At 73.0% G+C, this 90,017-nt stretch carries 84 protein-coding genes, 1 tRNA gene and 1 riboswitch; of the genes, 50 read left to right on the forward strand and 35 right to left on the reverse strand.

Annotation, left to right across the window (positions count from 1 at the left end; genetic code table 11):
• The first annotated feature begins 378 nt into the window (after positions 1-378).
• From ABD671_RS09810 to ABD671_RS09820, 3 genes are all read left to right on the forward strand, one after another.
• Positions 379-3,234 carry an MBG domain-containing protein gene (locus ABD671_RS09810; RefSeq protein WP_344733157.1) on the forward strand — a complete coding sequence of 952 codons (2,856 nt, stop codon included), beginning with the start codon at positions 379-381 and terminating at the stop codon, positions 3,232-3,234.
• A gap of 133 nt (positions 3,235-3,367) precedes the next feature.
• Positions 3,368-4,855, forward strand: a complete 1,488-nt coding sequence (gene miaB, locus ABD671_RS09815) for a tRNA (N6-isopentenyl adenosine(37)-C2)-methylthiotransferase MiaB (protein WP_344733158.1) — start codon at positions 3,368-3,370, stop codon at positions 4,853-4,855.
• A gap of 143 nt (positions 4,856-4,998) precedes the next feature.
• Complete coding sequence (locus ABD671_RS09820; RefSeq protein ID WP_344733159.1) at positions 4,999-5,724, forward strand: Type 1 glutamine amidotransferase-like domain-containing protein; 726 nt, start codon at positions 4,999-5,001, stop codon at positions 5,722-5,724.
• A 24-nt stretch (positions 5,725-5,748) separates the two neighbouring features.
• Here ABD671_RS09820 and ABD671_RS09825 read toward each other — a convergent pair whose 3' ends face one another.
• Together ABD671_RS09825 and ABD671_RS09830 are read right to left on the reverse strand one after the other, a co-directional pair.
• Complete coding sequence (locus ABD671_RS09825) at positions 5,749-6,234, reverse strand: NUDIX domain-containing protein (RefSeq protein ID WP_344733160.1); 486 nt, start codon at positions 6,232-6,234, stop codon at positions 5,749-5,751.
• Entirely contained in the window at positions 6,231-6,521 is a 291-nt protein-coding gene (locus ABD671_RS09830; RefSeq protein ID WP_344733161.1) for an antitoxin, read from the reverse strand. The genes ABD671_RS09825 and ABD671_RS09830 overlap by 4 nt, the downstream gene beginning before the upstream one ends.
• A gap of 50 nt (positions 6,522-6,571) precedes the next feature.
• Here ABD671_RS09830 and miaA point away from each other — a divergent pair, with 50 nt between their 5' ends.
• From miaA to ABD671_RS09855, 5 genes are all read left to right on the forward strand, one after another.
• Positions 6,572-7,504 carry a tRNA (adenosine(37)-N6)-dimethylallyltransferase MiaA gene (gene miaA / locus ABD671_RS09835; protein WP_344733162.1) on the forward strand — a complete coding sequence of 311 codons (933 nt, stop codon included), beginning with the start codon at positions 6,572-6,574 and terminating at the stop codon, positions 7,502-7,504.
• Positions 7,505-7,549: 45 nt separating this feature from the next.
• On the forward strand, positions 7,550-8,101 hold the full coding sequence (locus ABD671_RS09840; protein ID WP_344733163.1) for a dihydrofolate reductase family protein: 552 nt from the start codon (positions 7,550-7,552) through the stop codon (positions 8,099-8,101).
• Between the two features lie 4 nt (positions 8,102-8,105).
• A complete protein-coding gene (locus ABD671_RS09845; RefSeq protein ID WP_344733164.1) occupies positions 8,106-8,768 on the forward strand; it encodes an MSMEG_1061 family FMN-dependent PPOX-type flavoprotein in 663 nt (220 codons plus the stop codon).
• On the forward strand, positions 8,765-9,604 hold the full coding sequence (gene dapF / locus ABD671_RS09850; RefSeq protein WP_344733165.1) for a diaminopimelate epimerase: 840 nt from the start codon (positions 8,765-8,767) through the stop codon (positions 9,602-9,604). The genes ABD671_RS09845 and dapF overlap by 4 nt, the downstream gene beginning before the upstream one ends.
• Before the next feature lie 309 nt (positions 9,605-9,913).
• The gene (locus tag ABD671_RS09855) at positions 9,914-10,690 is read left to right on the forward strand and encodes an SDR family NAD(P)-dependent oxidoreductase (protein ID WP_344733166.1); all 777 of its coding nucleotides are present in this window, start codon (positions 9,914-9,916) and stop codon (positions 10,688-10,690) included.
• Positions 10,691-10,784: 94 nt separating this feature from the next.
• Here the strand turns inward: ABD671_RS09855 and ABD671_RS09860 are convergent, their stop codons facing one another.
• Positions 10,785-11,363 carry a nucleoside/nucleotide kinase family protein gene (locus ABD671_RS09860; protein WP_344733167.1) on the reverse strand — a complete coding sequence of 193 codons (579 nt, stop codon included), beginning with the start codon at positions 11,361-11,363 and terminating at the stop codon, positions 10,785-10,787.
• Between the two features lie 55 nt (positions 11,364-11,418).
• Between ABD671_RS09860 and hflX the strand changes: the two genes are divergently transcribed.
• On the forward strand, positions 11,419-12,990 hold the full coding sequence (hflX, locus tag ABD671_RS09865; RefSeq protein ID WP_344733168.1) for a GTPase HflX: 1,572 nt from the start codon (positions 11,419-11,421) through the stop codon (positions 12,988-12,990).
• Here hflX and ABD671_RS09870 read toward each other — a convergent pair.
• Both ABD671_RS09870 and ispF read right to left on the reverse strand, forming a co-directional pair.
• On the reverse strand, positions 12,969-13,898 hold the full coding sequence (locus tag ABD671_RS09870; RefSeq protein ID WP_344733169.1) for an alpha/beta fold hydrolase: 930 nt from the start codon (positions 13,896-13,898) through the stop codon (positions 12,969-12,971). The two genes, hflX and ABD671_RS09870, sit on opposite strands and share 22 nt — an antisense overlap.
• Positions 13,899-14,089: 191 nt before the next feature.
• Positions 14,090-14,590: a 2-C-methyl-D-erythritol 2,4-cyclodiphosphate synthase gene (gene ispF / locus ABD671_RS09875; protein ID WP_344733170.1), complete on the reverse strand. Its 501-nt coding sequence runs from the start codon at positions 14,588-14,590 to the stop codon at positions 14,090-14,092.
• A gap of 31 nt (positions 14,591-14,621) precedes the next feature.
• Here ispF and ABD671_RS09880 point away from each other — a divergent pair, with 31 nt between their 5' ends.
• The 10 genes from ABD671_RS09880 (at position 14,622) to ABD671_RS09925 (ending at position 27,127) form a co-directional block, all read left to right on the forward strand.
• On the forward strand, positions 14,622-16,211 hold the full coding sequence (locus ABD671_RS09880) for a molybdopterin-dependent oxidoreductase (protein WP_344733171.1): 1,590 nt from the start codon (positions 14,622-14,624) through the stop codon (positions 16,209-16,211).
• Positions 16,212-16,246: 35 nt separating this feature from the next.
• On the forward strand, positions 16,247-17,059 hold the full coding sequence (locus tag ABD671_RS09885; RefSeq protein WP_344733172.1) for an SDR family NAD(P)-dependent oxidoreductase: 813 nt from the start codon (positions 16,247-16,249) through the stop codon (positions 17,057-17,059).
• Positions 17,060-17,084: 25 nt separating this feature from the next.
• On the forward strand, positions 17,085-18,494 hold the full coding sequence (gene cysS, locus ABD671_RS09890) for a cysteine--tRNA ligase (RefSeq protein WP_344733173.1): 1,410 nt from the start codon (positions 17,085-17,087) through the stop codon (positions 18,492-18,494).
• Complete coding sequence (rlmB, locus tag ABD671_RS09895; RefSeq protein ID WP_344733174.1) at positions 18,494-19,432, forward strand: 23S rRNA (guanosine(2251)-2'-O)-methyltransferase RlmB; 939 nt, start codon at positions 18,494-18,496, stop codon at positions 19,430-19,432. Before cysS ends, rlmB begins: the two co-directional genes overlap by 1 nt.
• A 310-nt stretch (positions 19,433-19,742) precedes the next feature.
• Positions 19,743-21,206 carry an ABC transporter substrate-binding protein gene (locus ABD671_RS09900; RefSeq protein ID WP_344733175.1) on the forward strand — a complete coding sequence of 488 codons (1,464 nt, stop codon included), beginning with the start codon at positions 19,743-19,745 and terminating at the stop codon, positions 21,204-21,206.
• A gap of 8 nt (positions 21,207-21,214) precedes the next feature.
• Positions 21,215-23,236 carry a branched-chain amino acid ABC transporter permease gene (locus ABD671_RS09905; protein ID WP_344733176.1) on the forward strand — a complete coding sequence of 674 codons (2,022 nt, stop codon included), beginning with the start codon at positions 21,215-21,217 and terminating at the stop codon, positions 23,234-23,236.
• Entirely contained in the window at positions 23,217-24,029 is an 813-nt protein-coding gene (locus ABD671_RS09910; protein WP_344733177.1) for an ABC transporter ATP-binding protein, read from the forward strand. Before ABD671_RS09905 ends, ABD671_RS09910 begins: the two co-directional genes overlap by 20 nt.
• Entirely contained in the window at positions 24,026-24,733 is a 708-nt protein-coding gene (locus ABD671_RS09915; RefSeq protein ID WP_344733178.1) for an ABC transporter ATP-binding protein, read from the forward strand. Before ABD671_RS09910 ends, ABD671_RS09915 begins: the two co-directional genes overlap by 4 nt.
• Positions 24,730-26,478 carry a choice-of-anchor P family protein gene (locus tag ABD671_RS09920; protein ID WP_344733179.1) on the forward strand — a complete coding sequence of 583 codons (1,749 nt, stop codon included), beginning with the start codon at positions 24,730-24,732 and terminating at the stop codon, positions 26,476-26,478. The genes ABD671_RS09915 and ABD671_RS09920 overlap by 4 nt, the downstream gene beginning before the upstream one ends.
• 64 nt (positions 26,479-26,542) lie before the next feature.
• A complete protein-coding gene (locus ABD671_RS09925; protein WP_344733180.1) occupies positions 26,543-27,127 on the forward strand; it encodes a hypothetical protein in 585 nt (194 codons plus the stop codon).
• A 59-nt stretch (positions 27,128-27,186) separates the two neighbouring features.
• On the opposite strand, the gene ABD671_RS09930 is transcribed toward ABD671_RS09925, so the two are convergent.
• Positions 27,187-28,482: a DUF4032 domain-containing protein gene (locus ABD671_RS09930; RefSeq protein WP_344733181.1), complete on the reverse strand. Its 1,296-nt coding sequence runs from the start codon at positions 28,480-28,482 to the stop codon at positions 27,187-27,189.
• Between the two features lie 64 nt (positions 28,483-28,546).
• Entirely contained in the window at positions 28,547-30,382 is a 1,836-nt protein-coding gene (locus ABD671_RS09935) for an alpha-amylase family glycosyl hydrolase (protein WP_344733182.1), read from the reverse strand.
• A gap of 72 nt (positions 30,383-30,454) precedes the next feature.
• On the opposite strand from ABD671_RS09935, the gene ABD671_RS09940 reads away from it, so the two are divergent.
• A complete protein-coding gene (locus ABD671_RS09940; protein WP_344733183.1) occupies positions 30,455-31,165 on the forward strand; it encodes an SDR family NAD(P)-dependent oxidoreductase in 711 nt (236 codons plus the stop codon).
• Positions 31,166-31,387: 222 nt separating this feature from the next.
• Positions 31,388-32,767, forward strand: coding sequence for a dicarboxylate/amino acid:cation symporter (locus tag ABD671_RS09945; protein WP_344733184.1), 1,380 nt, complete (start codon positions 31,388-31,390; stop codon positions 32,765-32,767).
• A gap of 32 nt (positions 32,768-32,799) precedes the next feature.
• Here the strand turns inward: ABD671_RS09945 and ABD671_RS09950 are convergent, their stop codons facing one another.
• Genes ABD671_RS09950 through ABD671_RS09960 form a run of 3 tightly spaced genes read right to left on the reverse strand, consistent with a single transcriptional unit; the run spans position 32,800 to position 35,222 of the window.
• Complete coding sequence (locus tag ABD671_RS09950; protein WP_344733185.1) at positions 32,800-33,576, reverse strand: helix-turn-helix domain-containing protein; 777 nt, start codon at positions 33,574-33,576, stop codon at positions 32,800-32,802.
• A gap of 15 nt (positions 33,577-33,591) precedes the next feature.
• Positions 33,592-34,431: an ABC transporter permease gene (locus ABD671_RS09955; RefSeq protein ID WP_344733186.1), complete on the reverse strand. Its 840-nt coding sequence runs from the start codon at positions 34,429-34,431 to the stop codon at positions 33,592-33,594.
• On the reverse strand, positions 34,428-35,222 hold the full coding sequence (locus ABD671_RS09960; protein WP_344733188.1) for an ABC transporter ATP-binding protein: 795 nt from the start codon (positions 35,220-35,222) through the stop codon (positions 34,428-34,430). The genes ABD671_RS09955 and ABD671_RS09960 overlap by 4 nt, the downstream gene beginning before the upstream one ends.
• A gap of 120 nt (positions 35,223-35,342) precedes the next feature.
• Here ABD671_RS09960 and ABD671_RS09965 point away from each other — a divergent pair.
• Positions 35,343-35,415 (forward strand) — tRNA-Thr (locus tag ABD671_RS09965).
• A gap of 7 nt (positions 35,416-35,422) precedes the next feature.
• On the opposite strand, the gene ABD671_RS09970 is transcribed toward ABD671_RS09965, so the two are convergent.
• Entirely contained in the window at positions 35,423-35,638 is a 216-nt protein-coding gene (locus ABD671_RS09970) for a hypothetical protein (RefSeq protein WP_344733189.1), read from the reverse strand.
• Positions 35,638-36,513 (reverse strand): pyridoxal kinase PdxY, encoded by an 876-nt coding sequence (gene pdxY / locus ABD671_RS09975; RefSeq protein WP_344733190.1) that lies wholly within the window; start codon positions 36,511-36,513, stop codon positions 35,638-35,640. Before pdxY ends, ABD671_RS09970 begins: the two co-directional genes overlap by 1 nt.
• A 224-nt stretch (positions 36,514-36,737) precedes the next feature.
• Here pdxY and ABD671_RS09980 point away from each other — a divergent pair, with 224 nt between their 5' ends.
• A complete protein-coding gene (locus ABD671_RS09980; RefSeq protein ID WP_344733191.1) occupies positions 36,738-38,369 on the forward strand; it encodes a GMC family oxidoreductase in 1,632 nt (543 codons plus the stop codon).
• On the forward strand, positions 38,366-39,952 hold the full coding sequence (locus ABD671_RS09985; RefSeq protein WP_344733192.1) for a succinic semialdehyde dehydrogenase: 1,587 nt from the start codon (positions 38,366-38,368) through the stop codon (positions 39,950-39,952). Before ABD671_RS09980 ends, ABD671_RS09985 begins: the two co-directional genes overlap by 4 nt.
• Positions 39,953-40,077: 125 nt before the next feature.
• Here the strand turns inward: ABD671_RS09985 and ABD671_RS09990 are convergent, their stop codons facing one another.
• The 5 genes from ABD671_RS09990 to ABD671_RS10010 form a co-directional block, all read right to left on the reverse strand.
• Positions 40,078-40,863, reverse strand: coding sequence for a dioxygenase family protein (locus ABD671_RS09990; RefSeq protein ID WP_344733193.1), 786 nt, complete (start codon positions 40,861-40,863; stop codon positions 40,078-40,080).
• Positions 40,864-40,892: 29 nt separating this feature from the next.
• Positions 40,893-41,585: a uracil-DNA glycosylase gene (locus tag ABD671_RS09995; protein WP_344733194.1), complete on the reverse strand. Its 693-nt coding sequence runs from the start codon at positions 41,583-41,585 to the stop codon at positions 40,893-40,895.
• Between the two features lie 169 nt (positions 41,586-41,754).
• Positions 41,755-43,242 (reverse strand): SDR family NAD(P)-dependent oxidoreductase, encoded by a 1,488-nt coding sequence (locus ABD671_RS10000; protein WP_344733195.1) that lies wholly within the window; start codon positions 43,240-43,242, stop codon positions 41,755-41,757.
• A 22-nt stretch (positions 43,243-43,264) separates the two neighbouring features.
• Positions 43,265-44,353, reverse strand: a complete 1,089-nt coding sequence (locus ABD671_RS10005; protein WP_344733196.1) for an SMP-30/gluconolactonase/LRE family protein — start codon at positions 44,351-44,353, stop codon at positions 43,265-43,267.
• Positions 44,350-45,906 (reverse strand): flavin monoamine oxidase family protein, encoded by a 1,557-nt coding sequence (locus ABD671_RS10010; protein ID WP_344733197.1) that lies wholly within the window; start codon positions 45,904-45,906, stop codon positions 44,350-44,352. Before ABD671_RS10010 ends, ABD671_RS10005 begins: the two co-directional genes overlap by 4 nt.
• 161 nt (positions 45,907-46,067) lie before the next feature.
• On the opposite strand from ABD671_RS10010, the gene ABD671_RS10015 reads away from it, so the two are divergent.
• From ABD671_RS10015 to ABD671_RS10030, 4 genes are all read left to right on the forward strand, one after another.
• Entirely contained in the window at positions 46,068-46,718 is a 651-nt protein-coding gene (locus ABD671_RS10015) for a TetR/AcrR family transcriptional regulator (protein WP_344733198.1), read from the forward strand.
• Positions 46,715-47,410, forward strand: coding sequence for a class II aldolase/adducin family protein (locus ABD671_RS10020; RefSeq protein ID WP_344733199.1), 696 nt, complete (start codon positions 46,715-46,717; stop codon positions 47,408-47,410). Before ABD671_RS10015 ends, ABD671_RS10020 begins: the two co-directional genes overlap by 4 nt.
• The gene (locus ABD671_RS10025; protein ID WP_344733201.1) at positions 47,407-48,357 is read left to right on the forward strand and encodes a carbohydrate kinase family protein; all 951 of its coding nucleotides are present in this window, start codon (positions 47,407-47,409) and stop codon (positions 48,355-48,357) included. The genes ABD671_RS10020 and ABD671_RS10025 overlap by 4 nt, the downstream gene beginning before the upstream one ends.
• A 144-nt stretch (positions 48,358-48,501) precedes the next feature.
• Positions 48,502-49,671, forward strand: coding sequence for a zinc-binding dehydrogenase (locus ABD671_RS10030; protein WP_344733202.1), 1,170 nt, complete (start codon positions 48,502-48,504; stop codon positions 49,669-49,671).
• Positions 49,672-49,683: 12 nt separating this feature from the next.
• On the opposite strand, the gene ABD671_RS10035 is transcribed toward ABD671_RS10030, so the two are convergent.
• From ABD671_RS10035 to ABD671_RS10050, 4 genes are all read right to left on the reverse strand, one after another.
• The gene (locus ABD671_RS10035; RefSeq protein WP_344733203.1) at positions 49,684-50,865 is read right to left on the reverse strand and encodes an alpha/beta fold hydrolase; all 1,182 of its coding nucleotides are present in this window, start codon (positions 50,863-50,865) and stop codon (positions 49,684-49,686) included.
• Between the two features lie 87 nt (positions 50,866-50,952).
• Positions 50,953-52,386, reverse strand: a complete 1,434-nt coding sequence (locus ABD671_RS10040; RefSeq protein WP_425574907.1) for an alpha,alpha-trehalose-phosphate synthase (UDP-forming) — start codon at positions 52,384-52,386, stop codon at positions 50,953-50,955.
• A 53-nt stretch (positions 52,387-52,439) separates the two neighbouring features.
• Positions 52,440-52,889 (reverse strand): nuclear transport factor 2 family protein, encoded by a 450-nt coding sequence (locus ABD671_RS10045; RefSeq protein ID WP_344733205.1) that lies wholly within the window; start codon positions 52,887-52,889, stop codon positions 52,440-52,442.
• Positions 52,886-53,929, reverse strand: a complete 1,044-nt coding sequence (locus tag ABD671_RS10050) for a Gfo/Idh/MocA family protein (RefSeq protein ID WP_344733206.1) — start codon at positions 53,927-53,929, stop codon at positions 52,886-52,888. Before ABD671_RS10050 ends, ABD671_RS10045 begins: the two co-directional genes overlap by 4 nt.
• A 112-nt stretch (positions 53,930-54,041) precedes the next feature.
• Here ABD671_RS10050 and ABD671_RS10055 point away from each other — a divergent pair, with 112 nt between their 5' ends.
• The 16 genes from ABD671_RS10055 (at position 54,042) to ABD671_RS10130 (ending at position 68,077) form a co-directional block, all read left to right on the forward strand.
• Positions 54,042-54,332, forward strand: a complete 291-nt coding sequence (locus ABD671_RS10055; RefSeq protein WP_344733208.1) for a DUF3263 domain-containing protein — start codon at positions 54,042-54,044, stop codon at positions 54,330-54,332.
• Positions 54,333-54,336: 4 nt separating this feature from the next.
• Entirely contained in the window at positions 54,337-54,858 is a 522-nt protein-coding gene (locus ABD671_RS10060; RefSeq protein ID WP_344733209.1) for a LytR C-terminal domain-containing protein, read from the forward strand.
• A gap of 97 nt (positions 54,859-54,955) precedes the next feature.
• Positions 54,956-55,795: a trehalose-phosphatase gene (gene otsB / locus ABD671_RS10065; RefSeq protein ID WP_344733210.1), complete on the forward strand. Its 840-nt coding sequence runs from the start codon at positions 54,956-54,958 to the stop codon at positions 55,793-55,795.
• Between the two features lie 70 nt (positions 55,796-55,865).
• Positions 55,866-56,010, forward strand: a riboswitch (SAM riboswitch).
• Between the two features lie 9 nt (positions 56,011-56,019).
• Complete coding sequence (gene thrC, locus ABD671_RS10070) at positions 56,020-57,333, forward strand: threonine synthase (protein WP_344733211.1); 1,314 nt, start codon at positions 56,020-56,022, stop codon at positions 57,331-57,333.
• A gap of 26 nt (positions 57,334-57,359) precedes the next feature.
• The gene (locus tag ABD671_RS10075) at positions 57,360-57,860 is read left to right on the forward strand and encodes an SRPBCC family protein (protein WP_344733212.1); all 501 of its coding nucleotides are present in this window, start codon (positions 57,360-57,362) and stop codon (positions 57,858-57,860) included.
• Between the two features lie 81 nt (positions 57,861-57,941).
• Entirely contained in the window at positions 57,942-58,784 is an 843-nt protein-coding gene (locus ABD671_RS10080; RefSeq protein WP_344733214.1) for an SGNH/GDSL hydrolase family protein, read from the forward strand.
• Positions 58,785-58,808: 24 nt separating this feature from the next.
• Positions 58,809-60,359, forward strand: coding sequence for an APC family permease (locus tag ABD671_RS10085; RefSeq protein ID WP_344733215.1), 1,551 nt, complete (start codon positions 58,809-58,811; stop codon positions 60,357-60,359).
• Positions 60,352-61,218: an ATP-grasp domain-containing protein gene (locus ABD671_RS10090; protein WP_344733217.1), complete on the forward strand. Its 867-nt coding sequence runs from the start codon at positions 60,352-60,354 to the stop codon at positions 61,216-61,218. Before ABD671_RS10085 ends, ABD671_RS10090 begins: the two co-directional genes overlap by 8 nt.
• A 215-nt stretch (positions 61,219-61,433) precedes the next feature.
• Positions 61,434-63,059: a chaperonin GroEL gene (gene groL, locus ABD671_RS10095; protein ID WP_344733219.1), complete on the forward strand. Its 1,626-nt coding sequence runs from the start codon at positions 61,434-61,436 to the stop codon at positions 63,057-63,059.
• Between the two features lie 146 nt (positions 63,060-63,205).
• Positions 63,206-63,733, forward strand: coding sequence for an RNA polymerase sigma factor (locus tag ABD671_RS10100; RefSeq protein WP_344733221.1), 528 nt, complete (start codon positions 63,206-63,208; stop codon positions 63,731-63,733).
• On the forward strand, positions 63,730-64,437 hold the full coding sequence (locus tag ABD671_RS10105) for a hypothetical protein (protein ID WP_344733222.1): 708 nt from the start codon (positions 63,730-63,732) through the stop codon (positions 64,435-64,437). Before ABD671_RS10100 ends, ABD671_RS10105 begins: the two co-directional genes overlap by 4 nt.
• Entirely contained in the window at positions 64,434-65,015 is a 582-nt protein-coding gene (locus ABD671_RS10110; protein WP_344733223.1) for a nucleotidyltransferase family protein, read from the forward strand. Before ABD671_RS10105 ends, ABD671_RS10110 begins: the two co-directional genes overlap by 4 nt.
• Before the next feature lie 41 nt (positions 65,016-65,056).
• The gene (locus ABD671_RS10115; protein ID WP_344733224.1) at positions 65,057-65,455 is read left to right on the forward strand and encodes a lycopene cyclase domain-containing protein; all 399 of its coding nucleotides are present in this window, start codon (positions 65,057-65,059) and stop codon (positions 65,453-65,455) included.
• Entirely contained in the window at positions 65,455-65,766 is a 312-nt protein-coding gene (locus ABD671_RS10120; protein WP_344733225.1) for a lycopene cyclase domain-containing protein, read from the forward strand. Before ABD671_RS10115 ends, ABD671_RS10120 begins: the two co-directional genes overlap by 1 nt.
• Positions 65,763-66,533, forward strand: a complete 771-nt coding sequence (locus tag ABD671_RS10125) for a class I SAM-dependent methyltransferase (protein ID WP_344733226.1) — start codon at positions 65,763-65,765, stop codon at positions 66,531-66,533. Before ABD671_RS10120 ends, ABD671_RS10125 begins: the two co-directional genes overlap by 4 nt.
• Positions 66,533-68,077: an FAD-dependent oxidoreductase gene (locus ABD671_RS10130; protein ID WP_344733227.1), complete on the forward strand. Its 1,545-nt coding sequence runs from the start codon at positions 66,533-66,535 to the stop codon at positions 68,075-68,077. Before ABD671_RS10125 ends, ABD671_RS10130 begins: the two co-directional genes overlap by 1 nt.
• 29 nt (positions 68,078-68,106) lie before the next feature.
• Here the strand turns inward: ABD671_RS10130 and ABD671_RS10135 are convergent, their stop codons facing one another.
• The 5 genes from ABD671_RS10135 to ABD671_RS10155 all read right to left on the reverse strand — a co-directional run bounded on the left by ABD671_RS10135 (position 68,107) and on the right by ABD671_RS10155 (position 74,697).
• Positions 68,107-70,089, reverse strand: a complete 1,983-nt coding sequence (locus ABD671_RS10135) for a DUF5914 domain-containing protein (protein WP_344733228.1) — start codon at positions 70,087-70,089, stop codon at positions 68,107-68,109.
• Position 70,090: 1 nt separating this feature from the next.
• Positions 70,091-71,617: a phytoene desaturase family protein gene (locus ABD671_RS10140; protein WP_344733229.1), complete on the reverse strand. Its 1,527-nt coding sequence runs from the start codon at positions 71,615-71,617 to the stop codon at positions 70,091-70,093.
• Positions 71,614-72,741: a polyprenyl synthetase family protein gene (locus ABD671_RS10145; protein ID WP_344733230.1), complete on the reverse strand. Its 1,128-nt coding sequence runs from the start codon at positions 72,739-72,741 to the stop codon at positions 71,614-71,616. The genes ABD671_RS10140 and ABD671_RS10145 overlap by 4 nt, the downstream gene beginning before the upstream one ends.
• On the reverse strand, positions 72,738-73,349 hold the full coding sequence (gene idi, locus ABD671_RS10150) for an isopentenyl-diphosphate Delta-isomerase (RefSeq protein ID WP_344733231.1): 612 nt from the start codon (positions 73,347-73,349) through the stop codon (positions 72,738-72,740). The genes ABD671_RS10145 and idi overlap by 4 nt, the downstream gene beginning before the upstream one ends.
• A 61-nt stretch (positions 73,350-73,410) precedes the next feature.
• The gene (locus ABD671_RS10155; RefSeq protein ID WP_344733232.1) at positions 73,411-74,697 is read right to left on the reverse strand and encodes an MFS transporter; all 1,287 of its coding nucleotides are present in this window, start codon (positions 74,695-74,697) and stop codon (positions 73,411-73,413) included.
• 76 nt (positions 74,698-74,773) lie between these two features.
• Between ABD671_RS10155 and ABD671_RS10160 the strand changes: the two genes are divergently transcribed.
• Positions 74,774-76,507 carry a DUF2207 domain-containing protein gene (locus ABD671_RS10160; protein ID WP_344733233.1) on the forward strand — a complete coding sequence of 578 codons (1,734 nt, stop codon included), beginning with the start codon at positions 74,774-74,776 and terminating at the stop codon, positions 76,505-76,507.
• Between the two features lie 42 nt (positions 76,508-76,549).
• Positions 76,550-77,110, forward strand: coding sequence for a LemA family protein (locus ABD671_RS10165; RefSeq protein WP_344733234.1), 561 nt, complete (start codon positions 76,550-76,552; stop codon positions 77,108-77,110).
• 19 nt (positions 77,111-77,129) lie between these two features.
• Here the strand turns inward: ABD671_RS10165 and ABD671_RS10170 are convergent, their stop codons facing one another.
• Positions 77,130-77,759, reverse strand: a complete 630-nt coding sequence (locus ABD671_RS10170; RefSeq protein ID WP_344733235.1) for an alpha-ketoglutarate-dependent dioxygenase AlkB — start codon at positions 77,757-77,759, stop codon at positions 77,130-77,132.
• A gap of 53 nt (positions 77,760-77,812) precedes the next feature.
• Positions 77,813-78,244 carry an SRPBCC family protein gene (locus ABD671_RS10175; protein ID WP_344733236.1) on the reverse strand — a complete coding sequence of 144 codons (432 nt, stop codon included), beginning with the start codon at positions 78,242-78,244 and terminating at the stop codon, positions 77,813-77,815.
• 151 nt (positions 78,245-78,395) lie between these two features.
• Between ABD671_RS10175 and ABD671_RS10180 the strand changes: the two genes are divergently transcribed.
• The gene (locus ABD671_RS10180; RefSeq protein ID WP_344733237.1) at positions 78,396-79,112 is read left to right on the forward strand and encodes a GntR family transcriptional regulator; all 717 of its coding nucleotides are present in this window, start codon (positions 78,396-78,398) and stop codon (positions 79,110-79,112) included.
• 21 nt (positions 79,113-79,133) lie between these two features.
• Here the strand turns inward: ABD671_RS10180 and ABD671_RS10185 are convergent, their stop codons facing one another.
• The gene (locus tag ABD671_RS10185; protein ID WP_344733238.1) at positions 79,134-79,487 is read right to left on the reverse strand and encodes a hypothetical protein; all 354 of its coding nucleotides are present in this window, start codon (positions 79,485-79,487) and stop codon (positions 79,134-79,136) included.
• 85 nt (positions 79,488-79,572) lie between these two features.
• Between ABD671_RS10185 and ABD671_RS10190 the strand changes: the two genes are divergently transcribed.
• Complete coding sequence (locus ABD671_RS10190; protein WP_344733239.1) at positions 79,573-79,845, forward strand: DUF4031 domain-containing protein; 273 nt, start codon at positions 79,573-79,575, stop codon at positions 79,843-79,845.
• Here the strand turns inward: ABD671_RS10190 and ABD671_RS10195 are convergent.
• Positions 79,766-80,443, reverse strand: a complete 678-nt coding sequence (locus ABD671_RS10195) for an HD domain-containing protein (protein WP_344733240.1) — start codon at positions 80,441-80,443, stop codon at positions 79,766-79,768. The two genes, ABD671_RS10190 and ABD671_RS10195, sit on opposite strands and share 80 nt — an antisense overlap.
• Before the next feature lie 100 nt (positions 80,444-80,543).
• Between ABD671_RS10195 and ABD671_RS10200 the strand changes: the two genes are divergently transcribed.
• Positions 80,544-80,918, forward strand: coding sequence for a nuclear transport factor 2 family protein (locus ABD671_RS10200; RefSeq protein ID WP_344733241.1), 375 nt, complete (start codon positions 80,544-80,546; stop codon positions 80,916-80,918).
• 37 nt (positions 80,919-80,955) lie between these two features.
• On the opposite strand, the gene ABD671_RS10205 is transcribed toward ABD671_RS10200, so the two are convergent.
• The 4 genes from ABD671_RS10205 to serA form a co-directional block, all read right to left on the reverse strand.
• The gene (locus ABD671_RS10205) at positions 80,956-81,867 is read right to left on the reverse strand and encodes a carboxypeptidase-like regulatory domain-containing protein (RefSeq protein ID WP_344733242.1); all 912 of its coding nucleotides are present in this window, start codon (positions 81,865-81,867) and stop codon (positions 80,956-80,958) included.
• 163 nt (positions 81,868-82,030) lie between these two features.
• Positions 82,031-83,350 (reverse strand): MSCRAMM family protein, encoded by a 1,320-nt coding sequence (locus ABD671_RS10210; RefSeq protein ID WP_344733244.1) that lies wholly within the window; start codon positions 83,348-83,350, stop codon positions 82,031-82,033.
• A gap of 95 nt (positions 83,351-83,445) precedes the next feature.
• Positions 83,446-84,330, reverse strand: coding sequence for an oxygenase MpaB family protein (locus tag ABD671_RS10215; RefSeq protein WP_344733246.1), 885 nt, complete (start codon positions 84,328-84,330; stop codon positions 83,446-83,448).
• A gap of 7 nt (positions 84,331-84,337) precedes the next feature.
• Complete coding sequence (gene serA / locus ABD671_RS10220; RefSeq protein ID WP_344733247.1) at positions 84,338-85,543, reverse strand: phosphoglycerate dehydrogenase; 1,206 nt, start codon at positions 85,541-85,543, stop codon at positions 84,338-84,340.
• A 143-nt stretch (positions 85,544-85,686) separates the two neighbouring features.
• Between serA and ABD671_RS10225 the strand changes: the two genes are divergently transcribed.
• On the forward strand, positions 85,687-88,449 hold the full coding sequence (locus ABD671_RS10225) for an alpha/beta hydrolase family protein (protein ID WP_344733248.1): 2,763 nt from the start codon (positions 85,687-85,689) through the stop codon (positions 88,447-88,449).
• A gap of 42 nt (positions 88,450-88,491) precedes the next feature.
• Here ABD671_RS10225 and ABD671_RS10230 read toward each other — a convergent pair whose 3' ends face one another.
• Positions 88,492-89,793 (reverse strand): HNH endonuclease signature motif containing protein, encoded by a 1,302-nt coding sequence (locus tag ABD671_RS10230; RefSeq protein WP_344733249.1) that lies wholly within the window; start codon positions 89,791-89,793, stop codon positions 88,492-88,494.
• Positions 89,794-90,017 lie beyond the last annotated feature (224 nt).

Raw genomic sequence — 90,017 nt, forward strand, 5'->3', positions numbered from 1 at the left:
CGTACGAAGGTTCGCACTCCCACCGAAAGATTCAGCGGCCGACCGCCGAACCTTCAGCGGTCGACCGCCGAAACTTTCGGTCGGCGTGTGAAGCTTCGTACGCGGAGTGAAAGGTTCGGACGTCCACCCCGGCCGGACGTCGTCTGCGGCCTGGTGCTCGTCGTCGTGGTTCAGGCGGAATGCCCCAGGCGCTGCCGCGGCGGGTTATGGTGCGGGCACCGCCACCAGTCGGATGAGTGGACGGTCGTCGCCGCCCGGCACATGGATGCTGGGGGAGGCCGCCGCTGAGCGGCGCTCACGTCGTCGTCCATCATCCTCGGAACCCCCACCCCCCCTCGGTTCCCGCACCCAACCCCCCCATCACCTCACGGAGCACTCATGCCCCCCATCAGTTTCCGCGACCCCGAAAACAGCGAGAACTCAAGGCGGAGGCGCACGCGTCTCGCCGCCGGTTCGCTCGCCGCCGCGATCGTCGCGTCCCTCGTCGCCTTCGCCCCGGCCAGCCCGGCGCAGGCCGCCCCCACCTGTCCCTCGGGCTGGCTCGTCATCCAGGACAGGTGTGTCAAGGCGGTGTTCGGCGCTGGTAGCGGCACGATCACCGTCCCCAGCAACGCGACCAACGTCGAGGCGACCCTCCAGGGTGCCCAGGGCGGTGCGGGCAACAACGGTGCCGCGCCCGGCGGCAACGGCGGCTATGTCAAGGGCGCCCTCGCCGACGCCGCCGGCAAGACCTACCACTACCTCAGCGGCGCCAGGGGCCTCAACTCCCCCTCGGGCTCGCCGAGCGCCGTGGGTGGTGGCGGCGCCGCCACCAACGGGTCAGGAGGTGGCGGAGGCACCTTCCTCTTCCTGGGAACCACGCTCATCGCCGCGGCCGGTGGCGGTGGCGGTGGCGCTGCCACGGGGACGACTCCGGGAGGCAGCGGTAGCGGCAGCGGGGCCGGGGGCAACGGAGGAGGCCCTCAGAGCAACAACGTTGCGACGAGCGGCACCACGCCGAAGGGCAGCGCGGAGGGCATCTTCATCGGCGGTGACGGATCCGGTCCGGCGTCCTCGGACGGCACCACGATCACACCGGGCCAGGGCGGCTCCGGCGGCAATGCCGGCGGTGGCGCCGGCGGTGGCGGCGGGTACTACGGCGGCGGCGGCGGTGGCGGTGGCGCGTACTCCGGTGCCGGCGGCACCGGCTACAGCGCTGGCCTGAGTGCGCCGATCACCACGCTCACGGGCTCCAACACGGCCGCTGGGATCCTCTACATCAGCTACATCCCCGCGGCCGGTCCCGATGCGCCCGGCAAGCCGACGGCGACGGCCGGCTACGGCTCCGCGGCGGTCACCGTCGCGCCGACCACGACCGGGACCATCGAGCCGGTCTCCTACAAGGTCACCTCCTCCCCGGGCGCGAAGACCTGCACCGTCTCCGCGACCGCCGAATCCCGCACCTGCACCGTGACCGGCCTCCAGGGCGGCACCTCCTACACGTTCACCGCGACGGCGATCGACGACGGCGGCAACGAGTCGGCAGCATCGGCGGCCTCCGATCCGGTGACGGTCCTCATCCCGAGCACCGTCACGATCGCCGCGGACAACCAGACCAAGACCTACGGCGACCCCAACCCGACCTTCACTTACCAGGTCTCGGGACTGTCCGGCGGTGACCAGCTGACGACGACCCCGACGTGCACCACCTCGGGAGGGGGTTCGGTCGGAACCTCGGCCATCACCTGCTCGGGCGCGACGGCCAGCGAGAAGTACGCCATCGCGTACACCTCCGGGACCCTCACGGTCACCCAGCGGACCGTCGCCGTCACGCCCGACTCCAAGGCGATCGCCGTCGGCGAGCCACTGCCGAGCACCTACAGCTACCAGATCACCGGCGGATCCCTCGTCGGCAACGACGCCGTCACCGGCACCTGCGGCGTGACCGGCACGCCGTCCGCGCCCGGGACCTATCCGATCACGTGCAACCTGTCGGCAGGTCCGAACTACAGCCTCACCGTCGGCACCGCCAACCTCGTGATCGCCAAGAACACCGGCACCGTCGTGCCCGACGCGAAGACGATCAGGTTCGGCGACGCCGCCCCGGCGTTCACCTACTCGATCACCGGCGTCCCCGCCGGCTTCGTGCCCGACCAGGCCCCCGTCTGCGGTGTCCAGGGCTCCTTCAAGGACGCCGGCACGTACGTGATCCGCTGCAGCGGCGGTAGCGACGACGTCTACGACCTCGACACCACCACGACGGCGACCCTGACCGTCACCAAGGTCACGGCCGCCGTGGTGAGCGACAACGCGTCCCGGGTCTTCGGGGCTCCCAACCCGACGTTCGGCTACACCGTGTTCGGTGCGCCCGCGCTGACGCAGCCGGCCACCTGTGCCGTGCAGGGCGAGGCGCGGAACGTCGGTGTCCACGAGATCGTCTGCTCGGGGGGTTCCGCCGGCGGCAACTACTCCCTCGTCTACGCGCCGGGGAAACTCACCATCACACCGGCCCCTCTGGTGCTGCGCGCTGATGACAAGACCCGGGCATTCGGTACCGACAACCCCGTGTTGACCTACACCGCAGAGGGCCTCGTCGCCGGTGACACCGCGCCGTCCGACGCGATCACCGGCACTCCGGAGATCGGCACGCAGGCAGGCGCGGACTCCCCGGTCGGCGTCTATCCGATCGACATCAGCCGCGGCACCGTCGCGTCGCGGAACTACGAGGTCGCCTTCGCGAACGGCACCCTCACGGTCACCGAATCGGGCGATACCGACGGTGACGGCCTCAGCGACGCCGCCGAGGCAGATCTCGGTACCGATCCGCAGATCGCCGACACCGACGGCGACGGCCTCACCGATGCGGTCGAGGTCTCGGGAGTCATCCTCGGCGCGAAGGTGTTCTACGGCCGCGGCCCCGGCGGCAAGGGGCGGGCCATCGGTCTCGTCCGCACCGACCCGCTCCTCGCCGACACCGACGGTGACGGACTGGACGACGGCGCCGAGGTCGCGGGACATCGCATCAACCAGCGAGTCCTCACCAAGGTGGGCGCCTACGTCATCCGTACCCGGGTCACCGACCCGCGTCGTGCCGACACCGACCGCGACGGACTCAGCGACACCGAGGAGATCACCGGCTCGGCCAACCGTCGTTTCGGTGACAAGACCGACCCGACCCGGGCCGACACCGACAAGGGCGGGGTCCCCGACGGTAGGGAGGTCGAGCGGGGCACCAACCCGGCCGCCAACCGCTGACACGACCCGCACCGCGACAGCCCCGGGTGACCCACCGTCACCCGGGGCTGTCCGGCGTCGTCGAGTCGGACGCGGTCCGGACGTGCCTGCTGGTTCCGCCCCCACCGGCCTCCCGCCGTACCCTGGACGCGCCATGACGACCGACGCCCAGCCCCGCACCTACGAGGTCCGCACCTACGGGTGCCAGATGAACGTCCACGACTCCGAGCGCCTGGGCGGTCTCCTCGAGGACGCCGGGTACGTGCGGCCCGCGGCCGGCGAGCAGGCCGACGTCGTCGTGTTCAACACCTGCGCGGTGCGGGAGAACGCCGACAACAAGCTCTACGGCAACCTCGGCCACCTGGCGCCGGTGAAGGCCGCGCACCCGGGCATGCAGATCGCCGTCGGCGGCTGCCTGGCCCAGAAGGACCGCGCCACGATCACCGAGCGGGCGCCGTGGGTCGACGTCGTCTTCGGCACCCACAACATCGGCTCGCTGCCGGTGCTGCTGGAGCGGGCGCGGGTGGCCGAGGAGGCCCAGGTCGAGATCTTGGAGTCCCTCGAGGTGTTCCCGAGCACCCTGCCGACCCGCCGCGAGTCGGCGTACGCCGCGTGGGTAAGCGTCAGCGTCGGGTGCAACAACACCTGCACGTTCTGCATCGTCCCGGCGCTGCGCGGCAAGGAGAAGGACCGCCGCCCCGGCGAGATCCTCGCCGAGATCGAGGCGCTCGTCGCCGAGGGCGTCAGCGAGATCACCCTCCTCGGCCAGAACGTCAACGCCTACGGCGTGGAGTTCGGCGACCGGCAGGCGTTCTCCAAGCTGCTGCGCGCCTGCGGCGGCATCGAGGGGCTGGAGCGGGTGCGGTTCACGAGCCCGCACCCGGCCGAGTTCACCGACGACGTCATCGAGGCGATGGCGCAGACGCCGAACGTGATGCCGAGCCTGCACATGCCGCTGCAGTCCGGGTCCGACCGCATCCTCAAGGCGATGCGTCGCAGCTACCGCGCCGAGCGTTACCTCGGCATCATCGAGCGGGTGCGCGCGGCCATCCCGCACGCCGCGATCACCACCGACATCATCGTCGGCTTCCCGGGCGAGACCGAGGACGACTTCGCCGAGACCCTGCGCGTCGTCGAGGCCTCCCGCTTCGCCAGCGCCTTCACCTTCCAGTACTCCAAGCGCCCCGGCACTCCGGCCGCCGACCTGCCCGACCAGATCGACCCCGCCGTGGTGAAGGACCGCTACGGCCGGCTCGTCGAGCTCGTCAACGCGATCGCCTGGGAGGAGAACAAGACCCTCCTCGGCCGCACCGTCGAGGTGATGATCGCCGAGGGCGAGGGCAAGAAGGACGCCGAGACCGCGCGCCTGTCGGGCCGCGCCCCCGACAACCGGCTCGTGCACCTCGCCGTGCCGCAGGGACTCGACGCCCCCGTGCGCCCGGGCGACGTCGTCACCGCCGAGATCACCTACGCCGCCCCGCACCACCTGGTCGCCGACACCGTGCACGGCGTCCGGCGTACCCGCTCGGGCGACGCCTGGGCGGCCCGGACGGCGTCCCCGTCCGGCGGTTCGGGGGTGGGCCTCGGGATGCCGACCGTCGGCGTCCCCGCGCCGCTGCCTGCTGCACCCGCCTGCGGCTGACCGGGCTTCGGTCCGAAGCCTCCGGCGGCGTCCCACCCGACCTGCTTGTCAGGGGAAACTCCCGCTTGTCAGGGAATGCTTGCTGTGCCAAGAGGGAGTTTCCCCGGCTGACCGGGGAAACTCCCGCCCCCTAAGGTAAAGGAATGCCAGCAGAGACCCCCACGATCCTGGCGACCTCGGGCGGCTTCCGGTGGGGCGGCCGGACCATGTTCGAGGTCGGACCCCTCACCGAGCTCGCGCTCGACCTCACCGGCGTGACCGGCCGGGCGCCGAAGGTGTGCTTCGTGCCGACGGCGTGCGGCGACGACGCCCGGCTGACCCGCGACCTCTACGAGATGGCGCGGGTGCGCGGCCTCGAGGCCAGCCACCTCCAGCTGTTCACGATGCCGAACCACGACGACATCGCCGCCCACCTCCTCGACCAGGACCTCATCTGGGTGTGGGGCGGCAGCGTCGCCGGGCTTCTCGCGATGTGGCGCCTGCACGGCGTCGACGCGGCGATGCGCGCCGCGTGGGAGGCCGGGGTCGTGCTCACCGGCGTCTCGGCCGGCTCGATCTGCTGGCACGTGGGCGGACCGACCGACTCCTTCGGACCCGATCTGCGGCCCATCGACAACGGCCTCGCGCTGCTGCCCTACAGCAACGGCGTCCATTACGACGCCGAGGAGCAGCGTCGTCCGCTGCTACAGCGCTGCGTCGCCGACGGCACGTTGCCCGACGGCTTCGCCACCGACGACGGCGCCGGCGTCCTCTACCGCGGCACGGCGTTCGCAGGGGCGTACGCGGAGAAGCCGAACGCCGGTGCGTACGCCGTGCGACGCGAGGGAGACCGTGCGGTCGAGACCCCGCTGGAGATCACGCGGCTCTGAGGCGAGTCGAGCGATCCGAAACCGCTAGCCTCGGCCGGGCTCGAACCCGAACGTCACGTACGGCGCCAACGTGCGGGCGTGCAACCCGTCGAGCACGTACCGCTCGTGCGGGACGACGGGGCCGGGCAGCGCGTCGAGCTCGCCCAGCCGTGCCCACCGCAGCTCGGCCGCCTTGGCCGCCTCCTGGATGGCGGGATCACCGCTCCAGGAGCGGGCGGCGAAGAAGAAGTCGATGCGCTGCTCGATCGGCTCGGGGCCGTTGGTGCGCTGCATCGCGGTGACGAAGTGGAGGTCGGCGTCGGTCAGGCCGAGCTCCTCGCGGGCCTCGCGCAGCGCGGCGGCGGACGCCGTCTCGCCGGCCTCGACGTGACCCGCCGCGGCGCTGGCCCAGTGGCCGTCCATGAAGCCGGTGTTCTGCCGCAGCTGGAGCAGCACCTCGGTGCCGTCGTCGGCCTCGCGCAGCAGGAGCACGTAGGCCGCGGGGATGATCGAGAAGCGGCCCTCGATCACCGCGCGGTGCCGTCGGGGGAGTCGGTTCCGGTGCCGGTGCCCGGGCCGGCGTCCGGCTTGGAGTCGAGCTTGGAGAGCCCCTCCTTGGCCTTCGCCGCACCCTTCGCGATGGCGTCGTGGTGCTTGCCGCCGGTGCGCTTGTCGGCAGCCTGCGCGGCCTTGTCGATGCCGCCGGCGATCTTGTCGCCGTGCTTGTCGACGGCGTCGCCGAGCTTCTCGCGCGCCTGGCCGGCGGCCTTCTCCAGCTTCGCCTTGTCGATCTTGCCGAGCTTGTCGAGGAACCCCATCGCTGCCCCCTGGAACGGTGTGCGGGTCGGATCACCGTCACACTAGCGGCATGCCGAAGCCCGCTCCGCCGCCGATCGTGGCGGTCGTCGGCGCGACCGCAGCGGGCAAGACCGGCCTCTCCCTCGACCTCGCCGAGCGGCTCGGCGGCGAGATCGTCAACACCGACGCCATGCAGGTCTACCGCGGCATGGACGTCGGCACCGCCAAGCTCCCTCCCGCCGAGCGGCGCGGCATCGTCCATCATCTGCTCGACCGGCTCGAGGTCACCGATCCGGCCACGGTCGCGGAGTTCCAGCAGTGGGCGCGCGAGGCCGTCGTCGACCTGCGTGCGCGCGACGTCGTCCCGGTGCTGGTGGGCGGCTCGGCGCTCTACACCCGCGCGGTGCTCGACCGTTTCGAGTTCCCCGGCACCGATCCGGAGGTGCGCGCGCGCCTCGAGGCCGAGTTGGACGCCGTCGGCTCGGTCGCCCTGCACGCGCGACTCGCCGCGGTCGACCCGGAGGCGGCGGCCCGCATCCTGGTCGAGAACGGACGACGTGTCGTGCGCGCCCTGGAGGTCGTCGAGATCACCGGCCGCCCCTTCAGCGCCAGCCTCCCGCAGTTGGAGTACGCCGACCCGCGCACCGTCCAGATCGGCGTCGACATCGACCGGCCGACCCTCGACGCCCGCATCGAGGCGCGGGTGGCCGAGATGTTCGAGGCCGGGTTCGTCGCCGAGGTCGAGCGGCTGCTGGCCGCCGGGCTGGCGTCGTCCCGCACCGCTGCGATGGCCATCGGTTACCGCGAGGTCGCCGCCCACCTGGCGGGCGAGATCAGCGAGGCGGAGGCGCGCGAGCGCACCGTCGTCGCCACCCGCCGCTTCGCGCGCCGCCAGGACTCCTGGTTCCGCAAGGACCCGCGCATCGTCTGGGTGCGCTTCGACGACCCCCAGCGCGTCGAGCAGGCGCTGGACGCCGTCCGCGCGGTCGCCGACCGGAGCTGAGGTCGCCCCTCGGGTTCTGTCGGTGCGAGGGTCCAGGCTTGCTCCATGGGCCGTTCCGTCTTCTACACCGCCGCCACCCTCGACGGGTTCCTCGCCGACGAGCACGACTCCCTCGACTGGCTGATGTCGCAGGACATCGACCCCGAGGGGGCGTTCTCCTACTCCGCCTTCATCGATCGGGTGGGTGCCCTGGCCATGGGCGCCACCACCTACCAGTGGGTGCTCGACCATCTCGAGCAGACCGGCGGCTGGAGCTACACCCAGCCGTGCTGGGTCTTCACCCACCGCCGGTTCCCTGAGCCTCCCGGCGACGTGCGGTTCGTCAGCGGTGCGGTCGCCGAGGTGCTCCCGGAGCTGCGGGCCGCGGCGGGCGAGCGCGAGCTGTGGGTGGTGGGCGGTGGCGATCTGGCCGCCCAGTTCGCCGAGGCGGGGGCCTTGGACGAGATCGAGGTGAGCCTCGCCCCTGTCGTGCTCGGTGCGGGCCGACCGCTCTTCCCGCGGCGTTACGACCTCGAACTGCTCGAGCTCGACCGCAACCGCGCGTTCGCCTGCGCCCGTTATCGGGTCGTCGGCCCGCGGGCCGCGCCGGTACCGTGAGCGGGTGACGACCACGAACGGCGCCGGCGCCGAGACCCTCATCGAGAGCATCGATGCGCTGGTGGCGGTGGTCGGCGAGCCCAACGCTCGGGCCCGCGACAAGGGCCGCGACCACCTGCTGCCGGTCGACATCGACTGGCTGGGGGCCTCGCCGTTCTGCGTGCTCGCGACCGCCGACGCCGAGGGCCGGTGCGACGCCTCGCCCAAGGGCGACCCCGCCGGCTGGCTCACCCACGTCATCGACGAGCGCACGATCGCGATCGCCGAGCGTCCCGGCAACCGGCGCGTCGACGGCTACCGCAACATCCTGGACAACCCCCACGTGGGACTGCTGTTCCTGATCCCCGGCCGCGGCGACACGCTGCGCGTCAACGGCCGGGCGCGACTGGTCTCCGAGGCACCGTTCTTCGACGACATGGTCGTCCAGGGCCACCGCCCGATCCTCGCCGTCGTCGTCGACGTCGAGGAGGTCTTCTTCCACTGCAGCAAGGCGTTCCTGCGCAGCGAACTGTGGGAGCCCGAGACCTGGGAGCCCGACGCGCGGGTGCCGCGCCGCGCCGTCATCGCCAAGGAGGTCGAGGCCAACGACCTGCCGCTCGAAGCGCTCGACGAGTACTACGGCGAGGGCTACCGCGACGGCCTCTACGCCACGAGGAAGCACCCGTGACCTACCCCTTCCTCAAGGGTCACGGCACCCAGAACGACTTCGTGCTGTTGCCCGACCACGACGGCTCGGTGCACGGCGCCCTCGACCCGACCCGGGTGCGCGCCCTGTGCGACCGGCGCGCGGGCATCGGCGGCGACGGCGTCCTGCGGGTGATCCGGACGGCGTCCCTGCCCGAGCTCGCGCACCTGGCCGAGCACGCCGAGTGGTGCATGGACTACCGCAACGCCGACGGCTCGGTCTCGGAGATGTGCGGCAACGGCATCCGGGTCTTCGCCCGCCACCTGCTCGAGGAGGGGCTGGTCGATCCGGCCGCCCCGATCCCCGTGGCCACCCGTGACGGCGTCAAGACCATCGAGGTCGCCGGGTCGCAGCTGCGGGTGGCGATGGGGCGCCCCCAGGTGCTCGGCGAGACCGCGGTCTCGGTCGGCCACCTGACCTGGGCGGCACGCCATGTCGACGTCGGCAACCCGCATGCGGTCGCCTTCGTCGACTCCCTCGACCCCTCCGGCCCGGTCGGCCGGCTGCTCGAGCCGCCCGTGCACGACCCCGCCGTCTACCCGCTCGGCGTCAACGTCGAGTTCGTGCTGCGGCGCGGCGACCGCCACGTCGCCATGCGCGTGCACGAGCGCGGTTCGGGAGAGACCCGCTCGTGCGGCACCGGCGCGTGCGCGGTGGCCGTGGCCGCCGCCGTGGCCGACGGTCGCGTGGCGGGGGAGGAGGTCACCTACCGGGTCGACCTCCCCGGCGGCACCCTGACGATCACCTGGGCCGCCGACGACGAGGTCTTCATGACCGGGCCCGCCGAGATCGTGGCGCGGGGCGAGACCGCACTCTGAGGTGCGGGGCGGTCGCGGGTGCGGGCCGGACGTCTGAGTCACCGGCCGGCCGGTGACTCTGTCGCTGGTCAGCTCAAGTTTCGTACGCCCACCGCCAGACTCACCTGACCAATCTCCTGATCCGGGTCCCACCAACACCACTGGTCACATCGGACAGGCGGAACTGCCCGGAATCGGGCCGCCGGGGCCGGTTTTCGGCCAGTTTCCCCGGCCGGCCGGGGAAACTGGCGCATCGCCCCGCACCAGGCCTCGCTCACCCTGCGGTCCGACCGTGACAGTGATGGTGTCGCAATCGCTATGCTCCGCGGCATGGACATCAACGGAGCCAGTGCCATCGTCACGGGCGGAGCGTCGGGCATCGGCGCCGCGGCCGCCCGCCTCCTCGCCGCCAAGGGCGCGACGGTCGTCGTCGCCGACCTCCAGGCCGACAAGGGCGAGGCCCTCGCGGCCGAGATCGGGGGCGTCTTCGCCCAGGTCGACGTCACCAACACCGATCAGATCCTCGCCGCCGTCGAGGCCGCGGCCGAGATCGCCCCGCTGCGCGCGGTCGTGAACTCCGCCGGCATCGGCTGGGCGCAGCGCACCATCGGCCGCGACGGCCAGTACGACTCCGCCTTCGACCTCGGCGCCTTCACCAAGGTCATCGCGATCAACCTCATCGGCACCTTCGACATGGTGCGCCTCGCGGCCACCGCGATGAGCCGCAACGAGCCCGACGCCGACGGCTGCCGCGGCGCCATCTGCAACCTCGCCTCGGTCGCCGCCTTCGACGGCCAGATCGGCCAGGCGGCCTACTCGGCGTCCAAGGGCGGCGTCGTCGGCATGAACCTCCCGGTCGCGCGCGACCTCTCCGCGGCCGGCATCCGCCTCAACACCGTGGCGCCGGGCCTCATCGACACCCCCATCTACGGCGAGGGCGAGGCCGCCGACGCGTTCAAGGCCAACCTCGGCAAGAACGTGCTCTTCCCGCACCGCCTCGGCACCAGCGAGGAGCTCGCCTCGATGGTCGTCGAGACCATCACCAACTCCTACATGAACGCCGAGGTCATCCGCGTCGACGGCGGCATCCGGATGCCCCCCAAGTGACCTGCTGATCCGCTGATCCGACGGCGGCCGGGCCCACCAGGGTCCGGCCGCTGTCGCGTTCAGCGGCCTACAGCCCCTACTGCCCGGGCAGCCCCTACTGCCCCGGCAGCTCCAGGACGACGTCGGCCCGCACCGCCGCGGCCTCCACCAGCCGCGCGTTGGCCTCGTCGACCCGCGCCACCCACGCCCGCGCCTCGGCCGGGGTCTTGCCGAACCGCACATGCCGCGCGATCAGCCGCTCGCGGCGCAGGACGTCGTCCACCCGCAGGTGCCACACCACCTCGATCTCCGTCCGGACGGCGTGCCATCGCGGCTCGTCGAGCAGCAGGTAGTTGCCCTCGGTGATGATCAGCCCGGCCGCCGGCACGTGGATCGCTCCGGCCAGCGGCTGCTCCAGGTCGCGCTCGAACGCCGGCGCCACCACGTCGTCCTCGCCCGCCCGCACGCGCCGCAGCAGGGCCGCGTAGCCCGGAGCATCGAAGGTCTCAGGTGCGCCCTTGCGGTCGAGCAGGCCGCGACGCCGCAGCTCGACGTCGGCGTAGTGGAAGCCGTCCATCGGCACGACCGGTCGGCCCAGCGCGGCCGCCAGGGTCGATTTCCCGACACCCGGGGCGCCGGTGATGCCGAGCAGTCGGACGCCGTCGGGCAGCTGCGGCAGGTCCGGCGCGCTCATGGGCGCAGGTTAAGGGTTCGCACCGCGCCCGGGCGCGGCCTACGCTGGATCGCCTATGACGAACGCACCCGACTTCTCCCTCGCCGCCGCACTGGCGGCCACCGACGACTGGGACGACGCCGACGCCCTCGAGGAGAGCGCCGTCGACCTCGACGGAGACCTCGGGGACGACGGGGACGCCGACGACACCGACGACGGGAGCGACGACGGGTTCGTCTCCGGCTACGCCGACGAGCCCGACCCCGAGGAGGACCCCACCGTCGGGGCCATGGAGCTCGCCGAGCGCCACCAGCTGCGCCGCGTCGCGCAGTTGCGCACCGAGCTCGAGGACATCACCGAGGTCGAGTACCGCCAGCTGCGCCTCGAGCGCGTCGTGCTGGTGGGCGTGTGGACCGAGGGCAGCATCGCCGACGCCGAGAACTCCCTCGCCGAGCTCGCCCTGCTCGCCGAGACCGCCGGCTCGGAGGTGCTCGAGGCGATCTACCAGCGCCGCCAGTCGCCCGACCCGGCCACCTACATCGGCCGCGGCAAGGTCGAGGGCCTCGCCGAGATCGTCAAGGTCACCGGCGCCGACACCGTCATCTGCGACGGCGAGCTCGCGCCGTCCCAGCTGCGCAACCTGGAGGACCGCCTCAAGGTCAAGGTCGTCGACCGCACCGCGCTGATCCTCGACATCTTCGCCCAGCACGCGAAGAGCCGCGAGGGCCAGGCGCAGGTCGAGCTCGCGCAGCTCACTTACATGAAGCAGCGCCTGCGCGGGTGGGGTGGCAACCTCTCCCGCCAGGCCGGTGGCCGGGTGGCCGGCGGTGCCGGTATCGGTGGTCGCGGTCCCGGTGAGACCAAGATCGAGACCGACCGTCGCCGCATCAACACCAAGATCGCCAAGCTCAACCGCGACCTGAAGCAGATGAAGGTCACCCGCGACGCCAAGCGCTCCGAGCGCCGTCGCAACCAGATCCCCTCGGTCGCGATCGCCGGGTACACCAACGCCGGCAAGTCCTCGCTGCTCAACCGGCTCACGAGTGCGGGCGTGCTCGTCGAGGACGCCCTCTTCGCCACCCTCGACCCCACCACGCGCCGCACCACCACCAGCGACGGCCGGGTCTACACCGTCTCCGACACCGTCGGGTTCGTGCGGCACCTGCCGCACCAGCTCGTCGAGGCCTTCCGCTCCACGCTGGAGGAGGTCGCGGACGCCGATCTCGTGCTGCACGTCGTCGACGGCTCGCACCCCGACCCCGAGGGCCAGATCAGCGCGGTGCGCGAGGTCTTCGCCGACATCGGGGTCAAGGACATCCCCGAGCTCATCGTCATCAACAAGGCCGACCTCGCCGACCCGCTCGTCATCGCGCGGCTTCGCGCCCGCGAGCCGCACAGCGTCGTGGTCTCCGCGCGCACCGGCGAGGGCATCGCCGAGGCGCTGAAGCTCGTGGAGTCCGAGCTGCCACGGCCGACCGTGCCGTTTCACGTGCTCCTGCCCTACGAGCGCGGCGACCTCGTCAACCGCCTCCACCAGCACGGCGAGATCTCCAGCATCGAGCACACCGCCGACGGGTCGGTGGTCATCGGCCACGCCAGCGAGGCGCTGGCCGGCGAGCTGGCGGCCTACGCGGTCAGCGGAGCCTGAGGCGCCGGGGAGGTCGTCGCGGCGGCCTCCTCGACCAGCTCCATCAGCTGAGCGGAGACCAGCTCGTCGCGCTCGAGCGGCAGCATGTGGCCCGCGCCGGGCACGGTGAGGAACCGGGCGCCGTCGATGGACGCCGCGAGCCGGCGTCCGTGGTGCGGCGGGGTGAGCAGGTCGCGCGTGCCCACCAGCACCCGGGTCGGTACGCCGTCGTAGGCCTTCAGCACGCTCGCCCGCTCGTGGGTCATGAAGTCGCGGTAGAAGCCCGACATCGTGGCCGGCGGGCAGTTGATGATCTGGTCGACCACGAGCCCGGCGTCGCGCAGGCGGAGCGGGGTGCCGAAGAGGAACCGGTTCACCACCTGCCGTTCGATGGACGGCGTGCGGCGGCGGTTGGCGCGCGAGTACAGCCGCGCCCGCAGGGCCAGGACGGCCGGGATGCGGGCCCGCAGCAGCGGCCCGACCTCGGGCAGGCCGAGGGTCACCGTGTCGAGCTCGCCGGCGGAGGTGGAGACGAACAGCAGTCCGGCGACCCGGTCGACGAGCTCGGGCCGCACCTGCGGGAGGGCGGTCATGGTCATGCCGCCGATCGAGTGCCCGGCGAGTACGAGGCGGCCGTGCGGGGCGAAGGTGTCGATGATGTCGCCCATGTCGACGGCGAGGTTCTCGATCGTGCAGGCCCGCTCCGGCGCGGCCTGGGAGCGGCCGTGGCCGCGGTGGTCCCAGGTGACGATGCGCAGCCGGTCGCCGTAGGCGGCCAGCAGGTCGTGCACCTGGTAGTGCCAGTCCTCCTCGTCGGCGGTCCAGCAGTGGGCCAGGACGACGGCGACGTCGGCGTCCTCGCGACCGTAGGTGGTCACGTGCAGGTCGAGACCGTCGTGCGTGACGAGGTGGTGGGTCGAGGCGACCATGGTCGGCTCCTGTGGCGGTGACGTGGCGGTGGCGGTGGCGGTGCCGATGGCGGTGATGGAGCGGGTGAGCCCGATCACGCTAGCGCCGCGAGCGCGGTCCGGGAAGGGTTATCGCGACACCGCGTCCGGATATCCGACCGTGGTCGGAGGCCGTCCCACTCTCCGGGATGGTCCGTGGATCGACCGGAGCCTCAGCTCGCGGCGACGACGATCGCGGTGGCGATCGCGGCCACGCCCTCCCCGCGACCGGTCAGCCCGAGCCCGTCGGTGGTGGTGGCCGACAGGCTCACCCGGACGCCGTCCAACGCCGCGCTGAGCGCCGCCTCGGCCTCCGCGCGGCGCGGCCCGAGCCGGGGCCGCTCGCCGATCACCTGGATCGCCACGTTGCCGATCGTGAAGCCGGCCGCCCGTACCCGGCGTGCGGTCTCGCCGAGCAGCGCGGCCCCCGACGCACCGGCCCATTCGGGTGCGCTGGTGCCGAAGTTCGAGCCCAGGTCGCCGAGCCCGGCCGCCGAGAGCAGCGCGTCGCAGGCCGCGTGCGCTGCGACGTCGGCGTCGCTGTGCCCCTCCAGACCGTGGGTCTCCTCGGGCCAGTGCAGGCCGCCCAGATGCATGGGCACCCCGGCGACCAGACGGTGCACGTCGGTGCCGATGCCGACGATCGGCAGGAGCGGGGAGGGCGAAGGGTCCACGCGATGATGATGCCCGAGCAAGAATCGGCGTGTGACCTCCCCCGACCTCCGACCCGACACCCGCGCGGAGACGCCGCCGGTGCGCCAGGTCGCCCCCTGGTGGGTGGCCGGCGTCGTCTCGGGCTACCTCGGCCTCGCCGTCGCCTACCTCGCCGCGCGGCTGCTCGACGCCACCGACGACCCGGTCTCCGGCGTCGCCAACGCGATCATCCGCCGCACTCCGGGCGGAGCCGTGGAATGGGCGATCCAGTCCTTCGGCCACCACGACAAGCTCGTGCTGGTCATCGGCATCCTCGCGGTGCTCACCGCCGTCTTCGCCGGGCTCGGCGTGCTCGCCGAGCGCTCCTTCGGTGCCGCGATCGGCGGGTTCCTCGTGCTGGCCGCGATCGGCGGCCTCGCGCTGGCGGTCCAGCGCGACTCCCAGGCGATCGACCAGCTGCCCATCGTCGTGGGCTTCCTCGCGTGGTCGTTCGCGCTCTCCGCGGTCACCGAGCCGATGCGCCTGGCCGCCATCGCCGATTCCTACGACGCCTCGCTCGGAGCGAGCCAGGACGCCGGCACCCGCCGCTCGTTCCTGATCCGCGCCGGCATCGTGGCCTCCCTCGCCGCGTTCGGCGGGGTCGTCGGCCGGATGGCCGGCCGCGGCCGCCAGCAGGTCGAGCAGGCCCGCAAGCTCCTGCGGCTCGAGCAGGTCACCGAGCCGCAGCAACCCGCCGGCGTCCACCCCGATGTCCCGGGCCTGGCGCCCTGGCAGACGCCGAGCGACGACTTCTACGTCATCCACACCGTCTTCACCCCGCCCACCATCACGCCCGACGAGTGGTCGCTGCGCATCCACGGCATGGTGGAGCGCGAGATCACGATCTCATTCGACGACCTGCTGAAGCGGGAGTTCACCGAGGACTGGATCACGCTCAACTGCGTCTCGAACGAGGTCGGCGGCACCCTCATCGGCAACGCCTGGTGGAGCGGGGTGCGCATCGCGCCGCTCCTGGCCGAGGCCGGCGTCTCCCCGGACGCCGACTGCGTGCTCCAGACCTCGAAGGACGGCTGGAACTGCAGCACGCCGCTGGCCGCGCTCACCGACGACCGCAACGCGATGCTCGCCGTGGCGATGAACGGCCGGCCGCTGCCGGTCGACCACGGCTTCCCGGTGCGCACCATCGTGCCGGGGCTCTACGGCTACGTCTCGGGCACGAAGTGGGTGGTCGACTACGAGGTCACCCGCTTCGACCAGGTCGACGCCTACTGGACCGTGCGCGGCTGGGGCGAGCAGGGGCCGGTGAAGATCGCGTCCCGCATCGACGTGCCCCGCGACGGCGAGACCCTGCCTCCCGGGGCGGTCACGATCGCCGGCGAGGCGTGGATGCAGCACACCGGCATCAGCCGCGTCGAGATCGCCGTCGACGGCGGCGCCTGGCAGCAGGCCACCCTGGCCACGGCGGCCGGGGTCGACTCCTGGGTCCAATGGTCGACCCAGGTCGATCTCGACGAGGGCGAGCACGTCGTCAAGGTGCGCGCCGTCGACGCCGAGGGCCGGGTGCAGACCGCCGTCGTCCGCCCCGTGCTGCCCGACGGCGCCACCGGGCTGCACGAGCGCAGCTTCCGCGTCGGCACCTGAGCCTGCATCCACGCCGAGCCTGAGAGCATCGGGGCATGACCCCACCTCCCGGGCCGCGTCGCGGCTCCGACGCCGACTTCGCCGAGCGCCCGGGCGCGGCCCTCGTGATCGGCGGCAGCGGTGGCATCGGCGCCGCCGTCGCGGGGCTGCTCGCCGTCCGGGGCAGCGACGTCGCGCTGACCTACCGCGGCAACGAGCTCGGCGCGCGCGGTGCGGTCGACGCCGTCCGTGCGCAGGGACGGCGGGCCGAGGCCTACCCCCTCGACCTCGGGTCGGCGCAGGCCGCCGACCGGGCCGCGGCCGTGATCGCCGAGGCGGTCACGGTCTTCGGCGGCCTGCACACGCTGGTCTACGCGGCCGGCCCGCACGTGCCGATGGTGCACCTCTCGGCGGTCGACCCGGTGCTGATGGCCGAGCAGCTGCAGGCCGACGCCGCCGGCTTCTTCGCCTGCGCCGCCCCGGCCCTGCCGCACCTGCGCGACCTCGGCGGCAGCATCGTGGCCGTCACCACTGCCGCGACCACCCGCTTCCCCGTGCGCGACGGCCTCTCCTCGGCGCCCAAGGCCGCGATCGAGGCCCTGGTGCGCGCCCTGGCGGTCGAGGAGGGCCGTTTCGGCGTGCGGGTCAACGCGGTGGGCCCCGGCATGCTCACCGACGGCATGGCCGAGCGGCTCATCGACTCCGGTGAGCTGGGGGAGGAGGCGCTGCTCGTCACCCGCGCCAACATCCCCCTGCGCCGCTTCGGCAGTGCCCGGGACGTCGCCGAGGCGGTGTGCTTCCTGGCCTCCGACCGGGCCGGCTTCGTGTCGGGGCAGAAGCTCGACGTCGACGGCGGATACGGGGCTTGACCGCTCCGAGCCCTAGGATTCAACGGTGACACTGAGGCTCTACGACACCGCCACCCGAGAGGCCCGGGACTTCGAACCCCTGCGCCCGGGCCGAGCGAGCGTCTACGTCTGCGGCCTCACCGTCCAGTCCGAGCCCCACGTCGGCCACGTGCGGTCGGCGGTCAACTTCGACGTGCTGCGCCGCTGGCTCACCCACCGCGGCTACCGCGTCGACTTCGTCCGCAACGTCACCGACATCGACGACAAGATCCTCGCCAAGGCCGCCGCGGCCGACCGGCCATGGTACGAGCACGCCGCGATCATGAAGCGCGAGCTCGACGCCGCCTACGCCGCGCTCAACGTGGCTCCGCCCACCTACGAGCCGCTCGCCACCGGGCACGTGCCGGAGATGCTCGAGCTCATCGGCCTGCTCATCGAGCGCGGCCACGCCTACGTCGCCGGCGACGGCTCGGGCGACGTGTACTTCGACGTCCGCTCCTGGCCCGCCTACGGCGAGCTGACCCGGCAGAGCGTCGAGGACATGGAGGCCGCCGAGGACGCCGACCCGCGCGGCAAGCGCGACCCGCGCGACTTCGCGCTGTGGAAGGGCTGGAAGTCCACGATCGAGCCGCGCACGGCGTCCTGGCCCAGCCCCTGGGGGCGCGGTCGCCCCGGCTGGCACATCGAGTGCTCGGCGATGGCCGGCAAGTACCTCGGCGAGTCCTTCGACATCCACGGCGGCGGCGTCGACCTGCGCTTCCCCCACCACGAGAACGAGCAGGCCCAGTCGCGGGCCGCGGGCCACGGGTTCGCCCGTTACTGGCTGCACAACGCCTGGATCACCACCGCCGGCGAGAAGATGAGCAAGTCGCTCGGCAACAGCCTGACCATCCCCTCGGTGCTCGAACGGTTCCGCGGCATCGAGCTGCGCTACTACGTCGTGGCGGCCCACTACCGCAGCCACGTCGAGTTCTCCTTCGACTCCCTCGAGGAGGCCGCGGTCGGCTTCCGCCGCATCGAGCACTTCCTCGACCGCGCCGGCGCCGACGCCGTCGTGGGGGAGATCCCCGAGGCGTTCGCCGCGGCGATGGACGACGACCTCGGCACCCCCGCGGCGGTCGCGGTCGTCCATGAGCACGTGCGCGAGGGCAACCGGCTGCTGGCCGACGGCGACGCCGCCGGTGCCACCGCCGCGGCCGCGCAGGTGCGCGCCATGCTCGCCGTGCTCGGCGTCGACCCGCTCGACCCCGCGTGGTCGGGCGGCGCCTCGGCCGACGACGGCGAGGCGAAGCTGACGGCGGCCGTCGACGTCCTCGTCGCCGGCCTGCTCGAGCAGCGTGCGGCCGCCCGGGCGGCCAAGGACTTCGCGGCCGCGGACGACATCCGCGACCGCATCAAGGCGGCCGGCATCGAGGTCACCGACACCCCCGACGGACCGAAGTGGAGCATCGCCTGATGGCCGGCAACTCGCAGCGCAAGGGCGCGATCCGCAAGTCCAGCAAGGCTCCGACCGCCGGCTCCGGCGGCCGCGTGCGCCGCGGTCTGGAGGGCAAGGGCCCCACGCCGAAGGCGCACGAGCGGCCCAACCACAAGGCCTACAAGGCTGCGCAGGCGGCGAAGAAGCAGGCGCCGAAGCCGCGCCGCCGCTCGACCTCCGACGTCGAATGGATCGCCGGACGCAACCCCGTTGTCGAGGCGCTGCGCGAGGGTGTGCCGATCAACGCGGTCTACGTGGCCGAGGGCGCCGAGCGCGACGGCCGGCTCCGTGAGGCGTTCGCCATCGCCGCCGAGAAGGGCATCAGCCTGCTCGAGGTCGGCCGCGGCGAGCTCGACCGGCTCACCCACGGCGCGGTCCACCAGGGCCTCGCCGCTCGCATCCCGGCCTACGAGTACGCCCACCCCGACGACCTGCTCGACCGGGCCGCCGAGATGGGCGAGCCGCCGCTCATCGTCGTCCTCGACTCCGTCACCGACCCCCGCAACCTCGGCGCCGTCGTCCGCTCGGCCGCCGGATTCGGCGCCCACGGCGTCGTGATCCCCGAGCGCCGCGCGGCCAGCATGACCGCCAGCGCCTGGAAGACCAGCGCCGGCGCCGCGGCCCGCATCCCGGTCGCGCAGGCCGGCAACCTCACCCGCCAGCTCAAGGCCTACCAGGACGCCGGCTGCATGGTCGTCGGCCTGGCCGCCGACGGCGAGGTGGAGCTCCCGCAGCTCGACCTGGCCGACGGCCCCCTCGTGCTGGTGGTCGGTTCGGAGGGCAACGGTCTCTCGCGCCTGGTCGCCGAGACCTGCGACCAGCTGGTGTCCATCCCGATGGCCAACCAGGTCGAGTCCCTCAATGCCGGTGTCGCGGCCAGCGTCGCGCTCTACGCGATCGCCCAGGCGCGCGCCTGATCCGTCGGGGATGATCCCCGGCCCGCCCGATCCCGGGGCGGCCGCTCCGGCGTGCCCGCGCCGTCCCACCGCGCCCTAGACCAGCCCGGTCGGGCTATCGACGCGCGCCCCGGCGAGGACTAGACCGGCATCCGGACACCGGAGCCCCCGGGTGGGGACTCGCCGTCCACACTCTGACCACCCGGCGACGGTGTGGCCCGCGTCACCTTTCGGCGTGATAATCGTTAGAACTGATACCTGTTCTAGTTTTGGGAGGGGACCCCTCGTGCACCTGCGCCGCCACGTCTCACGACCGACCCGGGTCGGAGGGATGATCGCCGCCGCCGGGCTCACGCTCGCGCTAGCCGCGTGCGGTTCCCAGCTGACCCCTGCCGAGGTCGCCGCCGCGAACGGCGGCGGCACCGGCGCCGGCACGGGCACCGCTGTGGGCAGCGGCACCGGCACGGGCACCGACGCGGGCACCGGCACCGGAACCGATGCGGGCACCGGCACCGGCACCGACGCGGGCACCGGGGGCGGCACCGGCGGCACGACCACCGGCGGAGGCGGCACCGGCACGACCGGCGGGACGACGTCCGGCGGCGGCACCGGCGGCGGCTCGACCTCGGCCACCGGCGGCGCCAAGGCGGGCGACTGCACCGGCTTCAAGAACGGGCCGGGCATCACCGACGACACGATCACCATCGGCAACTCCTCCGACATCTCCGGCCCCGTCCCCGGCCTCTTCGAAGCCGCCCAGGACGCCGTGCGCGCCTATGTCGCCTACTTCAACGCCACGAACCCCAAGGGCATCTGCGGTCGCAAGCTCGTGCTGAAGACCTACGACTCGCGCACCGACGCCGGCGCCGACCAGACGGCCTACGCCTCGGGTTGCACCGAGGTGTTCGCGATGGTCGGCTCGATGTCGGCCTTCGACTCCGGCGGCGCGGCGACCTCCGACAAGTGCGGTCTGCCCGACCTGCGCTCGGCCGGCGTCACCGGCGCCCGCCAGAAGAGCCGCACCTTCTACGGCGCCCAGTCCACGATCGCCAACGAGTTCGAGAACGCGGTCGCCGACTACGTCATCAAGAACTTCCCCGCCGCGGCCAAGGCCGGAGCGGTGCTCTACCTCAACGCGGGCGCCTCGGCCGAGAACGGCGTCATCCAGGCCAAGGCCGAGACCATGCGCGGCCTGAAGATCATCTACAACCAGGGCATCGAGACCTCCGACTTCAACTACTCGCCCTACGTGCAGCAGATGAAGGACAAGGGCGTGAAGTACGTCCAGATGATCGGCGCCACCCCGCAGTTCGTCCGGCTGGCCCAGGCGATGCAGCAGCAGGGCTTCAAGCCCGACGTGCTGATGTTCGACCCGACCGCCTACACCCGCGACTTCATCGCCAGCGGCGGGGACGCCGTCGAGGGCGCCACAATCTTCACCAACTTCGCCCCCTTCGAGGAGGCGAACAAGAACCCCGAGCTCGCGACCTACCTCAACTGGCTCAACCAGGTGAAGCCGGGTGCCGAGCCGACCTTCTTCGGGGTCTTCTCCTGGTCGGCGGCCCGCCTGTTCGTCCAGGAGGCGATCAAGCTCGGCGGCCAGCTCAACCGCGAGACGCTGCTGACGGCGCTCTCGAAGGTCGACGACTGGACCTGCAACAACCTGCACTCGCGCCAGCACGTGGGGCCGCGGCACACCGGTGACGGATGGCGCTTCCTCCAGGTCAAGGGCGGCAAGTACGTGCCGATCGGCGGTACGAACTACAACTACAACGGCGTCACCGTCGTCCGGTAGGGGGCGCCATGTCGAGTTTCCTGGCCTTCACGATCTTCGGTCTCTTCAGCGGGGCCGCCTACGCGATCGTGGCCTCGGGTCTGACGCTGACCTACACCACCACGCGCGTCTTCAACATCGCGCACGGTGCGCTCGGCATGGTGATGTCGTTCGTGTTCTGGGACGTCAGCGTGCGGCAGGGCCTGCCGCCGTTGCCAGCCTTCCTGCTCGTCATCCTCGTCATCGCCCCGGCGATCGGCTGGTTCATCCAGCGCTTCGTGGCCCGCGGCCTCGGCGACGCCCCGGTGTCGGTCTCGCTCGTGGTCACCGTGGCCCTGCTGGTGGCCTGCATCGGCACCGCCCAGCAGATCTGGCCGCCGGCGTCGCGCACGGTGCAGCCGTTCATGCCGGGCAAGCAGATCACCATCGCCGGCACCAACGTCTCGGCCCACCAGATCATCACGATCCTGCTCTCGGTCGCCGTCGCCCTCGGGCTCTTCGCCCTGCTCACCCGCACCCGCATCGGCACCGCGATGCGGGCCTCGGTCGACAACCCCGACCTGCTGCGGCTCTTCGGCGGCAACCCCGAGACGGTCGCCGCGCTCTCCTGGGCGATCGGCACCTCGTTGGCCGCGCTGGGCGGCATCCTGCTGGTCTCCCAGGTCGGCCTGGACTACTACGCCCTGACCCTGCTGGTGATCAGCGCGTTCGCGGCGGCGGTCTTCGGACGGTTGAAGTCGCTGCCGCTGACCTTCGCCGGCGGCATGGCGCTGGGCCTCGCGGAGGCGTACGCCAAGGGCTACCTGCCCACGGACGGCCTGCTCTCGAAGGTCGGCAACGTCATCGCGCCGCTCTTCCTCTTCGTCGTCGTCGTCGGCATGCCGCAGACCCAGCTGCGCATCGGCCAGGTCAAGGGTCTGGTGTACGCACCGGTGCCCTCGCTGCCGAAGTCGGCCGGCTGGGGCTTCGGGCTGATCGTGATCGCCACCCTGTTCACCGCGGGCATGAGCGAGGCCAACCTGCTGCTCATCGGCACCGCGGCCACCTACGCCATCGTGATGCTCTCCCTGGTGCTGCTCACCGGCTACGGCGGGCACGTCTCGCTGGGCCAGTTCACCTTCGCCGGCGTCGGCGCCCTGACCTACGCCAAGCTCGACGAGCCGAACCTGCTCGGGCTGCTGATCTCCGCCCTGGTCGCCGCCGGTGTGGGGGCGCTGGTGGCGCTGCCGGTCATCCGGCTCACCGGCCTCTACCTGGCGCTGGCCACGCTGGCCTTCGCCGTCCTCATGGACAAGCTGATCTTCCAGGCCGACTTCGCCTTCGGGTTCGGCGGTGCGCTCACCGCCGAGCGGCTCTCCCTGTTCGGCACCCAGGTGGAGTCGACCCAGGCGTACGTGATGGTGATGGTCGTCTTCTTCGTGCTCACCGCGTTGGCGCTGCTCAGCCTGCGGCGCGGTTCGTTGGGCCGGCTGCTCATCGCCCTGCGCGACAGCCCGGCCGCCTGCGGCACGCTCGGCCTGGACGCCCGCTGGTTCCGGGTCGGGCTGTTCGGCCTCTCCGCGGGCATCGCGGGCCTGGCCGGCGGGCTGTTCGCCGGTCTGCGGGGCACCATCGGCGCCGCGGACTTCCAGTTCTTCTCCAGCCTGACCCTGCTGCTGTTCGCCGTCGTCTTCGGGGTCACCTCCGTCACCGGTGCCCTGCTCGGCGGCATCGGGCTGATGGAGCTGCCCGTGCAGCAGTCGGAGAACCCCGGGGTCGCCGGCCTGCTGTTCGTGATCATCTCGGTCGCGGCCATCCTGCTGGCCCGCAACCCCAACGGCGTCGCCTACTACCTGTTCCGGTTCGGCAACTGGCTCGACCGCCGCTACGGGACGACGGTGCGCGCGCGCATCCCGATCCTCCCGGTGCGCGCGCCCGACCCGGATGGCCCGAGTTCGGGGATTTCGGACCTGCTCGACGGTGACGTGCATCACCATGGGACCGATGCCGACGGTCCGGCCGTCGGCGTCGAGGGGGAGGAGGTGGGCGCGTATGTCGCTCCTCGAGGTTGACCACGTGGTCGTGCAGTTCGGCGGTGTCACCGCCGTCAACGAGGCTGCCTTCAGCGCCGACGCGGGCCGGGTCACCGGGCTCATCGGGCCGAACGGTGCCGGCAAGACCACCTGCTTCAACGTGATCTCCGGCCTGCAGAAGCCGACCCGCGGCAAGGTCTGGTACGACGGGAAGAACATCTCCCGGGTGCCGGTGCACCGCCGCTCCAAGCGCGGCATCGGCCGCACCTTCCAGCGCCTGGAGGCCTTCGGGTCCCTCACCGTGCGCGAGAACGTCCGCGTGGCCCACGACATCGCCGCGGGCAGCCGCGGGCTGCTCCACCGGGGTGCGCGCGACGTCGACATCCTGCTCGAGCGGGTCGGCATCGCCGCCTACGCCGAGGAGCGCGCCGACTCGATCCCCACCGGCACCGCACGCCTGCTCGAGCTCGCGCGCTGCCTGGCCTCCGAGCCGCGCCTGCTGCTGCTCGACGAGCCGTCCTCGGGTCTGGACGAGACCGAGACCGACGCGTTCGGCGAGCTGCTGCGCGACCTGGCCGCCGACGGCGTCGGCATCCTCATGGTCGAGCACGACATGGACCTCGTCATGGCCGTATGCGATGAGATCCACGTGCTCGACTTCGGCTCCGTGATCGCCTCGGGCACGCCCGGGCAGATCCGCACCGACCCGCTCGTGCAGAAGGCCTACCTCGGCTACAGCGACGACGCTCCCGAGCCGGCGCGCCGGGCGGCCACCGGCGACGAGATGGATCAGACGATGGTGATGGCACCGATCGGAGGGACCCCGTCGTGAGCATCCCGATGCTGGAGGTCATCGACCTGCGCGCCGCCTACGGGCGGATCGAGGTGCTGCGCGGCGTCGACCTCTCCGTGCCCAAGGGCGCGGTGATGGCGCTGCTCGGCCCCAACGGCGCCGGCAAGTCGACGCTGGTCAAGGTGATCTCGGGTCAGAAGAAGCAGACCTCGGGCGACATCCACCTCGGCGGCGTGCACGTGCGCGGCGCCGAGACCGAGGACCTCGCCCGCCTCGGGCTGTGCACCGTGCCGGAGGGCCGCTCGGTCTTCCCGAACCTCACCGTCGCCGAGAACCTCACCCTCATGTCCTACGCCGGGGTGCCGGCCGAGGCCGTGCTGGAGACGGCGTTCGCCTACTTCCCGCGCCTGCTCGAGCGCCGCAACCAGCTCGCCGGCACCATGTCCGGCGGCGAGCAGCAGATGCTGGCGATGTCGCGTGCCCTGGCCTCCGACCCCGCCCTGCTGCTCCTCGACGAGCTCTCGATGGGCCTGGCGCCCCTCATCGTCGAGGAGCTCTACGAGACCGTGGGCCGCATCGCCGAGTCCGGCGTGACCATCCTGTGCATCGAGCAGTTCGCGCGCACCGCGCTCAAGATCGCCGACTACGCCGCCGTCATGACGGGCGGGCGCGTCGTCGCCACCGGCGAGCCCGGCGAGATCCTCGAGACCATGTCCGACGTCATCCTGGGAGGCGCCGCATGAGCCGCCGTCACGACCCGCGGCGCCGTCGCCGCAGCCTCGCCGCCGCTGGCGCCGTCGCCCTGCTGGGCGGCGCGTTGCCGCTGGCGGCGACCGGCGGCCCCGCGCACGCCGAGGACACCCCGGGCGCCGGGTTCAGCGGCTTCTCCTCCAGCACGATCGCCACGCCGATCAAGCTGGAGATCTTCGAGCCCACCATCCCCGTGCCCGCGAGCCCGCAGGCCGAGCTGAACTTCGGCTACTCCAAGGTGCTGGCCGACTCCACGAGCTCCCGCGGGCGCGCGACCTACCTGTGGCCGGGAGACGCGGTGGGCGAGGGCCTCAAGACGATCATCGAGCAGCTCGGCCTCCCGCCGGAGATCTCGACCCCGTTGGCCTCCCAGGGGTACCCGCTCCAGGTGAACTCCGGCTACCCCAGCGGCGATGAGTCCCAGTCCCAGGAGCCGCTGCCCGGTGCCGTGATGCGCACCAAGGCCACCCAGTACAAGACGTTCGCCAAGAACGGCTTCTCCTCCGACTGCGACGTCCAGGACCCGCTCGACGGCAACGACTACGGCTCGGGTTCGGGCGGCTCGGGCGGCTCGGGCGGCTCGGGCAAGGACGCCGCCTCCCCGGCGGGCGGTCTCGGCGGCCTGCTCAGCGGTCTGCTCGGCGGTCTGGGCGGCCTCGGCCAGAAGTCCACGCCGCAGGGCTCCTCGGCGGCGGTCGCCGCCGACGACGGCACCGACGGTTCGGACCCCGATCCCGGCACCGACGACAACGCCGCGAACTGCCAGGTGCCCTCCCAGCTCGCCGCGCTCATCGACATGGGCGGTTACGTCTCCAACACCAGCGTCACCTCCTCGACGGGCGTCGGCGCCCAGGTGACGGCGTCCTCGCGCGCCGCGCTGGGCGATATCAGCCTGCTCGGCGGCCTCATCACGCTGTCGGGGGTCTCGGCCACCGCCGTGGCCACCGGCGACGGTGGGGAACCGCAGCCCTCCGGCGAGGCGGCCTACGGCCAGATGACCGTGGCCGGCGTCAAGTTCCGCCTCGGCCCGGACGGCGCCGAGGCGGCCGGTTCGGTGCAGTCGGTGCCCGGACTCGGCCCGGTCAACAGCATCCTCAAGACCCTCGGCATCACCATCGAGACCCCGGGCCGGGTCGACACCCGCGAGGGCGGCGAGCTGACCACCACGACCGAGGCGCTGCGCATCACGATCGACACCGTCGTGCTGCGTCCGGTGCTGCAGGCCCTGCCGCTCAAGCAGATCCTCGAGCCCCTCGCCAACGGCCTGCCCGCGCAGGCCGGCCCGCTCAAGTCGCTGCTGCTCTCGATCCCCGACCTCGCGCCGAAGATCGTGCTCCACCTCGGCTACGCCACCTCCACGGTGCAGACCGTGCAGGGCATCACCCCGCCGGTGATCGACACCGGTGGCGGCGACACCGGCGGCGGACCCACCGACACCGGCGGCGGCACGCAGAGCACCGGCGGCCCCGGCACCAGCGGCGTCCCGACCGGCGAGGTGCCGGGCGGCACGACGGCCCCGGGCGGCGACACCACCGGCGGCGACCTCACCGACGCCGGACCGGTGGCCCAGGGTCTCCCGCCGCTGTTCTCCATCCCCGGCGCGCTGCTCTTCGGCGCCGTCCTCGGGGCGGGCGTCGTCGGCAGCTACTTCCGCCGGCTCGGCCTCGCCGCGCTCGGCGGCGGCGCGCCCTGCACGCACGGCCTCGAGGCCGGACTGCCCGACCTCCGCAAGATGTGACGTCCACTCCGACACCACCCGCAGCAGCCAGATCAGCAGCCAGATCAGCAGAAGGGTCCTCCCCATGACCGCGATCCAGAATCCCGTCCCGATCTCGGGTCAGCCCGAGCGCGCCAGCGGCTCCCGCCTCGGCTCCGGGGCGCCGCTGCCCCGTGCCGGCGTGCGCGGCGGCGGGGTCGCGCCGGTGCGCAACAACAACTACCAGCTGCTCCAGATCGTGCTGTTCTGGGCCGGCGCGATCCTGCTGCCGCTGGGTCTGGTCGTCATCGTGCTCGGCTGGTACGGCGCCTCGAACACGCCCTACCAGTACGACCAGCTCTCCTACCTGGTCTCCGGCGGTCTGCTCGGCCTCGGCCTGACCTTCGCCGGCGGGTTCCTCTACTTCGGCGCCTGGCTGGCCCGCATCGCCGACGACGGCCGCGAGTCCTCCAAGCGCCTGGCCGACACCCTGCTGGTGCTCGCCGACGCCACCGCCCGCTCCGCCGCGATGACCGACCAGGGCGTCGACCTCGGCGCCACCCCGGTGGTGGCCGGCGACAACGCCACCATCCACCGTCGCGACTGCGCGCTCATCGCCCACCGCGAGGACCTCCGCGCCGTCGGCAACCACACCGAGGGTCTGGTGCCCTGCCGCGTCTGCCGGCCCTGAACCGGCCCGGAACCGGCCCTGAACCGGCCCGGAACCGGCTCGGGCCGCCGTCCGCCCGATCAGTCGTCCCCGAGGGGGTCGGTGCCCCGTGCACCGGCCCCTTCGGCGTTCTCCGGGCCCTCGGCGATGCCGGTGCGTGCCTCCAGCGGGCGTGCAGGCAGGATCCGCGCGATGTAGTCGCGGGCGGTCTCGAAGAGGTCGACCTCGCGGCCGGCCCGCTCGGAGAGGTACCACCGGTGCACCAGCACCTCGTGGAAGAACTCCGCGGGCTCGAGCCGGCCGGCGGCGTCCTCGGGGATCAGCGCCGCCAGGGGCTCGTAGATCTCGGTGCGCCAGCGGCGTCCGACGGCGGCACGATCGGCGTTGCCGAGGTCGAAGGTGGCGGTGAAGGAGGCGATGTCGTTGAGCAGCCGCCGCGCCTGGTTGTCCTCGACCTCCAGACCGGTCAGGGCGCGCAGCTCGCGGGCATGGTGGCCGAGCTCGACGACCCGCGGCCGGATGCGGACGACGTCGCCGCCGAGGTCGGTGACGATGTCGAGCTCCTCGACGTCGAAGCCCAGATCGTTGAGCCGCTCGACCCGCTGCTCGATGCGCCACAGCTCCGCGGTGGAGAACTCCTCGTCGGAGGTCAGCTCGGCCCACAGCGCGGCGTAGCGGTCGGTGAGCAGCTCGACGACGTCGGCCGGGTCGAGGTCGTCGGCCACCGCGCCGCTAGCCTGGAGGTCGAGGAGCTCTGCGAAGACGTTCTCGCAGCCGACCGTGACGTCGTACTCGCGCAGGCGGTCGGAGAGATGCTGCTTGAACTCCCCGGTCTCGGCGTCGACCAGGTAGGCGGTGTAGGCGCCGGCGTCGCGCCGGAAGAGCACGTTCGAGAGCGACACGTCGCCCCAGTAGAAGTCGGCCAGGTGCAGGCGCACCAGCAGCACCACGAGGGCGTCGACCAGCAGCGAGACCTGCTCGGCGGAGGTGGAGCCGGTGACGCCGCTGTGGCTGAACACCACGCGATAGGGCAGCGAGAAGCGCAGGTGCTCGGTGAGCAGGGCGGCCGGCAGCGGTTCGCCCGCGGCGTCGGTGCGCCCGGCGACCACGCCGTGCGGGACGACCGCCGGCAGGCCGGTGCGGCCGAGGTCGCGCAGCAGGCGGTACTCGCGCAGCGCGATGTCCTCCTGTGTCTCCTTGACCGCGAAGATGCCGCGCCCCACGCGCACGATGCGCACGACGTGCCGGGAGAGGCCGCGGGGCAGGGGGACGACGGTGCGCTCGTCCCACTCCTCCAGCGGTACCGACCAGGGCAGCGTCAGCAGCGCCGGGTCGGGCCGGTGCGCCACGATGCGCACGTCGGAGACCATCGCCATGGCCGTCAGGGTAGGGGTGGCGCGGGGGCGGTGTCAGGAGTCGACGGAGCGGCCCCGGCCGCGCTCACCGCAGGCGCCAGATCACCACTCCGGCGTCCCCCGCCGGCAGGGTCAGGACGCCGTCCGCGACCTGCAGGTCGCCGGCCTCGCCCTCGGTGGCCAGGACGCCGTCCGCGCCGTCGCTCGCGCCCAGCGGGCCGGCGGGCAGCGGGATCACCCCGCCCGGCGCCCGGCGGGCCAGCACGAGCAGCGAGCCGTCGGGGTGCTCGCGCACGAAGGCGATCGCGTCGTCCTCGGCGACCAGCCAGCGCAGCCCGCCCCACACGAGTGCGGGGTGCTCGCGGCGGGCCGCGGCGAGCGCGGCGTAGGTCGCGAGCGTGGCGTGGTCCCAGCGGTCGGGGTGGGCCCACGGCATGGGGCGGCGGGAGTCCTCGCCGAGCACGCCCTCGAGGCCGATCTCGTCGCCGGCGAAGAGCATCGGCACGCCGGGCAGGGTGAACTGCAGGCCGGCGGCGACGCGGTGCAGGGGAGCGGAACCGGTGAGGGTGCGGATGCGGGCGGAGTCGTGCGAGCCGAGGATGTTCCACGACTGGGCGGCTGCGCGGAAGCCGTACCGCGCGGCCCATTCGCGCAGGGTGCGCACCACGAGCGGGCCGGGCCGCACGGCCACCGGCAGCGGGCGGCCGAAGGCGCGGGCGGGGGAGGCGGGGTCGCGCAGCCACGACCACACCGGCCAGGAGAAGCCGGAGTAGTTCATCGTGCCGTGCCAGCCGTCGCCGTCGATGTCGCCCGACGCGTCGTGGTTGTGCTCGCCGATCACCCAGGCGTCGGCGCGTTCGGCGGTGGCGGTGCGGCGCACGGCCCGTGCGGTCTCGTGGTTGACGTCGAGGGCGCCGAGCCGACCGGTCATGTTGGCGACGTCGATGCGCCAGCCGTCGACGTCGAAGGGCGGCCGCAGCCAGCGCGCGACGACGCTCTCGTGGCCCTCCACCATCGCGGCTCGCAGCCCGGGGTCGGCGAGGTTGAGCTTGGGGAGCGTGTGGTGACCCATCCAGGTCTCGTAGCCGCCGTCCTCGCGCAGGTGGTACCAGGTGCGGGTGGGTCCGCCCTCCCGCGCCGTGCGGAACCACTCGTGGGTGTCGCCGGTGTGGTTGGTCGTCAGGTCGCCGAGCAGGCGCCACCCGCGGGCGTGGACGGCGGCCGCGAGCCGCGCGTAGGCCTCGTCGCCGCCGAGCAGCGGGTCGACGCCGTCGAAGGTCGAGGCGTTGTAGCGGTGGTTGCTCTCGCCGGGGAAGACCGGCGTCGTGTAGAGCACCGTGGCGCCGACGGCGTCGAGATGGTCGAGGTGCGCGACGACGCCGTCGAGGTCGCCGCCGAAGAACTGCAGCGGCGTGCGCGGGTCGGAGCCCTCGAAGACCACCTCGTCGTCCCAGGCGGCGGGCACCGCCCAGGACGGCGTCGGGCGGTGGTCGGCGGCCGCGGAGCGGGCGAAGCGGTCGGGGAAGATCTGGTAGACGACCGCCTCGCGGCCCCAGGCGGGTGCCGGGTCGTGGGTGCTGACCTTGAAGTCGAAGGTGTCGGGCAGGTCGTGCTCGACGACGCCGGCCGCGGTCAGCCAGCGCTGGGTGCCGTCGGGGGCGGCCAGCAGGAAGCGGTAGTGGGTGATCGGGTTGTGCACCGGCAGGTCGGCGGCCCACCACACGGTGTGCTCGTCGCTCGCGACGACGCGGGCCTGGTGGAACGTCGGCTCGGCGTCGTAGGTGGTGCGCACCCACACGGCGTCCGTCGGGTCGCCGGACCACAGCCGCACGCGCACGGTGACGACGTCGTCCAGGGACGGTGCGTCGTCGGAGAGGTAGAGCGGGGAGCCGTCGTGGTGGGGCTCGAGCGCCAGGTGCATGGCCGCAGTGTGCCGGACGGATGTTTCCGCGGTTCCGTTGTGCCGCACTAGAACGTGTTCTAGGTTGCTCGCGTGAGTGCTCGCGTCGTCGTCATCACCGGTGCCGCCTCCGGCATCGGATTCGCCACCGCCGAGGCCTTCCGCGACCTCGGCGACACCGTGTTCGGGCTCGACATCGCCCCGACGGTGCCCGAGGGCGTCACCTACGTGGAGTGCAACGTCGGGTCGCGCGCGTCGGTGGACGCCGCGATCGCGCGCTGCGCCGAGGGCGGGCGCATCGACGTGCTGGCCAACGTGGCCGGCATCGTGCAGTTCGGGCACTTCGAGCAGATCACCGACGAGGAGTGGGACCGCGTGCACGCGGTCGACCTCAAGGGCCCCTTCATGCTCATCCAGGCCGCGCTGCCGCACCTGCTCGCCGCCGGCGGCAACGTCGTCAACGTCTCCAGCGTCGCCGGCAACAAGCCCCAGCCCTACGCCGCCGCCTACTCCGCGGCCAAGGGCGGCCTGACGATGCTGACCCGCTCGCTGGCCCTCGAGCTCTCCCCGAAGGGCATCCGCGTCAACGCCGTGTGCCCCGGCACCGTCGACACCCCGATCGTCTCCCACGTGGCCACGATCTTCCCCGCCGACCTCGACCACCGCGTCGCCGACCGGCTCATGATGATGCTGCCCGGCCCAGCGATCTCCCCGGCCGAGATCGCCTCCTCGATCGTCTACCTCGCCTCGCCCGAGGCCCGGATGATCACCGGGACGGTGCTGGCGTTCGACGGGGGGATGTAGGCGCCGTCCGCATGTAACGCGGGGTTACACACCTCTAGGCACCCCTTGTAAGGGCGCACCAGTGGTGCGTAACCCCGCGTTACAAGCGCGCGGGGCGGGTGGGCCGGGTCACGGAATCGGTCCGAGGCGGGTCGTGTTGCGCTCTGATGGCACCGGTCTGGACCAGTCCGGTGCCGTGATCCGACACCCGAGGCCGACGATCCGGCCGGAAGGACTCCCGCCGTGAGCAGCACAGCCACCGACTCCGCCACCTCCACCGCCGGTCCGCGCCGGCGCCTGAGGCTCCCGCCCTTCTGGGCCCAGATCCTCGGCGCCCTCGCGCTGGGCGCCCTGCTCGGCGTCATCGCGCGCACCCAGCACGTCGACAGCCTCACCAGCACGCTCTCGACGATCGGCGACACCTTCGTCTCGCTGCTGCGCACCGTGGTGGTGCCGCTGGTGTTCTTCGCGATCGTCGTGAGCATCGCCCGGCTGCGCGAGGTCACCGACGCGATGCGCCTCGCGCTGCAGACGCTGCTGTGGTTCGCCGTCACCGCGGCGATCTCGGTGAGCATCGGCCTCGGCCTCGGTCTGCTCACCGACCCCGGCCTGCACACGAGCGTCTCCCGCGACGCCGCCGCCACGCCGTCCGCCTCCGGCTCCTGGACCGACTTCCTCACCGGCCTCGTGCCCTCGAACTTCCTCGGCCTCACCGGCAGCTCGGACGGCGCCGGCGGCGTCTCGCTCGACTTCAACGTGCTGCAGATCGTGGTCGTCGCGCTGCTCATCGGTGCTGCGGTGCTGAAGACCGGGGCCAAGGCCGAGCCGTTCCTCGCCGTCGCCGAGTCCTTCCTGGCGGTCGTGCAGACGGTGCTGTGGTGGATCATCCGGCTCTCGCCGATCGGCACGCTCGGCCTCATCGGCAACGCCGTGGCCACCTACGGCTGGGACGCCGTCAGCCCGCTCGCCGTCTTCGCCGTCGACGTCTACGTCGGCTGCGCGATCGTGCTCCTGGTGCTCTACCCGGTGCTGCTGCGGGCCCACGGTCTCAACCCCGTGCGGTTCTTCGCCGGCGCGTGGCCGGCGCTGCAGCTGGCCTTCGTCTCGCGCTCCTCGGTGGGCACGATGCCGGTCACCGAGTACGTCACTACCCGCAACCTCGGCGTCCCGCGCGAGTACGCCTCCTTCGCCGTCCCGCTCGGAGCGACGACGAAGATGGACGGCTGCGCGGCCATCTACCCGGCGCTCGCGGCGATCTTCGTGGCGCAGTTCTTCGGCGTCGACCTCGGGTTCTCCGACTACCTGCTCATCGCGTTCGTCTCGGTCGTCGGCTCGGCGGCCACCGCCGGCCTCACCGGCGCCGTCGTCATGCTCACCCTGACGCTGAGCACCCTCGGCCTGCCGCTCGAAGGTGTCGGCCTGTTGCTCGCCGTCGACCCGATCCTCGACATGATGCGCACGATGACCAACGTCGCCGGCCAGGCGCTGGTGCCGACGATCGTCGCGCGGCGCGCCGGCATCCTCGACCAGGAGGTCTACGACCGCCGCGAGGCCGGTGACCCCGTCGCCGACCCGGGTCTGCTCGAGGACGCCGAGCGGGAGCTCGCGACCGCCGGGGCCTGAGCTGGTCGCTCGAGGCCCCCTGGCCACCGAGGTCAGGGGGCCTCGGCGCGCTCGATCATCGTCCAGCCACGCCAGCCGCGCTCCTCGAGCAGCTCCAGCAGTCGCCGGGCCGAGGGCATCGACTCGAGGAACACCGCGTCCAGGAGACGTACGAGCGCCGGGTCGAGGTCGGCGAGGTCGGGATCGGCGCTGCCGGCGTCGAGATAGGCGGCCTCGATGCCGGATGAGATCCGGTCGGCGACGGCGGCCAGGCGGGGGTCGTCGGCCTCGGCGTCGATGATCTCGTCGAAGTCGCGATAGAGCCCGCGCAGCACTCCGTCGCCGAACTGCCGGCGTTTGGTGTGCATCATCGTGTCGACGAGCCGCGGCTCGATCTGGGCGGCGATCATGATCCAGGAGTCCCGCTCGACCTCGATGAGCCGCTCGCTGAAGCCCTCCTGCCTCAGCAGTTCCAGGTAGGACGTGACGCTCTCGGGCAGCGCCAGGCTCTCCCCGGCCGCGAGCCGGGCGATGCGCCGACGGTGCTCCTGCAGAGCTCGCACGTCCCGGCGCAGGCGGCGGTCGATCTCCTCGACGGCCGCTGCGAACGCCTCCGGCGAGGCCCGCAGCAGTTCCTCGACACGCGCCAGCGGGACGCCGGCCTCCGCGAGAGTGCGGATGCGGATCAGGTTGGCGACGGCCACCGCGTCGTAGCGGCGGTAGCCGGAGTGGTCGCGTGCGGGCTCGGGGAGCAGACCGACCGCGTGGTAGTGCCGGATCGTGCGGACCGTGACCCCCGCATGGTCGGCCAGCTGGCTGATGGTCAGCATCGGCTCAGGATGCCTTCACCCGAGCCTGCGCCGGTAGACCCGTAGCGCCAGGACGAGGGCCACGACCAGCAGACCCGAACACCAGGCCAGCGCGGTCCACGCCTGGTCGCCCACCGGGGTTCCGGCAAGCAACCCGCGGATCGCGTCGGCCAGCGATGTCACCGGCTGGTGTTCGGCGAAGGCCGCCACCGGGCCGGGCATGGTGTCGGTGGGCACGAACGCCGAGCTGAGGAACGGCAGGAGCAGCAGCGGATAGGCGAATCCGCTGGCGCCGTCGGGGGTCGAGGCGGTGAGGCCCGGGATCACCGCGAGCCATGTCAGAGCGAGCGTGAAGAGCGCCAGCAGGCCGACGACGGCCAGCCACTCGAGCGGGCCGGCGCCGGAGCGGAAGCCCATCAGCAGGGCGACGCCCACCACCAGCACGAGCGAGATCGCGTTGGCCACGAGGGAGGTCAGCACGTGCGCCCACAGGATCGCCGAGCGCGGCACCGGGAAGGTCCAGGTGCGCTCGACGATGCCGCGCTGGACGTCGAGGAAGAGCCGGAACGCTGTGTAGGAGATGCCCGAGACCACAGTGATCAGCAGGATCCCCGGCAGCAGGTAGTCGACGTACGCCCCGGTGTCCGCCCCGGCCTGGATCGCGCTGCCGAACACGTAGACGAACAGCAGCAGCATCGCCACCGGCATCAGGGCGGTGGTGACGATCGTGTCAGGGCTGCGGGTGACGTGTCGCAGCGAGCGGCCCAGCAGCACACGGACGCCGTGTACGGACTCCGCGAGGCCGATCGAGTCGACGCCGTCGCCTGCCGGCGGCAGGAACGCGGTGGTGGCGAGGCCGGTCGTCGGGCCGGTCATCGGGACTCCTGCGAGGTGAGTGCGGTGCGGCCGCCGACGACGGCGAGGAAGACGTCCTCCAGCGAGGGCTGGCGCTCGATGTACTCGACCTGCGCCGGGGGCAGCAGGGCTCGGAGGTCGGCGAGACTGCCTTCGACGATGATCCGGCCGCCGTGGAGGATGGAGATCCGGTCGGCCAGGCGCTCGGCCTCCTCGAGGTACTGGGTGGTGAGCAGCACCGTCGTGCCGTCCGCGGCGAGCTGCTGGACGGTGCGCCAGACCTCCTGACGTGCCTGCGGGTCCAGGCCGGTGGTGGGCTCATCGAGGAACAGCACTGCCGGATCCCCGATGAGGCTCATGGCGATGTCGAGTCGGCGCCGCATTCCGCCGGAGTAGGTCGACGCCGCCCGGTCGGCGGCGTCGACGAGGTCGAAGCGCTCCAGCATCGCGGTGGCGACTCCGCGGGCGTCGCGCTCGCGGCGCAGGCGGGCGACCAGCTCGAGGTTCTCGCGGCCGGTGAGGATCTCGTCGACGGCCGCGAACTGGCCGGTGAGGCTGATCGTGCGCCGCACCGCGACAGGGCGTTCGACGACGTCGAAGCCCTCGACGAGCGCGGTGCCGGCGTCGGGTTGCAGCAGGGTCGCGAGGATGCGCACCAGCGTCGTCTTGCCGGCGCCGTTCGAGCCGAGCAGTGCGTGGACGCTGCCGCGTCGGACGGTGAGATCGACGCCGTCGAGCACGCGGTTCTCCCCGAAGGACCGGGCGAGACCGCGTACCTCGAGGGCCGGTGTGGGGTGGTGGGTGGTGGTCATGGCACCCAGGGTCGGAGCCTGACGCTGCGTCAAGGTCAAGCGCGGATCCGACGCCGGTGCGTCAGCGTGGACACCGGTGCTTCTACGATGAGCGCGCCCGGCGCGAAGGTGCAGGGCGTCGCCGGTGTAGCTCAGTAGGTAGAGCGCCTCTCTTGTAAAGAGGATGTCGCGGGTTCGATTCCTGTCACCGGCTCGCTCGTTCAGCTGCGATAGCGCCGTCCCGTGAAGGTCCAGCCCACGTCGTAGGGCGCGTAGGCCAGCCCCGGGAAGTCGCGCGGCACGTGCTCGTCGACGAAGGCGCGCGCCTCCTCCTGAGTGGCCAGCACGGCGAGCACAGGCTCGGGGGCGTCCTTGCGCTCGTCGATGACGAGCCAGACCTCGTCGCGTCGGCGTCGGCGTCGGCCTCGCCCGACCATCACCGCACCCGGGTGGGCTCGAAGGTGCGGGGCGGTGCGGCGAAGGCGTCCTGGGCGGCGATCAGCGCGATCTCGCGGGTGCCGGCGGCGATGGTTGCCTCGAGGACGGCGTAGACCGAGCCGGTGGTGCGGGCCAGCGCCTCGGACGGCGATCCGGTGGTGCGCAGGTGGGCGAGGTAGAGCGCGGCGGTGACGTCGCCGCAGCCGTTCGGCGTGATCGGCAGCAGGGGAGTGGTGACGGCCCAGGCGCCCGCGTCGGAGACGGCGAGCACCTCCAGGTGACCCTCCGGCACCTCGTCGTGCAGCACCGAGGTGACCAGCACGTCGCGCGGGCCGCGCGCCCGCACCGCGTCGACGGCGTCCAGCACCGCCGCGCGCGTGCGGGTGCCGCCGGCGCCGTCCGGGCCGCGCTCGATGCCGGCGAGGAAGTCGAGCTCGAAGTGGTTGGGGGTGATGACGTCGGCCTGCGGCACCACGACGTCGCGCAGGAACTCCGGGATGCCCGGCCGCACGAACATGCCGCGACCGACGTCGCCCATCACGGGGTCGCAGCAGTAGACGGCGTCCGGGTTGAGCGCCTTCACCCGCGCCACCGTGTCGACCACGATGCTGCCGACGGCGGGATCGCCCTGGTACCCCGACAGGACGGCGTCCGCCCGGCCGAGCACGCCGCGGTCGGCGATGCCCTCGATGACCTCGCGGACGTCGGCGGGGTCGAGCACCGGACCGCGCCAGGCGCCGTAGCCGGTGTGGTTGGAGAAGTGCACGGTGAGCACCGGCCAGACCTCGTGGCCGAGTCGCTGCAGCGGGAAGACCGCCGCGGAGTTGCCGACGTGGCCGTAGGCCACCGAGGACTGGATCGACAGGATGCGCACGGCAGCATTCTGGCGGTCGACGCCGTGGGGGCGCGCGCGGGTTCTCCGGCCCGCGAATCGTGCACTGGGACGGCGAAGCTTCGCCGTCCCAGTGCACGTTTCTTCGGTCGACCGAAGAAACTTGCGCAGCCCACCACCGACCTTCGACCAACAACTAGAACCTGTTCCACTTCTGTTCTAGTGTGGGCCCCGACACATTCCGTCGGTATGCAACGAGGGTGGCGATGGCCAAGAAGACCTACTCCCAGGAGGCCGACTACGTCGTCGTCGGCTCGGGCAGCTCGGGCTCGACGATCGCGGGGCGGCTGGCCGAGTCCGGCGCGCGCGTGATCGTGCTGGAGGCGGGCAAGAGCGACGAGCAGTACCTCGTGAAGAAGCCCGGCATGATCGGCCCGATGCACGCGGTCCCGCAGTTGAAGAAGACCGTCGACTGGGGCTACTACTCGGTGCCGCAGAAGCACATCCTCGACCGCAAGATGCCCGTCCCGCGCGGCAAGGTGCTCGGCGGCTCGAGCTCGATCAACGGCATGGTCTACGTGCGCGGCAACCGCGCCAACTTCGACTCCTGGGCCGCCGAGGGCAACACCGGCTGGGACGCCGACTCGGTCAACGCCGCCTACAAGCGCCTCGAGGACTACGAGGGCGGCGCCGACGAGTACCGCGGCACCGGTGGCCCGATCCACATCACGATCAACAAGACCCCGCAGGAGGGGTCGCTCCAGTTCCTCCAGGCCACCGCGGAGGTCACCGGCTGCCAGATCCTCGAGGACTACAACGGCGCCACCCAGGAGGGTGTCGGCCGCATGCAGCAGAACGCCGCCAACGGCCTGCGCTACTCCTCCTCCCGCGGCTACATCCACCACCTGGCGCCGTCCACCCTCGAGGTGCAGACCCAGGTGCTGGTCACCAAGGTCGTCATCGAGAACGGACGCGCGGTCGGCGTCGAGGTGCGCGACAAGGACGGCTCCACCCGCACGATCCGGGCCGGCAAGGAGGTCATCCTGTCGGCCGGCTTCGTCGGGTCGGCGCAGATCCTCATGCTCTCGGGCATCGGCCATGCCCAGCACCTCAAGGACCACGGCATCTCCGTGGTGGCCGACCTGCCGGTGGGTGACAACCTGCACGACCACCTGTTCCACGCGGTCACGTTCCACACCACCGCCTCGAAGAACAAGGGGACGGCGTCCTACTTCGCCAAGGGCCTGGTCAAGGAGCTCGCCCGCCCGGGCAGCACCTTCCTGGCCAACTCGGTGTTCGAAGTGCTGGCGTTCCTGCAGACCTCGCAGGCGAAGAACAACGTGCCCGATCTCCAGCTGCACCTGCTGCCGTGGGCCTACCCGTCGGGCAACCAGGACGAGCCGATCCGGCACGAGGTCGACACCGTGCCCTCGTTGACCGTGCTCACCACGCTCATCTACCCCAAGAGCCGCGGCACGCTGCGCCTCGCCTCGGCCGACCCGACCCAGGCGCCGCTCATCGACCCGCAGTACCTCGCGGAGCCCGAGGACCTCCAGCTGCTCGAGGAGGGCACCGGCCTGGTGCGCGAGATCTTCGCCAGCAAGGCGTTCGGCGGTTCGATCATCAAGGAGGCCCACCCGGGCAGGCACGTGCAGGGCGAGCAGTTGCGCCACACGATCCTCAACCGGGCCACCTCGGTCTACCACGGTGTCGGCACCTGCCGGATGGGCGTCGACGACCTCGCCGTCGTCGGCCCCGACCTCAAGGTCAAGGGCGTCGAGGGCCTGCGCGTGTGCGACGCCTCGATCATGCCGTCGATCACCGGCGGCAACACCAACGCGCCGTCCTACATGATCGGCGAGATGGGCGCGGCGCTCGTGCTGGGCGGTGCGCGATGACCGTCGCCCCGCAGAAGCCGCAGGCGCCCGCGCGTCCGGCCAGCGTCACCGACGACCTGCTGCGCCGGCTCGTCGCACGCGTCTCCTCCGACGGCTCGCGGACGCCGTGGCCGCTCACCGAGGTCTACACCGGCGAGGTGCTCGTCGAGCTGCCGCAGTCGACGCCGTCCGACATCGAGCGCGCCTTCGGCGAGGCGCGTGCCGCGCAGGTGCGCTGGGCCGCGACTCCGGTCAAGCAGCGCCTCGAGGTCTTCAAGCGCGCCCATACGCTGCTCATCGACAACGCCCACCGCACCGCCGACCTCATCCAGGTCGAGAGCGGCAAGAACCGGCGGATGGCGATCGAGGAGACCTGCGACCCGCCGATGGTGATGAGCCACTACCTCAAGCGGGCCGAGAAGCTGCTCGCGCCGACCAAGCGGGGCGGACCGGTGCCGCTGGTCTCGCACTCGACCGAGATCCGTGTGCCCAAGGGCGTCGTCGGCATCATCGCGCCGTGGAACTTCCCCTTCGCCACCGGTCTCTCCGACGCCATCCCGGCGCTGATGGCCGGCAACGCGGTGGTCGTGAAGCCCGACAACAAGACCGCGCTCTCGCCGCTCTTCGGCATCTCGCTGCTCGAGGAGGCCGGCCTCCCGAAGGGGCTCTTCCAGGTCGTGTGCGGTGAGGGCCCGGACGTCGGCCCGACCCTCATCGACAACGCCGACTACATCATGTTCACCGGCTCCTCGGCCACGGGCCGCGTGATCGGCGAGCGCGCCGGGCGCAACCTCATCGGCTGCTGCCTCGAGCTCGGCGGCAAGAACCCGATGATCGTGCTCGACGACGTCGACGCCGAGGAGTGGGTGCGCGGCGCCCTGTTCGGCGTCTTCGGCAACACCGGTCAGATCTGCATGCACATCGAGCGCATCTACCTGCCCGACAGCCGCTACGACGAGCTGAAGGCCGCGTTCGTCGCGGCCACCGAGTCGCTGAACATCGGCGCCGCCTACGACTTCGGCCCCGAGCTCGGCTCGCTGGTCTCGCCCGACCACATGCGCCGCGTGCAGTCGCACGTCGACGACGCCGTCGCGAAGGGCGCCACCGTCGTCACCGGCGGCAAGCCGCGCCCCGACCTCGGGCCGGCGTTCTTCGAGCCGACCATCCTCGAGGGCGTCACCACCGACATGGAGTGCGGCGTCATCGAGACCTTCGGCCCGGTCGTCGCCCTGCACCGCTACCGCACGGTCGAGGAGGCCATCGCCCTGGCCAACGACACCGAGTACGGCCTCAACGCCTCGGTGTGGGGCAAGGACCTCGACCGCGCCGTCGCGATCGCCCAGCGCATCGAGGCCGGCAACGTCAACGTCAACGACGCCCTCGCCACCGCCTTCGCCTCCAAGGGGACGCCGTCCGGCGGGGTCAAGGCCTCCGGCGTCGGCGCCCGCCACGGCGACCAGGGCCTGCTGAAGTACACCGACGTGCAGAACCTCGCCGTGCTGAAGAAGCAGGTCATGGGTCCGCGCCCCGGCCAGGAGTACGGCGACTACGTCGGCTCGATGCTCTCGGGGCTGAAGATGATGCGGCGGTTGGGGATCCGGTAGGGGGGTTCAGGTTTCCCCGGTCAGCCGGGGAAACCTGATGTTGTCGGGCGAAACTTCGCCCCACAACATCAGGTTTCGCCCCACCAGTGACACCCGTCAGCGGTCGGACGCCGTCGCGTCGGCGCTCAGGCGACCTGGAGCGACCGCTTCGAGAGGCCCATCCAGAAGCCGTCGATGCGCTGCTCGCCCGGGGCGCCGGGGTCGGTGGCCGCGCCGAGGGTGACGAACAGCGGGCTGTAGTGCTCGACCGTCGGGTGGGCGAAGGGCATGCCGGGTGCGAGCTCCCGGTAGTTCGCGAGCGTGTCGAGGTCGCCGGCGGCCAGCGCCTCGGCGGCCCAGTGGTCGAAGTCGCTGGACCAGCCCGGCGCGGCGGCGTCGATGGAGAAGTCGCGCAGGAACGGCAGGCCGTGGGTGAGGAAGCCCGAACCGATCACGAGCACGCCCTCGTCGCGCAGCGGCCGCAGCCGCGCGCCGAGCTGGAGGAGCCGGCCCGGGTCGTGGGTCGGCAGCGACATCTGCAGCACGGGGATGTCGGCGTCGGGGTACATGATCTTCAGCGGCACCCAGGCGCCGTGGTCGAGGCCGCGCGAGGTGTGCTGGTGCACGGGCTCGCCGGCGGGCATCATCGCCGCGATCCGCTGGGCCAGCGCGGTGGCGTCCGGGGTCGCGTAGGTCATCCGGTAGTACTTCGGGTCGAAGCCGCCGAAGTCGTAGACCAGGGGCGCGCCGCTGGCGCTGAGGCTCACCGGCGCCGATTCCCAGTGCGCGCTGACGATGAGGATCGCCGTCGGGCGCGGCAGGTCCTGCGCCCAGGCCGCCAGCTGGGACGACCACAGCGGGTCGTCGAGCAGGGGCGGGGCGCCGTGGCCGATGTAGAGGGCGGGCATCCGGCCCGTGGAGTCCTGCGTCATGATCACCTCAACTTGTTGAGGATTCAACTTTATTCCATCGGGAGCTGCCACGCCACCCCGGAACCGCCCTGCTCCGTCAGCAGGGCGTTCACGCGGCTGAACGGCCGGGAGCCGAAGAAGCCGCGGGAGGCCGAGAGCGGCGAGGGGTGCGCCGAGGCGACGTACGGGACGCCGCCGAGCGTCGGCACCAGCGACTGCGCGTCGCGGCCCCACAGGATCGCCGCGAGCGGCCCGCCGCGCGCCACGAGTGCGCGGATCGCGCATTCGGTCACCTCCTCCCAGCCCTTCCCGCGGTGGGACGCCGGCTCGCCCGGCCGCACGGTCAGCACCCGGTTGAGCAGCAGGACGCCGGCGTCGGCCCACGCGGTCAGGTCGCCGTGGGACGGCGTCGCGATGCCGAGGTCGTCGCGCAGCTCGGTGTAGATGTTGGTCAGGCTGCGCGGGATGGGGCGCACATGCGGGTCGACGGCGAAGCTCAGCCCGATCGGATGGCCCGGGGTCGGGTAGGGGTCCTGGCCGACGATGAGCACCCGCACCTCGCTCATCGGCCGTCGGAACGCCCGCAGCACGTGCTCGCCGGCGGGGAGGTAGCCGCGCCCCGCTGCGATCTCCTCGCGCAGGAAGCGCCCCATCGCCGCGATCCGCTCGTCGACCGGCGCGAGCGCCGTCGCCCAGTCGGGGCTCATGAGGCCCTTGTCCACCAGTCCGGCCAGTGCGCTCATGGGGGCGAGGCTAGTGGCGGAGGTGGTGGTGGGGGCTGTGGAGGACGGCGGTCTGAGTCACCGGCCGCCCGGTGAGTCTGTCGTTGGTCAGCCGAAGTTTGGTACGCCCACCGACAGACTCACCTGACCAACCCCCGGCCCGGCCTGTGGACGACGGTCGAGGACGCCGTCACCAGGGCGAGGGCTCGTAGTCCTTGAGGAAGCAGCCGTAGAGGTCCTCGCCGGCCTCGCCGCGCACGATCGGGTCGTAGACCCGCGCGGCGCCGTCGACGAGGTCGAGGGGGGCGTGCCAACCGTCGCCGGCGTGCCGCAGCTTGTCCTGGTGCGGTCGCTCGTCGGTGATCCACCCGGTGTCGACGGCGGTCATGAGGATGCGGTCGGACTCGAACATCTCCCCGGCCGAGGTGCGGGTGAGCATGTTGAGCGCCGCCTTGCTCATGTTGGTGTGCGGGTGGCCGGGGCCCTTGTAGCGCCGCGAGAACTGGCCCTCCATCGCCGAGACGTTGACGACGTACGCCCGCCGCGCGCCACCGGCCACCGCGGCCCGCATCGCCGCCCGCAGCCGCGAGACCAGCAGGAACGGCGCGGTCTGGTTGCACAGCTGCACCTCGAGCAGCTCGAGCGGGTCGACCTCGTCGACGACCTGGGTCCAGGAGTTCGTGGTCTGCAGGTCGGGCAGCAGCCCGCCGGCGTCGACGGCGCTGCCGTCGAGGTGCGCGGCCAGCGAGGCGTGCCCGGCCTTGAGGGCCAGCGCGGTGATGGTGGCGGCGTTGTGGTGCTCCAGCGCCGCCTCCGGCGACTCGCCGTCGTGGTGGGCGATCGCCTCGGACGCCAGGGCGCCGGCGATGGCGGCGGGGTGGGCCTCGGAGATGCGGTCGAAGCTGATCATCTCCGGCAGTCGGACGCCGGCCGGCAGCGGCGCCGACTCGGCCTCGACCAGGCGGGAGTAGGCGCCCGGGGTGCGCCGGACGGTCTGGCATGCGTTGTTGATGAGGATGTCGAGTGGCCCGTCGGCGGCGACCTCGTCGGCCAACGAGATCACCTGGGTGGGGTCGCGCAGGTCGATGCCGACGATCTTGAGCCGGTCGATCCAGTCGGCGGCGTCCTCGAGCCCGGCGAAGCGGCGCATCGCGTCGTGCGGGAAGCGGGTGGTGATGGTGGTGTGCGCGCCGTCGCGCAGCAGCCGAAGCGCGATGTACATGCCGATCTTCGCGCGACCGCCGGTCAGCAGAGCGCGCTTGCCCGAGAGGTCGGTGCGCTGGTCGCGCTTGGCGTGCGAGCGGGCGGCGCACGTGGGGCACAGCCAGTGGTAGAACGCGTCGACGAGCGTGTAGTCCTGCTTGCAGATGTAGCAGCCGCGGGCGTTGATCAGCTCCCCGGCGAACGCGCCGGCGGCCGTCGAGACCAGCGGGATGCCGGCCGTCTCGTCGTCGATGCGCAGCGCCGACCCGGTGGCGGTGGCCTCGGTGACGGCGCGGTCGTGGGCGAGCTCCTCGGCGCGCTTGCGGAGCTTGCGCTCCTTCTTGATCGCCTTGTACATGTGCGCGGCCGCGCGCTTGACCGTGACCAGGTCGGGGTGGTCCTCCGGCAGCTCGTGCAGCGTCTCCAGCACCCGCAGCGTCGCGGCGAGGTCGTCCGGGTCGATCGTGGCGGTCACCGGGGGATGGTAGGGCCGGGAGCTACCGGCGCCCGAACTCGGCGGAGCGCGGCACCCACGGCGCCACCCCCTCCTGGCCGACCTCGACGTCGAGGATCGCCATGTGCGTGGCGTCGCCCTGCACCGCCGACTGGTTGGCCACCAGCACCCGCGTGCCCAGGAACGTGGCGCTGCACGGGGTGTCGAACGGGATCGACGACCCGTTCTCCCCGACCAGCGGCAGCTGCGGGAAGCTGTCGACCTCGGTGCCGTCGGCGTCGAGTTCGACGATGCGGTTGGTCAGTCCCGCCATCGCGATGAGGAAGTGCCCCGATCGGGAGATGCCGAACCCGTCGGGCAGGTCGGTGGGCAGCGAGGTCCACAGCAGCTCCGGCGTGCCCGGCGATCCGTCGGCCGCGATCGGGATGCGGTAGAGCCCGCCGTTCGTCGGCAGGGTCGCCCCGGTGGTGATCGTCTGCTGGGTCGCGTAGAACGCACGATCGCCAGGCACGTAGCGCAGTCCCGTGGTGCCGAACTCCAGGACGCCGGCCAGCGCCGAGGAGCGCAACCACTCGCTCACCGTGCCGTCGGGGCGCACCCGCCAGATGACGTCGTCGCCGTAGTCGCTGACGTAGAGGCCGCCCGGCCCCCAGGTCGCGTAGTTGGGAACGGCGCCGTCGGGCAGCCGGGCCACGCGCCGCCAGGCGCCGCTGTCGGGATCGAGGGTGAGCACGGACGACGTCGAGGTCTCCAGCACGATCAGGCGCCCTGAGCGGGTCTCGGCCGCCACCTGGATGCCGTGGTCGGCGTCGAGTCGCTGGAAGCGCGGCGGCACGCTCCACGAACGCCGCTGCACGCCGTCCGCGCTCCACTCCTGCACCCGCGAGGGGGCGGTGGAGCCGGAGGCGATGTAGGTGCCGGCGTAGACCCGACCCGACCGGGCGACGTGCACGTAGGCGGGGTGGCCGCCGGGCATCCGGGCGAAGACGCGGGTGTCCCACTTCGCGCGCGCCTCCGCGGCCCGGGCGGCCGGGACAGCCGGGGCGGCCTGGGCGGCCGGGCCGGCCGGCACCGCCGCGACGAGCGCGGTCGTCGACAGTGCGGCGATCAGCGCCGCGAGCGCCCGCCTCACAGGCGACCCGCCACCTCGAGCGCGGCCCGCTCGCCCGAGCGGACGGCGCCGTCCATGTAGCCCGACCAGTAGGTCGCGGTCTCGGTGCCGGCCCAGTGCACGCGCCCGAACGCCTGCCGGATCGCCGGCCCGAACTCGACCATGGTGCCGGGCGCGTGGAACGCGGTCGGACCGCCGCCGCTCCAGCGCTCCTTGGTCCAGTCCTCCTCGACGTAGTCGATGGGGGAGAGCGCCTTCTCGCCGAACATCGCGGCGAACCCCTCGAGCACGGCCTTCTTGCGCGCGGCCCGGCTCTTGGGTCCATAGGTGCGCCAGGTGGCGCCGCCGACGAACGCGAGCAGGACGCCGGGGGCGCCGTCCCCGGGCGGGGTGTTGTCGAAGACGGCGCGTGCGGCACCGGCGTCGTTGATGCCGAAGCCGTTGAGGCCGTCCTCGCGCCAGAACGGGGTCTCGTAGACGGCGTCGCACTTCATGAGCTGGCCCATGTCGAGGCGGCGCAGCAGCGTGAGGCGCCGGGTCGGCAGCCGTGGGAACCACTCGATGCCGAGCACCATCGGCGGGGGCGCGGCCACGACCACCCGCTTCGCGCGGACGACGCCGCGGGCGGTGTGGACGACGACGCCGTGGTCGCGCTGCTCGATGCGGCTCACCGCAGCGTCGAGCGCCACGATGTCGCCGAGCCGCTGGGCCAGCCGGATCGGCACCAACTGGGAGCCGCCGACGAACCGGCGCTCCTGGGCGCCGTTGGCGGTGTCGGAGTTGCGGGAGAAGGTGCCGACGTTCTGCTCGTTGCCCGAGCAGGCGATGTACCAGAGCACGAAGAGCAGCGACATCTCGTCGGGGTCGGCGCCGAAGCCCGGCTGGGTCCAGCACTCGATGAGGTTGCCGATGCCGGAGGCGTTCACGGCGTTGCGGCGGATGAACTCCCCGAGGGTGATGGCGTCCCAGTCGGCCGCGCTCGGGTGCGCCCACGGGGCGGCGACGTCGATCTCGGCGGCCATGGAGTCCAGGCGCTGGAGCAGCAGGGCGGCGTCGAGCAGGATCGTCGGGTCGGGCGGCACGGTGCCGGTGTAGGTGGAGCGGCCGAGCAGCGAGGAGACGTAGACGCTCTGACCGGTGTTGTACTCCAGGAACGTCTTCACCCCCATCTCCTCGGCCAGCGCGAGGATGCGGTCCTGGGTGGGGCCGACGAAGGCGCCGCCGGACTCGATCGTGTGGGCGCTGCGCGGGCGGCCGCCGAGGTGGTGGTTGAGCACGCGTCCGCCGACCCGGTCGCGGGCCTCGACGACGAGCACCGACGCGCCGGTGCGCGCGAGGTCGCGGGCGGTGACCAGGCCGGCGATGCCGGCGCCGACCACGACGACGTCGACCTTCGCGGGCAGCCGGCCCTGCAGGCCGCGGGGCCCGGTCGCGTCGGCGGCGGCGGCAACGGTGCCGAGGGAGCCGAGGGCGCCCAGGGCCGGGACGCCGGCCGCTCCGAGGGCGGCGGCGCCCAGGGTGCGGCGGGTCAGGCCGGCGTGGCTGAGGCGGGGGGTGGGGGGAGGAAGGGCCATCGGGTGCTCCTCGTCGTCGGGCCGTCGGGCGCGCCCGGGGGGTCGCGAGCGGTCGCCGGAGGTGGTGGGGGATCAACGCGGCCACGGCGGCGGGGTCACGGCGTCCCGGGGCAAACCTGAAACCGTGTCAGATTTGGTTTCGGCACCCTACACTCCTCGCCATGCCCGCCTCCACCCCTCCGTCCACGACCGTGGACGCCGTCCCGCGCCGCGTCCCCACGCAGGCCCGCAGCCGGCGCCGGGTCGAGGCGATCCTCGACGCCGCCGAGCGGTTGGTCGTCGAGCACGGCGTCGAGGCGCTCACCACCCGCGACATCGCCCAGGCCGCCGAGGTGCCGGTCGCCTCCCTCTACCAGTACTTCGCCGACAAGGAGGAGGTGCTGCTCGCCCTGGCCCAGCGCGACATGGACGAGATGGACGAGCAGGTGGCCCGCGACATCGCCGCCCTGCCCGCCGTCACGATCGATGCCGTCGTGGCCGCCACCATGGCCGCCTTCGTCGAGGTCTACCGGCGCCGGCCGGCCTTCGTGGTCATCTACCTGCGCGGACGCACCAATGCGGCCGTGGCCGCCTTCGGACGCGTCCACAACGCCCGCACCGCCGCCACCCTGCGCGAGTTCGTCCTCGACGCCGGGTTGTGCGACGAGCGGCTGACGCCGGCGATCGCCGAGCTCGCCATCGAACTCGGCGACCGCGTCTTCCAGCTCGCCTACGAGCACCGCCTCGACGGCGACCCGGTGCTCGTCGCCGAGGGCGTCGCGCTGCTCACCGCCTACCTCCACCGCTTCGCGCCCGGCGGCGACGCCGGATGAGCGCCCCCGCCGAGCCCGCCGACCCGGCTGCCGTGGCGGACGCCGTCGCCGCCGCGGCGCGCCGGCTGGCCGCCGAGGGCCTGCTCGTCGGCACCGCCGGCAACCTCAGCGCCCGCGTGCCGGGCGCCGAGCAGGTCGTCGTCACAGGCTCCGGGGTGGCGCTCGCGGCCTGCACGGCCGCCGACACGGTGCTGGTCGGCCTCGACGGCACGGTGCTCGCCGGCACGCTCGCACCGACCTCCGAGCTCGACCTCCACCTCGGGGTCTACGCCGACCGCCCCGAGGCCGGGGCCGTCGTCCACACCCACGCCCCGTTCAGCACGGCGGTGGCCTGCGTGCTCGACGAGCTGCCGGTGCTGCACTACCAGCAGCTCCTGCTCGGCGGCGCGATCCGGGTCGCGCCCTACGCCACGTTCGGCACGCCCGAACTGGCCGACCACGTGCGCGCGGCGCTGGCCGGACGCCAGGCGGCGCTGATGGGCAACCACGGGTCGGTCGCCGTCGGAGCCGACCTCGAGGCCGCCGCCGAGAACGCCGTCCTGCTGGAGTGGTTGGCCGCCCTGCACCACCGCGCCAGCGCCCTCGGCACCCCGCGGGTGCTCACCGAGCAGGAGCAGACCGACGTCGTCCTCGCGGCCCTCGCCCGCAGCTACGGCACCCCCACCCCCCGCCTCCAGGAGGAGACCCCGTGACCGCCACCCCCGCCCCGATGGTCGTCGCCGCCGTCGGCGTCCACGTGCTCGACACCCACGTGATCGGCATCGAGTCGATCCCCGCCGGCTCCGACGGCCAGCTCGTGGAGACCATCCGGATGTCGGCGGCCGGCACCGCCGGCGGCGCCGCGTTGGTCCTCGCCCGGCTCGGGGCGCAGGTGCGCAGCCTCGGCGCCATCGGCACCGACACCGCCGGCGACACGTTGCTCGCGCTGCTCGCCCGCGAGGGCATCGACACCGCCGGCCTCGTGCGGCTGGCCGAACACCAGACCTCCGCCTCGGTGATCCCGGTGCGTCCCAACGGCGACCGGCCGGCCTGGCACTGCATCGGCGCCAACGGCGCCTTCACCCTCGACCACCTCGCGGACGACGCCCTCGACGGCCTCACCCACCTCCACCTCGGCGGCCCGGAGTTCCTCGGCGGACCCGCCGCCGGCGACCTGCTCGCCCGGGCCCGCGCCCGCGGCATCACGACGAGCGTCGACATCCTCGCCCCCGGCGACCCCGACCTGCTCGCCTGGATCGCCGACGCGCTCCCGCACACCGACCACCTGCTGCCCAACGACGAGCAGGTGCGCGGCTTCACCGGCGAGAGCGACCTCGGTGCCGGTGCCCGCGCCCTGGTCGCCGCCGGCGCCGGAGCGGTCGCGGTCACCCAGGGCGCCCGCGGCGCCCTCGTGGTCACCGCCGCCGAGCCCGACCGCGTGGTCGAGGTGCCGGCCGTCGCGCTGGGCGAGGGCGAGCTCGTCGACACCACCGGCTGCGGCGACGCCTTCTCCGCCGGCTACCTGCGCGGCCTCTCTCTCGGCCGCGACCCGGTGGCCGCCGCTCGGCTCGGCTGCGCGACGGCGTCCTTCGTCGCCCGCGGGCTCGGCAGCGACGCGGGGGTCTACGACCTCGACGCCGTCCTGTCGCTGGTGGGGTGACCGGTCGCGCGGACTGCGGCCGGTCCCCGGCGTCCCACTGGTCAGGGGAAACTCCCGCTTGTCAGGGAATGCTTGCTGTGCCAAGAAGGAGTTTCCCCGGCTGACCGGGGAAACTCCCGCCCCGCCACCCGCTACCGTCCCCCCATGCGCGCCGTCGTCCTGCACCAGGGAGAACTCGCCGTCGAGGAGGTTCCCGACCCGGTGCCGGGTCCCGGGCAGATCCTGCTCGAGGTCAGTCACTGCGGCATCTGCGGTTCCGACCTGCACGCCCGCCACCACGGCGACGCGACGGCCGATCTCGCCCGCGCGGTCGGGTACGACGACTTCATGCGCAGCCACCAGCGGGTGGTCATGGGCCACGAGTTCTCCGGCCGCGTGCTCGAGTACGGCCCGCGCACCCGCCGCGCCTGGAAGCCGGGGCAGACGCTGGTCGCGCTGCCGATCCTGCAGAGCGACGGCGCCCCGCAGCTCACCGGCCTCGCCGAGGTCGCCCCGGGTGCCTACGCCGAGCGGGTGCTGGTGCAGGAGGGGTTCGCGATCCCGGTGCCCGACGGCGTCGGCACCGACCTCGCCGCGCTCACCGAGCCGATGGCCGTCGCCCTGCACGCGGTGCGGCGCGGCTCGGTCGGGCGCAAGGACACCGCCGTGGTCATCGGCTGCGGCCCGATCGGGCTCGCGGTCATCAGCGTGCTCAAGGCCAGCGGTCACCGCACCGTCGTCGCGAGCGACTTCTCCCCGCGCCGGCGCGCGCTCGCCGAGGCCTGCGGCGCCGACGTCGTCGTCGACCCCGCCCAGGACTCGCCGTGGGAGGTGCCCGCCACGACCGCCGGCTCCGTCGCCCTGCCCGACCTGCTCACCCTGGGGCTCTCGACCACCGAGCAGCTGCGTCGTGTGCCGTTCCTGCCGTGGTGGGAGGTCTTCAAGGTCGCCAACCGGCTCGGCGCGACGCCGTCCGGCCCGGTGGTCTTCGAGTGCGTCGGCGTGCCCGGCGTCATCGACGACATCGTCATGAGCGCCCCGGCCCGCTCGCGCGTCGTGGTCGTCGGCGTGTGCATGGAGGCCGACCGCTTCCAGCCCGCGATGGCGATCAACAAGGAGCTCGACCTGCGCTTCGCCTTCGGCTACGACCCCGGCGAGTTCGCCGAGACGCTGCGCCTGATCGCCGACGGCAGCCTCGACCCGTCGCTGCTCATCAGCGGCGTCGTCGGACTCGGGGGCGTCGCGGGCGCCTTCGACGCCCTCGGCGACCCCGAGTCGCACGCCAAGATCCTCATCGATCCGCAGCAGGACGGCGCCGCGATCGCCGCGCGCTGAGCAAGCGGCGGCTCAGGACGACAGCGCGCGCGAGCCCGCCGAGCCGTAGCGCCGCTTCGGGTTCGACCCGATCGCCCGCTTGGACGCCGGGTCGGGGTCCACCTCGCTGCCGCCGGACGGCGCCGGGTCGGTCGACCACTGCGCGATCCAGGCGTCCATCGCGGGCCAGGTGGTGGTGCGGGCAGCGCGGCCGGTCAGCATGCCGAGGTGGCCGCCGGGCACGACCTCGAAACGGGTCTCCTTGGAGCCGGTGAGCAGCGGTACCACCGCCTTGACCGCCGGCACCGGCGCGATGCCGTCGGTCGAGCCGGCGAAGACGAGCACGGGCGCGGTGATCGCCGCCAGGTCGATGGTGCGGCCCTCGACCTCGAAGGTGCCGCCGACGAGCGCGTTGCCCTTCACCATGCGGTGGTAGAGCTGCCCGAAGGTGCGCCCGGGGTAGGCGATCATGTTCTGGGTGAAGACGTCGACTGCCTCGATCTGGGCGAGGAACTCGGTGTCGTCGAGGTGGGTGGCCAGCGCGATCGGCTTGGTCACCAGCTTCTGGAACGACGAGAGCTGGAAGGCCCATTTCACCAGCGGCTTCGGGGCGCCGCCCAGGGCCTGGTAGCCCTTGGTGATCGGACCCTTGCCGTTGAAGAAGTTGAGCAGCGGGCGCAGCGGCGCCACCAGCGGCACCAGCGAGACGTCGAAGGGGGAGCCCACGATCGTCAGCGAGGCGATCGGCAGGTCGGCGGCGTCGGCCGCGGCCAGCAGCGTGAAGATGCCGCCGAGGCTCCAGCCGATCACGTGCACCGGGCGTCCGCCGGCGTGGGCGGAGACCTCGCGGATCGCGGTCGGCACGACCTCCTCGATCCAGTGCTCCATGCCGAGGTTGCGGTCCTTGAAGGACACCTCGCCGTACTCCACCAGGTAGGTGGGTCGCCCGCCGGTGACGAAGTGCTCGACCAGCGAGCAGCCGCGCCGCAGGTCGTAGCAGCTGGACGGCGCGGCGAGCGGCGTCACGAGCAGCACCGGATCGCCGGTCTCCTTCGCCGTGGCCGCCGGGCGGTAGTGGTAGACCTCGCGCAGCGTTCCCTCGTCGATGAGGGTGCGCGGCATCGGACGCAGGTCGGCGAGGCCGCCGTAGAGCACCTTGTGGGCGACGTTGCCGGCCGCGGCGACGACCTGGTCGGGCTTGGGGAGGAGGTCCACGGGCGAAAGGTACCCCCGTCACCGGGTCCGCGTCAGGAGCCTGGGACCGGTGACCTCGCTCGCAGACGGGTAGAGGATGACGTCGCGTCAGGAACGACGGGCGGGCCGCACGTCCTTCTCGTGGGTGCCGACGTCGGCCAGCTCGGTCATGAACGACTCCGCCCACGCCTTCACGTCGTGCTGGGTGACCTGGCGCCGCATCGCGCGCATCCGCCGCGTGCGCTCGCGCTCGTCGGCGCCGTAAGCCTCCAGCAGCGCCGACTTCATGCCGTTGATGTCGTAGGGGTTGACCAGCCACGCCTGGCGCAGCTCCTCGGCCGCCCCGGCGAACTCCGAGAGCACCAGCGCGCCGTCGCCCTCGTAGCGGCAGGCGACGTACTCCTTGGCCACGAGGTTCATGCCGTCGCGGTAGGGGGTGACCACCATGACGTCGGCGGCGCGGTAGAGCGCGGCCATCTCCTCGCGCGGGTAGGAGGAGTGCAGGTAGCTGATCGCCGGGGAGCCGATGCGGCCGTGGTCGCCGTTGATGCGCCCGACCAGCCGGTCGATCTCGTCACGCAGGAGGCGGTACTGCTCGACCTGCTCACGCGAGGGCACCGCGACCTGCACGAAGACGGCGTCCTCGACGTCGAAGTGCCCCTCCTCGAGCAGCTCGCCGAACGCGCGCAGGCGGGCGTAGATGCCCTTGGTGTAGTCGAGGCGGTCGATGCCGAGGAAGACCCGGCGCGGGTTGCCCAGCGCCTCGCGGATCTCGGCGGCCCGCGCGGCCACGCTCTCGGAGCGGGCGAGCTCCTCCAGGCCGGCGGCGTCGATGGAGATCGGGAAGGCCGCCGCCCGCACGGTGCGCCCGTCGGGCAGGTAGACGAGGTCGCGGTGGGTCTTGTGCCCGACCCGCTGGCGCACCAGCCGGATGAAGTTCTGCGCCGCGCCCGGCAGCTGGAAGCCGACGAGGTCGGCACCGAGCAGGCCCTCGAGGATCTGGCGGCGCCACGGCAGCTGCTGGAACAGCTCGGCGGGCGGGAAGGGGATGTGCAGGTAGAAGCCGATGCGCAGGTCGGGGCGCAGGGTGCGCAGCATCTGCGGCACCAGCTGGAGCTGGTAGTCGTGCACCCAGACCGTGGCGCCCTCGTCGGCGGCCTCGGCGGCCTTCTCGGCGAAGCGCTGGTTGACCGCCACGTAGGAGTCCCACCACTCGCGGTGGAACTCCGGCTTGGCCACCAGATCGTGGTAGATCGGCCAGAGCGTGCCGTTGGAGAAGCCCTCGTAGAAGCCCTCGATGTCCTCGGCGCTCATCGAGATCGGCACGAGGTCCATGTCGTTGTCGGTGAACGGCTCGACGTCGACGTCGACCCCGCCCGGCCAGCCGATCCACACGCCGTCGCCGTGGCGCATGACCGGTTCGATGGCGGTGACCAGACCGCCGGGGGAGGTGCGCCACGTGTGGCTGCCGTCGGCCAGCTCGACGCGATCGACCGGCAGGCGGTTGGCGACGATCACGAGGTGGTGGCTCACGTCCTTCACCCTAGGGGGACGGCACAGCGCCGGGCGCGCTCGAACGGGTGGCGGGGTCCCCCTCAGAACAGCAGATGCTGGGAGAGATCCCCGGTGAGGTCGAGGTGCATGGTGCGGGTGGCGAAGCACCACGCGCCGTCCACGCGGTGGAAGGTGTCGTGGTAGCGGCCGGTGACGATCGGCTGGAGGGGCAGGGCGTCGGTGGCCTGGAGCACCGTGAACACCGACCGGGACGACGCCATGCCGGCCTCGGCGTCGACCTCGACGATCGCGTTGGTCACCAGGTGCCGGCTGCGCGGGGTTCCGTCCTCGTAGCGACGCGTGCTGCGTTCGTAGAGGCCGCGCACGGCGTCGCGGCCGGCGAAGACGGTCTCGGGCGGGCCGTCGGGCACGGCATGGATCGCGCCGTGCGCGAACAGCTCGGCGACCCCGTCGAAGTCGCCGGCGTCGATGAGCTCGGCGTAGCGGTAGAGCAGGTGCTCGACGGCCCGGGCGTCGTCGGCGGTGCTCATGCCCCGGCCGCCCGGTCGACGGGGTAGGCGACGCCGATCTGGGCACGCACGGTGTCCATGAGCCGCATGAGCGCCAGCGTCTGCTCGTGCGGCACCCACGGGCTCTCGCGCAGCCCCTCGCGCAGGCAGCGCCCGACCTCGGCGAGCTCGTTGCCGTAGCCGCGGCCGATCACCGGCTCGCGGCCCTCGATGCGCACGACGGCGCCCTGGTCGCTGGAGTCGTTGGTGGAGTCGGCGCCCACGGGCGTGAACTCCGCATGCGTGGGGTGGTGCATCTGGCCGTGCAGCACGATGCGCCCCAGGTCGGTGGTGATGACGCCGGAGCGGTCCGACCACGAGGTCATCGACGCCGTCGAGGACGACGTCGCCCCGCCCGGGTGCCGCCCGAGCACCGCGACGTCGAGGTCGATGCCGCGATCGGAGAGGTCGGCCATCGCGGTGACCTCGGAGGCCGGGCCGAGCATGAGGTGGGCGAGGGTGAGCGGGTAGATGCCCATGTCGAGCAGCGCCGAGGCGCCGAGCTCGGGGTCGAGCATGCGCTGCGCGGCGCTCGGGCCGACGCGGAAGCCGAGCTCGGCGCGCAGGTGGCGCGGCGTCCCGAACTCGCCGGCGTGCAGCCGATCGCGCACCTCCCGGACGACGGGGTGGCAGGCGGTCCACATGGCCTCCATGAGGAAGCGGTCGTGATGGCGGGCGAGCGCGACCATCTCCTCGGCCTCGGCGGCGTTGAGGGTGACCGGCTTCTCGCAGAGCACGTGCTTGCCGGCCGCGAGCGCCAGGCGCGCGTGCTCGAGGTGCAGGGCGTGCGGGCTGGCGATGTAGACGACGTCGACCTCGGGGTCGACGACCAGCTCCTCGTAGGAGCCGTGCGCGCGAGCGGGTCCGTCGGGGCCGGCGTGCTCGGCGGCGAAGGCCTCGGCCGCCTCGGGACGGCGCGAGCCCACGGCCACGAGGCGGTGATCGGGCAGGAGGGCGAGGTCGTGGGCGACGGTGTGGGCGATGCGGCCGGTGGCCAGGAAGCCCCAGCGGATGGTCTCCATGGCCCGGACGCTACCCGGCGCGGGCGGTGCGCCCCGGCGCGGCGAATGACACCGCTGTCATTCCTCGCCTACAGTGCAGCCTGGAAAGAGACGTCGACTCACGGGAGTGCGCATGGACGCCGCGCGAGCAGCCGGTCAGGAGCCCGCAGGTCCGGGGCTGAGCGACCGCGATCGCGAGATCCTGGAGTTCGAGCGGCAGTGGTGGAAGTACGCCGGTGCCAAGGAGTCGGCGGTGCGGGAGAAGTTCGACATGAGCTCGACCCGCTACTACCAGGTGCTCAACGCCCTCATCGACCGTCCCGAGGCCCTGGCCGAGGACCCGCTCCTCGTGCGTCGGCTGCGCCGCCTCCGCGCGGCCCGGCAGCGCCAGCGTTCGGCCCGCCGCCTCGGCTTCGAGGTCTGAGGCCGTGCGGCGCGACCAGCGAGGCGCCGTCCTCCCCTCCCCGGTGGTGGTGCTCAGCATCATCGCGGTGGTGATGGCCGCGGTGGTCTTCGTCGCCACCCGCGGCGGCGGTGAGACCGAGCGCGAGATCACGCCCGCCGCCCGGTCCGAGGCCAGCCCGTCGGCCACCGCCGGCGACCCGAGCGGCTCGGCGACGCCGTCCACCGACCCGAGTGCGTCGGCCACCACGACCCCCGAGCCGCCCCCGATCCGGCGCTCGAAGATCTACGTCGAGGTCTACAACAACTCCTCGATCACCGGGCTCGCCAGCCGCGTGGCCACCACGGCGGGCGACGCCGGGTGGAACGTCGTGGGTGCCGACAACTGGTACGGCACGATCCCGGCCACCACCGTCTACTACCCGCCGCGGCTCCAGCGGGCCGCCCGCGTGCTCGCCACCGACCTCGGCATCCGCCGCACGGCGCCGGCCGTCGACCCCATGCGGATGGACCGCCTCACCCTCATCCTCACGGGCGAGCTGCGCTGACGCCGCCGCCCCTTGCGGGCGCGAATCCCCTGTGATCAGGGGCTCATCGGCCTGTTCGGGCACGCGATCGGCGTCGTTCGTCTGACAGGCTGGCGGCATGGAGTTCCGCTCCGCTGATGCCGAGAGCCGCTACCGCGAGATCGTCGCCCGGGCCGCGCGCACCGTCGTCGGGCTCGACTTCGACGGCACCCTCGCACCCCTCGTCGACGACCCCGAGCGCGCCCACATCCACCCGGGTGCGGCCGAGGTGCTGGCCGACCTGGCGACCGGGGTCGCCGCCATCGCCGTGATCACCGGGCGGCCCGCCCGCCAGGTGCTCGCCCTGGGCGGCCTCGAGGAGGTCGGCGACGCCCTGGCCGCCCGCGGGACGACGCTGCACGTCTTCGGCCAGTACGGCAACGAGCGCTGGAGCTCGACCCAGCGCCGGATCGTCAGCCCGCGACCGCCCGCGGGTCTGGCCAGCTTCGAGCGCGAACTGCCCCGCACTCTGCGGGCGAACGACGCCGCCGAGGCCTGGGTCGAGGACAAGGGCCTCGCGGTGGCCGTCCACACGCGGCGGATGGACGACCCGGACGCCGCGTTCGAGCGCCTCCTCGAGCCGGTGCGCGAGCTGGCCGAGGAGAACGGGCTCATCGTCGAACCGGGTCGCCACGTGGTCGAGGTGCGCTCGGCCGGCATGCACAAGGGCCTGGCGGTGCGCCGGCTCGTCGAGGAGACCGGTGCCGAGGGCTTCGTCTTCGGCGGCGACGACCTCGGCGACGTCGAGGCCTTCGAGGCCCTCGGCGCGCTCGAGGACGACGGGCTCGCCGTCCTGCGGCTCGCCTCGGCCTCCGCCGACGGCGACAACCCGCTCGTCCCGCTCGCCGACGTCGTCGTCGACGGCCCCGACGGGGTGCTGGCCTTCCTGGCCCGGCTGGCGGCGGACGCGCGGGGCTGACCCGCTCCACCCGGTCCGGATCCTGGGATCGATGTGCAGATCGTGAGACGGCTCCGTACAGTGGTCCTTGCTCTCATCGAGAGGGACTGAGGGAACGGCCCGATGACGTCCCGGCAACCGCCGCGATCCACCCGGTCAGCGCCCGCGCTGACCGGCCGCGGAAGTGGTGCTAATTCCGGCCCGCAGGCGACACGCGCCTCCGGGGAAGATGAGGAGGTGGACTCATGAGCGCATCCGTGGCGGAACGCCCCACGACCGACGGCACCGAGAACGAGCCGACGAAGACCGGCCCCGAGGCCGTCCGCGAGGGCGCCTTCGGCAACGCCCGTTCCCTCTCGTGTCGCGAGTGCGGCACCGAGGTCGAGCTCGGCCCGCACTACGCCTGTCCGGAGTGTTTCGGCCCCCTCGAGGTGGCCTACGACTTCCCGGCGATCACCCGCGAGGAGATCGAGGCCGGCCCGCGCAACATCTGGCGCTACAAGGCGCTGCTGCCGGTGCCTGCCGACATCGAGCAGAGCCCCAACACCGAGCCGGGCTTCACCCGGCTGCTGAAGGCCGACAACCTCGGCCGCGAGCTCGGCATCGCGAACCTGTGGGTCAAGGACGACAGCACCAACCCCACGAACTCCTTCAAGGACCGCGTCGTGGCCTGCGCGCTCAGCGCCGCCACCGAGCTGCACGCCAAGGTCTTCGCCTGCCCCTCGACCGGCAACCTGGCCAACGCGGTGGCCGCCGCGGGCGCCCGGGCCGGCATCAAGACCGTCGTGTTCATCCCGAGCAACCTCGAGAAGCCCAAGCAGGTCAACTCCGCGGTCTACACCGACTCGCTGGTGGCCGTCGACGGCAACTACGACGACGTCAACAAGCTCGCCCAGGAGATCGCCGCGGAGGAGGAGGGCTGGGCGTTCGTCAACGTCAACGTGCGCCCCTTCTACGCCGAGGGCTCGAAGACCCTGGGCTACGAGATCGCCGAGCAGCTCGGCTGGCGCCTGCCCGACCAGGTTGTCATCCCGGTGGCCTCCGGCTCGCAGCTGACCAAGGTGCACAAGGCCTTCCAGGAGCTCATCAAGCTCGGCCTGGTCGAGGAGAAGCCGTACCGCATCTTCGGTGCCCAGGCCACCGGCTGCTCGCCGGTCGCCACGGCCTACAAGGCCGGCGTCGACGCCATCCGCCCGGTCAAGCCCGACACCATCGCCAAGAGCCTGGCGATCGGCAACCCCGCCGACGGCATCTACGTGCTCGACATCTGCCGCGAGACCGGCGGCGCGGTCGAGGACGTCACCGACGAGGAGGTGCGCGAGGGCATCCTGCTCCTCGCCCGCTCCGAGGGTGTCTTCACCGAGACCGCCGGCGGCACCACCGTGGCCTGCACCCGCAAGCTGGTCGAGGCCGGCCTGCTCGACACCAGCCTCGAGACCGTCATCATCAACACCGGCATGGGCCTGAAGACCCTCGACGCCGTCTCCGACCTCGTCGGCCCGGCCGCCACCATCGCGCCGTCCTACGACGCCTTCGCCGCCACCGGTCTGTCGTCCTGACCCCGCCTCGGTGTAGAACACGTTCTATGCCGAGCCTGAGTCCCTGCCGTGCGGTGACGGTCGCGGACATCGCGACCGCGCCCGCCCGGTTCACCAACAGCGTCGACCTGACCATCACCCCCGAGCAGCTCTTCGAGGTGCTCGAGGACGCCGACGCCTGGCCGCGCTGGGCCTCGGCGATCACCAAGGTCACCTGGACCAGCGCCCCGCCGATCGCCGTGGGCACCACCCGCACCGTCGAGATGCGCGGCGGCCTGGTGGGTGAGGAGGAGTTCAGCCTCTGGGACCCGCCCCGCGCGATGGCCTTCCATTTCACCGCCTCGACCGCACCGGGCATGGACGCCTTCGCCGAGCACTACGACGTCGTCGCGACGCCGTCCGGCTGCCGGCTCACCTGGACGCTCGCGATGTGGCCGCGCGGCGTCCAGAAGCCGATCCTGAAGGTCACCGGGCCGGTGTTGAACGCGGTGTTCGCCTCGTTCCTGCGCAAGCTGCGCCGCTACACCGCCGAGCGCTTCGCCTCCTGACCGCCCGCCCGACACCGCGCGTCACCCTGTGTTCACGCGGATCTGGGACAACTCGACCCCGTGGGACGTGCCGGCTGGAGAGTGACCTCGTGGACCGTGGCCGTCGCCGGGACGGCGTTCCTCGGCGCCAGTGCGGCCATCGGGGCCCGCGAGCTGCTGCGCCGGCAGGCCGCGATCGCGCGGAAGGTGATCGGCAAGCCGCTGGGTGAGGACGCGCCGTCCGCCGAACGCATCTGGAAGCGCGCCTACGGCGACCCGGTCGCGCTGCTCGTGCTCGGCGACTCCATCGCCGCCGGGCTCGGCGCCGACCACCGCAAGAACACCCTCGGCGGCCGGCTCGCCAAGGGCATCGCCAGGGAGCTCCACCGTGCCGTCGACCTGCGGATGGCCGCGGTCGTCGGGTCGGAGAGCTCGGCGCTGGCCGGCCAGCTCGACGCCCTCCCGGCCACGTACCGCGCCGACGTCGCGGTGATCGTCGTCGGCGGCAACGACGTCACCCACCGCATCCCGGTCGCCGAGTCGACCGCCCACCTCGTCGACGCCGTCCTGCGGCTGCGCGCGCAGGGCACCGAGGTCGTCGTGGGCACCTGCCCCGACCTGGGGGCGCTGCGTCCGGTACCGCAGCCGCTGCGCAGCCTGGGCTCGCGCGCCTCGCGCCAGCTCGCCGCCGCGCAGGCCGAGGCGGCGCTGGCGGCCGGCGCCTACGTGGTCTCGCTGGCCGAGGTCGTGGGGCCGTTCTTCGTCACCAACCCCGACGAGATGTTCAGCCTCGATCGCTTCCATCCCAGCGCGTTGGGCTACCGGCGCACCGCCGAGGCGATGCTGCCCTCGGTGCTCGCCGCACTCGGCCACCGCGACCGCGTGCCCTTCGGCCACCAGGCGCCGGAGGTGCCGACCCACCAGAAGGGTGGCCCTGTCGGCTGAGCGGTCTGCCTACCGTCTCTCCCCATGTCCACCACCGGTTCCGAGACGCCCGGCAGCGACGAGCTGAATCCCATGACCGACACCGGATCCGGGGTGCTGCGCACCAAGGACATCGAGACGGTCCTGAGCCAGGCCGACGACGAGGACGACGCCCACCCGGGCCTGCGCAAGCGCCTCAAGGCGCGCGACCTCATGGGCTTCGGCGTCGGCATCGTCATCGGCACCGGCATCTTCACCCTCACCGGCGTGGAGGCGAAGAACCACGCGGGCCCGGCGATCGTGGTCTCCTTCGCCATCGCCGGCGTGGTGAGCATGCTCGCCGCCCTCTGCTACGCCGAGCTCGCCGCCGCCGTGCCGACCGCCGGCAGCTCCTACACCTACGCCTACACGACCATCGGCGAGCTCGTCGCCTGGGTCATCGCCTGGGACCTCATCTTGGAGTTCGCCCTCGGCTCGGCGGTGGTCGCCCGCGGCTGGTCGGGCTACCTCCAGGATTCCCTGGGGCTGCCGACGTCGGTGTTCGGCGAGGATTCGGTCGTCAACGTCGGCGCCGTCCTCATCGTGGTCGTGCTCGGTGCCGTCGCCGCCGTCGGCGTCCGCGAGTCGGCGTGGGTCACCAACGCGCTGGTCGTGGTCAAGGTCGCGGTGTGCCTGTTCGTGATCGTCGCCGGCGTCTTCTTCCTCAAGGCCGCCAACCTCGCCCCGTTCCTGCCCGCCGGCCGTCCGGCCGAGGACGACGTCTCCGGCCTCAAGCAGCCTCTGTGGGAGGCGGTCTCGGGCGTCCAGCCCACCGCCTTCGGCATCGGCGGCGTGCTCATCGCCGCAGCCGTCGTGTTCTTCGCCTACTCCGGGTTCGAGGCCGTGGCGAACCTCGGCGAGGAGACCGAGGACCCGGCGCGCGACATGCCCCGCGGCCTCATCGGCACGCTCGCGCTGTGCACCCTGCTCTACCTCGGCGTGTGCTTCGTGCTCACCGGCATGGTCGACTACCGCGACCTCTCCGAGGGCGCCCCGATCTCCGACGCCTTCCACCAGGTCGGCCTGGGCTGGGCCGGCTTCCTCATCGGCCTGGCCGCCGTGGCGGGCCTGAGCTCGGTGATCCTCGTCGAGATCGTCGCGCTCGGGCGCATCGGCTACGCCCTCGCGCGCGACGGGCTGCTCCCGCCCGCGGTCGGCGCGATCCACCCGACCTACCGCACGCCGTTCCGCTTCACCGTCGGCATCACCGCGCTCATCGCGGTCTTCGCCGCGTTCATCCCGCTGGCGACGCTGGCCGAGATGGTCTCGATCGGCACCCTGTTCGCCTTCTTCGTCGTCGCGATCGCCGTCCTCGTGCTGCGGCGCACCAAGCCCGACATGGAGCGGCCCTTCCGCACCCCGCTGGTGCCGCTCGTGCCGCTGCTCGCGGCGGCCTCCTGCGTGGGGCTGATGACCTTCCTCGCCGTCGAGACCTGGCTGCGGTTCCTCGTGTGGCTGCTCGTCGGGCTCCTGATCTACTTCGGCTATGGCCGCACCCACTCCCGCCTCGCCGTCGACCGAGCCGCCGACCGAGCCGTCGACCGAGCGGATGTCTGAGCGTCCTCTCGTCCTCCTCGTCACCTTCGCCTTCATGCCCGAGGGCGAGACCGGCGGCGAGCTGCTGGTCGCCGAGCTCGCGGATCGGGGGATCGCGGCCCGGTGGGTCGTCTGGGACGACCCGCACGTCGACTGGCAGGCGGCCGACTTGATCGCCGTCCGCTCCACCTGGGACTACCACCGACGGGCCGGGGAGTTCCTCGCGTGGGCCCGCAGCGTCGACGACCGGTTGCTCAACGGCGCGGCGACCTTCGCCTGGAACGCCGACAAGGGCTACCTCGTCGAGCTGGCCGGCCACGTGCCGACGGTGCCGACGCGGCGCGTCGAGGACCGCTCCGAGGCGCTCCGGGCAGCGCTGGCCGAGGAGCTCGCGCGCTGGGGCGCCGTCGTCGTCAAGCCGGTCACCGGTGCGGGCGGGGTCGGGGTGTGCGTCGTGGAGACCGCCCTGGACGACCGCCTCATCGGATTGACCGCCGGACCGTGGGTCGTCCAGCCGCTCGTGGCGAGCATCGCCACCGACGGCGAGAGCTCGGTCTACCTCTTCGACGGCGAGCCGGTGGTGCAGGTCGACAAGCTCCCCGGCGTCGACGACATCCGCGTGCACGGCCAGTACGGCGGGAGCACCCGGGTGGTCGACCTAAACTCCGAGCGGGTCGAGGTCGCCCGGGCCGCGGTCGCCGCCGCGGGCCGGCTGCTCGGACGCCGTCCGGCCTACGCCCGGGTCGACCTGCTGCGCCACGACGGCCGGTGGTGCGTCTCGGAGCTCGAGCTCATCGAGCCGGGTCTCTACCTCGACGTCCTGCCCGAGAACGCCGCCCGCTTCGCCGACCTCGTGGCCGGCGTCCTGGTCGGTCGCTGAGCCGCGCTGAAGCGCCCCCTCTCCTTGCACTCGACCCTGCCGAGTGCTAAACATTGAGCTGGCACTCTCAGAGTCCGAGTGCCACCACCGGATCGGCGCCAGCTGAGGTCCGCGGTCACCGGCGAGACAGGGTTCGCCGGCACGCCCGGGCCGTCCGTCGCGGGCAGCCCGTCGAACCGGACAGACAACTCCAAGCGTGAGGAACCGCAGGAGCTATGCCGAAGCTGATTGCTTTCAACGAGGAGGCCCGGCGCGGTCTCGAGCGTGGCATGAACACGCTCGCCGACGCCGTCAAGGTCACCCTCGGCCCCAAGGGCCGCAACGTCGTGCTGGAGAAGAAGTGGGGCGCGCCGACCATCACCAACGATGGTGTGAGCATCGCCAAGGAGATCGAGCTCGAGGACCCCTACGAGAAGATCGGCGCCGAGCTGGTCAAGGAGGTCGCGAAGAAGACCGACGACGTCGCGGGTGACGGCACCACCACCGCCACCGTGCTCGCGCAGGCGATGGTCCGCGAGGGCCTGCGCAACGTCGCCGCCGGCGCGAACCCGATGGGTCTCAAGCGCGGCATCGAGGCCGCTGTCGCCGCCGTGTCCGAGCAGCTGCTCGGCATGGCCACCGAGATCGAGACCAAGGAGCAGATCGCCGCCACCGCGTCGATCTCCGCCGCCGACACCACCGTCGGCGAGATCATCGCCGAGGCGATGGACAAGGTCGGCAAGGAAGGCGTCATCACCGTCGAGGAGTCGAACACCTTCGGCCTCGACCTCGAGCTGACCGAGGGTATGCGCTTCGACAAGGGCTACATCTCGGCCTACTTCGTCACCGACCCCGAGCGCATGGAGGCGGTCCTCGAGGACCCCTACATCCTCATCGCGAACCAGAAGATCAGCAGCGTCAAGGACCTCCTGCCGATCCTCGAGAAGGTCATGCAGTCCGGCAAGCCGCTGCTGATCCTCGCCGAGGACACCGACGGCGAGGCGCTCTCGACCCTGGTCGTCAACAAGATCCGCGGCACCTTCAAGTCCGTCGCCGTCAAGGCCCCGGGCTTCGGCGACCGCCGCAAGGCCATGCTCCAGGACATCGCGATCCTGACCGGCGGCCAGGTCATCTCCGAGGAGGTCGGCCTCAAGCTGGAGTCGACCGGCCTCGAGCTGCTCGGCCAGGCCCGCAAGGTCGTCATCACCAAGGACGAGACCACCATCGTCGAGGGTGCCGGCGACGCCGCCCAGATCGAGGGTCGGGTCAACCAGATCCGCGCCGAGATCGAGAAGTCGGACTCCGACTACGACCGCGAGAAGCTCCAGGAGCGCCTCGCCAAGCTGGCCGGCGGCGTGGCCGTCATCAAGGTCGGCGCGGCCACCGAGGTCGAGCTCAAGGAGCGCAAGCACCGCATCGAGGACGCCGTCCGCAACGCGAAGGCGGCCGTCGAGGAGGGCATCGTCCCCGGCGGTGGTGTCGCGCTCGTGCAGGCCTCGGCCACCGCGTTCGACAAGCTGGAGCTGACCGGCGACGAGGCCACCGGTGCCAACATCGTCAAGTACGCCACCGAGGCGCCGCTCAAGCAGATCGCCATCAACGCCGGCCTCGAGGGCGGCGTCGTCGCGGAGAAGGTGCGCAACCTGACCCCGGGTCACGGCCTCAACGCCGCGACCGGCGAGTACGTCGACATGCTGGCCTCCGGCATCATCGACCCGGCCAAGGTGACCCGCAGCGCGCTGCAGAACGCGGCGTCCATCGCGGCCCTGTTCCTCACCACCGAGGCCGTCGTGGCCGACAAGCCGGAGAAGGCGCCGGCCATGCCCGGCGGCGACGGCGGCATGGGCGGCATGGACTTCTGATCGCCCGACACCGCGCAGCGGTGTCGAAGCGGCGAGACCTCGCCCGCAGTACCCCGCATCACCCGAAGGCCCCGCGGCTCACGCCGCGGGGCCTTCGGCCTTCCCCGGGTCAGTCGTCTCCGGGCCCGCCGTGCGAAGGTGGGGGCGTGACGACCCGGGAGGAGCGCTTCGAGGCCCTCGCGCGGGAGGTGATCGAGCCGGTGCGCCGCTTCCTGGCCCGCCGCACCGACGCCGACACCGCCGAGGAGGCCCTGGCCGACACCCTGCTCGTCTGCTGGCGGCGCCTCGACGACGTCCCCGACCCGCCACTGCCGTGGGTGTACGGCGTCGCCCGCCTCACCCTCGCCAACGCCGAGCGCGCCCGCGGACGGCGTCGGCGGCTCGAGGAGCGGCTGGCCGCCGAACCGGTGCCGATGCCCGATCCGGACCTCGACCCCGACGGTGCCCTGGCGAGCGCGCTGGCGGCCCTGCCGGACGACCAGGCCGACCTGCTGCGCCTGTGGGCCTGGGAGGGCCTGGAGCCCCGCGACATCGCGGTGGTGCTCGGCATCGGCGCGAACGCCGTCAGCCAGCGGCTGCGCCGGGCCCAGCAACGCCTGCGGGATCTGATGGCCCAAGCCCGTCACGATCCCGGCCCGGCCGGACACGAGCAGGGTGAGAGGAGGCGGCCATGACCGACGAGCACCCCGGGCATTCCGACCGGCCCGACCAGCCCGGCGACCCCGAGGACGGCGCCCTGCGCGACGCGCTCGCGCGGCTCGACCCCGCCGCCGCCCTGACCCCGGCCGATCCCGCGCGGACGGCCCGACTCGTGGAGGACACCATGGCCGCACCGGAGACCGACCCGACCCACACCCGCACCCCGCTGCTCGCGGCGATCGTCGCGGTCGTCGTGCTGCTCGCCGCCGTCGCCGGGTTCTCCGCCCTGCGCGACGACACCCCCGAGGAGCCCGCGAGCGCCACCGGCACCGCGACCGCCTCGGCGTCGACCTCGGCGTCGGCCTCGGCGTCCGCCTCGCCGTCGCCGGAGGCCGCGACCGTGCTGACCCTGCCCGAGGCCGCCGCGGCCCGCTGCCCGGCGCCGACCGCCGAGGTCCTCGGCAACGCCGCCGTGGCGGTGGCCGGCACGGTCGAGAGCATCACCGACGGCGTCGCCACCGTCGCCGTCGACGAGGTCTTCACCGGCGACCCCGGCACCACGCTGGAGATCCAGGCGCCGTCCGCGGAGTTCCGCGCCCGGCTCGCGGCCGTCGACCTGCGCGAGGGCGGGCGCTACCTGCTCGCCGGCACCGACGACGGCCGCCTGCTGGTGTGCGGCTTCTCCGGCGCCTACGACGCCGACCTGCTCGCCCTCTACCAGCAGGCCTTCCCGCGGTGACGCCGTCGCGGCCGGTCGCCGGGCTGCTGCTCGCGGCCGGCGCGGGCTCGCGCTACGGCCGGCCCAAGGCGCTGGTCGAGGGCTGGCTGGCCCACGGCGTCGCGGCGCTGCGCGACGGCGGCTGCTCGCCGGTCGTCGTCGTCCTCGGCGCCCGCGCCGAGGAGTCGCGCGCGCTGCTGGCCGGCTCCGACGCCGTCGTCGTCGTGGCCGACGACTGGGCCGAGGGGATGGCGGCCTCGCTGCGCCGCGGCCTGGCCGCGCTGCCGCGCGAGGCGGACGCCGTGGTGGTCACGCTCGTCGACCTGCCCGACGTGGGCGCCGACGTCGTCGCGAGGCTGCGCGGCGCCGTCGTGGGCACCGACACCCTCGCCCGCGCCGTCTACGACGGGCGAGCCGGGCACCCCGTCGTCCTCGGTCGCGACCACTGGGCGCCGATCGCGCACGCCGTCGAGGGCGACCGCGGCGCCGGGCCCTACCTCCAGGCGCGGCCGACCCGCGCCGTCGAGTGCGCCGACCTCGCCACCGGACGCGACGTCGACCGCCCCGGAGGCGCCCCGCCCCTTCCCCCACCTGCCTAATCTGGGTCCGACACCACCGGCGGCGCACCAGGAGGACGGGCGTGGACCAGGGCCAGTACCTGCTGCTCATGGCGGGATGTCTGGCGATCACCCTGCCCCTCGAACTGCTGCTGGGGGCCCGGGTCTGGCGCCGGCCCAAGCGGCTGCTGCGCACGATCGTGCCGCTGGTCGTCGTGTACTCGATCTGGGACGCCGCGATGATCGCCCGCGGCTCCTGGGATTACAGCGACCGCTACACCACCGGCATCCTGCTGCCGTTCGCGGTGCCGCTGGAGGAGGTCGTGTTCTTCATCGTCATCCCGATCTGCGGGCTGCTGACCCTCGAGGCCGTCGGGTCGGTGCTGCACGCGCTCGGCCGGCTGCGCGACGGCGTCCCGCTCGGCACCGTGCTGCGCGAGCTGCCCGCCGGCGTCCCCGAGCGCGAGAGGCAGCCGGCCTGATGGGCGTCTACACCGCCACCGCGCTGATCTCGGTCGTCGTGGTGCTCGCGCTCGAACTGCTCTGGTGGCGCACCGGCATCCTCACGACCTGGCGGTACTGGCTGGCGATGGCGATCGTGCTGGGCTTCCAGGTGCCGGTCGACGGCTGGCTGACCAAGCTGTCCGACCCGATCGTCCTCTACGCCGAGGGCGACATGACCGGCGTCCGGGCGCCGTGGGACATCCCGATCGAGGACTTCGCCTTCGGGTTCGGCATGGTGACCCTCGCGATGGCGCTGTGGGTTCGCGAGAGCAGGAGAGAGACCGCATGACCACGACCGGATCCGCCACCGGCACCCCCGACCGTCCGCGGGTGCGCGGCGAGGTCGTCCCGGCCGCCTTCGACGACGTGGCGAGCACCTACGACCTCATGGTGCGGCTGAGCCCCGGCTACCACGCGCAGCTGCGCGAGTCGGCCGCCGCGCTCGTCGAGGCCCTGCCGGTCGAGCCCGGACGCCGTCCGCTGCTGCTCGACCTCGGCTGCGGCTCGGGCGCCTCGACCGCCGCGCTCGTGCACGCCCTGCGGGCCGCCGGCCGCGAGGCCGACATCATCGGCGTCGACGGATCGGCCGGCATGCTCGCCCAGGCCCGGCGCAAGCGCTGGCCCGCCGGTGTCACCTTCCGCCAGGCCGACGCCGAGACCCTCGGCCGCGACGACCTCGCCGACGCCGACGGCGTGTTCGCCGCCTACCTGCTGCGCAACGTGGCGGCCCGCGACCGGCTGCTGCGCCAGGTGCACGACGCGCTGCGCCCCGGCGGCGTCCTCGTCGTGCACGACTACAGCGTGCGCGACAGCCCCTCCGCACGGCTGATCTGGCATGCCGTCTGCTGGGGCGTGGTCATCCCGCTGGGTGCGATCACCGCCCCCCGCAGCCCGATCTACCGCTACCTGTGGCGCAGCGTGCTCGACTTCGACGGCGTGCACCGCCTCGCCGACCGCATGGTCGCCGCCGGTCTCGTCGAGGTCGAGAGCCGCTCGGTACGCGGCTGGCAGCGCGGCACCGTGCACACCTGGCGCGGCCGACGGGCCCAGGCCTGATGGCGGTCGGCTGGCGGCCCGGACGCGACGCCCGGGCCGAGTGGCATCCGCCCGCGCCCGCCACGCGCCGCGCCGACGAGGGCCGGCACCGGGTGGTCGTCGTCGGCGGCGGCATCGCCGGTCTGGCCGCGGCGACCGGTCTGGCCGAACGCGGCGTGCGGGTGACCCTGCTGGAGTCCACCCCGCGGCTCGGCGGCCGGGTCGCGGCCTGGCCGGTGGACGTCGGCGGGGAGGAGCAGGCGATGAGCCGCGGATTCCACGCCTTCTTCCGCCAGTACTACAACCTGCGCGGGCTGCTGCGCCGCACCGACCCCGAGCTCGCGCGATTGCGCCCGGTCGAGGACTACCCGCTGCGCCTCAAGGGCGGCCCCGTCGACTCCTTCACCCACATCCCGCTCACCCCGCCCTGGAGCATCATCGGGTTCGTGCTGCGCTCGCCGTCGTTCCGGCTGCGCGACCTCGCGGCCGTCGACGTCGAACGCGCCCTCGCGCTCCTCGACGTCGACTTCCCGAGCACGTTCTCCGACTTCGACGGCGTCAGCGCCGCCGAGGTGCTCGATCGGCTGCGCTTCCCCGAGCAGGCCCGCCATCTCGCGCTGGAGGTCTTCGCCCGCAGCTTCTTCGCCGATCCCCGCGACTTCTCCGGCGGCGAGCTGGTGGCGATGTTCCACACCTACTTCCTCGGCTCGGCCGAGGGGTTGCTGTTCGACGTGCCCGTCGACGACTTCGATACGGCCCTGTGGCGCCCGCTCGCCGGCCACCTCGCCTCGCTCGGTGCCGACGTGCGGCTCGGCGAACCGGTGCTCGACCTGCGCGAGCAGGCCGACGGCGTCCGGGTCGTCACCGGCGAGGGTGCCTACGACGCCGACGCCGTCGTGCTGGCCACCGACCGCGCGCCCCTGCAGCGCCTCGTCGGCGAGGCGGCCTGGCTGGCCGCCGATGCTCCGGCCTGGCGTGAGCGGCTCGCGGGCCTGCGCTCCGCGCCGTCCTTCGCCGTCTGGCGGCGCTGGCTCGACCGTGCGCCGGCGTCGAGCGCCGCGCCGTTCCTGGGCACCAGCGGCTACGGCCCCCTCGACAACCTGTCCTTCTTCGAGCAGCTCGAGGACGGCGCCGCCGCGTGGGCGCGCCGCACCGGAGGCAGCGTGGTCGAGATGCACGCCTACGCGGTGCCGGCCGGCACCTCGGAGGTGCAGCTGCGCGACCAGCTGTGGCGCGAGACCCTCGCCCTGCACCCCGAGCTCGCCGACGCCGGCGTCGTGCACGAGGAGTGGCTGGTGCGCGAGGACTGCCCGCTCGCGGGCACCGACGCCTGGGCGACGCGGCCGGGGGTGCGCACGCCCGACCGGCGGATCGTGCTGGCCGGAGACGGCATCCGCTGCGACCTCCCGGTCGCGCTGATGGAGCGGGCGGCCACGACCGGTCTCCTGGCCGCCGATGCGCTCCTGGCCGACTGGGACGTCGCCGGGCACGGCGTGTGGAGCGCACCGACCTCGGCACGCCACGCCGTCGTCCCGCCGCTGCGGCGGCTGCTCGCGCGCGCCTGACCTCCGGCGCTGGCGGCCCCCGGGGAGGGTCAGACCCCGTAGTGCTCCCCGCGCGAGCGCAGCAGCCAGCTGCGCTCGGCGTAGACCATGTCGTCGACCCACAGCCGCTTGGCCGTGCTGCGCATCGCCGGGCGCAGCAGCGGCGCGACGCGACGGGCCAGCGCGAACCCGGTGCGCTCGGAGGTCGCGATGGTCGCCTCGACCATCATGGTGCGCGGCCGGCCCTCGGCGTCGACGCCGAGCGGTGTCGCGTGGGTCTCCACCACGCTGCCGGCACCCTCGCCGTCGACGATGGTCATCACGATCGTGCGCGCGTCGGGGCAGGTGAACTCCGCCCGCACCGGCACACCGAGGGTGCGACTGATGCGGAAGGTGACGTCGACGGCCAGCGTCTCGTCGTCGCTCGCGGCGTCGTCGACCTCGAGGTGGCTGAAGGCGTAGGGGTGGAACCACGAGCCGTGCCACGGGTCGAGGCGGTTGGCGATGATGTCGCGCGGCTCGCAGACCCCGGGCACCGCGACGACGGCCGCCAGCGACCGGTCGAGGGCCGGGCGCACCGGCAGGCGCGGGGCGGGGGCCGTGGTCTCGCCGGCGGTCGGCAGGCACACCCACAGCAGGACGCCGTCGTCGTGCGCCGCGAACGGCTGCCACCCCGGCATGCCGCGGTCGTCGAGGGGCAGGCCGTGCCACCGGCAGGTGAGCTTGTCGCCGAGCACCTCGCAGCCGGTGAGCAGCGCGCCGAGGTGCGGGCACGACCCCGGACCGGCGTGGACGCCGGTCGAGGAGCGCCACAGCACGACCTCGCGGCCGCCGACCGTGCGCACGATCGAGGTGTCCTTCAGGTCGGTGCTCGCGCCGACGCAGTACCAGCCGCCCGGGTCGCGGGCCAGCGCCACGTCGAGCGCGGCGCGGATGAGGGCGGGCCGGGCCTCGCGCCAGGACGGCGTGAGCTCGTCGCGGCGCGGCATCGGCCGCACCTGCAACGGGATGCGCTCGGCGACACCGCGAGCCGCCGGGGCCGCCGGTGCCGACGGCGGTGCGGCCGTCGTCGTGGCCGCCGGGCCCGGGGCCGGCGCGACGGGGCGGATCGGCGCGATCGCGGCGCGGCGTCCCGGCGCGATCGTGGACGCCGTCCCGGCGATCGCCACCGCCGCGAGCGCGGCCTTGCGCCACGTGGGCACCCGGGCGCGCGCGGAGAACACGTCGTAGTCGGCGGCCTCGATGCGGTCGAGGATGCCGGCGTAGAGCCGCTGCGCGGTGTGCACGCAGCGCCGCGAGGCATCGGGCAGGAGGTGCAGGCCGGCGTCGGCGGCCCGGTACAGCTCGCGGTTGCGGGCGACCTCGAAGCGCATCAGCTCCCGCCATGCCGGGTCGGCCCGACGGGCGCTCGGGTCGGCGCCGAAGCGCTCGAGGTCCTCCTGGGGCAGGTAGACCCGCCCGCGGTCGAGGTCCTCGTCGACGTCGCGCAGGAAGTTGGTGAGCTGGAAGGCCAGACCGAGGTTGCGGGCGGGCTCCTTGGCCGCCGGCGAGAGCGGCTGGAGCACCGGCAGCATCATCTCGCCGATGACGGCCGCCGAGCCCTCCATGTAGCCGAGCAGGTCGTCCCAGGTGGGGTAGTGGTCGACGGTGAGGTCCTGGGCCATCGCGTCGAAGAACCGCTCGAAGCACTCGGCCTCGATGCCGGTCTCGACGACGGTGGCGGCCACCGCCGCGAGCACGGGGTCGTCGCTGCCCCCGGCGGCGACGGCATCGGTGAACCGCTGCTGGAAGACCCGGAGGGCGGCCTCGGTCTCGGCGGCGCGCGCCGGGGTGGTCGCCCCGGGCGCGTCGACGATGTCGTCGGCCAACCGGCACAGGGCGTACACCGCGTGCACGTGGCGGCGCTGCTCGCGCGGCAGGATCGCGGCACCCCAGAAGTAGGTGGTGCCGTGTTGCCGGGTCAGCTCCGCGCAGCGGCGGTATCCGGCCTGCAGGACCGGGTCGAGCAGGGTGTCCGATGCCGTCGTCGCCATCTCAGGCCACCGCGTCCGTGCCGGCGCGTCGGGTCGAGCGCCGGCGGGTGCTCGCGGCGCCGGGCAGGTGCGCGGTGACCCGCTCGGCCGCGAGCCGACCCGACACCAGCACCATCGGGACGCCGACGCCCGGCGTGGTGCCCGAACCCGCGAAGAACAGACCCGGCACCCGCTTCTCGATGTTCTTGGGGCGGAACGGGCCGGTCTGCAGGAACGTGTGGGCCAGCGCGAACGGCGTACCGCGCTCCATGCCCTGCCGCTCCCAGTCGACGGGGTCGACGAGCTCCTCGGTGACGATGTCGGTCGGGTAGCCCTCGGTCTCGAGGAACCGCAGCAGCTCGTCGCGACTGCGCGAGCGCTGGGTGCCCCAGTCGACGACGCCGTCGAGGTTCGGTGCCGGTTCGAGCACGTAGAGCACGTGGCCGCCCTCCGGCGCCAGCGACGGGTCGCTGATCGTCGGCACGGTCACCAGCCGCGACGGGTCGGGCATCATCCGGCCCTGCTTGATGAGGGCGTCGAAGGAGGAGTCCCACGCGTTCGCGAAGTGGATGTTGTGGTGGTGGGTGCCGGCCGGCAGCTCGCCGCGCGCCCCGACGTGCCAGACCACCGCGGACGGCGAGTACTGGCCCTTGCGCACCACGCGCGGCGCCTTGAGCTCGGGGAGCAGGTGCCGGTAGGCCACCGGCAGGTCGAGGGTGCAAACCACGGCGTCGGCCGCGATCTTCTCCCCGCCGCCGATCTCCACGCCGGCCACGGCGCCGTCCGCACGGCGCAGCAGCCGCGAGACCTCGGCGCCGTAGCGCACATCGACCCCGGCGTCGGTGGCCGCCTGGGCCAGCGCCACCGGCACCGCGCCCATGCCGCCCTCGGGGAACCAGACGCCCTCGATGCAGTCCATGTAGGTGATGACGGCGTAGAGGGCCAGCGCCGAGCTCGGCGGCAGGCCCGCGTACATCGCCTGGAAGGTGAACAGGCGCCGCAGCCGGTCGTCCTCGAAGCGACGGGCGACGGCCGGACCGAGCCGACCGAAACCGCCGAGCCCGAGCAGCCGCGCGGCGGCCGAGGGGGAGGCGAGCAGGTCGAGCGGGGAGTCGAAGTTCGCGTCGATGAAGTGCGGCATCTCCACCTCGTAGAGGCGGCGCAGCCACACGCTGAAGTCGTCGAAGGCGGCGGCGTCCTTCGGGCCGCTCTTCGCCCGGATCTCCTCGCGCATGGCCTCGTGGCCGTGCCGCACCAGGATCTCCGAGCCGTCGGCGTACTTCGCCCGGTAGCCGGGGTCGAGCAGGCGCATCGGCAGCAGGCTGTCGAGATCGCCGCCCGCGGCCCGGACGACGTCGTCGATCAGCCCGCGCATCGTCAGCACGGTCGGGCCGGTGTCGAAGGTGAACCCCTGATCGTGGATACGACCGCCGCGGCCGCCCGGGATGGTCTCCCGCTCGACCAGCACGATCTCGTGCCCCGACCGCGACAGGTGGCACGCGGTAGCGAGACCCGCGAGCCCCGCCCCGATGACGACAACTCTGCTCATCGGTCCCTCCAGGCGACCTGGTCGGCCACGCCGCGCAGGCCCTCGCGCGCGACGGGCGCCACGGCGTCGTCCTCGAGCGCCGCCACGGCGGCCGCATGGGCCTGGGTGATGAGCCGTTCGGCCTCGGCGCGCACGCCGGTGGCCTCCATCTGTGCGGTCACGGTTCGCACGTCGTCCTCCTCATGGGCATGGCTGCGGATGCGCGTCAGCGGGCCGAGGTCGGGCTCGTCGAGCCGGTCCTCGAGCAGGGCCAGCAGCACGGTGGCCTTGCTCTCGCGCAGGTCGTCGCCGGCGGGCTTGCCGGTCAGGGCGGGGTCGCCGAAGACCCCGAGCAGGTCGTCGCGCAGGGCGAACGCCTCACCCAGGGCGCGGCCGTAGGCGGTGAGCGCCGCGAGCGTCTCGGGGCGCGCCCCGGCCAGCAGGGCGCCCAGGCGCAGCGGTCGCTGCACGGTGTAGGCGCCCGACTTCGCGCGGGCCACCTCCCAGGCCCGCGCCAGCGCGTCGGGGCCCCCGCCGCGGGCGGCGCCGGCGAGGTCGCGGGCCTGGCCGCGCACGAGCTCGACCGAGGTGAGCCACCACTCGTCGCGGACGACGTCGGGCAGCCCGGCCACCAGCGCGTCGGCCTCGGCGTGCGCCAGGTCGCCGACCAGGACGGCGATGTTCTCGCCGTACCGGACGGCGTCGTCGCGGCCGGCGCTGGCGCGATGGGCCTCGGCCGCCCGCACGTGGACGGCGGGGCGCCCGCGACGCGTCAGCGAGGCGTCCATGACGTCGTCCTGGGCGAGCCCGAAGACGTGCAGCAGTTCGAGGGCCGCTCCGACGGTCGCCGGGTCACCCACGGGGTCGCCGGCCGGTGCGGTGCCGCCGCCGGCCGCCGCCCAGCCCCAGTGGCACAGCAGCGGTCGGAAACGCTTGCCGCCCGAGGTCACCAGGTCGCTCAGGAGGGCCGGCAGGTCGTGCACGCCGAGCACCGGGTCGGCGGCCAGACCGGGGTCGGCGAGCCGGCGCCAGCGGGCGGCGAGGTCGGTGAGCCGCTCGGCCAGGATCGCCTCGACGGCGGCCAGGGTGCGATCGGGTGCGTGCGGGGAGAGGAGGGGGAGCGACCGGACCGGTGCCGCGGTCACGAGCCCGCCTCGGTCGGGCCGGCGACCGCGGCGGCCAGGGCGTCGCCGTGGCGCTCGCCGAGCTCGGCGACCTGGAGCGCCATCCACGGGCTCACCAGGCTGGGGGCGGCGGCCACGAGCGCGCGCACGTCGGGCCACGGCACCCAGGTGAGGTCGGCGACCTCCTCAGGGTCGGGCAGCAGCGTGATGCCCGCCGGGACGACGACGAGGTGCACCGGGCACACCTCGTGCTCGACCACGCCGCTGACGTCGACCGCGCGGTAGCGGAAGTCGGGCAGCACGACGGCCGGGTCGTCGATGCGCAGGCCGAGCTCCTCGTGCACGCGCCGGCGGACGGCGTCGGCCATGTCCTCGCCGGGGCGCGGGTGGCCGCAGCAGGCGTTGGTCCACACGCCCGGCCAGGTGCGCTTGCCGAGCGCCCGACGGGTCAGCAGCAGCCGCCCGTCGGTGTCGAGCACGTAGAGGGAGAACGCCAGGTGCAGCGGGGTGTCGTCGGTGTGCACGCCGAGCCGGTCGGCGGTGCCCGTGGGGCGGGCGGTGTCGTCGAGGAGGACGACGAGGTCGAGCGGGGCGGGCGGTTCGGGTGGAGCTGTGGGGATCGAAGCCATGCCGGGGCCTCTCGCTGAGAAGAGCCAGGTGTGGGGTGCTCTTCGAGGGTAGGCGGGTCGCTCAAGCGGCGGCGCGGTCGGCGCCCCCGTTGGCGCCGGCCGGCAGCGCGCGTTCGACCCGGGCGACGGCGTAGTAGCTGCAGGCCAGGGAGCCCGCCACGAGCAGCAGGATGTAGGTCGTGTGGCGGTCGGCGCCGAGCAGGGCACCGGCGATCGGCGGCGCCACCACGGAGGCCGATTGGAACGCGCCGGAGAACAGTGCGTTGTAGCGCCCGCGCAGGTCGTCGGGCGCGAGATCGTTGATGATCGCCGGCAGCGTGGGCTGCAGCAGCGTCTCCCCGAGAGCGAAGACGGCGGCGCAGGCGGCGACGAGGAGGGTGGCGCCGATGGTGCCGGGGACCAGTCCGGAGAGGCCGAGCAGCAGCCACGAGAACGCCCACACGACGCCCATGGCCACCAGCACCCGGGTGCGCCGATGCCCCTCGATGCGCTGGAGCACGACGAGTTGGAGCAACACGATCACGACCGTGTTCGCAGCGAAGGCGATGCCCAGACCCTGCGTCGACACCTCGCCGACCACCCGGGCGTAGGCCGGCATGCCGGCGTTGAGCTGCGCGTAGCCGACGAAGGCGGAGGCGAAGACGAGCAGGATCACCGGCCGCATCCCGGGCGCCTTCAGGATCGCCCGGTAGCTCGCGTCGCCGTCCTCACGGTCGTGCGGCTCGGGCCGTGGGGCGACGGCGCGCAACGGCCCCAGCAGGAGCAGGAGGATCGGCACGAAGCTCGCGGCATCGGCCAGGTAGATCGCCTGGAAGGTGATGGCGCGGTCGACGTCGACGACGAGGCCGCCGACCACCCCGCCCAGGCCGATGCCGAGGTTGAGGAGGGTGAAGTTGAGCCCGAAGTAGCGCTGGCGCGCCTCGCTCGGCACCACCGCGGCGATCATCGCGTTGAACGCCGGGAACTGCACGCCCTGCGCGAGCCCGTTGAGCAGCATCGCGACCGCAGCCACCACGAGGGTGTCGGCGAAGGCCAGCACGACGTCCGAGGCGATGACCAGCACGACGGCGCCGATCACCACCGTGCGGGCGCCGAGGCGGTCGATCAGCGTGCCTCCGGGCCCGGTGATCGCCAGCGCCACCAACGGCGGGACGCCGAGCAGCAGCCCGACGTCGGAGAGCGCGAACCCCCGCACCTCGTGGAGGTAGACCACCGAGAACGGCAGCACGAGACCGGTGCCGACGAACTCGACGACGACGATCGAGAGCAGCAGGCGGCCCTCGCGCGGCAGGTCGCGCCAGAACGCCGCGAGGGGCGGGCGCACGGGGGCGGGGGCGGGGGTCGTCATCGCGCCCGAGTGTGGCAACGCCGCACCCTGCCTGGCCAGCGGTTTCCGGCCCTCGCGGTGCCCTACAGTCCTCGACATGAGGCGTCTCGTCGGCTACGCGGTCGGCCTCGTCGTCCTGCTCGCCCTGGTCGCCTCTCCGGCGCTGTTCTGGAACGCCGGGTCGGGCGGCGACACCGACGAGACCACCACGATCACCGACTACCGCGCCGACTACCGCGTCGACGACAGCGGCGACCTCGCGGTCACCGAGACCATCACGGTCGACTTCCCGAACTCCGACAAGCACGGCATCTTCCGCTTCTTCGACACCGCGGACTCCGGCCTCGACACCGCCCGCGTGCGCCCCCGCGACATCGAGGTGACGATGGACGGCGGCGAGGAGCCCTTCGAGGTGCTCGACGAGCAGCACGGCCGCCTCGTGAACGTGAAGATCGGCGACCCCGACGTCTACCTCTCGCCCGGCGAGCACACCTACGAGATCTCCTACGCCGTCGACGGCGTCCTGCTGCCCGACGGCGACCGCGCGCAGTTCTTCTGGGACGTCGTCCCGGGTGGCTGGCTGCAGCCGATCACGAAGGCGCGGATCTCCGTGCGACTGCCGGCCGCGACCGTCGGCGACGTCGGCTGCGCGGTCGGCATCGGCGCGTCGGGCGGCTGCACCGCCGAGGGCGCGGGCACCGACACCCTCGCGGTGCAGGTCTTTGACCTCGCGCCGCAGACGCCGGTGACGCTGCGCACCGACCTCGACATGGCACCGACCCCGCTGGGCGAGGAGGTGCCGTGGGCGCCGCGCTTCGACCGGGTGCTCGGCACCCACCCGGTGCTGCTAACCGTCGTCGGCCTGCTCGCGATCGGCCTGTTCCTGGTCGGGGCGGTGCTGGCCCGCCGCAACGACGAGTCCGACCCGGGCTTCGGCCTCCTGTACGCCCCGCCGAGCGGTATCGGCCCGGCGCAGGCCAATTACGTGCTGCGCGAGGACGTCGGCCAGGAGCAGTTCGTGGCCACGCTGATGTACGCCGCCGAGCGCGGCGCGATCGGGCTCGAGCGCCACGGCGACGCCTGGACCATCACCGACAAGGGTCCCGACGCCTGGGCGGGACTCGACCCCGTCACGCGGTCCATCGCCCATCTGCTGCCGGGTGCCGGCGGGTCCTTCACCGCCGGCGCGAAGGACGTCGAGGCCGGCAAGCGGCTGAAGGCGGAGATCGACTCCTTCGAGACCGCGGTGAAGTCATGGGGCACGGGGTCGGGCAACCTGGTGACCTCGGCCATCGGGACCCGTGGCGGGCTGCTCGTGCTCGTCGCGCTCGTGGTCGCCGGCGTGGGCATCGTCTGGAACCCCCTCGACATGACCGCCCTCGCGCTCATCCCCGGAGCCTTCGCCGTCGGCGGTGCCCCGCTGTGGAAGACCGGCGCGGACACCACGCGCACCAGCCAGGGGCGGCAGCTGTGGTCGCAGGTGGGCGGCTTCCACCGCATCCTCTCGACCGAGTCGGCCGAGGCGCGCTTCGACTTCGCTGCGCGCAGGGACGCCTACACGGCGTTCCTGCCGTGGGCCGTCGCCTTCAGCTGCGCGGAGGAGTGGGAGCGCAAGTACCGCATCGAGACCCACAGCGACCCGCCGCAGCCCTCCTACATCGGCGGCTACTACGGCGCCTGGGCGGCAGGTTCGGCCGCGCGGATGGTGAGCGACTTCGACTCCACCGTCTCCTCGGCGATCTCCTCCTACGAGGCCACCCAGTCGTCGTCCTCGGGGGGCGGCGGCTTCGGCGGCGGCGGTGGCGGCGGGGGTGGCGGCGGCTCCTGGTGAGTCCCGCAGGCGGGGCCGACGCCGCCGCGGCATGATGGCTCCGTGATCGCGCTCATCATCGTTCTGGTCGTCATCCTCGCCCTCGTGCTCGTCGGGGTGGTCGGCTTCAACAAGCTGCGCACCACCGACATCAGCGCCCAGGAGGCGCTCGGCGGTATCGACGTCCAGCTCACCCGTCGTGCCGACCTGATCCCGAACATGGTCGAGACCGTGAAGGGCTACGCGGCTCACGAGAAGGGCGTCTTCGAGGAGGTCACCCGGGCCCGGGCCGGCGTCCAGGCCGCCGCCGGCGGGGACGACGTCCAGGCGAAGGCGGCGGCCGACGCCGCCCTCCAGGGCGCGCTGGTGAAGCTCAACGCCGTCGCCGAGGCCTACCCCGACCTGAAGGCGAACACGAACTTCCTCGAGCTCCAGCGCCAGCTGGCCGAGACCGAGAACCAGATCTCCTTCGCGCGCACCTTCTACAACGACGCCGTCGCCACCCTCAACAAGCTGGTCGCGACCATCCCGTGGATGTTCTTCTCCGGCATCGCCGGCGTCGGCAAGCGGGACTTCTACGAGGCCCCGGCCGGGCAGCAGACCCCGCCGACCGTCTCCTTCTGAGCACGATGGCCGCGGGGCGTCAGAAGACGCCCTGCGGCCGGAACTGCACCGAGAGGCGGGGCCCGGCGTGGGCCACCTTCGGGACGGCGTGCTCCCAGGTGCGCTGACAGCTGCCGCCCATGACGAGCAGGTCGCCGTGACCGGTCTCGAAGGACAGCGACGCACCGCCGCCGCGCGGCCGGAGGGCGAGCCGGCGCGGGTCGCCGACCGACACGATGGCCACCATGGTGTCGTCGGTGGCGCCGCGGCCGATGGTGTCGCCGTGCCAGGCGACCGAGTCGCGGCCGTCGCGATAGAAGCAGCACCCGGCGGTGCGGAACGGCTCGCCGAGCTCGTCGGCGTAGTGCTCGCTCAGCGCCGCACGGGCCTCGGCCAGCCGCGGATGGGGGAGCGGGTCGTCGGCCGCGTAGGTGTGCACGAGCCGGGGCACGGCCACCAGCCGCTCGTACATCTGCCGGCTCTCCGAGCGCCACGGCACGCGGTACACCAGCGCTGCGAGCACGTCGTCGGGGTCGGGCAGCCAGGAGCGGACGACGTCGACCCAGGCGCCGTGGGCGAGGTGGTGGCGCTCGCGCCCGGCGAGGGCGGCCAACGGAGCGGCGGTGTGCTGCGGCGCCTCGGCGAAAAGCGAGGCCTGGAAGTCGACCATGACCGCAGCCTACGCGAGGATCGAACGGATGTTCGACGCATCGAGCCGGCGGGTCAGCGCTCGAGGGCTCCCCGCAGCTGCTCGACGGTCTCGTCGGCCAGGGCCGGGAGCTTGAGCGGCACGATGAGCGGCGCGAGGAGCTTGGTGACGCCGTGGAAGCGGAACTCCGCCCGGTAGTGGATCTCGGTCGTGCCCGGCCCGGTCGAGCGCAGCGTCAGGATGTCCTTGGTGGAGGAGGCCTTGTTGCGACCGTGGAACTCCAGGCGCCCGGGCCGGTTGGCGACCGCCGTGGTGTAGGTGAGCTCGACCGTGCGGCCCATGAAGGTCGAGACGTTGCGGTACGTCGTCCCGACGCCGCCCGACCCGCTCGTGCGGGTGGTCGAGACCGTGCCCGGGTCCCACTCCTCGGTGCGGGAGAAGTCCACGAGGTAGTCGTAGACCTCCTCGGCCGGGCGGGACACGGTGAAGGTGCGCTCGACGTGCATGCCTCCGACCTTAGGCGGGCGGTGCGAGCGGCGCCCGCTCGCGCGGGTGGGAGCGCCCTCGGCCGACCGGCTGGAGGCCTTAGTCAATTCGGGCCAGTGGACTTCGCCGTTCTCCTGCCGTCCGGCTCTCACTTTCCTTAACCTAAGGTCCGTGGACAAGCTCCTGGTTCCGGACGGGCGGACGCTCAAGCACGTGCAGGTGCGCGAGTACGTCCGCTCGCTGGTCACCGGTTCGGCCCCCGGATCGCCGGCTCCCTCGGAGCGGGAGCTCGTGCATCAGTTCGGCGTCGCGCGGATGACGGTGCGCCAGGCCATGGACGCCCTCGTCGTCGAGGGCCTGCTCGAGCGCATCCCCGGCCGGGGCACCTTCGTGGCCCGGCCGCGGCGCGCGGCCAGCCGCATCGTCGGCTTCACCGAGGAGATGGCCCGCCGCGGCCTGCTCGCCGAGTCGGTCACCCTGCTCGCCCGCCGCGAGCAGGCAGGCCCCGGTGTCGCGCGCGCCCTCAACCTCACCGAGGGCGACGCCGTCATCCACTGGCGCCGGCTGCGCCGCGCCGACGGCCAGCCGATGTGCCTGGAGGACGCCTACCTCAACGAGGTGCTGCTGCCCGGCTTCCTGCAGAGCGGCATGCCCACCAGCCTCTACGACGCTTTCGAGGCCCGTGGCCTGCGCCCCACCTGGGCCGAGGACTCCATCTCCGCCGACCAGGCCTCCGCCGAGGAGGCCCAGCACCTCGAGGTCGAGACGGGCGGTCCGGTGCTGCGCCACTCCCGCCGGGCTCTGTCGGGGGAGAAGGTCGTCGAGGTCTCCCGGTCGGTCTACCGCTCCGACCGGTTCACCCTCTGGGTGCAGCTCGGCAGCGACTGACGCTCCCGCGAACGACCGGTTCTACGCCAGCGCCGTCGGCAGTGCGCCCAACGGCGCGACGACGGTGCCGGACTCCTCGCACACCCACACCGGGTCGGGTCCGCCGAGGTCGGGGGAGATGTAGAGGCTGTGCTCGGGGCCCCCGCAGTGCAGGCACAGCGGCCAGCGGCCGAGGGTCTCGCTCAACGCGTCCTGGACGTCCTGGGCGATGAGCCCGGCGATGTACTCGCTGCCGGCCGGCCACTGCTCGACCCACCAGGCGCGGGCGGAGACGGCCTCCTCCAGAGCCGAGACGGCCCAGCGGGTCGCACACTGTCGCGCCTCGAGATCGCGGAGGACCCGGGCGCGTGCCTGATACAGCAGCTCGTCGTCCACAGGGACATTCTGCGTCGGTGACCAAGCCGGACGGCGCGGGGCGGCCGGGGCCCGCGCCCTCCCGGGCCGCACTAGGGTCGCGGACGTGATCCTCATCGACCCGCCGAACGCCGCCGGTCACGGCCGGCTGTGGTCGCACCTGGTCAGCGACGTCTCCTTCGCCGAGCTCCACGCCTTCGCCCGCGCCGTCGACCTGCCCGAGCGGGCCTTCGACCGCGACCACTACGACGTGCCGGCCGCCTGGTACGACGCCATGCTCGCCGCCGGGGCGACCCCGGTCAGCTCGCGCGAGATCGTCGCCCGTCTGCGCGCGGCCGGGCTGCGTCGTCCTCGGCCAGCTCGGCCAGCTCGCGGGTGAGGTTGGCCCGGGCGGCGTCCTCCCACCGGGCGCGGGCCACCGGGGTGTGGAACAGCTCCGGCTTGGCGGCCAGGCCCTCGAGGACGGCGCGGCGACCGGCGCGGAACGTGGCGTCGTCGAGGTGGGCGTACTCCGCCCGCACGGCGGCGACGTAGGCGGCGTATCGCGCGGGCGGCGCCGCGAGGATCGCGAGGTCGGCGTCGGAGAGCGCGCAGCCGGCGGCGTCGTCGGGCTCCGGGCGATGGGTCTCGGTGAGGCGGACGAGGCGGGCGACCTCGCTGCGCACCTCCTCGGCGACCAGGTCGACGAGGGCGTCCTCGGCCCAGGCCGCCGAGCGCTCCTCGGCGTCGCGCTCGCCGTCGTAGACGCTGTCGTGGAACCACGCGGCCAGCCGCACGGGGAGCTCGGGGTAGGCCACCCCCGCGGCGCGGAGCTCCTCGAGCCGGTCGAGCACCTCGGTGAGGTGGACGACGTCGTGGTACCCGCGGGCGGGGTCGGCGTAGGCCGCGTGCAGCTCGGCGGCGAGCGCCGGGGCGTCGGGCAGCGGCCATCGGGCGAGCAGGTCCGCGGGCTCCGGATGCGGAGGTTCGTCCGTCATGGCGGACATTCAACGGCACCGGTGCGCCGATCGCCACCCGCCGTTACGCTTCCCTTTCTAGAACATGTTCTTGTTCTGATCCCCTGTGCGAGGAGTACGCGTGAGCGCCACCGACGACCAGATCCGCCACGTCATCGAGCGCTACGTCGCGCTCGTGGCCACCGGGACCGCCGCGGAGATCACCGCGCTCTACGCCGAGGGGGCGACGGTCGAGGACCCGGTCGGCTCCGACGTGCTCACCACGCGCGAGCAGATCCACGCGTTCTACGCCACCCTCGAGGGCCTCGAGCAGCGCACCCGGTTGATCGAGGCGCGCATCGCCGGGGGCCAGGCGGCCTTCCTCTTCGAGGTCGCGACCGTGACGCCGGACGCCACGTTCGTGCTCGCCCCGATCGACGTGATGACCTTCGACGACGCCGGGCTGATCACCTCGATGCGCGCCTTCTGGGGGCCGGCCGACATGACGACGGCCTGAGGGCCGATCGGCCGACCGGACCCGGATCAGACCCGGGTCAGACCCGGATCGAGGGCAGCCGCATGCCGCGGGCCGGCGTCCGCGGGTGGCGGTGCGGGGCCGCGGGACGCGGCGAGCGGGTCACGACGACCTGCCCGAGATCGGTGACGTGACCCGGGCGGGCGCCCACGCCGCGCACCTCGCGGCGGTCGACGACGATGCGGTCGGGGCCGCTGTGCACGGCGACGGTCAGACCGGAGCCGGCCGGCAGGTGACCGCCGACGAGGAACTCGCCCCGACGGTCGGCCCGGCCGCGGGTGAGCACGGTGCCCCGCGCGTCGCGCACCTCCACCACCGCCAGCGGCAGCACCTCGCCGTCCTGGTCGACCACCCGGCCGCGCACGGCGCCACCGAGGGTGGCCGGCGCGAGCACGGGTGCCGGGACGACGGGCAGGACGAGGTCGAGCTCGGCCCAGCAGGCCCGGCCCGCCACGGCGTGCACGGGCTGCTGGATCGAGGTGAGTCCGCGGCGCTGGGCGCCCACGCGCACGAGGCCGCCGGGCAGGCCGGAGAGCAGGTACTCCCCGCGGCCGTCGGTGCGGGTCGTGACCGTGCGCCCGTCGGGCAGCAGGGCCGCCACCTCGGCGAAGCGCGCCGGCGCGAGATCGCCGCGGCGCACGCGCCCGGACACGATCGCACCCGGCTGGAGGTGGACGGTCAGCTCGCTGCGCCACCCGGCCCGCGTCGTGACGCTGCCGCGGGCGGTGGCCAGGCGGTCGGGATCGTCGTCACGGCGCAGGTCGCTGATCTCGATGGCGACCGGGCCGACCGGCACCCGCAGATCGGTGGCGACGTCGAAGCTCCGCCGGTCGCCGAGGATCCGCCCCCCGGACCACCAGCGGATGCGGATCCCGCATGTGCCGGGTCGCAGCACGACCACTCGCACCCACGTTGGCTCATCACCGCGCATGACGTCTCCCCCTCGCTGCGGTGCCGGGTCGGCCCGGCACTGCTGCGACGGTACGGTCCGGGCGTCGTCGGGTGCCTCGGGCGAAGCGCCACTTCGCCGCTCGCGCGGGTGGGCCACCCGGAGTGTCCGATCGGGTGATGATCCCCAGGTCGACCGGTCGTGGTCAGCTCCTCGGGCTGGCCGAGGGGCTGCTCGAGGGGCTCGTGCTCGCGCTCGGCGAGGCGCTGGGCGAGGCGCTCGCGGGCAGGCAGGAGGGGCGGTCCTGCGTGGTGGCGTGGGGGAGGGCCAGGTCGGCCAGGCCGCGCACCTCGCCGGTGACGACGCCGAACGGCGCGGTCTGCGCCCGGGTGAAGCGGCACCGGTTCGGCTCGACGCCGAGGAAGTCCGAGCCGTTCGCCGGGTCGGGCTGGGCGACGACGATCATCCCGGTCTGCGTGGTCAGCTGACCGCCGAAGGTGAAGCGGCCGTCGCTGCCGGTGCGGCGTACGCCGACCTGGCGGCCCTGGGCGTCGTAGAGGACCACCTGGACCTCCGCCAACGGCACGCTCGGGCGGGCGGAGTCGACGATGCGCCCGGTGACCTGCGCGCCGCGTCGGGTGAGCGAGACGTGGGTGACGGCCACCTTGCCGCTGCGCACCCGGACGGCGGGCCGCGCCGTCGTCCCGAACCAGTCGCCGTAGCCGCCGACGTGCAGCACGTAGCGTCCCGGTGCCAACCCGGAGAACGAGACGAGTCCCCGCCGGGCCGACGCCGTCCAGAACTGGCCGGTCCGGCGCGAGACGGCGGTGACCACGGTGCCGCGCACGGCCTGGCCGCCCGCGTCGACGCCGACGATCAGCCGCCCGGCGCGGGTGGAGAGCCGTGGCGTGATGCCGCGGCCTTCGCCGGGGTCGATCCGGCCGGTGCCGATGCCGGGCCCGACCCAGGTCTGCGTGCGGTCGTAGGTGAAGACGTAGTACCGGGTGCGCGGCAGGCCGCCGAGGGCGAACCGCCCCCGGCCGTCGGCCTTGGTGGTGTAGGTCTGCTCGTAGCGGTTGGTGGCCTTGATCGTGGCGTACTTCGCCGGTGCCCCACCGGCGTAGGCGGTGCCGTAGAGGAACCCGCCGCGCTGCATGCGCACCGAGACGAAGCGCGATCCGCCGGCCGTCACCGTCACGGTGCGATCGGTCGGGGCGTACTTCGAGATGTCGTAGGACGGACGCCGGTCGGCGAACTGCAGGTGGTAGGTGCCCGGCGCCAGGCGCAACGAGAAGGCACCGCCGCGGGCGCGGGTGGCGCGCAGGTAGCTCCAGTCGGCGGCGAAGATGCGCACGTCGACCTTCGGCACGTCGCCGTCGGGGCCGACCACCGCGCCCCAGACCCGGCCGGTGGCCGTCGTGCGGGCGGTCTCGGCGGCCGCGGTCGTCCCGGACGGTGCGCCGGTGCCGGCGCGGGCGGCGTCCACGCCGGTGGCGAGGACGGCGATCAGGAGCGCGACGAGCACCGCGACCAGGGTGCTCCGGGGCGCGCGCGGGAGCGTTCGGCGGGGGGAGGGCACGCTCCCAGGGTGGCAGGCCGGTTCGGGCCCGCGCAGGGGAATCAGGACGCCGCGACCCGCTCCGGCGGCGTCATGGCCCAGCGGATCGTGCCCACCGCCATGGCCCCGGCGGCACGCACCACGGTCTGCTCGGCGACAGGCACCCACGGCAGTCGCAGGCCCGGGCGGCTCCACACCGGCATCAGCCCGACGGCGGCGGCGGCCAGTACGCCGTACGCCGGTCGCGCCGCGAGCGGCAGCGGCGGCCGGTAGAGCACGTAGGAGACGGCCTCGCGGGCATCGGGCGTGGCGCGCAGTTCGGGCCGGTAGGCGGCCAGGCGCTCCTGGAGCTCGGCGTAGGTCGTCGGCGGCTCGTGGGCGCCGAGGCGGCGCGCGACCTCCGCGGTCTGGGCGACGTACTCGTCACGGCGATCGTCGTCGAGCCGGCGGGCGCCGTAGGTCTGGTGGGCGAGCAGGAAGCTGTCGATCTCCGCGCAGTGCACCCAGGTGAGCAGGTGCGGGTCGGAGGCCTCGTAGGGCTCGCCGTCGGGCATCGTGCCGCTGATGCCGGCATGGATGCGACGGACGACGTCGACGGCGGTCTGCGCGTCGTCCTCGTGACCGAAGGTGGTGACGGCGAGGTAGGTGCTGGTGCGGGCGAGCCGCCCCCACATGTCGCCGCGGTAGCCGGAGTGCTCCGCGACGGCCCGCATCGCCTTCGGGTGCAGCGACTGGAGCAGCAGCGCGCGGATGCCGCCGACGAACATCGCGGCGTCGCCGTGCACCTCCGCGATCGCGCTGTCGGGGGCGAACCAGCGAGGGCCGGGGCGTCCGTGGATGCGGTCGCGCTGCTTGGGGCCGTCGGGCCCGGCGACCCGTGCGAACAGCGCCTCGCCGAGCCGGTCGCGGACCAGCCCGACTCCGGGCACGTTCGGCAGCGGGTTCATCGCCGGATCAGGCTCCGGCCGACCAGGTGCGCACCCACAGGCAGTGCTCGTCGCCGGCCAGCTTGGCCAGCGCATCGTCGGAGAGCGCCTCGGTGGCGTCGGTGACGACGTAGCCCTGCTCGCCCGCGGTGGCGAGGTACTGGCCGGTGATGTTGGCGCCGGCGCCGGCGAGCAGCTGGTTCACCGAGGCCAGGACGCCGGGGACGTTCACGTGCAGGTAGCCGATGCGGTGGCCCTCCTGCAGCGCGGGCGCGTTGACGGCCGGGAGGTTCACCGACAGCTCGGTGCGGCCCTCGAGCGCGAAGCCGGCGAGCTTGCCGGCGACGAAGAAGCCGATCTCCTCCTGCGCCTCCTGGGTCGAGCCGCCGACGTGCGGGGTGAGGATGACGTTCTCCAGTCCGCGCAGCGGGGACTCGAAGGCGTCGCCCTGGGCCTTCGGCTCGATCGGGAACACGTCGAGCGCGGCGCCGGCGATGTGGCCGGAGACGATGTGCTCGCGCAGCGCCTCGGTGTCGACCACCATGCCGCGTGCGGCGTTGATGAACAGCGAGCGGGGCTTCATGCGGGCGAACTGCTCGGCGCCGAACAGGCCGGCGTTGCCGGGGCGGCCGTCGACGTGGAGGCTGACGACGTCGGCCTTCTCCAGCAGCTCCTCCAGCGTCTTCATGCGCTGGGCGTTGCCGTGGGCGAGCCGGTCGGCGGTGTCGAAGAAGATGACCCGCATGCCGAGCGCCTCGGCGAGGTTGGAGAGCTGGGTGCCGATGTTGCCGTAGCCGACGATGCCCAGCGTGCGGCCGCGCACCTCGTGGCTGCCCTTGGCCGACTTGTCCCACACGCCGGCGTGCATCTTCTCCGACTTCTCGTGCAGGCGGCGGGCGAGGGCGATGATCTCGCCGATGACGAGCTCGACGACGCTGCGGGTGTTGGAGTACGGCGCGTTGAAGACCGCCACGCCGCGGGCGGCGGCGGCCTTGAGGTCGACCTGGTTGGTGCCGATGCAGAAGCAGCCGACGGCGAGCAGGTCGGGGGCGGCGTCCAGCACCCGGGCGGTGACGTTGGTGTTGGAGCGGATGCCGAGCAGGCTCACGCCGGCGAGCCGCTCGATCAGCTCGTCCTCGCCGAGGGAGCCGGCGAGCAGCTCGACCTCGAAGCCGCGGGCCTCGAGGACCTCGACGGCGACCGGGTGGATGTTCTCCAGCAGCAGCACCTTCACCCTCCCAGGGTAGAGAGCCGGTGGAGGCGGGGCACAAACGGCGCGAGCGGTGGACGTCGCGCTACCCCTCGTCGTGAGGCAACCGGATCGCCGGTGCGGACGTCGGTAGCGTGAGCGAACCCCACCACGTATCGGAGCCGTCGTTGTCCTCTCCCGCCCTCTCCTCGGGTCGCCGCGTGCGCGCGGCCCTCGGCGCCGTCCTCGCGGCGGCCACCCTGGCCGGCACCGCCTCTGCCTCTGCCGCCGCCACCGCCACCGCTGTGCCGGCCGCGGCCGGCGTGCGGGCGGAGCAGATCGGCCGGTGGGCCGTCGCCCCGCTGGCCGACGGCTCGTGGGAGGTCGCCTGGACCGCCCCCGACCGGTTGCCGATCGGCTCCGACCGGCCCCGCATCGTCGTCGCCGACGCCGACGCCCGGGTGGGCACGGCCACGCTGGACGCCGCCGGCCGCCGGGTCAGTGCCGTCGTCGCCGGCATCGCCCGGCCCGCGGTGGCCGATCTCGACGTCGTGTTGAGCGGCGACCGGCTCGACGAGGCCGGCGACGACCTGGCCGCCCGTGTCGGCACCGCCGCCCGACGTGCCGGTGCGCCGGATCCGGGCTTCCCCGACCTCGACGTCGACCCCGGTGTCCCCGGCAGTTTCCCGGTCGTCTCCAGCGACTACCAGCTCGACCCCGTGAAGCTGCCCGGCATGCCGCAGCCCATCGAGATGGTCGGTCACGTCGTCGAGCCGGCGTCCGATGCCGCCACCGGCCCGCGGCCGCTCGTGCTCTTCCTCCACGGGCGCCACGAGTTCTGCTACCTGCCCGACGCCGGACCTGACGACTACCCCTCCGGCGACTGGCCCTGCCGTGCGCCCGAGCAGGAGATCCCCAGCCAGCTCGGCTACGACTACGCCCAGCGCCTGCTGGCCAGCCAGGGCTATGCGACGGTCAGCGTGCGGGTCAACGGCATCAACGCCCAGGACTACCGGCTCGCGGACGGCGGCGCCTCGGCGCGCGCGGCCATCGTCGCCGCCCACCTCGACCACTGGGCCACCATCGCGGCCGCCCACGACGTCGACCTGTCCCGGGTGGTGCTCGTCGGGCACAGCCGGGGCGGTGAGGGCGTGGCCCGGGCGGCGCTCCAGATCCCGCTGACGGCGCCGTACCGGATCGTCGGCGAGGTGCTGCTGGCGCCGACCGACTTCTCCTACCAGACCTCGCCCTACGTCCCGAGCGTCACGGTGCTGCCGTACTGCGACGGCGACGTCTCCGATCTCGAGGGGCAGCGCTTCACCGACGTCGGGCGCGACGTGCTGGGCGACGACACCGCCCTGCGCAGCTCGGTGCTGGTCTTCGGGGCGAACCACAACTTCTTCAACACCGAGTGGACCCCGGGCCTCTCGGCCGCCCCCTCCATGGACGACTGGGGGGGCAGCGAGGACGGCACCTGCGGGTCGGTCGAGAACGGGCGGCTGACCCCGCAGGGGCAGCAGGACGTCGGGGCCGCCTACATCGCCGGCGCCGTCCATCTCTTCGCCGACGGCGACCAGCGGTACCTGCCGATGTTCGACGGCTCGCCGGTGCACGTGGCCTCGGTCGGCGACGCCGAGGTGCTGAGCTCGGCCATCGGCGGCGGGCGCGACCTGCGTCGTCCGCGTCTCGACACCGGCCTGAGCCTGGCCTCCGCGGGTGCCAGCAGCCGCTTCTGCACCGGCCGCACCAGCGCCCCGGACTCGCGCACCGACTGCGATCCCGACGCTGCCGGCGCGGTGGCCCCGCACTGGTACGGCAACGGCGAGGGCGCCCCCACCCGCACCTTCGCCGAGTTCGGGTGGACCGCCTCGGGTCAGAGCGCCGGCCTCGTGCTCGACCGGCCCCTCGACCTCTCCGGCGCCGGCGCCCGACTCGCCCTGCGCACGATCGTCGACCCCTCCACCGGGCCGGTCGCCCTCGGCGTGCGGCTCACCGACGCCGACGGCCACGCCGAGGTGTTCACCCCCGAGGGCGGCTCGACGCTGCCGGTGCTGCCCGCCGACCAGCCGCGGCTGTGGGCGCAGGCCGTGCTCGTCGACCCCATCGGACGCGCCGGGCTCGACCTCGCCCGCATCGTGCAGGTCGACCTCGTGGGCCGCAGCACCCGTGGCCACCTGTGGCTGGCCGACCTCGCCGCGGCGTCCCCCTCGCTCGCGCCCGTGCCGCAGCGCCGCGCCGCGACGGTCTCGATCGGCACCGTCCGCACCCTCGAGGGCGACGGCGCGCCGAAGCAGCGCACCCTCCAGGTGCCCGTCACCGTCTCCGGACTCACCCGTCCCGCCCGCGTGCGGATCGTGGTCGTCGGTCAGGCGCGCGGCGATCGTGCCGTCTATCCGCTCGACCTCGCCCCCGGGCAGACCTCCGCCACGATCCCCGTCACCTACGAGGCCGATCGGCGCGACGACTACCGGCGCATCACCCAGGTCGTCGCCTTCGCCGTCGACGGCGCCATGCCCGACCAGTCCAACGGCCAGGCCCGTGTCGACGACGACGATCCCGCACCGCGCACCACCGTCGACGTCCGCGACCGGAGGGTGCAGGAGGGCGAGCCCATCCGGGTGCGCGTCACCGTGCACGGCCGCTCCGACAAGAACCTCGGTGTCTCGCTCTCGGCCCAGACCGAGGGCCCGCAGCCTGCGCACCCGCTCCAGGTGGGCGACCTGCCGGCCTCCTACCGCGCCGAGGTCTACCTGCCCGAGGAGCACCTGGGCTGGAGTCTCGCCCGTGCCTACTTCTCCCTCTACGAGAACCTGGAGAAGAAGCGCACCATCGAGTTCTCCATCCCCACGCTCCGCGACCGCGTGAAGGAGGGCACCGAGACCTTCCGGTTCGCCGTCCAGATCGACCGGCGCACCGTCATCCGGACAGTGCGGGTGGACGACGCCCGCTGACCGTCTCCGGGCAGCACGACGGGCCTGAGCCCCGGGTGGGGTTCAGGCTGTCGTGGTGAGCTGCGTGGTGCCGGTGGCTGTGCGGAGGTAGTGCTGGCCGTGGGGGCTGGTCCAGCGGTAGCTGCCGGGTGGGCCGGCTCCGGGTTCGAGCGGTTCGTAGGTCCAGCCGTGGTGGGTCTTCACACGGTGGTGATGTCGACACAGGGCGGCGAGGTTGTCTGTGCTGGTGCTCCCGCCGGCATCCCACGGCACGACATGGTCGATGTCGGCTGATCTGGCGGGCCTGGTGCAGTGGGGGAAGACGCAGGTGACGTCACGCAAGATCACCTGCTCGCGCAAGAGGGTGGGGATCTCGTAGGACTCACTCGACCGGTGTTCGGCCAGGTCGAGCACGGGCCGCACGACGAGTTGAGTATCGGGGTCAGCGCACCAACTGCGCAGGGTGTCGAGGTCGATCGCGGTGCGGGTGTTCTCCACACGAGCGGCCGTACCGAAGGGGTTCTGGCCGGGTGCGTGGCTGATGTGGACGTAGAGCTGGAGGGTCCGCTTGGACCGCGCCGGCGGCTCCACCTCGCCATCGGCGGGGAAGCTCAGGGGTGTTTCGCGTCGTGCGAGTTCGCCGAGTGCCATGGCCCGCCGGGCGTCCAACGACTCCTCACAACCCAGGTCTTTCAGTTGGGCTGCGACGGCGGCGAGTGCGTCCTCGAGGTCCAACGCGTCGGCGAGGTCGAGGGCGCCTTCGATGTCGACCTTGCCGTGGAAGTCGACGTGCCGGCTGTAGATGGTGACGTGTCGCTTGTCGTCGGCCGCCTCCTTCTTCGCCCGCAGGACCTCGGGGTCGGCTTCGGCTTCAGCTGCTTTGACGGTCTGTTCGATCCCGCGTCCACCGATGGAGTGCGCGAACGACGCCAACCGCTGGTCGACCAGTGCGACGGCTTCGGGCGACAACAACCGGGTGGCCTGGGCGATCTTGCGGGCCCGCCACACCGGCACCTCACCGGCCTCGACACGGCGCCAGCACCGCGGCAGACGGGCGGCGAGTTCGAGGGCGTCGCCGATGTAGTAGTGCCCGGGGTCGGTGGAGAGGCCGATGGCGGCGGCGAACTCGTCGATGCAGAACTCCGCGACCAGGGGTGCTCCTTGGCCGGCGATGGCGAGTTCGCGTTCGGTGCCCGGAACACAGGCGCTGTCCCATTCATCAGCAGCGGGGTGGGCGAGAGCCCAGTGGGCTGCGGCGATGAAGACCTCGCGACCGTGGGCCTCCTCAGCGGCACGCGCGTCGCGTGCGTGGACCAGGAGGGACCGCGGGTCCCGAAGATCCTGGTGTGGGGTGGTGGAGGCCATGCCTCAGTCTAATCGAACAGGTGTTCGAAGACAAGGGTTCGAGCGACTGAATCTTCGTGGTTGTGGCTGCTGTGCGGCTAGCTGGGCTTCGAGGCCCTCGCCCAGGGGGCTCGGGCACCTCAGCCACCGGGCGGGAGCCGCAGATCGCGTCTTACTGCCGGCGGTTGTCTTGCGGGGTCTCGCGGCTCGGCGCCGGGGCGCCTCGCACCTCGACCACCGGTCCG

It is taken from the genome of Nocardioides fonticola, from assembly GCF_039536805.1.
Lineage (GTDB): Bacteria > Actinomycetota > Actinomycetes > Propionibacteriales > Nocardioidaceae > Nocardioides > Nocardioides fonticola.

What these genes read in the sequence shown, in the direction of transcription:
- ABD671_RS09810 (WP_344733157.1), top strand. Translation starts at nt 379, where the DNA reads ATGCCCCCCATCAGTTTCCGCGACCCCGAAAACAGCGAGAACTCAAGG.
- miaB (WP_344733158.1), top strand. Translation starts at nt 3,368, where the DNA reads ATGACGACCGACGCCCAGCCCCGCACCTACGAGGTCCGCACCTACGGG.
- ABD671_RS09820 (WP_344733159.1), top strand. Translation starts at nt 4,999, where the DNA reads ATGCCAGCAGAGACCCCCACGATCCTGGCGACCTCGGGCGGCTTCCGG.
- ABD671_RS09830 (WP_344733161.1), bottom strand. Translation starts at nt 6,521, where the DNA reads ATGGGGTTCCTCGACAAGCTCGGCAAGATCGACAAGGCGAAGCTGGAG.
- miaA (WP_344733162.1), top strand. Translation starts at nt 6,572, where the DNA reads ATGCCGAAGCCCGCTCCGCCGCCGATCGTGGCGGTCGTCGGCGCGACC.
- ABD671_RS09840 (WP_344733163.1), top strand. Translation starts at nt 7,550, where the DNA reads ATGGGCCGTTCCGTCTTCTACACCGCCGCCACCCTCGACGGGTTCCTC.
- ABD671_RS09855 (WP_344733166.1), top strand. Translation starts at nt 9,914, where the DNA reads ATGGACATCAACGGAGCCAGTGCCATCGTCACGGGCGGAGCGTCGGGC.
- ABD671_RS09860 (WP_344733167.1), bottom strand. Translation starts at nt 11,363, where the DNA reads ATGAGCGCGCCGGACCTGCCGCAGCTGCCCGACGGCGTCCGACTGCTC.
- hflX (WP_344733168.1), top strand. Translation starts at nt 11,419, where the DNA reads ATGACGAACGCACCCGACTTCTCCCTCGCCGCCGCACTGGCGGCCACC.
- ABD671_RS09870 (WP_344733169.1), bottom strand. Translation starts at nt 13,898, where the DNA reads ATGGTCGCCTCGACCCACCACCTCGTCACGCACGACGGTCTCGACCTG.
- ABD671_RS09885 (WP_344733172.1), top strand. Translation starts at nt 16,247, where the DNA reads ATGACCCCACCTCCCGGGCCGCGTCGCGGCTCCGACGCCGACTTCGCC.
- rlmB (WP_344733174.1), top strand. Translation starts at nt 18,494, where the DNA reads ATGGCCGGCAACTCGCAGCGCAAGGGCGCGATCCGCAAGTCCAGCAAG.
- ABD671_RS09900 (WP_344733175.1), top strand. Translation starts at nt 19,743, where the DNA reads ATGATCGCCGCCGCCGGGCTCACGCTCGCGCTAGCCGCGTGCGGTTCC.
- ABD671_RS09905 (WP_344733176.1), top strand. Translation starts at nt 21,215, where the DNA reads ATGTCGAGTTTCCTGGCCTTCACGATCTTCGGTCTCTTCAGCGGGGCC.
- ABD671_RS09910 (WP_344733177.1), top strand. Translation starts at nt 23,217, where the DNA reads ATGTCGCTCCTCGAGGTTGACCACGTGGTCGTGCAGTTCGGCGGTGTC.
- ABD671_RS09920 (WP_344733179.1), top strand. Translation starts at nt 24,730, where the DNA reads ATGAGCCGCCGTCACGACCCGCGGCGCCGTCGCCGCAGCCTCGCCGCC.
- ABD671_RS09925 (WP_344733180.1), top strand. Translation starts at nt 26,543, where the DNA reads ATGACCGCGATCCAGAATCCCGTCCCGATCTCGGGTCAGCCCGAGCGC.
- ABD671_RS09930 (WP_344733181.1), bottom strand. Translation starts at nt 28,482, where the DNA reads ATGGCGATGGTCTCCGACGTGCGCATCGTGGCGCACCGGCCCGACCCG.
- ABD671_RS09935 (WP_344733182.1), bottom strand. Translation starts at nt 30,382, where the DNA reads ATGCACCTGGCGCTCGAGCCCCACCACGACGGCTCCCCGCTCTACCTC.
- ABD671_RS09950 (WP_344733185.1), bottom strand. Translation starts at nt 33,576, where the DNA reads ATGCTGACCATCAGCCAGCTGGCCGACCATGCGGGGGTCACGGTCCGC.
- ABD671_RS09955 (WP_344733186.1), bottom strand. Translation starts at nt 34,431, where the DNA reads ATGACCGGCCCGACGACCGGCCTCGCCACCACCGCGTTCCTGCCGCCG.
- ABD671_RS09960 (WP_344733188.1), bottom strand. Translation starts at nt 35,222, where the DNA reads ATGACCACCACCCACCACCCCACACCGGCCCTCGAGGTACGCGGTCTC.
- ABD671_RS09970 (WP_344733189.1), bottom strand. Translation starts at nt 35,638, where the DNA reads ATGGTCGGGCGAGGCCGACGCCGACGCCGACGCGACGAGGTCTGGCTC.
- ABD671_RS09980 (WP_344733191.1), top strand. Translation starts at nt 36,738, where the DNA reads ATGGCCAAGAAGACCTACTCCCAGGAGGCCGACTACGTCGTCGTCGGC.
- ABD671_RS09985 (WP_344733192.1), top strand. Translation starts at nt 38,366, where the DNA reads ATGACCGTCGCCCCGCAGAAGCCGCAGGCGCCCGCGCGTCCGGCCAGC.
- ABD671_RS09990 (WP_344733193.1), bottom strand. Translation starts at nt 40,863, where the DNA reads ATGACGCAGGACTCCACGGGCCGGATGCCCGCCCTCTACATCGGCCAC.
- ABD671_RS09995 (WP_344733194.1), bottom strand. Translation starts at nt 41,585, where the DNA reads ATGAGCGCACTGGCCGGACTGGTGGACAAGGGCCTCATGAGCCCCGAC.
- ABD671_RS10010 (WP_344733197.1), bottom strand. Translation starts at nt 45,906, where the DNA reads ATGGCCCTTCCTCCCCCCACCCCCCGCCTCAGCCACGCCGGCCTGACC.
- ABD671_RS10015 (WP_344733198.1), top strand. Translation starts at nt 46,068, where the DNA reads ATGCCCGCCTCCACCCCTCCGTCCACGACCGTGGACGCCGTCCCGCGC.
- ABD671_RS10020 (WP_344733199.1), top strand. Translation starts at nt 46,715, where the DNA reads ATGAGCGCCCCCGCCGAGCCCGCCGACCCGGCTGCCGTGGCGGACGCC.
- ABD671_RS10030 (WP_344733202.1), top strand. Translation starts at nt 48,502, where the DNA reads ATGCGCGCCGTCGTCCTGCACCAGGGAGAACTCGCCGTCGAGGAGGTT.
- ABD671_RS10045 (WP_344733205.1), bottom strand. Translation starts at nt 52,889, where the DNA reads ATGAGCACCGCCGACGACGCCCGGGCCGTCGAGCACCTGCTCTACCGC.
- ABD671_RS10050 (WP_344733206.1), bottom strand. Translation starts at nt 53,929, where the DNA reads ATGGAGACCATCCGCTGGGGCTTCCTGGCCACCGGCCGCATCGCCCAC.
- ABD671_RS10055 (WP_344733208.1), top strand. Translation starts at nt 54,042, where the DNA reads ATGGACGCCGCGCGAGCAGCCGGTCAGGAGCCCGCAGGTCCGGGGCTG.
- otsB (WP_344733210.1), top strand. Translation starts at nt 54,956, where the DNA reads ATGGAGTTCCGCTCCGCTGATGCCGAGAGCCGCTACCGCGAGATCGTC.
- thrC (WP_344733211.1), top strand. Translation starts at nt 56,020, where the DNA reads ATGAGCGCATCCGTGGCGGAACGCCCCACGACCGACGGCACCGAGAAC.
- ABD671_RS10075 (WP_344733212.1), top strand. Translation starts at nt 57,360, where the DNA reads ATGCCGAGCCTGAGTCCCTGCCGTGCGGTGACGGTCGCGGACATCGCG.
- ABD671_RS10085 (WP_344733215.1), top strand. Translation starts at nt 58,809, where the DNA reads ATGTCCACCACCGGTTCCGAGACGCCCGGCAGCGACGAGCTGAATCCC.
- ABD671_RS10090 (WP_344733217.1), top strand. Translation starts at nt 60,352, where the DNA reads ATGTCTGAGCGTCCTCTCGTCCTCCTCGTCACCTTCGCCTTCATGCCC.
- groL (WP_344733219.1), top strand. Translation starts at nt 61,434, where the DNA reads ATGCCGAAGCTGATTGCTTTCAACGAGGAGGCCCGGCGCGGTCTCGAG.
- ABD671_RS10105 (WP_344733222.1), top strand. Translation starts at nt 63,730, where the DNA reads ATGACCGACGAGCACCCCGGGCATTCCGACCGGCCCGACCAGCCCGGC.
- ABD671_RS10120 (WP_344733225.1), top strand. Translation starts at nt 65,455, where the DNA reads ATGGGCGTCTACACCGCCACCGCGCTGATCTCGGTCGTCGTGGTGCTC.
- ABD671_RS10125 (WP_344733226.1), top strand. Translation starts at nt 65,763, where the DNA reads ATGACCACGACCGGATCCGCCACCGGCACCCCCGACCGTCCGCGGGTG.
- ABD671_RS10130 (WP_344733227.1), top strand. Translation starts at nt 66,533, where the DNA reads ATGGCGGTCGGCTGGCGGCCCGGACGCGACGCCCGGGCCGAGTGGCAT.
- ABD671_RS10135 (WP_344733228.1), bottom strand. Translation starts at nt 70,089, where the DNA reads ATGGCGACGACGGCATCGGACACCCTGCTCGACCCGGTCCTGCAGGCC.
- ABD671_RS10140 (WP_344733229.1), bottom strand. Translation starts at nt 71,617, where the DNA reads ATGAGCAGAGTTGTCGTCATCGGGGCGGGGCTCGCGGGTCTCGCTACC.
- idi (WP_344733231.1), bottom strand. Translation starts at nt 73,349, where the DNA reads ATGGCTTCGATCCCCACAGCTCCACCCGAACCGCCCGCCCCGCTCGAC.
- ABD671_RS10155 (WP_344733232.1), bottom strand. Translation starts at nt 74,697, where the DNA reads ATGACGACCCCCGCCCCCGCCCCCGTGCGCCCGCCCCTCGCGGCGTTC.
- ABD671_RS10160 (WP_344733233.1), top strand. Translation starts at nt 74,774, where the DNA reads ATGAGGCGTCTCGTCGGCTACGCGGTCGGCCTCGTCGTCCTGCTCGCC.
- ABD671_RS10170 (WP_344733235.1), bottom strand. Translation starts at nt 77,759, where the DNA reads ATGGTCGACTTCCAGGCCTCGCTTTTCGCCGAGGCGCCGCAGCACACC.
- ABD671_RS10175 (WP_344733236.1), bottom strand. Translation starts at nt 78,244, where the DNA reads ATGCACGTCGAGCGCACCTTCACCGTGTCCCGCCCGGCCGAGGAGGTC.
- ABD671_RS10195 (WP_344733240.1), bottom strand. Translation starts at nt 80,443, where the DNA reads ATGACGGACGAACCTCCGCATCCGGAGCCCGCGGACCTGCTCGCCCGA.
- ABD671_RS10205 (WP_344733242.1), bottom strand. Translation starts at nt 81,867, where the DNA reads ATGCGCGGTGATGAGCCAACGTGGGTGCGAGTGGTCGTGCTGCGACCC.
- ABD671_RS10215 (WP_344733246.1), bottom strand. Translation starts at nt 84,330, where the DNA reads ATGAACCCGCTGCCGAACGTGCCCGGAGTCGGGCTGGTCCGCGACCGG.
- ABD671_RS10230 (WP_344733249.1), bottom strand. Translation starts at nt 89,793, where the DNA reads ATGGCCTCCACCACCCCACACCAGGATCTTCGGGACCCGCGGTCCCTC.